Source organism: Pandoraea pneumonica (genome assembly GCF_902459645.1).
GTDB classification, from domain to species: Bacteria; Pseudomonadota; Gammaproteobacteria; order Burkholderiales; family Burkholderiaceae; genus Pandoraea; species Pandoraea pneumonica.
The window spans coordinates 1-115,041 of the sequence record NZ_CABPSK010000007.1 but is presented as its reverse complement, the minus strand read 5'-3'; the positions used below and the strand labels follow the sequence as shown (position 1 = coordinate 115,041).

Below are 115,041 nucleotides of genomic sequence, written 5' to 3'. Positions count from 1 at the left end.
GCAGGCGGGCAGCAGCGTCGTGGTGACGGATGCCGCGCGCGAAGCCCTGTGCGCCTTCGCGTGGCCCGGCAACGTGCGCCAGATGCGCAGCGTGATACGCACGCTCGTGGCGCTGAGCGAAGACGGTGTCATCACGCCGGACGATTTGCCTGACGAAGTGCGCGAAGCGAAAGCCATCGCGTGCGATGTGCCTACCGAAGCACCTCTGGAAGCCGCGGAGCGCCAAGCGCTGCGCGAGACACTGGACGCCTGTCAGGGGCAAGTGAGCGCAGCCGCACGCAAGCTCGGCGTGAGTCGAAACACGCTGTATCGGAAGCTGAAGCGATTTGGTTTGCTGCGCGAACCCGCCAAAACCAGTTGCCCGTCGTCGCCAAACACGCTATAGTCACGCCTCTTCGCGCGGGGGTATAGCTCAGCTGGGAGAGCGCTTGCATGGCATGCAAGAGGTCAGCGGTTCGATCCCGCTTACCTCCACCAACCGAATGACTGTTTTTGTCCCCTTCGTCTAGAGGCCTAGGACATCACCCTTTCACGGTGAGTACAGGGGTTCGAATCCCCTAGGGGACGCCATCTAACGGCATCGATGTTGCAGTCGAACATCGAAACCGCGTCGGCGTCAGATGCGACGAATCGCATGAAAAAAGGCCGGATGTCTTCAACGACATCCGGCCTTTTGCGTTAACGCTTCCGTTATCGCGTCCGCTACCGCGCAACGCCGTTAAACCACCTTCGCCCCCGGCACCCCAGACTCGACCACAAAGTGCTTGAGCGTCGATACGGTCGCCTGTATGTCGGCGCGATCCGAAATCACCTGAAAGCGGGTGTCCATCTGCTTCGGCGTCACATCGACGGACACATACCCGCGATGCCGACTCTCGAAGAACTTCACGTGCGGATTCTCCGGCAGCATCTCAGCGAACGCCTCGTATGGCGGCGGATTCGCCGTGATCGACGTGCCGACGAACTCCGTCGCAATCACCGGTGAATCGGGGCGCTCCGTCGCATGCACGTCGTTCGTCCAGTACGAGTGAATATCGCCACCGATCAGCACCGGATTGTTCGGCCGTGCCTGCACCATCGCGTCCAGCATGCGCTCGCGTGTGGCGGGATAACCGTCCCATCCGTCCGTCCAATGGCCGACGACGCCGGTCTTGCGATCCTTCTGCGTGAGCGGCACGAAAAGCAGATCCTGCGCGATCACGTTCCACTGCGCACGAGACGTTCGGAGCCCCTCCGCCAGCCAAGCTTCTTGCTCGAAGCCAAGCATCGTGCGGCGTGCCTCGGTACGCTCGGTGCAACTGTCTTGCACCACATGGCCGCCCCGATTATTCGGTAGCGCACAAGGCTGCGGAGTGCGGTACTGCCGCCCGTCGAGCACATGGAAATCGACGAGCGCACCATAGCCAATGCGATCGTAGATGCGCATATCCGGCCCATGCGGCATCGACATCGCGCGCAGCGGCATGTGCTCGTAGTACGCCTGATAGGCCGCCGCGCGCCGCTTCAGGAAGTCCGTCGCGGAGACGTCGACTTTCTGCGACCACGCGTTGGCGTAGTCGTTTTCGACTTCGTGGTCGTCCCACGTCATCAGACTCGGCGCTGCCGCGTGAAGCATTTGCAGATCGGGGTCCGTGCGGTACAACGCGTAGCGATTGCGATAGCCGGTGAGATTCTTCGCATCCGGGCCGTCATGCGCGCGCACGATCGGCTTGGCGTCCTTCTTCTTCTGATCGTTCGAATACTCGTAGATGTAATCGCCGAGGAAGATGACGAGATCCGGGTTCTCCTGCGCCATGTGACGATAAGCGCTGAAGTATCCCAATTCCCAATGCGAACACGACGCAAACGAGAAGCGCAGTCGATCGACCGGCGCGTTGGCGAGCGGGGCCGTGACGGCGCGTCCAACAGGACTCTGCGCACCCATCGCCGTGAAGCGATACCAGTACGGGCGATGCGGCGCCAGACCGCTCACCTCCACATGCACGCTGTAAGCAAACACCGCTGGCGCATAAGCGACGCCGCGTTGCACTACGTTGCGCATGGTCTCGTCGCTGGCGATCTCCCATTGCACTGGCACCTGTGCGGGCATACCGGCCATGCCGCCCAATCCGTCGGGCGAAATCGGCGAGGGTGCGAGACGCGTCCACAGCACGAAGCCGTCAGCGGCGGGATCGCCGGATGCCACGCCCAGCGTGAACGGATCGCTCGCATTGGCCGCAAGCGCGCGAGAGAAAGGACTGAGCAGCGGCACGACCACGAGCGCGCCAGCGCCCTTGAGCAAGGTGCGGCGCGTGTGGTCAGGTCCGGCGTGTTCTGTCGGCTTCATACTAGACAACTCAAGGGGTGCCCGGATGCGGCACCGGATAATCGCGCGACACATCGATTGGCGCAGTGTTCGGCGAATTCCACCACGTGCGCTGCAACTGCGCAATGCGTTGCGCCATCTTCGCGTCGCGCATCACCACTTCCAAATTGCGCGAGTTATCGAAGTAGCCGCCCGTCCAATTGCTCGTGCCGACCCACGCGACTTCGCCATCGATGACCATCGTCTTGCTATGCACGACGCGCGCATACGGAATGAAGCCGGTCGAGGCGGGCGGCACCGTCACCACACGTAATTCGACGTTGGGCACCAGCGCAAGACTCTTCAAGTACGCCACGTCGGGACGCTTGAGATTCCAGTTCGAGATCAGCAACTGCACCTTCACGCCACGCGCCGCCGCCGTGCGCAACGCCGTGTCGATCACGGCGTAGTAGGGGCGCTTCCCCTTTTCGCCATAAGACAACGGTGCGTAATCCATCAACTGAACTTGCACGCTCTGCTTGGCTTGCCCAATCAACGCGGGCAGTGCCGTCTGCGAATCACCGACGCCCGGCGGGTTATAAGCGTTCGGGCTCGCCACGAGAAACGACGATTGCGCGAGATCGGCCGCGACCACATCACGATTGCGCACCGTCGGTTGTCCACCGCTTGCGATTGCCGCTTGCGCCTGCCAGTCCTGCTCGAAGATGCCTTGCATCTGCGCGACAATCTTCGGCTCGCTCACGCGCACACCGGTCTCGTCGATGTGTTCGAGCGCGCGCCAGTCGAAGTTCTGACTACCGACGAAACTTTCGCGTCGATCCACGATGAAGTACTTCGCATGAATGATGCCACCGCCGACTTTCGAGAAGTCCAGCATGCGGAATTCGAGGTTCGGAATCTGCTTCAGGCGCGTGAGCGTCGGTTCGTCCGACATGCGCTCGCCCTTGGCTTCCATCAGAAAACGAATCTTCACACCGCGCTTGCCCGCCGCTTCGAGATGATCGAGCACCGCGTCCATGCGGCTGCCACACTCACCAGACACGTAGAACTGACCGAAGTCGATCGACGTCTTCGCGTGATCGAACATGTCGTTCCACACCGTGACGGAGTCGCGAAGATCGTCGCTATCGGCACCGGCCCCGACGGGAGCGGTGTGGACGAGTTCAAAGCCGGGAATGGTGAATGGAGCGGGGGCAGCACTTAGCGGTGCCAACGGTGCAATTGCGCTCAACGCAACCACGAGCGCAGCAAACTTGTGACGCATGAATTCCTCGAATGACGTGTCGATGTTGTGTGCGGAGTAACGTTTTATTCACGGAAGTCTTTGTGACAGTTTCGCGATGGCATCGTATACCTAACATATGCAGAAACATATGTGCGCGCGTTCTCGTCGTGCGAAGGCTCGCGAAAACACCTTATTTCAAGCGGTTTTCGCAGCGTAGAGCGCAATGGCTTCCTGTGGTTTACACGGCAGGATATTCGCCAATTGTTAAACTTTATTACACGCGAGAAATATATTTTGCGATGACGGGGTAAACGCAACGCTCGACCGCTTTCGTATTGTCATTGTTCCGTTTCGTCACGCAAATTTCATCGACGTCCAAAATAATCCGGGTTCTTTTTTCCGGACGTCGCCATGATTCACTTCGAAGATCCCCCCAAACGGCACGCGCGCATCGAGATCATTCCGATGATCGACGTGATGATGTTCCTGCTCGTGTTCTTCGTGCTGCTCAGCATCAACGTGATTCCGTCGCGCGGCCTGTCGACCACGTTGCCGCAATCGTCGAGCGCAGCCCAAGTCAACCCCGAGAAGCCCGTCGTCGTGACGATCACCCGCGACGGCGCGCTGCAAGTCGACGGCGTCGACACCACGCTCGAAGCGCTCGGCGCACGTGTGAAGGAAAAAGCCGGCGACGTCGAAAAGGCGCAAGTCACGCTCAAGACCGATGAAGGCACGTTGATGCAACGTGTGATCGACGTCATGGATGCGTTGAAGGCCGCATCGATCAGCAAGATCTCGATCGCTACGCGAGCCAAGTCGTCATGAGTGCAATGAACGCCTTCTGGATGCCCACGCCGGTCTATCGCCGCCGCGATTGGGTGGCGGGCGGATTGACGCTGCTGCTCGCACTCGCGGCCACGGTAGGCCCGGGCTTCCGTGCGATGACGCCGCCGCCTGGCGAGAAGCAAGCCGAAGTGCTGACCGAAATCGACCTCGCACCGCCGCCGCCCGAGCCGCAACCGCAGCCCAAGGCCGAGCCGCTCCCGCAGCCGAAGCCAGAACCGAAGCCGCAACCCAAGCCCGAGCCGAAGCCAGAACCGAAACCCGAGCCCAAGCCGCAGCCTCAGCCGCAACCGCGTCCTACGCCGCAGCCCACGCCGCAACCGGCACCGACGCCCACGCCTTCGCCGCAACCCGTCGCGGATAGCGCACCGGCGACGTCGAACGCCGCGCCGACAGCGAACACGGCGACGAACACGGCGAGTGCTGCGCCGACGGCCGATGCGAAGCCCGTGCAGAAGGCGGCGGCACCGAGCAAGGGCGACCCCGACCGCGAATACGAGCGCTCGCTGCGCGCGCTGGTCGAGTCGCGCAAGAAATATCCGACGAGCCGTCAAGCCATGATCGAGAAGCCCACGGGCGCTGTCGAGTTGTGCGTGATGCTCGATCGCGGCGGCAAGGTGAAAGACGTCAACGTGACCAACAGTTCGGGCTCGCTGCTGCTCGACAACACGGCCACGCGACTCGTCGAAGGCACCACGTACCCGGCATTCCAAGACACGCATTTCGCAGGCCAAGGGCAGCACCGGTTCTGCATGAAGCTCGATTACCAGCTCCCGGGCAACAGCTAAGGAGCGACCCAGGCAACACAGCAGTCCCGTTGCACACACGCTAACCACGCGGCCCTGCGCCACGTGGATGAAACCGCGGCGGCGCTTTGCCGCAGCAATCCAGGCACCCGTAACCATAACGAATAGACCGAGATGAACGATCTACCTACAACGGCCCGAAAGCCGTTCAAGCATCCCGCATTGCGTCTGTCCATGATCGCTGTTCACGTGCTGCTGCTTCAGGCTGGCGTCGCACATGCGCAAAGCACCGATAACAACGCAGCTCCGGCTGCGGCCCCCGCCGCTGCCGCCAGCAGCACGTCGAACATCGGCACGGTGACCATCACCGGCGACGGCGACAACCTTGGCACGGGCCTCATGGTTCGCGAAGACGAACCGAAGACCCGCAGCACGGTGACGCGCGCCGAGATTGAGAAAGAACGTGCGACCGGCAACGTGTTCCAGTCGATCGGCCTGCTCCCGGGCGTGTCGACGTACAGCTACGACGCCTCGGGTCTGTTCGGTGGCGGCCTGTCGATTCGCGGCTTCAACTCCGACCAGATCGGCTTCACGATCAACGGCGTGCCGGTCAACGACTCGGGCAGCTTCGCCGTGTACCCGCAGGAATTCCTCGATAACTCGAACACCTGCGGTATGTCGGTGACGCAGGGCGCCACCGACCTCGATGCCCCGCACGTCGGCTCGACCGGCGGCAACGTCAGCATCGTGACGTGCGAACCGGAAGACCAGAAGCGTGTGCGCATTTCGCAAACGGTCGGTGGCCTGAACCTCACGAACTCGTTCGTGCGTCTCGACTCGGGCCGCTTCGCCAACGACATGGCCAAGCTCTTCGTGTCGTACTCGCACGCCGAGATCGATAAGTGGAAGGGCGAAGGCAAGGCCAAGCGCGATCACGTCGACTTCGGCTTCCGCCTCGACATCAACAAGGAAAACTACGTCACGGGTACGTTGAACTACAACCGTGCGATCAACAACAACATCTACAACCCGTCGCTCGCGCAGCTCAATCAGAACGGTTACTACGGCGATTACGCGTCGCAGTTCGTGGGTCACCTGCCCCCGGGCAAGGGCACAGCACAGAACGAAGCCTCGCAAAGCCCGGCGTACTACAAGCTCGCACAGAACCCGTTCGAGAACGTCATCGCGTCGGTTACCGGTGTGTTCCGTCTGACGCCGACCACGCAAGTGAAGATTCAGCCGTACTACTGGTATGGCTTCGGCACGGGCGGCACGCAGCAGTACGTGCTCTCGGAAACGGGCTTCCTGAACCCGGCCACCGGCAAGACCGGCCTGGGTAAAGACCTGAACGGCGACGGCGATACGCTCGACAAGATCATCGTGGCGAACAGCAGCGTGACGCGCACCGACCGCCCGGGTATCACCACGACCGTGACGCAACAGCTCGGCAACCACCAGATTCAAGCGGGTGTGTGGTTCGAGCGTGCCGTGCACCGTCAAACCGGCCCGGCCGTGCTCGTGAACGCCGACGGCACCGCCAGCGATATCTGGTTGCAAGACAACCAGATCACCGGCCCGACGGGTCAGCCGTACGAGTCGCGTAACTGGAAGACGGTGTCGACGTCGTGGCAGTTCTTCGCCGCCGACTCGATCTCGATGCTCGCCGACAAGCTGAACCTGACGGCTGGCTTCCGCACGCCGCACGTGCGCCGCGACTTCACGAACTTCGCCAACGAGGGCAGCAACTCGGGCACGACGTACAACGTGGTGAAGGACTACAACGCGTTCCTGCCGCAAGCAGGCTTGCGTTATTCGATCGACGATTCGAATCAGGTCTACGGCAGCTACGCGAAGAACTTCCGCGCACCGCCCAACTTCGCGTTCTCGCCGACCAACGGCAACGTGACGTTCGTGAACGGTCAGGCGACCGTGACGGGCAACGTGCAGGCTGAAACGTCGAACGTGTACGACCTCGGCTATCGCAACGAAAGCGGCCTGGGCGTGTTCTCGGGCTCGCTGTTCTACGTGGACTACAAGAATCGTCAGGCCACCGCGTACGACCCGAACCTGAACAACTCGGTCTACACGAACGCCGGTCGCGTGCGTAACTACGGCTTCCAGTTGGAGTTCGGCACGGTGCCGTTCCACGGCTGGTCGGCGTACTTCTCGGTGACGAACAACCATAGCCGCCAGCTCGACAACCTGCGCACGTCGGCGACGACCACGATGCAGACCTCGGGCAAGGATTACCCGCTCGATCCGTCGTGGCTGCTCGGTCTGTCGATTCAGTACGCACAACCGAAGTGGTACGTGCGCGCGCAAACGAAGTTCACGGCGCGTCAGTACGCCACGCTCATGAACGACGAAGTCGCACCGTCGTACACCACGGTCGATTTGGACGCGGGCTATCGCTTCGGCAACACGTTCTTCTTCAAGAACCCGACCGTGCGTGTGAACGTGAGCAACTTGTTCAACCGCCAGTACCGCAACCCGTCGAGCGTGCAAGTCGGCGGCGGCAGCGGCACGGTTTATTACTACCTGGGCGCTCCGCGACTGCTGTCTGTGTCGCTGTCCGCCGACTTCCAGTGAGGCGAGCCGCTGCATTCGCACTCACGAATTTGAAAGAGGAACCTTCGTATGAACACTCAGGTGCTACATGATCTGTCGTTTTTCCTGATGTACGCGTGCCTGGTCGTGGCGTTGTTCATCAGCATCGAACGTCTGATTTTCTATCGCTACACGAACAAACATGCTCGTGAGCTTGACGCGATGCTGCTCGGCGAAGGCCGTACGCTCGACGATCTCACGCAACATCTCGAGAGCAATGACAGTGTGCCGGCCGACGCGCTGCGTGCACTGGCCAAGGCGCGTGCCGACGCTCACTCGCGCGAAGACATGGAGCAGCTCTCCGCTGCGCTGTATCTCGCGATGAAGTCCAAGCTCAAGCAGCGTCTGTGGATGCTCGACACGATCGTGACGGCGGCACCGCTGATCGGTCTGCTCGGTACGATTCTCGGCATTATCGATACGTTCTCGTCGCTCGCCGCGTCGGGGATTTCGGATGCCAAGGGCGTGTCGGCCGGTATCGGGACGGCGCTGTACGCCACCGCACTCGGTATCTCGACGGCGTTGTTCGTGCTCGTGTTCCTCAACCACTTCAACGATCGCATCGAACGTATTGGCGATCATCTGAAGATCTTGCTCCTGCGTGCCGGCATTGCGCCGGGTTCGCAAGACAAGGTGGTGCGGTTGCAGCGGCAAGCGTGATTTCACGCGTATGACGGCGGCCCGATAAGCTCGGCTGCCGAACTGCCTCAGTTGTATTGACGTTGGCCCCGTGCGATGCCGTTTTGCGGCGTCGGCACGGGGCTTTTTCGTTGGTTTTAACGCCCGTCAACCCTTGATTTCAAGGAGAAAAGTGCTGTTGTGCATGTGCGACAGCACAAATCGGGGGGACTGTATGGGGACGATGCCTCGCTACCATCCGGAAAACTAAGTTCGTGCCGATGAGTAAAAAGTGCTTTTCGGCGCGAGAAAAGTGGCAAGAGGAGGTATTGCGACCCTGACCGCTCAGGTCGGCGTCGTCTGTTGGTCTTCGCCGCGCAGGCAGCCGATATATATATCGGACAACGAAGTAAGTGTCATAGCGTCGCCGTCACCATTCCGACCTCATGTCTGAGCGCCCCATGTCCGAAGTCTCCGGGGCGAGATAAAGCCTGCCCGCCGTATGGCGTCGGCAGGCAACGACCGGAATACATAACGATGAAAGTCCTGTCTATCTTCGGTACACGTCCTGAGGCGATAAAGATGGCGCCGCTCGTGACGGCGCTCGATCGTGAGCCTGGTATCGACAGCGTGGTTTGCGTGACGGGTCAGCATCGCCAAATGCTCGATCAGGTGATGTCGATTTTCGATCTTTCGGCCAAGTACGACCTCGAAGTCATGGTGCCGAATCAGACGCTCAACGGCCTGTTCTCCCGCGCTATCTCTCGGGTAGACGCTGTGCTGGAAGCCGAGCAGCCGGATTACGTGCTGGTGCACGGCGACACGAGTACGGCGTCGGCCTGTGCACTCGCTGCGTTTCACCGCCGCATTCCCATCGGGCACGTCGAAGCGGGCCTGCGCACTGGCGACCTGTCCAAACCCTTCCCCGAAGAGATGAATCGCCGTGTGGTCGATGCGGTCGGCAATTGGCTGTTCGCCCCCACGGCCACGTCGCGGGCGAACCTGCTGAGCGAGAACCTGCACGGGCGCATTGCCGTCACCGGCAACACCGTGATCGATGCGCTCGCCACGCTCATGGAACGACTGCGCGACGATTCGCCGCTGGCGACCGAGGTGGCGGCACGTTACCCGTGGCTCGATAGTTCGCGTCGCCTGCTGCTGGTGACCGGGCATCGCCGCGAGAGCTTCGGCGACGGATTTCGCAATATCTGCGCGGCGCTGGCCGATATCGCAAAGCGCGACGATGTGCAGATCGTCTACCCCGTGCACCTGAATCCGGCGGTTCGCGATGTGGTGATGACCACGCTGGCGGGTTTCGACAACGTGCATCTGATCGAGCCGCTCGATTACGTCGACTTCGTCTGGTTCATGCGGCGCGCGTACGTGATTCTCACCGACTCGGGAGGCGTGCAGGAAGAAGCGCCGTATCTCGGCAAACCGGTGCTGGTCATGCGCGACGTTACGGAACGCCCGGAGGCAGTGGCAGCGGGAACGGTGGCACTCGTGGGCGCGAACCGCGAGCGCATCGTCGAAGCGGTGACCCGATTGCTCGATGACTTGGCTTATCACGCGTCGTTCTCGCGCCGCGTGAATCCGTACGGCGATGGCCACGCCTCACAACGCATCGTCGCCGCGCTTTGCGGGCGCACGGTGAGCGAGTTCGATCCCGACGCCTCGGCTATTCGCCGCGCGCCCTGACACGACGGGGACGCCAGCGATGACCACCACCTTGCCGCACCCCATTCCGTCCAACCCCGCATCGACCGCTCACGCGGAAGCTGCGTCCATTCACGGATCTTCCATGCCGTTGCTCAACACTTTGCCCATGCGTCGCCGAATGGCCCGCGACCTTTCCCGTTCGGTTTCGGATGTGCCCCCGTCGGCCGCCGCGCCACTGCGCCAACTGTGTGCAGCGACGATGGGTGTGTTCGCCTTGCTCGGCATGTTCGCGCCGCTCGCGTCGCACGCTAGCGCGCTGGGCGATGGCGTGCGTGCGCTGGGGTCTGGCGTCAACCTGCAACGCAGCATCGCACTGGCCGATCTGGGGATCACGGCACCGATCGTGCTCTCGGGCGACGCCAGTCAAGACTTCTATCTGCCGGTGCCCAAAGGGCTGCCGCTCGCCGACGCCTCGATTGCATTCGACGGCCGCTATTTGAAAGGCGAACCCGGTGCCGCGTCGGTGGTGCTGTCCATCGACGGACAGCCGATGACGTCCCAGTCGTTGCCTGACGGCGACGGTCCGCTGCAACGCAATCTCGCGGTCTCGTCGCGGCCTCGCGACACCGGCTTCGTGCGCTTTTCGGTCAACTGGCATTCCCGCACGGGCACGTACCGCTGCGAGCCCGATCGTTCGCTCGCGAACTCGGTGACGATCACCCCGCAGACACGTTTGACGTATCGCATCGATCAGAAGTCGGTTTCGAGTCTCGATGACGCATGGGGCACGTTGCCTGGGGCCCCGGCGCTGCTCGTCGCGTCGAAGACCCTGAGTCAAGAAGCCTTCGACAGCGCCTGGCGCATCGGCGTGGCGCTCGAGCGTAGCGGCAAGCGCGTGCAGGTGCGCGCATTGCCCGCCGTGGGCGACGTTGTCGATACGCGCGGTGTCAACGTGCCCGCAGCGCTGGCGGGCGTGCCTGCCTTTGCTGCGCTGCGTGACAACAGCGCCACGCACAAGCTGGCCAATGACGCTGAACTGGGCGCGTTGCTGGCGGTGAACGCACCGTCGGTGAGCGGCGAGGTGGTCGTGGCTGATGCGGCGATGCGTGCGCGTCTCGCCGCAGCGTTCGATGCGCTGCAAGGCCAGTTGGCGTCCGATACCGACGCCGCAGCAGCCTTCAAGACGTGGCGTGATCAGCGTGCACCGCTCGCCGCCGATGCACTGGGGGCGAAACAAATTCGTCTGCTGTCGATGGGCAGTCAGTCGGTGATCGCCATCGCGGGCGACGCCGGTGCGCAGGCCGCAGGGCTTTTCGACAACTCGTTGCGCCGCTTGCTGCTCTCGAACAACGTGACCGCACCGGTGGCTCACACGCCGGACATCGCCGACAAACAAGTGGTGCGGCTCTCCAGCCTGGGCGGGTCGTCGGACAGCTTCGACGTGCTCGCGCGCGGCGACTGGACGGTGAGTTTCCCGTTGGGTGCCGTGGCATCCGACGGCCGCATGCCGGGCGAAATTTCGCTGTATCTCGCGGCTGCGCCAGGACCGGCATCGTCCAAGCCGGTCGCCACAGTGTTCTGGAACGGCATTCTGCTGGCCGCCAAGCAACTCGACGCCAACGGGCGTCCCGAGCAACTCAAGGCCCGTGTGCCGGGCTATGTCCTCGGCGTGAACAACAACTTGCGCGTGTCGGTGCAGCGCCAGCCGTATTCGGCGAACTGCGATGAGATTCCGCAGGCCTATCCGGTCAATGTGTTGCCCGCCGCGAGCTACATCCGCCCGGGCAAGGCGGAACCGGACGGCACGTTCGTTGGCTTGCTGCCGCTCATGGCTGGCAATCCGCAACTGATCGTGCCCGATCGCTATCTCAAAGACGCCCCGGCCAATATCCGCCGCGTGATCGGCATTGCCGCCGCCAGCGGACTGGCCCCGTCGCGCACCGAACTGACGGTTGCCGCCGATGGCAAGAGCGTGAAGCCGAGCAAACCGTTCGTCGCCATGGAAGTGCAGGTCGATGGTGCCAAGCCCACGGTCACCGTGTCGGATCGCAAGCGGCTGGAGATCGGCGGTAAAGATGCCAAGTGGCTCGACATCACCGGACTGGAGAACTTGTCGACCGCAGAAGTGGTGCGTGGTGGCGGTGAAGACGGCCTGCTGTGGTACGCCGTTGGCGAGCCGCAGGCCGAAGTCGGTGAGCCGTTCCTGCTCAATCGCGGCAATCTCGCGATCATCGGACCGGCAGGGCCGGTCGCATGGGTCGACAGCAGCAACCCCGACGCCAGCTTGCCGCCGGGGGCCGGGGAGAGCGCTTTCTACGAATGGCGCCGCTACGTGTCGTGGGGCGTGCCCGCGATTGCCATCGCACTGCTGGTGCTGCTGCTGATTCTCGTGCTGGCGCTGCGCGCTGGGCGCAAGAAACAAGACAGCCATTGATCGGTAGAGACACGCCGCCGTGATCTCCTCGCTCTATTGGCCGTATCTGGTGGCCGACTACTACCACGCGCTGGAAATTGCCAGCGCGGTAGTCGGCATCCTCATCCTGCTATCGAGCATCGACGATCTGTTCGTCGATGCCTGGTACTGGGGGCGCCAGATCTATCGCTCGCTGTTCATCAAACGCCGCTACACGCCGTTGCAGGCGTCGCAGTTGCGCGCCGTGAGAGAACAGCCGCTCGCGATCATGGTGCCGGCCTGGCTCGAATTCGACGTGATCGCCGCCATGCTAGAGAGCATGGTGGGCACGCTCGAATACAAGAACTACATGATTTTCGTCGGCACTTATCAGAACGACGAGCGCACCAAGACGGAAGTCGAGCGTATGCGCCGCCGCTACCGGCAGCTGGTGCGCGTCGAGGTGCCGCACGATGGGCCGACGTGCAAGGCCGATTGTCTGAACTGGATCGTGCAGGCGATTTTCAAGCAGAACCAGCAGCAGCCGGAGCCGTTCGCAGGCGTGATTCTTCACGACAGCGAAGACGTGCTTCACCCGCTGGAGCTGAAGTATTACAACTATCTGCTGCCGCGCATCGACTTCATCCAGTTGCCTGTGACGTCGCTCGAGCGCGAATGGTACGAACTCGTCGCAGGCACGTACATGGACGAGTTTGCCGAATGGCACACCAAGGACTTGGTGGTGCGCGAGAGTCTGTCGAAGATGGTGCCGTCGGCGGGTGTGGGCACTTGCTTTTCGCGCCGGGCGCTCGAGGAGCTTGCGGCCGAGACCGACAACCAGCCGTTCAATACCGACACGCTGACGGAAGACTACGACATCGGTGCGCGTCTGGCGCGGCGCGGCATGAAGCAGATCTTCGGCAAGTTTCCAGTCGAGTATGTGATTAAGCGTAAGCGGATGTTCGGCTTCGGTCAGGAGAAAATCTCGACAATCCGCATGCCACTCGGCATTCGCGAGTATTTCCCCAACACCTTCAGAACCGCTTACCGGCAAAAGGCGCGCTGGACACTGGGCATCGGGCTTCAGGGCTGGGCGCAGGTCGGTTGGGCGGGGTCGCTTGCGACGAAATATCTGCTGTTCCGCGACCGCAAGGGGCTGGCGACGTCGTTCATCGCCATCATCGCTTACGTGCTGTTGCTCAATTTCCTGCTGTTCCTGTTTGCCGACCGCATGGGCTGGTGGAAGGTGTATTACCCGTCAGTTTTCCCACCGGGTGGCTGGGTCATGACGCTCATGAGCGTGAACGCCGTGGCGCTGGCGCTGCGCGTGTGCCAGCGCAGCTTCTTCGTGTACCACATGTACGGCTGGGAACATTCGCTGCTTGCCGCACCGCGCATGGTGATCGGCAACTTCATCAACGCGATGGCCGCCGCGCGCGCGTGGCGATTGTTCATCGTGCATCTCGTCACGGGCAAGCGCCTCGTGTGGGATAAGACGATGCACGATTTCCCGTCGACCGACCAGATCACCGCGCAGCGTCAGCGACTGGGCGAGTTGTTGCTGTCGTGGCAGGCCATCGACGAAACCAAGCTGGCCTTTGCTTTGGAAACGCAGGAGCGCGAGAAACGTCCCCTCGGCGAAATTCTCATGCAATTGGGCTGGCTCGACGAAGCCACGCTTCATGAAGCCATCTCGTTCCAGCAGGGCGTGATCGCGCCGCCGCTGCCGCCTAACGACGTTTCCACTGCCGCGACATGATGCCGCCATTCCGAACTCTTCTTCTCGTCACGGCTATGGCTTGCTGCTGGTCGGCGTCGCCGGTCATGGCACAAGCCACAACGCACGCCGTGCGGCAGAACGGCGACGCGCCGCTGTCCGGACAGGCGTGGAAGTTTGCCGATCAAGCCTACAAGCACTATCAGGCAGGACGCTTCGAACAGGCGGCGACCGCGGCCGCCGCTGCGGTGCGCATGCGCCCCGATGTGTTGCGCCTGCGCATGCTGCTTGTCTACTCGCTGCAACGCGCGGGCAAGATCGACGACGCTCGCAAAGCGGTCGACAGCGCCCTCAAGTACGGCTTCGACACCCCCGCATTGCGCGACGCGAATACGAACCTGAGCGGTGCGCAGGCGGGCGGGCCGCCGCCCACGGAGGCGTATCGCCGCGGCTTTCCTATCGCGACGCAGGCGTACTCGGAGTACAACGCGCAGCAATACGTGGAAGCTTCGACACACGCGGAGCAAGCGTTCCGTATCGATCCGTCGCGCGGTGAATGGGCATTGCTCTGGATCGCCGGACTGGAAGCGCAGGAGAAGTTCGATGCCGGTGTCAGTGCCGCAGAAACTGCGATTTCGCTGGGGGCACCGAATACCTCGGATTTGAAAGCGCGCATTCAGGTGTTGCGCGCGCGCATGGCGGTGGACCCGGCGAGCAACGGGTATCAGGCCATCATCGACAACAAGCCGAAGGATGCGATTCCGTTCGCGCTGGAGGCGGTGCGTCTGGCGCCCGAGGACGACAGCTATCGTCTGCTGCTGATCTCCGCGTACATGCTCGACAATCAGTTGCCCGAGGCGGAAGAGGCGGCGAGTCAGGCGCTCACGCAGAACGATGAGAACACCGTCGCGCTCGAGATGCGCGGCTATCTGCGTCAGCTTCAAGGCAAGAAAGCACTGGCCGATGCCGACTTCGACGAAGCCATCAAGCAAGATTGGCTCGACGAAGGGCAGGTGCGCAACGTTCGCCTCATTGCCGCCGATGCCGCGCTTGCGGCGGGCGATCATCCGCGTGCGATCGAACTGGTGACACCGCTCGACCCGAAGGACGACGCCGTCAAGAAGCGGCTGAAGCTCGCCCGTTCCGGCGCACGCGCGCCTAAGGCACTCACGCAGATCAATTTCCCGGCGCCGATTCAGGACCCGCGCGAAACCCCTTACGGTACCGTCTACGAGTTGTTGCCTTACGACACGGTCGGCTACGGCGGTCCGTCGGCGCAAGCGTACGCCGCGTACGATCGTGAGGACTATCAAGAGGCGATCAAGCAAGCGCGCCGTGCCGTCGAGCTCGATCCGAAGAGCCCGATTTATCAGAGCCTGTTGACCACGACGCTCGCTGCCGGAGATTCGGCACAGACGAAGGAAGCGGGCGAGCGTATCGAGAAGGCGCTGGCGGAGAAGCCGGGCGACCCCGATCTGTTGATTCAGCGCGGTTATCTGCGCCAACGTATCAACGAACCGGCGCTGGCCGTCGAAGATTTTCGCGCAGCGCGGGCCACCGGAAAGGCATCGCCGGATGTGGTGCTGGCAGAAGGGTATGCGCTGTCGGCGGCCGGACAAAAGGCGGAAGCCGAGAGCACGTTCCGTCAGGCCATCGACGACTACGACGCCAAACGGCTATCGCTAACGCCCGAGCAACTGCTCGACACGCGTAGCGCCATCGCCGATGTGTCGCGCCAGTGGGGTGCGACGGTCTCCGTCGGCTATCGCGGTGCACGTCCCGCCGGGGGGAGCTTGGGCGGGGCGGCGATCTCGGTGCCGGGCAATGCGGTCTTCAGTACGGCCGAAGTGTTCTGGCGTCCGCGCGGCTGGTTGAACGCCAACAATCACGCGTTCGAAGTCTATGGCCAGTTGACGAACACGTTGTACGACGCGGGCGGCAACACCCTCGCGCAAACGGGTCTCGATCCGTGCAGTCAGGCACCCATCAACATCGATCCGACGTCGAACCGGGGCAGTTCGGGGTTTCCGACGACGGTGGGCATTCTCGGCATGCGCTTCACGCCGTCGACCGATCTCGGCCTGACGTTCGGTCTGGAGCGTCAGTTCTTGCTCGGATCGGCAACGCGCTCGGGCACCTTCCAGCCGCTGCGACAGGACCTTCAGTGCGCGCTCAATCAGCGTAACCAGACGGCCAACTATCACGCCAATGCGGGCAACGGCGGCTGGCAGGCGTACGCCACCTATGGGCACTACATCGGCAGCGAGTTGCGCATGGACCAGCCGAGCTGGTTCACGCTCGAGAGCTACGTGCAGGCCGGTTACTCGTGGCAAGACCTGCCGTCCGACCTCTGGCTCACGAACAACGCGACGGGCGCGACCGACGAACGGACCTCCGGCAAGGTTAAGCGGCGTCAGTACTTCGCCGCCTTCGAAGTTCGTGCCGGTCAGAGCTTCCGGATGGACCAGATCGACGAACATCTCGTGCTGTTCCCCTATGTGGTGCTGGGCGGCGACTGGCTCAAGAATGCCGACCGGGTCGAGGGACTGCCGATCAATGGCGTGGACGACTATGAACTGCTCGGCAACAGCAGTTCATGGTCGCTGGGGGCGGGCGTGGGTTTCAACATCCGCTACTACTTCCGCTCCGACCACTACAACACGGCGCGCTCGTATGTCGACTTTGCCACGCAGTATCGCTTCAACATCGGCGGCGGACAGGCGGATCGGGCCAAGGGCCTATTCATGACCTTCACGCTGTCGTACTGACACATGACAGATTTCAATTGCTATCGAGGAGTTGCAACATGACGCCGTACGCTTTCGAACCTCGCGCAGCGCGACGTTTTCACGCGGGCTTCGTACGTCGCCTGAGCGCATGTCTACTGACGTTTGCCTTGGGGGCGGCACAGGCACAAGACGCCTCGACGCTCATCTTGCGTGGCAAGGACAACTGGCTGTTTCCCGGCTGGGGCAGTCTCACGCAGGTCGATACGCGCGGGATCGATGCGAACACGGCGCTGGTGGTCGAAGCGCGTGACGCGCTCGCGGCGCGCAATATCAAGCTCGAAGTGCTGCTGTTGCCGGACAAGTCGCTGTTCTATCAGGACAAGCTGCCCGACGGCAAAGTGATGAGCCCGGAAGTGAAGGCACGCTACAAGACGATTCTGAACAAGCTGCAAGCCGCTGGCATTACGACGTTCGACGACGAAGTGATTCTGCGCCGGATCAAGGATGGCGGTCAGGACGTGTACTACCGCACCGATCAGCACTGGACGCAGGTTGCCGCCGACGCCACCGCGCAAGCGACAGCCGACATGATTCACAAGGACGTGCCGGAACTGTCGGGCAAGCCGGGCACGGGCATGCCGCTGGGCGGCATGGTCAACGATCGCCGCTATGGCGATTTGGCCGAACTCTTTCTGACGCCGGAGGAGCGCAAGAAAATCGGGCGCGAGGTGTTCACGGTGCGCCGTCCGTCCGACGGCCAGAACCTGCTCGATGACGCCCCGGCGCCGGTGCATATCACTGGCCACAGCATGATGCAGCCGTATTTCGGGTTCCCGCAAAAGTTGTCGAACGTGCTCGATCGTCCCGTCTCGGTGAATTGGAAACCGGGCAACGTCGGGCAGTGGGTGATGCTGCTCGAATACGTCGAATCGCCCGCGTTCAAGCAGACCAAGCCGCAAGTGCTCGTCTGGCAGATTTTCGAGCCCGCCTATTCACAAGGCCCGGATGCCTCTGGACTGTGGGACAACGCCTCGATCATGACGCCCGATGCCTGGCGCAAGCGCCTGAAGGCCGCATTGGGGAACTGAGCACGTGCCGGATATGGATACCTCCTCGCCGCCATCGCACCGCCTGAACGCCGTCGTCATGGCGGTATTGCTCGGCATGGGCCTCGCGTGGGGCGTGTGGACGCTCGCCCACGCGCAACTCGATCGCGATCAACTGCGTCTGTCGGCGTGGCTCGACGGGACGGCGGGTGTTGCGCTCAACAAGTCGTTGCGTCTGCCTGAGCAAGAGACGGTCGAAACATGGAACGCGGCAGTGCGCTATCGGGCGCTGGGCGACGTCGGCGAGCAGGTCGCGATGGGATGCCCGCAGTGGATGTTCTATCGGGACGGCATGCGCCCGAAGCCCGGTACGACCGATGCCGTGTTCGAAGATCGTCTGCGGCTTATGCATTACTGGCTCGCGCAGGTTCGCGCGCAAGGCGTCAACGTGCTGGTGGTGGCGGTGCCCGACAAGGCTCGCATCGAGTCGTCGCATTTGTGCGGCCAGCCGGTGTCGGCGGCGATGCTTGCCCGCATGGATATCGTGAAGACGGCATTGCACCGCGACGGCGTGCCGTTCGTCGATTTGCGCCCGACGCTGGTCGATCGCAACCGGCCGATGTTCTTCCGTACCGACGTGCACATGAATGCCGAAGGCGCGAAGGCCGCTGCGGCAACGGTTGCGCAGGCCGGTTTGGCGTTGCTGCCCGGCAAAGGCGCACAAGCGTTTGATGTCGGTACGCCCGCGCCTGCCGAACCGCGGGTGGGCGATCTGCTTTCGCTCTCTGGGCTGGCGCAGGCGCACGACGGTTGGCGCCCGCGACCCGATCAGGCAGCGACGCAACTCATCGCTCCGCTGCGCAGCGGCGGCCTGCTTGATGAAACCCCGCCTGTCGAAGTGATGCTGGCGGGTAGTTCGCATGGGCGGCGCAGCAACTTTGCCGAATGGCTGGGCGTCGATCTGGGGCGCGAGGTCTGGAATCTGAGCATGGACGGCGGCGATTTTGCCGGGGCACTGACCGTCGCACTCAAACAGCGCGCGCAGTGGCCCAAGAGCCTGAAGCTGGTGATCTGGGAATTCTCGGAGAACGCGTTGTCGCTGCCGCTTAGCGACGACGAGAAGTCCGTGCTGGCCCGTTTGCCCTGATGGGCAACGTCTGACGATACGAAACGCGACATCCGATGCTGTTTAACTCTTACCTGTTCCTGTTGCTGTTCCTGCCGGTAGCGCTGGCGGGACACTACCTCAGCGGCGCCATCAATCTGCGTCTCGCAGCGTTCTGGCTCTGCCTGACGTCGTTCGTGTTCTATGGTTGGTGGAATCCGCAATTTGTGGCCTTGCTGGCGCTCTCCATCGCGTTCAACTACGCGATCAGCCAGGGCGTATTGCGCAACGCGGGGCGCGCTCGCGTGCAGAACGCGATCGTTACCGTCGGTGTGGGCGTCGATCTGATCGTGCTGTTCCACTACAAGTACTTCGCGGCGCTGTTCGGGTTTCTGCACGATCTCGGGCTCACGCATTCGAGCGTCGATACGTTGATCCTGCCGCTCGGCATCTCGTTCTTCACGTTCACGCAAATCGGCTTCCTCCTGGATTGCCGTGCTGGGCTCGTGAAAGAGCGCAGTCTGCTGAGTTATGTGCTGTTTGTGACGTTCTTCCCGCACTTGATTGCCGGGCCGATTCTGCATCACAAAGAGATGATGCCGCAGTTCGCGCAGCGCGAAAATTACCGCTTTAAGGCCGAGAACTTGTCGATCGGCGGCATGCTGTTCGCGATTGGGCTGGCGAAGAAAGTGCTGCTGGCCGATGCGATTGCGCCGTATGCCGATGCGGGGTTTGCATCGCCGAGCGATCTACAGTTCTGGGCCGCGTGGGGCACCAGTCTTTGCTACGCGCTACAGGTGTATTTCGATTTCTCCGGCTATTCCGATATGGCGCTGGGGCTGGCGAAGATGTTCGGTATCCGCTTTCCGCTGAACTTCAATTCGCCGTATAAGGCGACGAGCGTCATCGATTTCTGGGCGCGGTGGCACATCACGCTGACGCGCTATCTGACGTCTTATTTGTATTACCCGGTGGCGATGGCCATTTCGCGATATCGCACTGCGCGCGGTTTGCCGGTGGGCTCGGAGGGGGCACGGACTCCCGCGGGCTTCCTGAGCACGATTGCGGTGCCGACGATTTTCACGATGGGGCTGGCCGGGGTGTGGCACGGTGCCGGTTTTCAGTTTCTGGTGTTCGGGTTGCTGCACGCCGCCTATCTGTCGATCAATCATGCCTGGCGTATCTTCGTCGTCGGCCGTCGTCCTAAGTCGCAGAAGGTTCGCTGGCAGGCACACGTAGCATCGGTCGGTTTGACGTTCGTCGCGGTGCTGGTCGCGCAGGCGTTCTTCCGCGCCAACGGCGTGCACGACGCGCTGTCGTTGCTTGGCGGTATGACCGGTCTGCGGGGCTTCGAGGCATGGCCGTCGCTCGGGTATCTCGACGGCGCGAGCTTCGGCGACGCGTGGCGTCTGCTCATCGGCCATCACCTGCAACTGTCCTATGTCGTCGTGCTGCTCGGCATCGTCTGGTTCACGCCGAATGCTCACCAGATTCTGGGGCGTTATTCCCCCGCGCTATTCAAAGTGCAGGAAGCGGCACGCCGTTTCATGCGTTGGCAACCCAACCCGGCATGGCTGTCTGTGACGCTCGTGCTGCTGTTTCTTTGCCTGGTGAATCTCCATAAGGAAACGCGTTTCCTTTATTTTCAATTCTGATTTCGCGTCATTCGCGGGAGCCGTTTCATGAACATCAATGACATCGAAAGCAAACTCACCGACATCGTCGGCAACATCGTGCTGACGCAGGTCGAGCCCGACACGCTCCTGATCGACTCGGGGCTGGTCGATTCACTCTCGGCCGTCGACGTGGTGCTGGCTGTCGAGCGCGAATTCGGCGTGAAGGTGCCGCCGTCGGAAATCGACGTGTACCTGCAGTCCGTGCAGACGCTCGCCGCATTCATTGCCGAGCAAAAGGGCGCCTGAGCGCCGGCCGCTTCGCCGGAGGGTTTGAACCATGTATTTCGATTTCGAACGGCTGGCATTTGCCGACACCGATCACGCCCCCGACGCGCCGGCGGTGACCGACCCGCAGGGCACGCTCACTTGGGCACAACTGCTTGCCGAGACCGAGCAATGGATGGCGCAGGCCACGGCGGCCGGTGCGGCGGCCGACGTGCCGCTGGTGATTTCAGGGCATAAGGAATCGGCCTTTCTCGTGGCGATTCTGGGATGCCTGCGCCTAGGCGTGCCGTTCGTGCCGGTCGACGTCGTCAATCCGGAAGCGCGCATTGTGCGTATCGGTGAACTGGTGCAAGCGCCCTTGCGGTTCGATGCCCAGACGCGTGCCTTCTCGGCGACGGGCCTGCCCGGGGCGGCGCTCGCGCAGCGCGAGCTCGCCTACATCATGTTCACCTCGGGCAGCACGGGCGACCCCAAGGGCGTGCAGATCGGGCGTGAGAGCGTGGCGCTGTTCGCGCGATGGATTCGTGACGACGTGAAGCCGGGCCCCGCGCCTGCCTTCATGGACCAGATGCTGTTCAGCTTCGACTTCTCGTTGTTCAACTGGGCCGGTGCGTTGATCACGGGCGGCTGCTGTGTGTTGTGTCCGCGCGAAATCATTGCCGACAAAGGGGCGTTTGCGCGTTATCTCGCAGACACACGTGTGAACGTCTGGGCGTCGACGCCGTCGTTCGTGCGTCAGCAGTTGCTCAATCCCGAGTTCGATGCGGCGCATCTGCCGGATTTGCGGATGTTCGTCTTTGGTGCCGAGTCGCTCACACCGACGGTTGCCGAAGCGCTTTGGCAGCGGTTTCCTGACGTTCGCATCGTCAATTCGTACGGGCCGACCGAAGCCACTTGCTCAACCACATGGGTGGAGATCGACCCGGCACTGCGCGCGGCGGCACCGCTGCCATTTCCCATCGGACGCGCCAAACCGTATGCCGACGTGTTCATCGATGACGGTGAAATTTGCATGGCAGGCGATCACGTCATGCGCGGTTATCTGAACCGGCCCGATCTCAACGAGACACGGCTGTTCTTGCACAACGGCAAACGGGCCTACCGCAGTGGCGATCTCGGTGAGATCGATGCGCAGGGGCTCGTGACTTTCCGTGGCCGCCGCGACGATCAGATCAAGATGCACGGCTATCGGATTGAGTTGGCGGAGGTAGACGCGTCGCTCGCCACGCTGCCCGGCATTCGCGCGGGGGCTGCGGTAGCGTTACGCCGTCCGGACGGTGTGATCGTGCGCATGATCGGCTTCGTCGAGCCGGAAACGAGCGGGCCCGCGGGTCTGCATGCGATTCCGGACGCGCTGGCCGATTGGAAAGCGTTGCTGGGCCAGCGCTTGCCCCCCTACATGATCCCGACGGAGTTGCTCGTGTGTCATGGCTTTCCGACCACGAGCAGCGACAAGGCAGATCGAAAACAATTGGAACGCATGTATCTGGAGGCGCGCATGCGCCCCGGCACTACGGCGGCTTCGGAGTCGTAAGCATGAAAACGTTGCGAAATCTTGTGCTCGCGTGTGCGATGAGCGTTGCAGGTATTGGTGTGGCGAATGCGGAGGGCATCTTCGCCCAACTCTATGCTGCTCGGCCCCCGGCGGGCTCGTCGTTCGTGCGTGTGGTCAACCCGGGCGGCACGGCGCTGCGTGCGCAGGTGGCCAAAGGGCCCGTTCAGACACTCTCGGGCGAGAAAGTGGCGAGCACGTATGCCATCGTCAAGGGCAACGAGGCGTTCCCCATCGTGATCGACGGAAAGCCCGCAGGCACGCTTCAGGTCGCGCCCGACACGTTCAACACGCTGGTGCCGCGACGCGATGGCAGCAAGGTCACGTTCACCGTGCTGACCGACGCTGGCGGCACCGAGGACGGGCTCAAAGCGGAGCTTCGGTTCTATAACCTGAGCCCGCAATGCGCGGGCGGGCAACTCAGCGTGAGTCCGTCAGGCCCGGCGTTGTTCGAGAACGTGGGGCAGGGGCCATCGGTGGCGCGGGCCATCAATCCGGTCAAAGCGACGCTGGTGTCCGCGTGCGGCACGGTGGCGTCGAAAACGCTGGCGCTGCCCGCACTGGCCCCGGGCGATCACTACAGCTTGTTTCTGGTCGGCACGCCCAGTGCCCCGGTCCTGCGCGGACAGTTGAGCGCAACTGATCCATATCAGCGCTGAGAGGTGAGCGCTGAGCGTTGATCCGGACGTCCGGCGTTACCTGTTGTGGCGTCGCGGCGTCGTTTCAGGACAACGCGGCGCGCCACTCGCGCAGCAGCGCCTTCGAGCCGGGCGTGTCATCGAGCACCCAAGGATCGATAGCGAACGCGACCACCCGTGTCGCGCCATAGTCCTTGGCAACTTCCCACTGTCGTTTGACGCGCGAGAACTCTGCCGCCTTGGCGTCGAACGTGGTGCCGTCGTTTTTTTCCGACGGCAGCTCTTCGAATAATTCGAGAATCAGATCGAAGGGCGCGCCTCTGGCCACGAGCATGTCGTGCAAGGGCGCGAGGGCGGCATAGTTCGACATGCCGGCGACGCCTACGCCGTCTTGAATCATCGGGTGCAGAGAGACGCGGTCCAGCAGCGTGCTCCACATGCCCGCAAGCGTGCCAGGGGTCGGCAGGCGGCTGTAGTAAGTGGAAATCGTCGGGGTCTGGCCGCTGGTCGCTTTGGCGACGGCCGACATGCCGCCGAGCCATGCGGCCAGCGCGTCCAATCGCGCCGGTGCGGCCCAATCGTATTGTTCCAGCTCGTAAGGCAGATACCAGCCGCGAAAGGCCGCATGCTTCGGCCACGTAGCGCGTTGCATATAGCTCGCGGCGTTTTGCCCGGTGCGTTGCAAAAACGCGCCGAGCGATGCGTCGTCGGGGGTGCCGATGGCGGTCCACCAGCGCTCGTCGTACGGCACGCCCAGATGCACTCCCATGCCGAGCGCAGCGCTTTCATCGAGGAGCGTGCGGATCAAGGCATCGGGGGCCAGCCATGTGTTATCCGGCTCGCCGTCGATCCCGGTCCACTGTACGAAGATTTCTTTGCAGCCCAGTGCGTGCGTGGCGGTGAGGCGCTCGCGCCATTGATCGCGTGTCCATTCCAGATGGCTGCGCCAGAGTTGGACGAAGCTGCCGCCGATGTTGGGCGGTGATGTGCAGGCGGCGAGCGGCAGGCAAGCGGCCAAGGCGGCGGCTTGCAGCAGGCGCCGGCGCATCGGCGAGTGAGCAGACACTCCCGGTACAATGGCACTTTTACGCGTGGCGTCAGGCCGTGCGTGCTGTCGCGAATTCATCATGAGCAAACTCGCCCTCACTCTCAAGTTCAAGTGCACGAAGTGCGCCAAACCCGTCACGCTGTATTTGCAGAAGACGTCCGCCTGCTCCCACATCACGCCGTATCAGGGTTGGTGCAAGTGCGGTCAGTTGATGCGCCATGCCACCGGCGACAAAGCGGCAGTGGCCTCGTTCGTCGACTCGATGGACCCGCTGTGGTCGCATCACCACCATCATTGATCGCTAAAACGCGCATCGTGCCTGCGACGCGTCCCCGGTGCGTCCCCTTCGACTCACCGGGCTCATCAGGCTCACCGGGCTGACGGACGAACGCCGCCCAGCCATGCCATGCGGCGCCGGATCCACGCCTGCGCGGGGGCTTCAAAGCCGCGATAGACCCAGTGCGACAGCACGAACACCACCGTCAGGTAGGCCGCGAGAAACCCGGTATGCATCGCCACCGATGCGCTGGCGATGCCCCACTGTTGCAGCACGATCACGGTCGTGAGTTGCAACGGGAAGTGGATCAGATAGCTCGAATAGGTCGTGTTGCCCAGATGGACGACGGGCGCGGCCAGCCAATCGGGAATCCACGGTTCGATCACTTGCAACAGCACGATCGACACCGGCGCGATGACCGTGGCCGCGAGATACTTCGTGCCGCCGAAGACGGCGCAAAACCCAATCAACGCCGCATAGGCGACGCAACACAGTGCGACGGTCGCTAGACGGTGCTGTTCAATCGTCGCGCGCAATCGCTGGTAGATCAGGTGGACGGCGCCGCCCATGAAGAAATAGAAGGCGCAGAAGACGATGTTCGACTCGCTGCCTTTGATCTGCTGGTGAATCAGCCAGCCGCCTGCGGCAGCCGACAGGCCGATGAGCAACAGCGTCGAGACCAGCCCGATGCGGCAAAAGCGCGCGAGCAGGAAAAACGCGACATAGATGACGATCTCCGTCGACACGCTCCAGACCGGCCCGTTGAACGAGTCGGTATAAGGCGTGAGCCAGCCCGATGCGAAGATCACGTTCACGAAGAAATCGTAAGGCGTGTTGTACGGATACACGAAATACGCGTGATTCCCGCGCAAATAGATCGCCTGAAGCGCCGCAACGGCGATCAGCGTGACGATATGCAGGGGATATAGCCGCGAGAACCGGTTCAGGAAGAACAGGCCGCCGGACACGCCGCGTTCGACAATTCTGTCGAGATAGCGATTGAAGAAGATGAAGCCCGAGATCGTCCAGAAGACATTGACCCCGAGCCATCCGAAATCGTAGAACGGGTGCAGCAGCCCGTAGAGCGGCTGGGCGTCGTGCACCACGGCGATCGAGGCCGTCGCCGGCTGAAAGAAAAAGTGCTGGTAATGCCAGATCAGTACCGCGAAGGCGCTGACAAATCTCAGAATCTCGATACCGACCAGCTTGTTCTTGCTACTGCCCATCAACCTCAGCCTCGCAGCTTTTTCAACATCTTCAGTCCGCGCCGCACGACGGCGGAGTACAGCTCGGCGCCCTTGAGCACCGGATCGATGTGGCGCTCGTAAGGCTGAATGGTAATCGGGAAGTAGGGCGAGAGCTTGGCAACCACCTGATCGAGCGGAATCTGCGTGTTGCTTTGCACGACCGCGAACAGGCCATCGCTCTCGGGCGCGAAGTAATGCGCGGCGTCCCATTCCTGCATCTTGTCGGCAAACCACACGCTCTCGTCGGCGTGCAGTGTGCGCTGCGGCGGCACGGCCTGCGTGTGATAGCGCTCGAGCAGGCCTTCGTTCTCGGCGTTGAGCCAGTACAGCGTGTATTCCGTCCAGTCGACGGCATAGTTCGCGAGCAGCACGCGCTTCCAGTCGGTGCCATTCACCGCCTCAAGCCGCTTCTGCAACGACAGACAGAGCGTGCGCGAGAGCGTTGCAGGCGTCCACCAGACACCGTCGCGCGTCAGATGCGGATCGACGTCGAGCAATTTGGCCGATGCTTCCCAGTAGTACGGCTCGACGTTGCGCGACTTGAGGTGGGTGACCGCACGGCCGTCGACGATAAGCGAATTGATATCGAACGCATGGGTCGCGAAGCAATCGGGATCGAAGATCAGGAAGTACTCAGTCTCGATCCACTCCGGCGCATTGATCTTGATGATCTGCTGGCGATGCCAGTTGCGAATCTGGTGGCGTTGCGAGAACTCGGCGAACGCGCCCATGTACAGCGATTCGTCGATCACCTCGATCGGAAAATCAGACCACGCCTTGGCATAACCTTTGACTTCGTCGACCTCGTCGTGCGGCACGATGATCACGAACTTGTGGAACAGATCCGGCGTCGTGAAGTGGCGCAACGACGAAAACAGAATGTCGCAACGGCCGATGTTGTCGGCGTAGTGACGTCCCCGGGTCTTGATCGGCAGGATCGCGCTGATTTGTTGCATGGTCGTCAGTGTCTGAATCGAGGACGGCGGCTAGAAGGCTAGAAGAAGCGGTAGATCGCTGCCGGAATATACCCGCGGCGGTGCGTGAGAGCTACCCCGATCAGATGACCGCCCGCATCTTCGACTTGCGACTTCAGCCCGGCGATCACCGGCTTGCGCGTCGATTCGGCGCGCACCACGAGGACCGTAGCGTCGGCCAGCGAGGCGTTCTCGATGCCGGTAAAGGACTGGCTCGACGGCGGCGCGTGCACGACGATGTAATCGTGCGACTCGCGCAGCGCGTCGAACAACTGGGTCACCTGCTGCCACGAGGACGGAATGGCCCCGCTACGCGGTTGCGCCGTCACGATGTTGTGACCCTCGACACGGGTAAATACCAGCGATTCGAGGACGCCGGTGCCCGTGATCGCGTCGGTGCTGGCCGTGCCACTTCCACCGATGCCGGGCCACGTGAGCAGGCCCTGTGCATTGGGTTTGCCGTACAGCGGGGCGTCGGGCGTCGATGCAATATCGAGGACGACGATCGGCTTCGCAGAACGGTGCTCAAGCTCGACGGCGAGCCCCTGAATGACCGATGACTGGCCGTCGTTCTGGCCAGCGGCAAGCACCATCACCACCTTGGCGTGCGCGTCGGTGCTGCTGTTGATCGCTGCGATCATGCGGCCATACGCCATGTATGCCGGTCGGCTGACGGCTGGCTCGGCGCCTCCCGTTGCAGTCCCTCCAGCCGTGCCTCCAGACGTACTTCCCGCCGCCCCGGCGCGCCGCTCAGCGCCAAGCATCACCGGCGCATTCACCACCGGCAGCAGCAAAGCGCGTTCGACTTGCTCCGGGCTCAGGAACGTTTCGCGCAGGCTGGCGAGAATCAACACCGTCAGGGCCGAGATGAGCAAACCGGCCGCAATGGCTGCCGCAATCACCAGACTCGCGGCAACGCTGCGCTGCGACGGCGGGAACGGGGCTTGAATCACGCGCACGTTCGTGCCGTTGATCTGGCTGGCCTGACCCTGCTGCACACGGGCGAGTTCGACCTGGCGCGAGCGCTCCTTGAAGCTCTCGGCGAGGATGTCGCGGCGGGCCTGCAACTGGCTCAATTGGCTGGAAACGTCGCTCAGCCCTTGCAGCTTCGCGCGCGTGTCCTTGATCTGTTCGTCTAGCGCCTTCTGTTGTGCGAGGCCGCCCGCAATGCTGGCGTTCAGCACGGACAGGCGTTCTTGCACCACGTCGTAGTAGTTGTTATGACCCAGACGCGTCGCCGTCATCATCTGCTGCTTCTGGCTCGCGATATTCGCGCGCATATCGGCAATTTGCTTGTCGATGTTTTGCACGAACGGCGAGGTGGGCAGATAACGCGAGGCGAAGTCGGCGCGCTTGGTTTCGAGTTCCGACAGCGTGACCTGCATGCCGTTCAGGGCGCGGCTAGCTTCCGAATCGTCGGTATAGATCGGAATGGTCGAGCGCACGTCCTTCGTCGAGGCTTGCATCGACTGGAGTTCGCTGCGGTCTGCCAGCAGCTTGGCGTCGGTCTCGAGCTTGCGCTGCACCAGTTGGCTTTCCAACTGCACGGCGCGCGAGGTCTGATCGTCGATCTTGACGATGCCGTGTTTCTTTTGGAATGCGAGCAGATCGGCGTCGGCTTTGTCGAGTTGCTTGCCCACGTCGTCGCGCTGACTCACGAGCATGCTGACCCGGCCCGACGTGAAAATCGATGCGCGCTGGCGGAAGTATTTGTCGAGCAGACGGGCCAACGCATCGGCGGCAACCTTCGGATCGGTATCCGAATAGGTCAGCGTGATGGTGTTGGCAAGGTCGTTTTGCTCGATATGCAGCTTGCGCTCGAAGCTCTGCAACTCGCGGTCGATGTCACGCTCGGTGGCGCCGGGTCCGAGTTTGGACAGGACGACATCGCGGTGCAGCTCGGGGCTGGCGAGAATTTGCGCTTCCACACCGTTCAACTGGCCGACCGGTGGCTGGAGTGCCACGCCCACGTTGGCGTTGTTGGTCTGATCGTAGTAGCCCGCGTTGAGCACCAGCAGCGTGGCTTGTGCCCGGTACGGAATGGGCACCAGCAGCGCAATCAGAATGCCGAGTGCGACGATCCCCAGAAATATTGCCGTCGCAATCTTTCGGTAATAGAAGAAGGTGTTGAGATAGTCCCGGATCGTCAAATCGACGACAGCGGCGTGCCGGTCAGGCCTTGTTCTGGTCGTAATTGCCATAAGGATGCAAGTAGCGGTAGCGTTGCCGGGCCATCAAGTGTGGCTTCAAGGCGCATATCTTACGGAAGATCGTCCCCCGAAAGTCTCCCTAAATCGACTTTTTTCCCCTAAATCCGACATTCTTTCTTCGCGCTTGGCGAGAACGCCCAAGTGCACTAGAGTACGGTCCAAACCGACTAATCCGGGCCATTTTTGGCCCCTCGCCATCAATACCGATGAACATCCTCCGCCCGGCCTGCGTTCTCGCACTGATGACGCTGACAGCCTGTTCCCATACTTGGGTCGACACGAAATACCAGCAACCGGCCAATTTCGCGACGTGGGTCGATGCACCGCCATCCCCTTACCGCCTGTTGCCGGGTGACGATATCTCGGTCGTCCTGCCGTTCAACATCGAGCTCAATTACAAGGGCCGCGTGGCCCCCGACGGTACTGTTGCGATGCCGTTCGCCGGTAACCTGCCTGCTGCGGGCCAGACGCTCGCGCAGTTCGGTGAGACCGTCAATCGCGCGCTGGCCACCGGTGGCATGACTGCCAATGCGCACGCGCTGGTCGCGCTCACACAAACCGCCGGGCACATCTTCGTGGGCGGCGAGGTCGGCAAGCCGGGCGAACTGGCGCTCACGCCGGGCATGAGTGTGATGCAGGCGATCATCACTGCGCAAGGCATGCTCGACACGGCGCGCACCGGCGAAATCGTGTTGATCCGCCGCAGCCCCGACGGGCGTCCGATGCTGCGTACGATCGACGTGAAGGCGCTCACGCAACAAGGCGACCCGGCGCAGGACATCGTGCTGCTCTCCAACGACACGATCTTCGTGCCGAAGTCGTCCATCGCCGAAGTGGATCTCTGGGTCGACCAGTACATCAACAAGGCCATCCCGTTCAACAAGAACGTGAACTACGACATCAACGGCGCCCGTCCGTACTGATTGCCGCCGCCTTCGACCGGCCGGAGCAGCGCGCTGCCCCGGTCGGATGCCAAGTCTACTCACCGAATCCAACTGCTTCGTGACAGCCGGGTCGCCCTCTCTCGAATCGACAGCCGCCAGCGCCCATGCACCGGCGGGTGCGCTGCCGCCCGTCTTCGCGCAGGGGGCCTCGCGCCCGTATGTGCTGTGGTGCTTGATGCTGGTGCTGCCGATGTTCGGGCAAACCTTTCACTACATCACCGCGCTGTACCCGCTGTGGGCGCTGTCTAAGGCATTCCCGGTGCTCACGCTGCCGCTGGTGCTGCGCCTGGGCAGCCAGCCGCGCTTTCCCATGACGCGGCAGATGCTGCTGAGCTTCGCGTGGCTGCTGATCGTGCCGAGTTTCGCGGCCGTCATTTATTTTCACGAGAGTTTCTTCGTCAGCATCACCGCGCAGGTGAAATTGCTGCCGATTTTGTATTTCTTTTCCTTTCTGGCGCTACTGCTCATGCTCAAGCCGACGCTCTCCGAGCTAGGCCGGAGCTTCGTGATTTTAGGGGCCGTCGTCGTCGGGGCGCTGATCCTGATGTGGTTGTTGGTGCCCGCCAGTTGGTACAAGGAGACTTACGTCTTCGGTCAGGCGCCGTTCTTCACCGCTGACAGCCGCGGGCACCGCATCCGGATGTCGATGTATTTCCCGTTCATCCTGCTGTTCTTCTGTTATCGCCGGGCTTTTTTCGAGCGGCATGTCGGGTATTTCATCGGCGTGCTGGTCGGACTGGCCGTCGCCCTCCTGATCGTGAAGTCGCGCGCGCTGGCCATCGGTATTGTGGGCGTGCTGGTCATCAACACGTTTGTGTGGGCCCGTCCGCGAGCGCGCCTCGGGTTCTTGCTGCTGATGCCGATCTTGCTGGTGTCGGTGTTCTCGATGGGCTATCTGGCGACCATTTTCAGTGCGGGCGCAGAGACCGGCTTCGATACGCGCAGAATTTCTGCCCAACTCGCCACGCGCTTTCTCGGCAACGACCCCCTGCGGTGGCTCTTCGGGGTGGGCACGATCAGTCCGTCTAGCGGCGACACCCTGACGACCTATTTCCACCACTTTTTCTTCTTGGCGGACATCACGTGGCTGGGGATCGTGTTTGAGTTCGGCCTAATTGGCGCGCTCATCATTCTCGGCCTGCAACTGCGCGGACTCTTTTTCTACCGGCGCCTGCGCGCGGAAGTCGAGGACGATTTCCTCGGTGCGTTGTTCGACTATCTGAAATTTGTCCTGCTGGCCTCGTTCTTCTATCCGCCGACGCTTGCGCCCGGTGAGACTGCCGTGATTCTGGCGGTCTTCGCCTACGTTTGGCGCGCCGGCGGCTTCGATCGCCGAGCCGATCCCCGGAGTTTCCATGCGCGTACTGCGGCACCGTAGCCCTCGTTCCCGTTTGATTCAACTGGTCGGGGTGGCGTTGCTTCTGTCGGCCGCAGCCTGCACGAAGGCCACGCCCGGCGAGTTGGGCCCGGTCGCGATTGCCGTCGATGCCGCAGCCAACCGCCACGCGATCAATCCGTACATCTACGGCATTAACTTCGGCACGACGGCGATGTTGCAAGACTTGCGCGTGCCGCTCAACCGCTCGGGCGGTAACAGTGCGTCGGCCTACAACTGGCGGCTCGATGCGCGCAATGCCGGGCGCGACTGGTATTACGAGAGCCTGCCGGTCAATCCGGCCGATATCAACGACCAGTTCGGCGATCGCTTCGTTGCGCTCACGCAAGCGGCAGGGGCCACGCCGATCATTACGATCTCGATGCTGGGCCGGGTCGCCACGTTGTCGCGCGCTCGTGAGCGGCTCGCCAGCTTTTCGATTGCCAAGTACGGTCTGCAACAGAACTACGACGTGGATGGGCTGGCGGACGCGGGCAACGGCATTCTGCGCGACGGCACCCAAGTCGTGAACGATCCGAACGACGCCACGGTGCCCGACGATCCGGCCAGTCAGCAAGCGCGTGTCGCCGCACTGGTGCAGCAGTTCGGCCCGGCGCGCTCGGGCGGCGTGCGTTACTACGCCATGGATAACGAGCCGAGTCTCTGGCAGTTGATTCACAACGACGTGCATCCGATCGGCCCGCACGCCAGCGAGATAGCGGCGAAGGTGATCGCCTACTCACGCGCGGTGAAAGCGGCAGACCCAGGCGCGCAGGTACTCGCGCCGGAGGAATGGGGCTGGAACGGCTATCAGTACAGCGGCTTCGATCAGCAGCACTCCATCAAGCACGGCTACGCGCAAGCGCCGGACCGTGCCCGCGAGACGGGCGGCATGGCCTACGTGCCGTGGTTGCTGACGCAGTGGAAAAAGGCGGGCCGTCCCGTCGATATCTTTAGCCTGCACTTCTACCCGCAAAGCGGTGAGTACGAGGAAGCGGCCAACGGCAATTCGCAGAAGATCGCGCTCATGCGAAACCGCTCGACGCGTAACCTGTGGGACACGAATTACAAAGATCCGACGTGGATCAACAGCGTCGTCGCGCTGATTCCGATGATGCGGCAGTGGGTGGACACTTACTACTATCCCGGCACGCCGATCGCCATCACCGAATACAACTGGGGTGCCGACACGCGCATGAACGGGGCGACGGCGCAGGCCGATGTGCTGGGCATCTTCGGCCGAGAGAAGCTCGATATGGCCACCCGTTGGGGCACGCTCGATCCGGCCATGCCGGTCTACAAGGCGATCAAGCTCTACCGGAACTACGACGGCCACGGCGGGGCATTCGGCTCGACCAGCGTGGCGGCCACCGTGCCCGACCCCGATACCGTTTCGGCGTTCGCGGCGTTGCGCGATACCGATGGCGCGATGACCGTCGTGGTCATCAACAAACAACTCGATAGCGCAGCGAAGGCCAATGTCTCGCTGGCGAATTTCACCGGCGCGGGTTCGGGCGAGGTGTGGCAGTTGGTAAACAACGAACTGACGCGCGGCCCGGACGTGACTTATTCCGGCAACACGCTGCAAGTCGAACTGCCACCGCAGAGCATCAAGTTGTTGGTGTTGCGCGGCACGGCGCAGCCCCCGTTGCCGCCGGCAGCGGCAGGCGCAAAACCCGCCGCGAAATCCGCCGTAAAGCCGGTGAACTGACATGACCGATACCGATACGCGCACTCCGCCGGCGAAGTCCGGCGCGTCGATGATTCGCGGCAGCGTGATCAGTCTCGGCGTGCGTCTGCTCGATCTGCCCAGCCGTTACGGGTTTCACCTGCTGATTGCGGCGGCGCTCGGCGTCGTCGAGACGGGCAATTTCTATATCGTGTTCAGCACCATGGTGGCGCTCGCCGGATTCGGCCGCCTCGGTATGGATCAGGCGCTCACACGACAACTCGCCATGGACGTGGCGTCGGGGCAATTCGGTGCCGTTCGCCCGACGATTCGCCGCGCACTTTGGCAGGTCGCGCTCGCGTCGCTGGCCGTGTCGGCGCTGCTCGCTGGCGGTGCCGCACTCTTTGCCGACGATGTGCTCAAGAAGCCGGGCTTGGCGTTGCCGCTCATGCTGGGCGCTCTCTCGTTCGTGCCGCAGAACCTCGGCGCTGCCGTGGCCGGGGCGCTCGCCGGTTTGCAGCGCGTGGGCTTCAGCCAGATGATCTATTCGTGGCTCTGGCCTGCGATCTTCTGCGTGGCCGTGATTCCGCTGGTCGTCACCGGGCATCTGACGGTGATCAACGCGCTAGTGCTCATTGCCGCCAGCTTCACGCTCACGGCGATTGCCGGGGCCGTGCTGCTCAAACGGTTTCTGCGCGAGGTGCCGTTGCAGACGACGGCGCAGGGGGTGGCGCGAGGGGAAGTGCATCATGCGGCAACCGGGCTGCTCAAGCCCGGCCTGTCGTTGTTCTCGCTGGAACTCACCAAGCTTCTGATTACGTCGGCACCGGCCATTGTGCTTGGCATCGTGGCCTCGTCGCGCGAGACCGGGCTCTTTGCGCTGGCATGGCGTCTGGCGCTGGTCGTTAATTTGCTGATCAGCGGCGTGACGGGCATGGCGGCACCGCGCTTTGCCAGCCTGTACGCGCGTCAAGATATCGCAGGGTTGGAGCGCAGCGCGGCGCAGGCCATCGGGCTGGTGCTGTGTTTGGCGCTGCCGGTCACCGTTGCCATGCTCGTGATACCGCAGCATCTGCTGGGCTTGTTCGGGCACGGCTACGACGACGGCGCGACGGCGCTGCGCGTGTTGGCGCTCGGGCAAATTGCCGCCGCCTGCTTTACCGCCATGCCGGAATTGCTGGGCATGACGGCGCATACGCGGGCGCTGATGCGCATCAACGTGGTGTCGGTCGGGGTGCTGCTCGCAGGGCTGGCGTTGCTGGCGCCGCCGTGGGGCAGTGTCGGTGCGTCGGTCGCGGCGTCGCTGGCGATTGCCGTCAACGGCGCAGCCGCCACGTGGGCCGCGCGTCGACTGCTTGGGGTGTCGCCGCTGGCGGCGCTGCGGCGCTGGATTCGAGGGCTGATGGCCCGTCAGGCTTAGCGTGAACGGGCCCTGCCGCTGATTACGATCGGGCGGCCTCGGCTTGCACGGCGTCGCGCCATGGTGTCCAGGCAATGCCGAAGGTTTGCTCTGCCAGCCGTGCGTCGAGGCTGATGTCTTGCTGCCACAGACGCGCGAGCGACGGCGGAATCGGCGGCGGCAAGGTTTTCCAGCCGATCTTGCGGCCCGCGATCTCGGCGATCTTGAGCGCCGGGCCCAACAGCTTGGTTTCCAGCTTCAACTGGCGTGCACCAATGCGTTTGACCGGCGTTGCGCGTAATGCCATCGCGTAGGCGATGAAGTATTCGTTCCAACGCGGCGCGTCGGCCATGGCGAGGTTATATGCGCGGCCACCTGCGCTAGGCATGCGCAAGGCGCTCAGCGCTGCGCTCACCACATCGTCGACATGCACGAGATTGCTGTGCGCATCGCCCGCGGCACCGAGGTCGCCAAGACGGCCGGTGCGCAGCAATTGCGCGATGCGTTCCGACCATTGCGGGCTGCCTCCGCCGTAGACACAGCCCGGGCGCAACACTACCACTGACGGCAGGCCAGCGAGCGCCTGCTCAGCCTGCACTTTCGCGATCCCATACGCGCTCTCACCCGCGAGCGCAGCGCCTTCGTCGATCGGCCCCTGCACCGCGCCGTACACGGCCATCGAGCTGAAATACACCACCGGCACGGGCTTGCCGAGTGCGTTCAGCGCATCGCGCAACGCATTGGCATTGGCGACGATCGTCTCCGGCGACCCGGCAACGCAGTTCACCAAGCCGTCGACGTCGGCGAGCGCCGCACCCAGCGAGGCCGGGGAGAGCGCGTCGACAGCGCGCAGGCCGTCACCGGCACGGCGCGATGCGGCGACCGGTTCGGCCCAATCGGAGGCAGCCAGCGCTTGGACGACGTGACGGCCGATAAAGCCGGTGGCACCGGTGACGAGAATGCGGGCTTTCATGGGGCAGGCTCAAGTGAGGTTGGAATGGCTGACGGGAGCCGGAATGGGCAGGGCGGTCACGTTCGCCGCGCGTTTGAGGTGATCGGCAAGACGCAGCGCGAGCGCCACGATGCTCAGCGTTGGGTTCGCCTGGCCGGACGTTGGGAACACCGCGGCGCTCGCGATAAAGACGTTGTCGGCTTCATGCAAGCGGCCATCGGCGTTCACGACGCTGGTCTGCGGGTCGTGGCCCATGCGCGCAGTGCCAATATGGTGGCCGCCGTAGGCGCCGTAGCGCGTCATCTCGGCTTCCACTTCGGCTGGATCGTACGTGAAGCGGCCCACGCCCGTGCGCTCCACTTCCTGCGCGAGGGCTGCCAACGCGCGGGTCACGGTCGCCACGTCTTCGTCGACATAGCGCCAATCGATGTGGATGCGGCGTTGCCCCAAGGCGTCGCGTTCGTTACCCAACGTGATGCGGCTGTCCGGATTGGGGGCCTGCTCCGCGTGGAAGTCGAGACTGAAGCGCAGGTTGGCGGGGCGCACGATCACCGAGGGGAATTTGCGCGCGGCTAGCGTGCGCTTGAGCGTCCAATGCGTCAGGAAGCGCACGGTATTAGGCGCGTCGACGATGACGTTACGGAAGTGCGCCAGCCAATTGGCGAGCGAATTGTCGGGCGAGTCGCCATAGAGACGCTTGGCGTACTCATACGGCACGATGGGGCGCGCGAGATAGAGCGCCGACAAAATGCCGCTGCCGTGGCCCGCATCGGGAATACGCGGGTGATGTAGCCGTGCGATGAAATTGCCCGCTTGCATGGCACGTTGGGACTGCGGACGCAACGCAATGCGTCGGCGGCAGTAAATGCCTTCTTCCGAAACGTCGTAGCCGTGATGCACGGAGGCCGCGCCCGAGAGGTCCATCGTGCCGATGGTCCCGGCGATATGACACATGTAATACCGGCCCACGAGATCGTGGGCATTGCCCAAGCCGCGACCGCTCACACCGGGGCTGTCGAGCAAGAGGCGAGGGACTTCCAGGCCGCCGGTCGCGAGTACGTAGGCGCGTGCCGCCACGGTGAATGTCTTGCCGTCGAGCGTGCGCACTTCGGCCGGGCCGACGAGGCGGGTACTGCCGTCGGCCATCGGCAGCCGGCACAGGTTCGCGTGCTTGATGACGCGAACACGACCTGTGGCCAAGCGTGCACGGTAGCGCGCGCCGAAATCGGTCGGACAACTGAATCTTTCGAGCGTGTTCGTGGTGAACACGTCGCTCTCGAAGCCACCGATCATCGGCGGCGAGGGGGACGCCGGTGGGACGAACGCCTGTTCTGCTGTGTAGGCGAACTCGCCTGCTTCGCATAACGCATTGGCCTGCGCGTACCACGGCATCAAGTCGTCGAGCGTGATGGGCCAGCCGCTATGCGGCATGTAGTCGCGCGCTTCGAAATCGATCGCATCGAGCGGCATGCAGCGCCCGCCCCACAGCGTGGTCGAGCCGCCGAAGGTGCGCACGCGGTAGCTTTCGGTCGGCGGGTGGAGGCGCGTGTCGGCGACGGTGCCTTCGTAGAGTTTTTGCGTGGCAGGTTCGGGGGTGTCACCGCCGCTCTCGAGCAGAATGACGTCGAGTCCGCTCGCCTCAAGGGCCAGCGCGAGGGAGATGCCAGCGGCACCCGCGCCTGCAATGCATATGTCGGCTTGCAGGCGGGTACCGGAAGGAATGTCGTGTGCGTCGAGAATCATCGTCTGCGGCAATTAGCGGTGGGCTAACGGCAATGAGGGAAGGGGCAGGACGGACAGCCGCTGCGATGGTAGCCGATCCACGTCCCCAAGACGATGACTTTCCAAAATCTGCCCCGCACGTGTGGCGAAAAGTGTTACTGACGCGTCAGGCCCGCTGCTACTATCGTGCCTGCCGCGCGAGGGTGGCACGCGTGGGTGATGAACATGAGTGACACGCGGCGGTGGCAAGATAACCCGGCCTTGCCGGACGACAGGAAAACGATACGTCATGACCAGTGACACGGATCTGAACACAGCAGCCGTCACGCGCACGCGCGAAGTCTTTCAACCGAGTATTTCTCTGTTCGGATTAGATATCGCCGCCGTGCCTTTCGATACCGCCGTCGACGTGCTCTCGCAGGCGAGTACACAACGCGACGGACGCGCTCGCATCGTGGTGACACCGAACGTCGATCACATCGTGCGGCTCGACGTGCTGCCGGAATTCAAGCGCCTGTACGCGACGTCCGACTATCTGTTTGCCGACGGGATGCCGATTATCTGGGCAAGCCGGTTGTTCGGCATGCCGCTACCGGGGCGTGTGACGGGCGCCGATTTGCTGCCCGCACTGTGCGATCGCGCACGGGCCTCTGGTGGCAAGGCCGTCTTCGTCGGCGGCCGCCCGGGACAGGAGGCGCAGATCACCGAAGGGCTGAATCGGCGCTTCCCCGGTTTGGACTTCACCCTGATCGTGCCGTCGATGACGTTCGATCCCACTGGCCCTGAAGGGGACGCCGTGGCACAGCGCGTTCGGGATCTGGACGCCGATCTGATCTTTGTTTGCCTCGGCATGCCCAAGCAGGAGCGCTGGGCGATGGCGAATGCGGCCAATATGCCGGGCGGTTTGATGCTGTGTGTGGGCGCGGCCATCGAGTTCGCCACGGGGATGCAGAATCGCGCGCCGAAGTGGATGCAGCGCACCGGCCTCGAGTGGGTCTACCGCATCATGCAGGACCCGGGCCGCATGTGGCGGCGCTATCTCGTCGACGACCGGCGCTTTATCGGCATCTGCTGGCGGCAATGGCGCAGCATGTCGCGCAATGGCCGGTAAGTTGTCACGTCGGGCTAACGCGCTTACAGCGCGTTATGCCCCGTGATCATGACTGGAATTGTTTTCAGCAGAATCTTGATGTCGAGCCACAGCGACCAGTTGGTGATGTAGTAGCGATCGAATTCGACGCGGCGCTGCATCTTGTCAGGCGTGTCGGTCTCGCCGCGCAGACCGTTGATCTGCGCCCATCCCGTAATGCCGGGCTTCACGCTGTGACGCAGCATGTAGCCCGGAATCAACCGGCGATACACCTCGTTGTGCTCCTCCGCATGCGGACGCGGGCCAACCAGACTCATCGCCCCGCCCAGCACGTCGAAGAGTTGTGGCAGTTCATCGAGCGACGTGCGGCGCAATACCTTGCCAATGGGCGTAATGCGGCTGTCGCCCGCATGGGCCTGACGTAATCCTCCCGTCGCGGCTGCTGCGTCATCGATTTCCTGCTCGACACGCATCGAGCGGAATTTACGCACGATGATCGGTTGGCCGCGCTCGCCATAGCGTCGCTGACGGAACAAGATCGGTCCCGGCGAATCGAGGCGCACGGCGATGGCGACGCCGATCATCACTGGCCAGAGCAGCAACAAAATCAACGAGGCCCCGACGATGTCGATGCCGCGTTTGATCATGCGCAAGACGCCCTGCACGGTGATGTCGTGAAGCGCCAGCAGCGGAACCCCTGCGAGGTCTGTGCCGGTCAGCGGCATGTCGCCCGCAAAGCGGAATTCCGGCAGCAGATAGATCGCCGCCGTCGAATCGTACAAGCGGTGGACGATGTCGTCGGTGAGGTCTTTGTTGTCTTGCTGCCCGATGGCGATGAAGACGATCTCGTAGTCGTTGGCCTGGATGTGCGCGGCGGCTTCGGCATAGGGGCCGAGATAGGGCGGCAGCACCTCGTCGTCTTGCGCCACGACCGGCACGTCGTTGTAGTAGCCGGTGACCTGAATGCCGAGAATCGGCGAGCGGCGCAGGCGCAGGTTCAGTTTGCGCGCCTCCGGGCCGAAGCCGAAAAACGCCGCGCGCCGCTGATTGCCGGGCGCATTGTTGATGCTGTGCGCGGCGCCGCGCAGCGCGGCCAGACCGAGCATCTGCAACGGCAGTGCCAGCAGCGCCCACTCGGCGAGCAATTCGCGCACGTCGGCCAGACGGTCGTAAGTCAAAAACAACAGAACGATCATCGTGACGAGCAAGCGGCACCAGCGCATGGCGCCTCGTCCGAGCATCCAGCGCGCATTGCGGGCGCTCGCCACCAGATGAAAACGGGCAAAGACGATGAAGGCAGCGACGCCCAGTGCACTAACGAGTGTCAGGCCGTATGGAGAATAGGGATTCTGTCCGTTGATGAGCAGGACTGCAAAGAGGGCGCCGGCATTAAGCACTGCACTGATGCCGCCGACCACCGCCATGAGAAGGCGATGGTGGTACGTCGTCTGGGTCGACATGACGGAGATTCGAAGGGGTAACGGTAACTGACGGATTCGACAAAGTTCCGGAACGGCGTGCGGCCCTCCGATGGTCGCGCGTATCTTATCAGGCCAAATAGTTTTTGCGTATGGCGGTTCGACCCTTGATCACCACGCCCTTTTTCGATTGACACGCGCCAAAAAGAAAACGCCCGCCGGGCAAAACCGGCGGGCGTTTTCTGTGGCGCGAGACGTGCTTAGTACGGATACACAGTGTCGTTCGCGACGGCAGCACGTTGGCCTTGCTGCACGCGCAGCGGCGGCGCTTGCGTCACCGTGGCGACGCGGCCATCGTCCAGGCGCACCGTGATGCGATACAGCACGTTCGGTTGACCCATGCTGTTTTCGATACGGTTGCCCGCAATGGCGCCAACCACAGCACCACCGATCGTGGTGGCCGTGCGACCGCGACCGCCGCCCATCGTGTTGCCGAGCAAACCGCCGGCTGCGCCGCCCAGCACCGTACCGAGAATGTTCGGGCTGTTGTTCGCGCCGTTCATTTGCTCGATCGATTCAACGCGGCCATACAACGCTCCCTGCGGTGCGCCTTGCGGCGGTTGCTGGTAGCCCTGCTGGTAACCCTGTTGATAGCCCGGCTGCTGGTAACCCGGTTGCTGATATCCCTGTTGGTAACCACCACCGTATTGCGGGCCCGGTGCGACGCAACCGGCGAGCATGACAGCGGCCAATGCCGCGCTGATTCCCGTAAGTGCTTTGATCTTCATTTTCAGTCGTTCCTCGTGAGCGTGAGGTAAATGCGCCGTCACCATCGAGGTCGATGACTTCGCGCACTTTGTGGCACATGTATTGCGACCACGACGCGGAATGTAGGGTTCCGCAGATATTCCTGCTGTAAGAAACGGTAAGCATTTGTTAATGCCGGACCCCCGTCGAACTGGCCGCTGCTGTTGGGTTTCACGCGGGGGCTGCCGTTTCCGAAGCATTCCTCGATCATATTCTCGCTAGATGAGACGTGGGGTCATGCCCTGTAAATGCTTACAGGGCAGGTGGAATCCACTCGTGCGATGGGTTTTGTTTGGTCGATGACGCTGGTAAGTCATGAAAATGCGCTTGCTAGCGCGGGAATCATCTAAACATATAACCAGAAAGCACTTGGATGTGACGGTACCAAGCGGTAACATCGCGACCTTTCGATCCCCCGCTTTCCCGGTTCAGCCTCATGTCTGTCGACGTTTCCTTGTCTCCTGCCGCGTCTGCACGCGCGGCCTCCGCAGCCGCTGCCGCTGCGCGCACTTCAGGCCCGGCGGTCATTCGTTCGGCGGGCGACGTGGCCCAACTCGTCAACGAGGGCGGCGCGCGGGTTTCCAATGCACGCTGGATCGTGGCCATCGCGCTTGGCGGTGTGTTCCTCGACGCCTACGATCTGGGCGCGCTCGCCTTCGGTTTGAAGGACGTGGCCCGCGAATTCAATCTCACGCCTGCCGGGACCGGCATGGTGGCGTCGGCCATCACATTCGGCGCGATCGTCGGGGCGTTCCTCGGTGGGTACTTCACCGATCGCATCGGCCGCTATCGCGTGTTCATGGCCGACATGCTGTGCTTTGTGATTGCCGCCATCGCCTGTGCGTTCGCCCCGAACGAGTATGTGCTCGCGGGCGCGCGCTTCGTGATGGGGCTGGGCGTAGGGATCGATTTGCCGGTGGCGATGGCGTTCCTCGCCGAGTTCTCGAAGCTCAAGGGGCGCGGCAATAAGGCGGCGCGCGTGGCGATGTGGTGTCCAACGTGGTACGCGGCCATTTGCGCTTCGTATTTGCTGGTGCTGCTCTGCTACTCGGTGCTGCCGTCGTCGCATAGCGCGTTGCTGTGGCGCATTATTCTGGGCTTCGGCGCGATTCCGGCGCTGGCGATCATCGCCGTGCGCAGCAAGTACATGAGCGAGTCGCCGGTGTGGGCGGCGAATCAGGGCGATCTGGAAGGAGCCGCGAAGATTCTGAAGCGGTCGTACGGGATCGATGCCGTGGTGGCGGCCGACGCCGAGCGCGTGCAAGCCAAGCGCCCGGCGGCGTGGAGCAACTATGCGGCACTGCTGCGCGGTGTGTATCTGAAGCGCACGACGCTGGCGACCATCATTTCGGTGGCATCGTCGTTCGCCTACAACGCGGTGGCGTTCGGTTTGCCGGTGATCATTGCGAGCTTTCTCGCGCAGTCGATGCTCACGACCATTCTGATGTCGCTGGCGCTCAATCTGCTGTTCGCGTTCACCGGTGGTTTGCTCGGCGTGCGCCTCGTGCCGAAGTTCGGTGCGTGGAAATTGACGGTCGTCGGTTACGCATTCCAACTGACGGCGCTTATCGGTTTGGCGCTGGTCGGCAAGCCCGCTGGCGGGGTGCAGGTGGCGTGGGCGCTGGGCTTCCTCGCACTGTTCCTGCTGGGGCAGGGGTTCGGTCCCGGCGCGCACACAATGACGTATGCGTCGTTGAGCTATCCGACGTCGTTGCGCGGTGTGGGCGTGGGCTTCAACCAGACGCTGATGCGCGCCAGCTCCACCGTGTCGCTGTTCCTGTTCCCGGTGCTCGCGGCGGCGCTGGCGACCAAGGTGTTCTGGGTGATCGCCATCGCGCCGGCCATCGGTCTGCTCGCGCTGCTGGTGCTTCGCTGGGAACCGTCGAATTACGACGTCGATGCGGAAGATTATTGATTTGCTGGGTTAGCTAGGGCGCGGTGTGCGGCTCGCAAGCGCGGCCCCGCCGCCCATGATGTAGTTCTCGAGTTGGTCGATGGTGAATTGCTGCTCGGAGATGATCGCTTTGACCAAGTCGCCGATCGACAGCAGGCCGACCAGCTCGCCGTCTTTCATGACTGGCAGGTGACGAATGCGGTGCTCGGTCATGAGCGACATGCACTCTTCGTTGGTCTGGTCCGGGCTCACGTAGCGTACGGCAGAAGTCATGACGTCGCGCACGGGGGTGTTGACCGAGGTTCGCCCCATGAGCGCGACCTTTCGCGCGTAATCGCGCTCGGTGAAGATGCCGATGATCGTCCGGTCGTCTTCGCTGACGAGCACCGCGCCGATGCGCGCCTCGGCCATCAACGTCAACGCATCGAGTACCGAATCGGTGGGGCGCACTTTGTACACCGTGTCGGCCGACTTGGACTTCAGGATCTGAGCGACTGTTTTCATGGTCATCCTCCTGCGGGCTACGGGTACTTACAGAATAGTTGAGACCGCGTCGCGCGTCATGCTCGCGTTGTCCCGCAGAAACCCGGGTTGTGACTCGACGCAGCCGAGTGCGCGTCAGGTCCGGAATGATGCAATGCGCCACAAATTGACGACAAAAGCCCCCAAAATGGCACAATCCGGGCAACTTTTTCCCACGGGCGACGTATATAGGCGTATCCTTGCGGGATCGGCGAAAATTCGCCGATCATCGCCTGACGATCGCGAAATGCTTTATCGGCGCCGCTGACAGCCTTGTCCTGCGAGCCGAATCACTCGCTGTGCCGATGACGCAGACCGAACGGTCTCCGCCCTCCCGACACGCACTGCTCGTCATTGCGGCACTGCCGCAATGTGCCTTGCTCCTTCGAACCATCGCCGCGTTTCGGTGCGCCGTCATGACAACATGGCCGGTCCACCGGGTAGGCTCCTTTTGGCGTTCGATGTGTGCCCTGCAACCCACAGGGCGCGGCGACGGTATTGGCGAACGAACCTTCAGTAACACCGGTGCTGCGCTCATCGCGAGCGGCACCCTCAAGAGGACACGATATTGGCCAAGGAAGAACTGATCGAATTCAGCGGACACGTCTCGGATGTATTGCCGGACAATCGCTTTCGCGTCACGCTCGAAAACGGCGTGGAAGTGGTGGCATATGCGAGCGGCCGCATGCAGAAGAATCGCATCCGCATTCTCGCGGGTGACCGTGTGACGCTGGAAATGTCGCCCTACGATTTGAGCAAGGGCCGCATCAACTACCGTCACAAGAATTAAGTCAGCGACTTAAGTCTGGCTCCAGCGCGCCAGACGCTGCCCGTCACGGGCATAGCCATGGCGCGCATAGAAGCGATGCGCGGCGACCCGATGGTCGCTGCTCGTCACTTCGAATTTCTCGCATCCTCGCTCGATAAACCACGCATGTGCGGCCGCCATCAGCGCGTGCCCGATGCCCGAGCCTCTCGCTTTCTCCTCCACCACCAGCGCCGTAATGCGCCCCAGCCGCCCCGCCAGATGAAACATGGTGAGCGCGTGCAACCCCATACATCCCACGATATTGCCGAGCTCGTCGATCGCGACGTACGCCGCGTCATCGCCATTCGCGTTCGATAGGGCGATGTTGCGCCGGACAATCTCGATCGAGGTGTCGTAGCCCAATTGCGCCAACAGCGCGACAATGGGTGGCGCGTCGCCATCGACGGCGCGGCGGGTCAGCGGTGCAGCCATCGCCGGTGTCGGGGAGGTCATGTCAGAGTTGTTCGAACCGGTCGAAGCGGCGGCCCGTGTATTCGACTTCGCTCTCGAACTCAGTGACACGTGCGGCGGGCGGGCCGCGCCGCATCCATTCCAGCATCTTGTCGACCTGTTCGGGCGTGCCTTGCACCATGGCGACGATGTCGCCCTCGGGCAGCGCCTGCACCCAGCCGCGCACGCCGATCAAATGTCCTTCGCGCACGGCCGCATGGCGGTATCCCACGCCCTGGATCTTGCCGCGCAGGCGCACGGCAACGGTTTCAAGCGCGGAGGCGGGATGCAATGACTTCATGGCAGCAAAGACGAATACGGAGAATGAGTGGCTTGAATGGCGTTGGACATTCAAGCCTTACCCGGCATGAGCCGGATGCGTGTGATTTCGGACGGCGCGCCGAAACGCTTGGGCGGCCCCCAGTAACCGGTGCCACGGCTCACATACACCGCCAGACGATCCAGCCGGTGCAGCCCGTGAACGAACGGCTGTTGCAGCGGCACGAAATACATCCATGGCCAGAACTGTCCACCATGTGTGTGACCGGAGAGTTGCAAATCGAATCCGGCTTCCGCCGCCGCCGGGGCGCTGCGCGGCTGGTGAGCCAGCAGTACGCGCGGCACGCCATCCGGCGAGCCGGCAGCGGCCGCTTGCGGATCGCTGCGTTTTTCCTCATCGAAATGATGGGCACCAAAATCGGTCACGCCAGCGACCGTCAGCGCTGCGCCTTCGTGATCGAGCACGACGTGCTGATTTTCGAGCACCGTCAGGCCGAGACGGCGGAGCTCTTCCACCCACGCGGGCGCGCCCGAATAGTACTCGTGATTGCCGGTGCACACGTAGGTGCCGTGGCGCGAGGTCAGACGCCCAAGCGGCGCGATATGGTCGCGCAGGGCCGGTACGCTGCCATCGACCAGATCGCCGGTGATGGCGATGAGGTCGGGCTTCAATTCGTTCGCCGCGTCGACGATGGCCTCGATATAGCGGCGGCGAATCGTCGAACTCACGTGAATATCGCTCAACTGCACGATGGTGAACCCTTTGAGTTCAGGCGGCAGATTGGCAATCGGGATATCCACGTCGACCACGCGCGCAAGCCGTCGCGCGTTGTAGAAACCGAGCACGGTCGCGGCGGCCGTCATGATCAGCACGATCACGGCCGAGCGCGTGACGAGTTGGGCGTCGAGCACGGAGAACGCCATCGCGACGCCCAGCACCACATCGCGCAGCAACGTCAGCACGAAGAGCGACGAGAAGACGCCGACCGCCATCATGCCGGTCCAATTCAGCAGTGTGGCCAGCGGCTCCCGCTGAAGCGCCCGGCTCATCAGCCCGAGCGGAATCAAAATGGTCGAGGCCACGAGCCACAGCGCGCCTGCTACTTTCCAGCCGATGGCCACAGGCAGCGGCGTGAGCAGACGCCAGCCGATATACGCGTGCAGCAGCGCAATGATGGCGAGCATCAGCCAGCGCGGGCGTGCGGGCAACGTACGGCGCGACGACTTGCCGTGGCGGTGCGCCGGGCCGTCGGTGGCCTCTGACGGGGCGCGAGACGCTTGTGAAGTTTGCGACATATCGGTGTCTGTAACGAAATAGGGGGAAGACTACGCCGGCGGGGCCGGATACTTCTTTGCGTTCATGACGAGCTTTTCGGTCACGGCGCGGTTCAAATCCACGCCCAGTACCGACGACAAGCGCACGAGATACATGGCGATGTCAGCCAGTTCCTGCTCCACATGCCGGGCCTCGCTCGATGCCATGACGGCCCCGGCTTCAGCCTCGGTATGCCACTGAAAAATCTCGACCAGTTCTGCCACTTCGACGGACAACGCCATCGCAAGGTTCTTCGGCGTGTGATGCCGGTGCCAATCGCGCGCGTCTGCAAACGCGTGCAGGGCGGCTTCCAGCCCCGCAGTATCGATCAGACGGGCTTCCGGGGAGGGCGACGCTTGGCTCATGGGCGGATGAAAAAAATGACGGAATCGTGAATGCGGGAGGCCGCGAGATTTCGATATTGGGGCGCCAGCACGAAGGTCAATGGGGCTGCCGCAGGAATGACGATGGCGCTTGTCATCGTATGCGCGCCAAAAAAGCCGGGAGGCTGGACGCAATATCGGACGCAGCATCGCGCAATATCGGGGTATGGTAGCGCGTCGGCGTCAGCCGTGCCGCGCACGCCCCGCCGTCGAATTTTCACCAACTCTCACATCGTGGACAGCTTGCCTTCCGTGCCCAGCCAACCGACGCCGCACGCCGATCACACCATGCCCCGCCGCGTTCACCGAGTTACGCTCGCCCCATCCGGCTGGCAGTTCGACGCCCCGGACGACATGCCGTTGCTGCTCGCGGCGCAAGCAGCCGGTATCAAACTGCCAAGCCTGTGCCGCAATGGCACCTGCCGCGCGTGCCTGTGCTGCGTGCAGGCGGCGAGCGAGCCCGCGCCTGCGCCAGTGGCCTATCGCATCGAATGGCCGGGCTTGTCGCGCGACGAAAAGGCCGAGGGCTGGCTGTTGCCTTGCTGCGCTTATGCGCGGGCCGATCTCACCATCGACGCGCCCGACGCCGCGCTTTGTTAAACTTGCCGAGTCTGTTGCTCGCTAAGAGCGGCATAACCGTTTTCAGGATCAGGAAAGCCGAATGGCACAGTACGTATTCAGCATGAACCGCGTGGGCAAGATCGTGCCGCCCAAGCGTCACATCCTCAAAGACATCTCCCTGTCGTTCTTCCCCGGCGCCAAGATCGGCGTGCTGGGTCTGAACGGCTCAGGTAAGTCGACCGTGCTCAAGATCATGGCCGGCGTGGACAAAGAGATCGAGGGTGAAGCCATCCCGATGCCGAACCTGAACATCGGTTATCTGCCGCAAGAGCCGCAGCTCGATCCCGAGCAAACGGTGCGCGAATCGATCGAGAGCGGCATGGGCGAAATTTTCGAGGCACGCACCAAGCTCGAAGAGATTTACGCCGCTTACGCCGAACCGGACGCCGACTTCGACGCGCTGGCCGCCGAGCAAGCCAAGTACGAAGCCATTCTCGCGGCAAGCGACGGCAACAACATCGAGCAAACGCTGGAAGTCGCCGCCGACGCGCTGCGTCTGCCCGCATGGGATGCCAAGATCGGCGTGCTCTCGGGCGGTGAAAAGCGCCGCGTCGCGCTCGCCCGTCTGCTGCTCTCCAAGCCGGACATGCTGCTGCTCGACGAGCCGACCAACCACTTGGACGCCGAATCCGTCGACTGGCTCGAACAGTTCCTCACGCGCTTCCCGGGCACCGTGGTGGCCGTAACCCACGATCGCTACTTCCTCGACAACGCCGCGGAGTGGATTCTCGAACTCGACCGCGGTCACGGCATTCCTTGGAAGGGCAACTACAGCTCGTGGCTCGACCAGAAGGAGCAACGCCTGAAGCAGGAAGAGGCGAGCGAGTCGGCCCGCCAGAAGGCGCTGAAGAAGGAACTGGAGTGGGTGCGCCAGAACCCGAAGGGCCGCCAAGCCAAGTCGAAGGCGCGTCTTGCCCGTTTCGACGAGCTGAATAGCCAGGAATACCAAAAGCGCAACGAAACCCAGGAAATCTTCATCCCGGTGGGTGAGCGTCTGGGTAACGAAGTCGTCGAATTCAAGAACGTGTCGAAGGCCTTCGGCGATCGTCTACTGATCGACGACCTGAGCTTCACCGTGCCGCCGGGCGCCATCGTCGGCATCATCGGCCCGAACGGTGCCGGTAAATCGACGTTCTTCAAGATGCTCACCGGCCGTGAGCAGCCGGATAGCGGCGAGATCAAGGTCGGCCCGACGGTCAAGATGGCTTACGTCGACCAGAGCCGCGACGCGCTCGATGGCACGAAGACCGTGTTCGAAGAAATTTCGGGCGGCGCTGACGTGCTGACCGTGGGCAAGTACGAAACGCCGTCGCGTGCCTACATCGGCCGCTTCAACTTCAAGGGTTCAGACCAGCAAAAGCAGGTGGGTTCGCTCTCCGGCGGTGAACGTGGCCGTTTGCACATGGCCAAGACGCTGATTTCCGGCGGCAATGTGTTGCTGCTCGATGAACCGTCGAACGATCTGGACGTCGAAACCCTGCGTGCACTCGAGGACGCGCTGCTCGAGTTCGCTGGCTGCGTGATGGTGATCTCGCACGATCGCTGGTTCCTCGATCGTATTGCCACCCATATTCTGGCTTTCGAAGGCGACTCGCACGTCGAGTTCTTCCCGGGCAACTATCAGGAGTATGAGGCGGACAAGAAGAAACGCCTCGGCGAGGAGGCAGCTAAACCGAAGCGAATCCGCTACAAGCCGATCGCGCGGTAATGCAGGAAAAGGCGCCGCAAGGCGCCTTTTCTGTTTGAACGGACCGATGACGTATTGACGCAAGTATCCGACGTGCCGTGCGCTGCGTCGCACAGCCCGCCCTTTTGACGAATCAGGAGTGTGCAAATGAGCCAGTCAGTGAATCAGTTGAACGGAAAAGTCGCCGTAGTCACGGGAGCTGCCAGTGGTATTGGCAAGGAAATCGCGTTGACGCTGGCCAAAGCGGGCGCCGCGATTGCGATTGCCGACTTGAACCAGCAGGGCGCCGATGCCGTGGCTGAAGAAATCAAAGCGGCAGGCGGGCGCGCGATGGGCGTGGCCATGGACGTGACCAACGAGGAGGCGGTCAATAGCGGCATCGACAAGGTGGCGCAGGCCTTCGGCTCCATCGATATCCTGATCTCCAACGCCGGCATTCAGATCGTCAATCCGATCGAGAACTACGCGTTCTCCGACTGGAAGAAGATGCAGGCAATTCACGTCGACGGCGCGTTCCTCACGACCAAGGCGGCGCTCAAGCACATGTACAAGGACGATCGCGGCGGCATCGTGATCTACATGGGCTCGGTGCACTCGCATGAGGCTTCTCCGCTCAAGTCGGCCTACGTGGCCGCCAAACACGCGCTGTTGGGTCTGGCCCGCGTGCTCGCCAAGGAAGGCGCGAAGCACAACGTGCGCTCGCATGTGATTTGCCCGGGCTTCGTGCGCACGCCGCTCGTCGACAAGCAGATTCCCGAGCAGGCGAAAGAGCTGGGCATCTCGGAAGACGAAGTCATCAAGAAGGTGATGCTCGGCGGCACCGTCGATGGCGTCTTTACGACGGTGGACGACGTCGCACAAACGGCGCTTTTCCTCGCCACGTTCCCGACGGCGGCCTTCACGGGCCAGTCGTTCGTCGTGAGCCACGGCTGGTTTATGCAGTAAGCACTCGGCAGTAAGCACTCGGCAGTTAGCCGGTGATCGGCACGCGCGGATCACCGGCGCATTGCATCACGCGACAGCTTCAGGAGAACGGTCATGACGGCCAACCCGCCCAAGGTACCCAAACGCGCTATCGATCTGCCGCCGTACGAGACGGTTGCGCTTGTTTTGCAGGGCGGCGGCGCGCTCGGGGCGTATCAGGCCGGGGTGTACGCCGGGCTTCACGAGGCGGGCATCGCGCCGAACTGGATCGCAGGAATCTCCATCGGCGCATTGAATACGGCCGTCATTGCGGGCAATCCGCCCGAGAAGCGCGTGGCGCAACTCGAAGCCTTTTGGCGCACGATCTGCGAGCCGGCCGTGTTCCCGCCGCTGCCCGCACCGTTCGAAGCTGCCATTCTCAATGGCCCCGAATCGGGACGCGTCGCCTACAGCGCATGGCAAGCGTGGCGCGCGATGGTTGAAGGGCAAAAGGGCTTCTTCACGCCGCGTTGGCCGCAGCCGTTGCCCACGGCCATGGGCGACCCGGCGCATGCGAGCTATTACGACACCACGGCATTGCGCGGCACGCTGGAGCGCTTCGTGGACTTCGACCGCATCAATTCGCGCGAGACGCGCGTCTCGGTCGGCGCGGTCAACGTGCACACGGGCAATTTCGTCTACTTCGACAACACGCGCGAAGTGCTGCGTCCCGAGCACTTTATGGCGTCGGGGGCGTTGCCGCCGGGTTTTCCGGCTGTCGAAATCGACGGGCAGTATTTCTGGGATGGCGGACTGGTGTCGAACACCCCGCTATCCGAAGTGCTTGGCACGTCGCCGCGTCGTGACACGCTCGCCTTTCAGGTGGATTTGTGGAGCGCCCGCGGGCCGCTGCCCGACAATCTGAACGACGTCGCCGACCGCCAGAAAGACATCCAGTATTCGAGCCGCACGCGCTTTGTCACCGACAACCTGCAACGTGCGCAGCACTACCGCCGCGTACTGCGTGAAGTGCTTGAGCGCGTCCCGGCCGAGGTGCGTGCGCGCGACCCGTGGTGCCACGCCGCGCAGGAAATCGCGTGCAGCAAGCGGTACAACGTCGTGCAACTGATCTACCGCAACAAGGAGTACGAGGGGCACTACAAGGACTACCAGTTCGGCTTGTCCACGATGCTCGATCACTGGACGAGCGGGCTGGACGACATGCGCCGCACGCTCGCGCATCCCGAATGGCTTGCCATGCCCAACGACGCCTCCGGTTTTATTACTCACGACGTCCACCGTCACGAAGTCATCTGACGCGGCGGGCGTCTTTCTACGGATTTGCCACTTGTCCCTGCCTGACCTGTTTGCCCCTTACTCGGCGACCATCGCCGAGGTCCTGACGCATTACGACGGCGGCCACGCGACCGACGATGGCGCGCACGATGTCTCGCATCTGTCGCGTGTCTGGTGTCTTGCCAAGGAGATTGCTGCGAGCGTGCCGGGCGTCGATGAAGAAGCGCTGGCCGTGGCGACCTTGCTTCACGATTGCGTGAGTGTGGAGAAGAACTCGCCCGACCGTGCGCGGGCTTCGACGCTCGCAGCGAACGTCGCGCGAGACCTGCTCACCCGCATGGAATGGCCCGAGGCCCGCATCGAAGTCGTAGCGCACGCCATCGCGGCGCATAGCTTTTCGGCAGGCATCACGCCGATGACGGACGAGGCCAAGATTCTGCGCGATGCCGACCGGCTCGACGCGCTGGGCGCGCTCGGTATCGCGCGTGTGTTTTATGTGGCCGGGCGCTTGGGCAGCCGTCTGTACGACCCGGCCGATCCGTTCGCGCAGCACCGTGAATTGGATGACGCGACCTACGCCATCGATCACTTCGAACGCAAATTGCTGCATCTCACCGACGGATTGAGTACGCCGACGGGGCAGCGCATCGGGCGTGAACGCACCGATGTCATGCGCCGCTTTCTGGCGCAGGTGCGCCGCGAACTGGGCCTGCACTAACGCGGCACCAACGGACAATCACAGGGAGATTCGCCGAGCGCCTACCGTCTCGCGAACTACCCCTGCGGCGTGCCCCCCGACACGCCGCAGGGCCCTGCGTCGAACCCACTTTTACAGCGCGAGCGCCGTCTCCAACCGCAATTTGAGCGGTTGCAGGTCCAGCAGCATGGCCGTGCGCGCGACGCCATCCGATGTCGGCAATTCCACCGCATCACGCATGTCGTTGCGCATCTCGTGTGTAGCGCGCCCCAGCAGCATCGCGGGCACCGGCAACTTGTCGGCTTCGTCCAGCGTCACGATGTTTTCGATGGCGTCCACCAGCAGCCCGAATTTGTCTTTGCCGTGCTCGATCACCAGAATCTTGCGCGCCTGCGTATCGTCTTGCGCGGGCATGCCGTAGAGCGCCCGCAGATCGACGATCGTCACCAATTCGCGCCGAAGATTGAGCATGCCGCGCACAAACGCCGGGGCCCCCGGCGCGGGGATGACGTCAGGCGAGTCGTGAATGATTTCGCGCAACTGATCGAGCCGTACGGCCAGCATGTGCTGCAAGCGGAACGACACGTACGCGTGTCGCGTACCGCGCGAGGACTTGTTCGCACCGAAGCTGGCCGTCGCGCTGCTTTTGCCGAGCGCGGCACCGTCGCCTTCACGGTACAAGTCGCGGTGCCCGCGGGTGAGTTCGAGCACCTGCGCATGCGTAAAGAGCTCGTCGGCATTGAGCAGCACGATGTCGTCGGCATCGTCGCGCGTGATGCAGCCAGCGAAGAGTTGCGCGTGCGACGTGCTGAACGACGGCATCGCCAGCAGCTCGTCGGCGTAGTACGTCACGATGCTGTCCACCGCGTCGACGAGCAGGCCGAAGTGCACGTCTTCCTGTTTCACGATCAGAATGCGGCGCGGGTCGGCGGCGGTGCCCGCCACGTCGGCGTCGGGGCGGCAGGCGTGCAAGCCGAGAAAGTGCGCGAAGTCGATGACAGGCACCACGGTGCCACGCAGGTTGAGCATGCCGACGCAGAACACGCTCGCCAGCGCCGAATTCTGCAACTCTGGAATGCGGATGATTTCGCGAATGGCGCTCATCGGCAGCGCGAGTCGCGAGTGCTCTACGGTGAACGAAACGCATTGCAAGCGCTGGCGTTGCTGGCGGCGCTGGGGCGCGTTCAACGACTGCCGCGCGAGCAACTGCGGCATGTTTTCGATATGGACGAGCGCGCCCGGCGCGAGAATTTGCAGAATGCGGTCGCCCCCATCGAGCTTGATCGCTCCCGAGACCACTGGGGGCGCGGTGTGCCCCGCATCGTATTCGAAGCCGGTGCGTTGCGAAGCCCGCACGCGCAGAATCTCGCCGGTGGTGTCGAACAGCAGTCCCACGCGCACCCCGTCGACGTCGACGATAGCGATCTTCTCGCTCGCATGGGCGAGTCCGGCGACGGCACCTGACTCGGCTCCGGAAGTCATCGCCAGCAACGGCTTCAGATCGACAATCGGAATCAGCGTGCCGCGCAAGTTGAACAGCCCGAGCAGAAACGGGGGCGAGAGCGGCACCGGCGTGATGCGCGACGGGTAGTTCACCACCTCCTGCAACGCGGCGATCGGCAGCGCAAACTCCACGTCGCCTAGATGAAACGAGCCGAAGACTTCGACATCGTCGGCACTCGCTGCGCGCCGAGCGACTGGCGGGCTAGCGAGCGCTGGCGGTGCCACCGACGTCTCACTTGGCGCACTTAGCAGTGCCGTATCGACGAGCGCCGCATCGATTGCCTCCGTGTCGACGGATGGCACGGTGCTCTCGGGTTCGATCGGTGCAGTCTTTGCGACCTGCGTCGATACCACGTGCCCAGTGCCATAGCCATACGCGCTTCGCCCGGCATAGTTCTGAAGCGGCGACATCGTCGGCGGCAGCACGGTCGTACCGGCCAGCGCGTCGCGATGGAGAAACGGAAAACCGGGTGTGCGTGCGTTCATGTTCCACGTCCCACGAGTCGGAGCGCCGGGCGGCGCGGTACCTCGGTGGCACCGTTCGAACCGATCACGCGCACGAAAAAGGCGTGACGGGCGCAATCGACGATGATTTGCCGTCCCACTTCGCCGCCCACTTCCACGTGCACGATCGGAATGCCGGTCTCGGCGATGAGCGCCTGTGCCATCTTGGCGTTAGCCACGCCGATCAGCCCATGCCGGGCGGGCGGCTGGTGCGGCATCATGTTGCCGCCCCCCGCGATGACGGCTTCGATTTCACTGCGCCGCGCACCTTCCGCTTTCATCAGGGCGAGCAGCGACGGGACGGCTTGCGTCACATATTTCGCCCCAATCGCGAGCGTCGGTGCGGGGGCTTCGGGCAACAGACAGTGCGCGAGGCCGTACAAACCACGCGAGCGCCACATCAGTGCGATGCCGACACACGAGCCGAGCGTCGCACGCAGCACATCTTCGCCACGTCCAATACGCACTTCGCCCATCAACACCTGAATGTCATGCGATGACCCCATTCGGCGCTCCCTGATTTCGGTAAATGAGCGGCTGTTCGAACCGGTAGCCGGTCGACAGGCGCGAGAGCGATTCCGACTCGCCCACGATGAGTACGCCTTCGGACGTGAGCGTGTGGCGCACGTTCTCTAGTACCCGCTCCTGATCGGGGGCTTCGAAGTAGATCAGCACGTTGCGCAACATGATCAGATCGAACGCCTCGCGGCGCGCCATGCGCTGATACAGGTTGTGCTCGGCAAACGTGATGTGGGTGCGCAGTTCGGGCACGACCGTGTGTCCGCCCACGCTGGGCCGGAAGTACTTTGCCAGCAGGCCGGGGCGCTGCTGCTTCAGGCCGTCGATGCTGCGGCCGCCGTAGTTGCCCGCCATCGCCACCGCCAGCACTTGGCTCGAGATGTCGGTCGCGTGAATCTGATACTGGAAGTCCGGATGCCGCACGCGGAATTCCTCGCAGATCATCGCCGCCGAATACGCTTCTTCGCCGCTGGAGGCGGCCGCCGACCACATACGGAACGGGCGGCCATGCTTCGCTTCCTGCCAGCGCGGCAAAAAGTGCTGTGCGAAGTAATCCCACACGCGCGGTGTGCGGAAAAACGTGGTCTCGTTGGTCGTGACCAGATTCACGAAGTTACGCACTTCGTCGGGCGTGTTCTCCAGCAGCGCCAGATAGTCGCGATAGCAACGCAATGACAATGTGCGCAGGCGCGGGCGCAACCGGCCTTGCAACATCGTCCATTTCTTTTCGTTCATCGAGATGCCGGTGTGCCGGTGCACGGCGCGCAACAGTGCGAGCTGAGTACTGGGGTCGGCGTCGGCTTCGATTTCCATGTCGGGCTCTCCGGAAGTACGGACGCGTCAGTCGTGACAGATCGAAGGGAACGTCAGTCTGGCTTCAGACCTTGAAGCGCGACACGGTTTGGTCGAGTGCCTCGGCCTCCTGGGTGAGCCCGGACGTGGCTTGCGCGATGGTCTCGCACGCGCCCGCCGACTTCTCGGTCTCTTCGGCCACGTGCTGAATCGCCAAACTCACTTCGCGTGCGGCCACCAGTTGTTCTTCCGCGGCGCACGAGATTTCGGAGATCGCCTGCGTCGTGCGCGACACGCCGCCGACGATCTTCTCGAAGGCATCGCCCGCCAGCTTCGACACTTCGCTGCCTTGTGCCACGCGCTTGGTCGACTCGTTGATGAGCTTCGAGATTTCCTTGGTGGCCTGCGACGAGCGCTCGGCAAGCTTGCGCACTTCGTCTGCCACCACCGAGAAGCCCAGGCCATGCTCACCGGCGCGTGCCGCTTCGATGGCGGCGTTGAACGCCAGCAAGTTGGTTTGACCGGCGATTTCGCCAATCACCTTGACGATTTCGCTGATGTCTTCCGACGACTTATTGATCAATTCCATCGCTTCGACAGAGCGGGCGATGGCACGCGCGCCGGTCTCGGCTTCCTGCTGCGTGGCCTTGGCGAGCTGGTCGGCGCCCTTGGTGTTGTCGGCAATCGAGTTGATCGATGCGGTCAGTTCTTCGATAGACGCGTTCATTTCCTCGACCGTCGCGCCCAGAGCCTGTGCTCCGGTAGCCACAGTGTTGGCACGCTCGGCGATGTCGCGCGAGGCGCCCGAGAACTCGCCAGCGGAATTCACCACCTTGCCGATCACGCCGCGCAGGTCGTCCATCATGTGACGGATGCCTTCGGCTAACTGATCGATCGGGTCGGTGCCGCTCACGGGGATGTCACCGGTCAGATCGCCCGCGGCCGCGCGATTCACGGTGTTCAGCAGGGCGGCAACCTTGCGTTGGTCTTCTTCGGCGCGGCGTTTCACGCTGGCTTCGAGTTCGACCTGTTGCGTAATGTCGGTCGCGAACTTCACCACCTTGTAGGGGCGGCCGTTCATGTCGAGGATCGGGTTGTAGGTCGCCTGAATCCAGACTTCGCGCCCGCCGCGTCCGATCCGCTTGTAGCGGCCCGAATCGAATTCGCCACGATTGAGCTTGGCCCAGAATTCGCGATAGACGTCGGACGCCGCATAGTCGGGCTCGCAAAACATGCGGTGATGCTTGCCCTTGATGTCGTCGAACGAATAGCCCAGCGTCTTGAGGAAGTTGTCGTTGGCCTTGGTGACGGTGCCGTCGAGATTGAACTCGATGACCGCCTGCGCCAGATCCATCGCCCGCACTTTGCTCTCGAACTCCGCCTGGCGGGCGCGCTCGGCAGTGACGTCGGTGGCGAACTTGATCACCTTGTACGGCACGCCGTTGGCATCGAACACCGGGTTATACGAGGCGCGAATCCACACGTCTCGGCCGCCCTTGGCGACGCGCTTGTACTCGCCCGAGTCGAATTCGCCGCGGCCGAGCTTCGCCCAGAAATCGCGATAGGCCTGCGAAGCGGCGTAGTCGGGCTCGCAGAACATGCGATGGTGCTGCCCCTGAATTTCGTCGAGCCGGTAACCGAGCGTCTGCAAGAAATTGTCGTTTGCATGCATGACGCGGCCCTGCAAATCGAACTCGATGACCGCCTGTACGCGGTTGAGTGCGGCGCTGATGGCCTGTAGTTCCTGCTGTTCCATTTGGAATTCAGGCGTGGCGATTTCCATGACCTTCTCCCTGATACGCTTGCCCCGGCGCGTGTCGTGCGGCCGTCACGAAAAGGATTTTTTGCGTCGCCCAGGAGTTGACGCGCACTCCTCTATAGACGCGATTACGACAGTTGGAAAGTCAACTTGAGATTAGTGGCTACCCGCATGTTGTTTTTGCCGCGAAAGGCCAAAACACCCGGAAAGCCGCGCCGAATAAAGATTTAAAGATAAATGAAACAGGCGCGATGTCGACGCTGTTATAGCGTCAATACATTTCAAACGCTCAGATGAATTGGCAATACGAGGGGATTTGCACGCGAACGGTGCAGAAGAAATGACGCTGAGGCGTGTCGGAAAAAAGACCTCCTCCCACGTCAGTCGCGGGAGGAGGCTGACATCAATGCCGCGCTCTTCGGGGCAATTGAGAGTGCGGCATCTAAGACTATGCAAGCCTTGTGCCAGTCGTCGTGGAAATCGCAAACCCGCGTCGTTATTGGGTTTCCGGATAGGTGGGTGTGAGCGGTTGCTGGCGTGTTACGGCGTTGTTCCGCCGCATGTTACGTAACAAAGTGCGACACTTTGCCCGTTTGGCAACCTTCGCTTACACGGCTTACAGACGCGTGATGGGCTTCGGATCAGGCCAAAGATATAAAGGAATCGAACGGACTCGCGCTCCCGCAGGTTCCTTTTCATCTGGAGTCAGATCATGAAGTTGCTCGTTGCTGCATTGCTTGCCGTCACGCTCGCCGGATGCGTCGTGGTTCCGGCTCGGCCGTATTACGGGGGTTATTACGGACACCCGTGCTGCTATCGCTATTGATTTACCTGATGAAATGATTCGGTCAGACCATCGTAATTCTACGTAAGAAAACGCTAAAAACTCGTGTTGCCAAGTGAGGCAATTAAGGTGTAATTGCGGCGGTAAAAAGATGTTTAATGGAGGCGTTGCGAAACGAAATTCAGCACATCGAAATCACACGCGAATATTTAATGAATATTCATCGATCGGTGATTAGGCACGCATGTGGCATGAATTACGTCGGCCTTATGCAGGCATTGCATCGATGACGGCATAGCGCGAAAAACAGTCGAAAAACAAAAAACCCCGCAAGCGCAAACTCGCGGGGTTTTTTGTTGAGGCGCGGCCGATGTAGCTGGCGCTATCAATGGCGATGGCCGTCGTGGCGATAGTCGCGGCGGTCCCAGCCGCGTCGATCCCAGTCTCGATCGTGACGCCAGTGGCCCGGCGGCGGGCCGCGCCAATAGTGCGGACGCGGGCCATAAACCACCGGCGGGGGCGGCGCGACCATCATCGGCGCGGGGGCTGCGTACACGGGGGGAGCGACATAAACCGGGGCAGGGGCCACGATGGCCGGGCCGGGAATGCCGATGTTGACCGAGACATCGGTGCGCGCGAGCGCGCTGCCCGAGACGAGCGCAGCGGCGAGACCCGCCGCTGCGATCCAGTGGTGACGTTGCATCTGTTCTCCTTGTTTGATCTGGTCCGATTCTAAGGAACACCGCCCCGAGGCGGTGCAACCACAGGACTACAGATGTAACAAGGCGTAAGGAAACCTGCGAAATCCCGGCTTAGTGGGCTTAGGGGTTTAGCGCCAGTCGTGATCGCGCGGCGCGAGAAAGCTCGCAGGGCGGCGCCCGCGCCGCTCCGAAGTCGCAAAGTAGGACGGGCGTCGTAACTCTCGGGTGTCGTTCGGCGAGCGCCAATAAGGCGTGCGCGGTGCGCCGAGCAAGTCGCCCGGACGGTGCGCCGAGAGCGGTGGCATCGATGCCGGCCACGCCACCTGACGCCAGCGGGCGCCCACGGGCACGACAAGGACAAGCATCACAAATACCAGCGTCAGCACGGCATACAGGACAACAGGCGAGAAGGCGGTCTCCATATCGAACTCCGGTCGCGAAGGTGTCACACCACGAGGGGACGCGCCTTGGCGCGCAAAGTGTGGCGTTTTTACTATAGTCGATGCGGCTGCGGCTGGCACTCGGTTGTCGTGACGCGGGTTACGCGACTACACTACAGACGCAGTTCCCGCATGCCGTCCTACCGGCACGCGCCGGTGATGTTGGCGAAATTCGTCGATGTGATGGCCGGAAGCAATGCGATGGAGTCCGTGAGGGAGTCCGCGATGAGTCAAGCCGTTCTCGAACCCAGCACTGCCGTCACCTCGTCGGCACCTGTCACGCCTGTCGCCATCGACCACGTTGCCTATCCGAGTTACGACGCGGCTCAAACACACCGTTTCTACGTCGATATCATGGGCTTCACGCTGGCGGGCGCACAGACCGGTATGAGCCGCCTCTGGGGCAAGCCGTACCTGCTGGTGAGCTACCAAATTGCCCCCGGCGAGGCGCTGGCCTTCTTCAATTGCGACGGTCTGGCCCCCGTCTCCCACCCCGATACCCCGGCAACGCAGATTCATCACGTGGCCTTGCGCGTACGCGATCGCGAGGCGCTCGAGCGCTGGAAGTCGCGTCTGAACACGCACGAGGTGCCGTTCGTCGTCGAGCGTCATGGCGACGGCGAGCATTTGTATCTGCTCGATCCGAACGAAGTCATGCTGGAATTGTGTGTCGCGACACCCGAGTCGGCCGCAGGTCAGCCGCAAGGGGCGTTCGATACGCTGCAACGCTGGCTGGACGGGGTGAGGTGAGCGCTTAAGCTTCGGCGTCCTTGCCGAGTCCGGACCAACTGGTGGAAACCTGCGGCGCAAGGCCGAACAGGTCGAGCACGCGTCCGACGGTGTCGTCGACCATGGCGTCGAGCGATTCGGGACGGTTGTAGAACGCGGGCAGCGGCGGGTAGACGATGCCGCCCATCTCCGTGACCGCTGTCATATTGCGCAGATGCGCCAGATTGAACGGCGTTTCGCGCACCATCATGACGAGGCGGCGGCGTTCTTTGAGCGTGACATCGGCGGCGCGGGCAATCAGGTTGTCCGACAGGCCGTGCGCGACGCTCGCCAGCGTTTTCATCGAGCAGGGCGCGATCACCATGCCGGTGGTGGCAAACGAGCCGCTGGCAATGTTGGCGCCGACTTCGCGCACGCTGTGGTACTGGTCGGCGAGCGCCTGCAAGTCGCTGCGCTCCAGCCCCAGTTCGTGACGCAGTGTCAGCCAACCGGCGCTCGAGACGAGCAGATGGGTCTCGACGTTGCCGAGCGCCCGTAGGCGCTCAAGCAGACGCACCCCGTAGACGGCACCCGTCGCGCCAGTGATGGCGACGATCATGCGTGCGGGGCGCGGGGCGCCCGTCGAGACAGTCATCGCAGGGAAATCAGGCGAGTTCGGCGAGAATCTGCTTGAGTTCGCCGCTCTGATACATCTCCATCATGATGTCCGAGCCGCCGACGAATTCGCCGTTGATGTAGAGCTGGGGAATGGTCGGCCAGTTGGCGAATTCCTTCACGCCCTGACGGATTTCTTCGTCTTGCAGCACGTCGACCGTGAACAGGTTGTCCACGCCGCAGGCCTTCAGGATCTGCACGGCGCGGCCCGAGAAGCCGCACATCGGGAATTGCGCATTGCCCTTCATGAAGAGCACGACGGGATGGTCGGTGACGATTTGCTGAATACGTTGCTGGGTAGTCATGGTGGAAAGCCCGTGGGGATGCCGGAAAATCGGCGTGTCCGCCATTTTAGCGGTTTTCCGTTGCGCCCGTTGGTGCGTGCCCTTCTCGTGCTCTGCACCCGCCCACCGCCGACCCTCGCGGACCCCGGTTCAGGCGCGCCGGCCGCCCGTGGTGCGCTCGATCCCGGCCAGATCGCGCTCGGAGAACACGTCGAGAAAACCCGCCGCGCTGCACAGCGCGCGTACGTCGGTCGCTTGATGGTAGCCGTGCTCGCAGAGCAGCCAGCTACCGGGCTTGAGGCGCGACGCGGCCCCCGCGACGATGACCCGCAAGGCGGCCAGACCATCGGCGTGATCGGTCAGGGCGTCGGCGGGCTCGAAGCGCAGGTCGCCCTGCGAGAGGTGTTCGTCGCCCGCGACGATGTAGGGCGGGTTCGAGACGATCATGTCGAACGGGGCAACGTCAGCCGCCAGCGCGCCATACCAGTCGCTTTCCAGAAAACGGACCCGCGAGGCGAGTCCGAGTGACTGGGCGTTGGCCGTGGCCACGGCCAGTGCCTGCGGCGAGCGGTCGAGCGCCGTGAGTTGGGCGTCGGGGCGGCTGTGGGCGATGGCCAGGGCAATCGCGCCACTGCCGGTGCCGAGGTCGAGCACACGCGGTGCCGTACACCCTTCGAGGCGGGCGAGCGCCAGTTCCACCAGTAATTCGGTTTCGGGGCGAGGGATGAGGACCGACGGGCTCACGGCGAGCGTCAGGCCGAAGAATTCCCGGGTGCCGGTGAGGTACGCGATGGGTTCACCCGCGATGCGACGCGCGCGTAGGGCTTGATAGGCGGCCACCGTGGCGGGGGCGAGCGGTTCGCGGTCGCGTGTAATCAACTGCGTGCGCGACCAGCCGAGGACGTGAGCAAGCAAAATGCGCGCTTCCATCGGCGGCAGGCCGGGCTCGCGCAACAGTGTTGCTACCGTGGCGACCGTGGCCCCAACGGTATCGGCACCGTCCGCAGACAGCGTCGCCGGTGCCGCCGGTGAGGATGCGCCTTCCGGCCGTTCCTGCGACATCAGTCGGTCTCGCCCAGCGACGCCAGCAACTCCGCCTGATGCTCGGTCACCAACGCGTTGACCATCTCGTCGAGGTCGCCGTCCATGATGTATTCGAGCTTGTAGAGCGTGAGGTTGATGCGGTGGTCCGTCATCCGCCCTTGCGGGAAGTTGTAAGTGCGAATGCGCTCGGAGCGATCGCCCGAGCCGATCAGGCTCTTGCGCGTGGCCGCTTCCTTGGCCTGCTGCGCCCGCATCTGCGCGTCTTTGATACGGGCGGCGAGCACCTTGAGCGCCTTGTCTTTGTTGCGATGCTGCGAGCGGTCGTCCTGACATTCCACGACGATGCCCGTCGGCAAGTGCGTAATACGCACGGCCGAGTCGGTCTTGTTCACGTGTTGACCGCCCGCGCCTGAGGCGCGGAACGTGTCGATACGGATATCGGCCGGGTTGATTTCAACGTCAGCGACGTCGTCGGCTTCGGGCATCACGGCCACGGTGCAAGCCGACGTGTGAATGCGGCCTTGCGTCTCGGTCGCGGGCACGCGTTGCACGCGATGGCCGCCCGATTCGAACTTCAGACGCGAATAGGCGCCCTGACCGATCAAGCGCACGATCACTTCTTTGTAGCCGCCCAGATCCGACTCGCTGGCCGACATGATTTCCACTTGCCAGCGCTGACGCTCGGCGTAGCGCGTGTACATGCGCAGCAAGTCGCCCGCGAAGAGCGCCGATTCGTCGCCACCCGTGCCCGCGCGAATTTCCAGATAGATGTTGCGCTCGTCGTTGGGGTCGCGCGGCAGCAGCATGCGCTGGAGCGAGCCTTCCATGTCGTCCATGCGTGTGCGGGCGTCCGCAGCTTCCGCTTCGGCAAATTCACGCATTTCCGGATCGGACGCCATCTCCTGCGCCGCCGTCACATCGTTCTGCGCCTGGCGGTACTGCTGATATTGCGCGACAACGGGCGCCAGCTCGGCGTGTTCGCGGGTGAGCTTGCGGTAGTTGTCCAGATCGCGCGTGACGTCGCCCTGGCTCAATAGGCCATCAAGCTCGACCAGACGTTGCGTCAACTGGTCGAGCTTGGCTTGCATGCTCGCTTTCATCTATTTGTCGGAAGATCCCGAGGTGCGGAACAGTTCGGGAATGAGGTGAATGATTTGCTCGCGCGATTCGCCGCGCGCCGTGTTCAGCGCGTGCGTCGGGCCATGCAGGAATTTCTTGGTGAGGGACTGGGACAGGGCTTCGAGCACGGCGGCAGGGTCGTCGCCGCGTGCGAGCATGCGTTGCGCACGCTCGAGTTCGGCCATGCGCATCGCTTCGGCCGTGCCGTGAATGTCGCGAATGACCGGCACGACGCTGCGCGCGTCGAGCCATTGCATAAAGTGCTGCACGCGCGTCTCGATGATCGCCTCGGCCTGCGCGACCGCCGCCTGACGCAGCGCATTGCCTTCGCGCACCACCGCGCCGAGATCGTCCACCGTGTACAGGAAGACGTCGGTGAGGCGGCCCACTTCGGGCTCGATGTCGCGCGGCACGGCCAAGTCGACCATGAACATCGGCTTGTGCTTGCGTGCCTTGATCGCGCGCTCGACCGCACCCAGACCGATCAGCGGCAGCGTACTGGCCGTGCACGAGACGACGATATCGAACTCGTGCAGGCGTTGCGGCAGCTCGGACAGGCGAATGGCGTTGCCACCCAATCGTTCGGCGAGCTTCTCGCCGCGCTCGGCGGTACGGTTCGCGATGTAGAGGGCTTTCGGATTTTGCGCAGCGAAGTGCGTCGCGCACAGGTCGATCATCTCGCCCGCGCCGATGAACAGCACTTTCTGCGTGCTGATGCTCTCGAAAATGCGCTGGGCCAAACGTACCGCCGCAGCGGCCATCGACACCGAATGCGCACCGATCTCGGTCTGGCCGCGGACTTCCTTGGCCACCGCGAACGTGCGCTGGAACAACTGGTTCAGATACGTGCCCAGCGCGCCAGCTTCGGCGGCGGTACGCACGGCATCTTTCAGCTGTCCGAGAATCTGGGTTTCGCCGAGCACCATCGAATCCAGACCGCTCGCGACACGAAACGCGTGGCGCACGGCGTCGGACTGGGGCAGGGCGTAGAGATGGGGGGCGAGATCGCCCGCAGGGATGTTATGGAACTGCGACAGCCAGTGCACGGCCCGCTCGCGGGCGGCGGCGTCGTCGGTGACGCAGTAGATCTCCGTGCGATTGCACGTCGACAGGATGGCGGCCTCGGGGGCGCTCGACCGGTCGTTCCACAGGCTTTTCAGGCCCGCCAGCGCCGGCTCGATTCGCTCGAACGGAAACGCCACCCGTTCGCGCAGCGAGACGGGCGCCGTGTGGTGGTTCAGGCCGAGAGCGAGCAGTTGCATGGTGTGGGGGATCTAATAGCCCCAGATTATAGCGCGTCGACGCGATGCCCGTTTCCGGCGAGCCCACGCCCAACGCACCGGGACGGTGCTTGCCATCATCGCGCAGTGACGCCTTTTTGACAAATAGCGTTCACTTATACCGGGCATAGCGTTGTGCCGTCGGCGGCACAGATTGCTGAAATATTGAGCAATAAATGCCGCCACGTTGCCAGCGACGCGGTCGTCGACAGGCCGGAAATAGGCGATATACTGCGTTCGGGTTCCCGTCCTTGGAGACACGTCATGGGCATTATCGGCACCATCGTCGTCGGTCTGATCGTCGGTCTCATCGCACGCGCCCTGCATCCCGGCCGGGACAGCATGGGCATCATCATGACCATCATCCTCGGCATTGCCGGCGCGCTGCTCGCCAAATATGTCGGACAGTTCCTCCACCTCTACACCGAAGGCCAATCGGCCGGCTGGATCGCCTCGATCATCGGCGCGATCGTGCTGCTGGTGATTTACGGCGCCATCAAGCGCAGCCGCGGCACCGCCTGACGCCCGCGCACCGGGAGCAATCATGAGCATTCTTACTCTCTTGTTGGTCGGGCTGGTCGCTGGCTGGCTCGCCGGACTGGTGGTCGGCGGCGGCTTCGGTCTCATCGGCGACATTATCGTCGGGGTGATCGGGGCGTTTGTCGGCGCATGGCTGCTCGCGAAGCTGGGCATCGCCATCGGACACGGCACGCTCGGTCGCATCATCACGGCCACCATCGGGGCGATCGTGTTGCTCGCGTTGCTGCGTCTGGTGCGACGATAGGCCGCAGCGGTAAGCCTGCCGTTCGCGCCAAAAGCAACACCTTCGGCGCGCTGGAAAGGCAAAAACGGGCAGTGTTTGCTCAGGGGGCGGGTTTGGCTGTGCCAAACCTTCCAAAACCCATCTTCCGCTAGGGTTTTGCCGAGCCGAAACCCCCGTGGCATAAGGCTTTGCAGTCGCTCGGCACTGGCGCGTCGGCACGTCATACGCGTTTTCCCTCGTTCGGCTATGCTTGTCGCCATCAACTGGCCCGAGTCGTCTTGACTACGCGCGCGGTACCCCCGCCACGTTCGATCCCCGTCTTTCGCCGTCCGAAACGCGTCTCGCCCCCACTTCATAAAAACAATGTCTGCTAACCGCAATTCCGTGCGGCCGTTCATCGTGGCATCCGTCATGGCGGCGACCTCTATGGTCGCCATCGAAGCCACGATCATTTCCACCGCCATGCCGCAAATCGTCGCCCAACTGGGCGGCTTGAATTTGTATAGCTGGGTCTTCTCCGCCTTCTTGCTCACCCAAACCGCCATGACCGTGGTGTTCGGCAAACTCGCCGATCTATACGGCCGCAAGCCGGTGGTGCTCGTCGGGATCGTGATCTTCTTGCTGGCGTCGCTCGGCGGCGGCCTTGCGTGGTCGATGCCCGCGATGATCGTCTTCCGCTTGTTGCAGGGCGTGGGCGCGGCGTGTATCCAGCCGGTGAGCCTGACCATCATCGCCGACTATTACCCGATCAGCGAGCGCGGCAAGGTGCAGGGCTATCTGGCGAGCGTGTGGGCGATTTCAGCGGTGCTCGGGCCGATGCTCGGCGGCATCATCATCCGCGACCTGTCGTGGGCGTGGATTTTCTGGATCAACATCCCCATCGGTTTGCTGGCCGCGGTCGGCTTCATCGTCTATTTGCACGAAGAGGCACCGCGCCAGAAACCGAGCATCGACTTCCTCGGTGCCGTGTTCTTCACGATTGCCGTGGCGGCGCTGATGATCGCGCTGACCGATGCCAACGCCTTTACCGACACACATGTGTGGGCGGGCGTGCTGGTGTGTGCCGTCGCGTCGATGCTCTTCGTCTGGCAAGAGCGCCGCGCGAAAGACCCGATGATTTCGTTCGCGCTGTGGAGCCGACGCCCGATTGCCGCAGCCAACGCAGCAACGCTGCTCTCGGGCATGGTGCTCATGGGGCTGACGACGTTCTTGCCGATGTACGCGCAGGGTGTGCTCAAGCAGACGCCGGTGGTCGCGGGCATGGCGCTCACGATGATCATGGTGGGCTGGCCGGTCGGCGCGACCGTCGCGGCCAAGACGTTCACGCGCTTCGGCCTACGCCGCGTGCTGGTGCTCGGCAGCCTGCTGATGCCCCTGGGCGGCATTGTGTTTGCATTGCTCGGCCCGAACAGCTCGCCGGTGATGGCCGGTTTTGGCTCGCTGCTGATGGGCTTTTCGATGGGCACGGGCAGCGTCAGTGCGTTGGTGCTGATTCAGGAGCTCGTCGATACGTCGCAGCGCGGTAGTGCGACGGCGTCGAATATCTTCTCGCGGAATCTGGGCAGCACGCTCGGGGCCATGCTTTTCGGTGCGGTGCTCAACTATGGGCTGACGCATTCGAGCGGGTTGGGCACGGTGAGCTCCGACCAGTTGCGTCACGTGCTGGAAGATCGCGGTGTGGCGACGGCGGCCGATCAGGCGATTCGCGCGGTGCTGCAACATTCGCTGCACCTCACGTTCCTGTCGATTCTTGCGATTTCGGTGGGTGTGGTGATTTTGCTGCTGCTCGTGCCGACCAATGCGGTCGACCGCACGCGTGGCGCGAAGCGCGACAAGCCTGAGTTTGTGGCGGGCGGTCACTGATCCACGGATCGCACGCTAGGGCACCACGGAAAAACGGCCGGTTCGGGATGACACCCGACCGGCCGTTTTTTCATTTCCTTATTGAATCAGACTGAATCAAATCAACGCGACGCCTCCGGCACCAGATGCAAGCGCGTTTCCGTTTCGGCCTCGACGGCTGCACGGGTGTACGGCAGCTTGAAGTACTCGCCGTCGAGCCATTTCTGCGCGAGGTCGCGATAGTGCGGGCTGTCCGGATTGCCCGACTCTCCCGGCAGGTTCATGGCGCGCGTGTTGTCCCAGTTGCCCACGTCGACGACGATGCGGAACGACGGCCCGTTGGTCTGCCGGAAGTCGCTCACGCGATACGTCGACTGGTTCGGCGTGAACGCACTGCCGCCCTTGGGCAACGGACCGACGTTGAGCTTCGCACGCATGGCCGGGTCGACGGCATCGGCCAGCGGGTGCGCGTTCAGGTTGGTCTGAAGCCTGCCCCATTGCCATGCGCCCGGGTCGCTGCCTTGCAACTTGACCATCTCGCCCCACGCTTCGCCGAGGCTGGCAAGCAGCACGGCGTCGCGCTTGGCGTTGGCGTTCTCGCCGAAGCGGGCGGCGGGTTGTTCAAGGGCGTCGAGCATCGGGGCCGGATCGGGTGCCCCGAAGCTGTCGGCGGCGGCCTTCGGCAGCACGGCGTTCTTGTATGCACGGCCCAGATGACGGCTGAACCACACCTCTTCGAGCGCGGCCTGTGCGGAGTCTGCGCGCATATTGGCATCCCAGCCCTTGAGCAACTTGAGGGCGGCTGCGGTTTGCGGATCGTCGCTCGAGAGCGGTGCGAGCAGCGCCATCAGACGCCGTGCCGGAATCGACACAATGTCGTTTTGCAAGCGCTCGGAGTCTTCGATGGAGACCTTGTCCTTCGCCTTGAGCACTTCGTCGATGCGCGCATGCCGTGAACCGTTGGTCCATTCGAAGCCGAGCTTGCGTTGATCGTACGGATAGCCGGCGGGCATGTTCATTTCGTTCGACGTCGTGAAGTAGCCGGTCGCCGGGTTGTACGCCGACGGCAATTGGTCGCGTCGCCAGAAGCCCGCCCACTCATAGCGGCCGTCGCCCGGCACGGGCATCAGGCCGTCCCAGTTCGGACGAATCGGTGCCATACCGCTGGGCACCCAGCCGATGTTGCCCGCCGTGTCGGCGTAGACCTGATTCACCGTCGGCGCGCCCCACGTGTCGAGCGCCTTCTGGAACTGCGCGTAGTTCTTCGCGCGCATATAGCGCATGGCATCGAAGTACGGCGACATGCCGGGTTCGAGCCACGCCGTGCGCACGGCGTAAGCGCGGTGCTTGGCCGCGTCGACGTAGATCACCGGGCCATGCCGGGTGAACTTGAGATCGGTCTCCACAGGCGCACCGTCGCGCACGTTGATCGTTTCGTGCGCCGTGCGCATCGACACCCACTTACCGCGATAGCGGTATTGGTCGGGGTTGGCCGGGTTCAGTTCGTAGACGTAGAGGTCTTCCTGATCGATGTTGAAGATCGTGAGGCCGAAGGCGATGGTGCCGTTGTGGCCGATGGCCACGCCCGGAATCGCCGGTTCGCCCGCGCCGATCAGGTTGAGCGTCGGTGTGCTCACTTGCACGATGTAGCGCAGGCTGGGTGCCGCGTAGGCGCGGTGCGGGTCGTTCGCCATGATGGCGCGCCCGGTCGCCGATTTTTGCGGCGAGATCACCCAGTTGTTGCTACCCTCGGCCGATTCGGTCGACACGTCGTACGGCCCGGCTTCGGCCACTTGAATGATGTCGGCGTCGGCGCGTTGCAGCGACTCCTTGGTGATCTTCACGCCTTGCGTGGCCAGATCGAAGACTTTGAGCAGATCGTCGGGCAGGCACGGATCGAGCCCGGCGGGCACTTGCGTTTTCCACGCCGGTTGCAGGCCCACGCGCACGCTGTCGGCGTCGAGCGACGCTTTGCACACCACTTTCGCGCGCGCCACTTCGCTCTTGAGGTTGCGCGTGAGGCCGTGGCTGCGAATCCGCACGATGTCTTCGGCCGTCCACTTGGCGGGCCAGTAGCCGACCGTGCGGAATTCGTACGGCATCTGATCGGGGTGGGCGGCGAGCCAATCGATATAGGCGTTCACGCCTGCCGCGAAGGCTTCAGCGGCTGGTTTGGCATCGGGACCGTAGCGTCGCCATTCGGTCGCCATGTCACCGCGATAGACGAAGCGCCGCGCGGCATCGTCCTGCGCGACGTAAGCCCGGCCAAAGACTTCCGATAGCTGGCCGAGGCCGCGGCGTCGCCACAAGTCGATTTGAAACAAGCGGTCGCGCGCGGCGTTGAAGCCTTGCACGAAGAAGCCGTCGCGCTCGTTGGCCGCGAAGATATGCGGCACACCGTTACGATCGATGAGGATGTCGGCCGGTTGCGAGAGTCCGGCGACGGTGAGCGTTTCGGATGACGGGGCCGCGGGCGTGGCGTTGGCCTCGGCGGCCTGCACAGACGCGCTCCACGTGGCGAAGGCGCACGCGAGTGCGCCGATGGCGTGGATGGCGTATGTGGCATGGGGGCGTTGCATTGTCTTCCTCCTGTCTTCTTTGGGGGTATTGTTCTTGCGAAGTACCCAGCAATCCTATTCAGATATTCAGGAGTTGCAACCCATATTCCGCGAGGTGGAAGAAATCCCTATACTCGATGGGCCTCGGGGTGCTTTCAATCCCGCAAATCTGCCCGGGCTCGCGATCCAATCCGACTGACAACCTCTGTGCCAATGCCCGATCCGCGACCGACGTCCTCGACTTCCATGGCATCTCGCCTGCAACGCTGGCGCGCGTCGCCGCATGCGCGCACGGTGTTCGTGCCGCTGTTGCGGTTCGGCGTCTCGGGGGTGATTGCGACGGCAGTGCACGTGATCGTAGCGATCACGCTCATCGATCGATTTGGCGTGGGTCCGGCGCTGGCGAATGCAGTGGCGTTTTGTGTCGCTAACCCGTGCTCTTATCTGCTCAACACGCTTTGGAGCTTTTCTGCGCGGCCACAGCGCGCGAGCTTGGTGCGCTTTGTGGTGGTGTCGCTTTTCGGGTTATGGCTCACGACGATGACCGCCGGTGCCGTCGAGCGGCTGGGCGGCAATCACTGGCTGGGCATTATGGCTGTCGTACTGATCGTGCCGCCCGCGACGTTTTTATTGCATCGGTTCTGGACGTATCGCGGCGCGTAAGCGTGAGGCTCTCATGGAGATGTCGCGGCGCTCGCGCTCCTAAGCGCGCGGGCAGATGACTGACCTTGCCGCTTGCCTGATAGCGACGGCGCACGAGATAGAGCGGACGACCCTTCGATTCGTAATAAATACGCCCGACGTACTCGCCGATCACGCCAATCCCCACGAGCTGAATGCCGCCGAGGAACAAGATTCCCACGAGCAGCGAGGCATAGCCGGGCACATCGATGCCGTGGATGATCGTACGCAGGGTGATGTAGCTGCCGTAGGCCAATGAGGCGAGTGCGAGCGATATGCCGATGTAAGTCCAGCAGCGCAGCGGCACCGTGCTGAAGCTGGTGATGCCTTCCAATGCGAAATTCCACAACCGCCAGCCGGAGAACTTCGATTGGCCTGCACTGCGGGGCTCGCGCACGTACTCCACGATTTCGGTGTGAAAGCCCACCCAAGCGAACAAGCCCTTCATGAAGCGGCGGCGCTCGGGCAACTGCTTGAGCGCTGTGACGACACGCCGGTCGATGAGCCGGAAGTCACCGACGTTTTCCGGCAGTTTCACTTCGGAGAGCCGGTTGTGCACGCGGTAGTACAAGCCAGCGGCGACACGCTTGGCAACGCTGTCGCTCGCCCGATTGGTGCGCTTGGCGAGCACAACTTCGGCGCCGTTTCGCCAGCGTTCGATCATCACGGGGATGAGCCCGGGCGGGTCTTGCAGATCGGCGTCGATGGGGATGACAGCGTCGCCGATGGCTTCGTCGATCCCGGCACTTAGCGCGGCTTCCTTGCCGAAGTTACGCGTGAAGTCCACCACGCGAATGCGGCCATCGCGTCGGCGCAGGGCGAGCAGTACGTCGAGCGTGTCGTCGGTACTGCCGTCGTTCACGCAGACGATTTCGAAGCGAACGTGCGGCACGCTCTCGAGCACGGGGGCGATGGCGCGATAGAAGGCGTCCAGCGCCGGGGCCTCGTTGTGGCAAGGCACGACCAGTGAGACGAGCGGCGCGCGTGGGGTGTCGGGCGTGTGGCGGGTGTCGGTAGCGCGTGGCATCGGGTCACCTCGTGAACGCATGGGTCGTGCCGGGGGCACGATGGACAGCAGTGTCGACACGCCGATCGAAGACATCGGGCAGATCGGGAACCTGGGCGAGACGGCGTCGGCGCCGCCAGAGCATGCCGAGCGTTGCCAGCGTCACGAACGGCATGATCTGGAAGTGGACGAACAACACGAAGAACAGGCCGAACAGCGGCGTGATCCACAGCGCAACCAGCCACTCGCGCTCGCCGCGCAGCCAGCCGCGCGCCACGCCGTCGCGCACATACCACGCGATCACCAGCGCGAGCATGGCGAGGTCGTAATCGTAGAGATAGGGGCTGATCAGCGTCGTCGCGCAAATTAGCATGGCGGCGCGTAAGGCGAACGGCGTGGGACGTCGCCAGAAATCGATGACCACCGCGACGACGCCGAGTGCGATCACCCCGTGGATGGCGAGCGCCACGAGTTTCGGAGCGCCCATCATGCGCGCGGCAATGAAGAACGTCGGAATTCTGTCGAGTTGAGCGGTGCCGTTGGTGAGGCTTTGCCGCGCGTACTCGTTGGCTTGCCAGAAAGCGACGTAGGCATCGATGCCGAACACCGCAGCGGCCAGTATCGTCATGAAGGCGACGGTGGCGATACATGCGGCGAGCGCGCGCCACTGGCGGGCGCAGAGAAACGCCAGAGGGAAGAGCAGCGCGACATGCGGTTTGACGAAAAGCAGCCCGGCGACAATGCCCGCCCACACCGGGCGCTTGCGAAGCAGCACCAGCGAGAAGCCAGCCATGGCTGTGGTGTAAAGGGCAATCTGACCGGAGAGGATGACGAGCATCACACCGGAAAAACCCAGCGTCGGCAGACGGGCATCCTGCCAGGGAGCGGTACGCCGCAATGCCGCGTAGTACAGAGCAAAGCCGATACCCGCGTAGATGAAGTAGGCCGGAAGAAACGGCAGGAACGCGACGGGCGTGAGGAACACCATCATGACGGGCGGGTAAAGCCACGGCATGTAGCCACCCAATTTCGCTGTCCAAGGCTCTGCGGCCAGTTGCACGCGGGTCATGAGCTCGACGTTGTAAGCATCGAGCGGATGCCCTTCCAGCACGAGATGCGATGCACCCCAGAACGGCAGGAAGTCCAAGCCGAAGGGGCCGATTCTGGGCGGATCGGTGAAGAAATGCAGTTTGCACCAGACGCCCAAGGCGCCGAGCAGGCAAAGTAAGCCCGCGAAAGCGTATAAGCGCACGCGCGCGCGGTCGTCGCTCCAGTGCGGGCGCGAGCGCGTTTCGGCGTCAACCACTGCGGACGGCTTCGATGTCATGCCAAACCCCCCTGGCTGCATGAAGACTGCGATGCTCGACTACGCTGATGTTTTGTTGCTGTTCTTTTCGGTATTACGACGTTGCGGTGCCACGGCGGGGCGCTGGATGCGTTGTCTTCGCCTTCTCGTCGTTCGCGATTTACCGCCTGTCGCACTGATTGTCACGGTGCGCGCGCGACAAGCTCAAGCAGGGCATTCCCGAGATGGCGCGTACGTTGGCGTTGTGCGTTAGCGCTTGGGTTTGCGGTGGATGGCCCGATACCGCTGAATTCGTTCGAACATCGAGACATCGTGCAATGCCGCGCGAAATCGTCAAGGCATGGTCTTATATTAGACGAGACGGTCTCCGAAAGGATCACGCTTGTCGCGTGACTGTGGCAAACCAGCGTTTGAAGTTTTGGCTCGGATGGCCACGTAAAACCTCACGCCAGCGGAACACAGGCGTCACATCAGCCCAATCGCACGCCACCAAAGTGCGTTGATGGGCAATACGGTGACCAGCGAGAGCGCAGCCGTGGCGGCACAAAAGCGGGTGGCGTCTCGGAGTCCGATGCCTGCAAGCGCCATCGCGAGAATGAGCGGCGGTGCTTGATACGGCAACACGATCGTCGAGATGCCGACCGCCTGCGTCAACAACACGGTCTTCACGCCTAGCGGTGCCGCTGCCCCCACTCCTTGAGCTAGTGCTGGGACCAGCGGTGTGAACAGCGCCGGGGCAGCGTTCGACGTGACGGCAAACATAAGCGCAATGGATAACGCGACCAGCACGAGATAGGCGGGGATAGCGGACATTTGCGCGAGGTCGAGGTGCGCGAGTGCCGGGCGCAACGCGTCAGCTAGACCCGCGTGATCGACTGCCGCCGTCAGCCCGATGATGGCGGCAACAAACCACAGCGGCGCGAGTTTCACCTGCTTTAGAAACGCATCCAGATTCACCAGTCGCAACGGGCCGAGGCATAGCAATGCCACGCCGAGTCCTACCCAACCTGCCGAGACGTGGTGCCACGGCTCGGTGAACCAGAGACCCAACATCAGCGCCAATGCGCCGAGCAGGCGGCGCTCTGCCGCACTCATTGCACGCGTTGCATCGCCGCGTGCCTGAGTGGCGGTAAGGTCGGCGGCGCTCAGCCGGTCGGGGAACATCCACATGGCGACGACGACGAGCACCACGCCGCGCACGACGGCCAGCGCAGGGACGAACGCGAGGGCGTATTCGGCGTAGCCGAGGCGAATGCCCAGCACCGTTTCGGCACTCCCGGCCATGACGAGATTTGGCAGGTTTGCGGGCAGGATGGCGCTCGACAATTCGCAACTGGCCAGGGCGGTAGCGAGCAGAAGCCCTGTGCGGCCCGGGCGATCGGCGGCAAAGCCGACGCGGTCGCAGAAACTCAGCACGATCGGCACGAGGATGGCGATGCGTCCGAGCGTGGAGGGCATGACGAGCGACAGCACGAAGGCGATGGCGACAAAGCCCGCGAGAGCGAGTCCGTAGGCGTGTCCGCAGTGGGCGGCCAACTGGCGCGCGACACGCTCACCGAGTCCTGTCACCGCCAGTGCCATGCCGATGACGGCACCGCTGAACACTAGCCAGAACGCCCCCGACGTAAAGCCGGAGAAGACGACATCGGCTCCGAGCGAAGTGCCTGCGGCGAGCAGAAACATCAGCAGCAGCGAGACGAGGAAGTCGGGCAGCCAGCCGGTGGCCCAGTAGCCAAGACAGAGCGTGACGATGACGGCCACGGAGAGCGCATCGCCGCGCAATCCTGCCCCGTATAGCGCGACGCCCAGCGCGGCACTGATGCCAACGACGACGCCGTGACGCCAGCGTCGGCCGGGGGCAAAGGCGTCGGCAGGGATGGCAGGGATGGCGGGGGTGGCGGGGGTGGCCGGGACGGCGGGAGCGGAGGGGGCTGCGACCCCGCTGGCGGCAGGCGGTGGGCTGGCTTGTGACATGGCGGCTCCAGATAATATATAATTTTGCGTGATTATATATAATTTGCCGAGAGCGTCACGGATGAGCCAAGACATGGGATCGAATGCAGCGTCGGGAGCAGGGTCGGATCTGGGGTCGGAAGCGGGGTCCACATCGGCAGCCGGAACGGCCACTGAGCGGGCTTACGAGATGCTGCGTGAGCAGATTGGCCGTGGCGAGTTGAAGCCGGGCGAGGCGTTGCGGCAGGATCATTTAGCGGCAGCGCTGGGGGTGAGTCATGTGCCGGTGCGCGAGGCGCTCACGATGCTGGCGGCAGACGGATTGGCGCTCAGCCGGGTGAATCGCGGCACGGTGGTGGCATCGCTGACCGAGCGTGATGCGATAGAGCTGGCGGATTTCCGTGCGCTGCTGGAAGGGCGGTTGATGGCGCTGGCGATGCCGAATTTGTCGCGCGCAGATCTGGCACGCGCCGAAGCGTCGCTCGATGCGCTGGAGGCGGCGACGGATCTCGCGGACGTTGTGGCGCGCAATGCGGCGTTCCACGCGATGTTGTACGCGAAAGCCGAACGACCCTATTTCCAGCGGGCGGTTGCGACGGCGCGTTTGAATCTCGGCCGGTATTTGTTCCTCTCGTGGCGCACGCAGGGGAATGCGCAGCGCTCGCACGAAGAGCATCGGAAGTTGCTGCGCCTTTGCGCGGTGGGTGACGACGCCGGAGCGGTCGCACTGGTGCAGGCGCACAACCGGGAGACCGGCGAGCGGATTGCGCAAATCATTCGTGAGGGGTGGGACGCGTGAGCGGCATCGGTGATCTCGGCGACAGCGGCGATGGCGGCAACATTAGCGCGAGGGGAAATGCGTTCGCCATCGAAGTCGCAGCGGTGGCAGATTTCCCAGTGCTTGCCCAGATGTATCTGGATCTACGACGGCAGACCATGACATGGGTGCCTCCGGAGCGATTTCAGTACGGCGACTTCGCGGTGCACGCGGAGGGCGAGACGATTCACGTCGCGAGGCGGGGCGATGGTGAAATCCTCGGCTTCGTCTCCGTGTGGCCAGCGGACGATTTCATCCACATGCTCTACGTGCGCGAATCGTCGCAGGGCAAAGGCGCGGGCACAGCGCTACTGCGTGCGCTTCCAGGCTGGCCGACACATCGCTATCGGCTCAAATGTCTGGTGAACAACGCGCGAGCGACGGCGTTTTATTTGCGGCACGGGTTTGTTGTGGTCGGCACCGGGGTGTCGGAAGAGGGGGATTACGACGAGATGGCATCTGAGGCTGACGATACCCACGGCGCGGCGTGAGTGCAGTCTGATAAACCGCTATGTCGGGCAAAACGCTTCCGCTCTGGAAGGCCACGCCCGCCAAGGGCGGCGCGTTGCGAGTTCATATCGCCGTGTCATTATCGGATTAGCACGCACGAATCGCTTCCATACTCCCCAGGACCCCTTGAGACGTATGTCGTTGAGGTCGGACTATAAAAAGTCTATATTCGGTCTTACTTGGGAATTGGAATCATGGAAATGCGCTACTCGACGCAGGTCAAGCCGATCAGCTATCTGAAGGCAAACGCGGCGGAGGTCCTCACGACGCTTGCAAAACAACGCATGCCGCTGATCATTACGCAAAACGGCGAAGCGAAGGCCGTTCTCGTGGACGTGGCTTCTTACGAAGCCACACAGGAAACCCTAGCGCTCCTCAAGCTGCTTGCGCTCGGTAATCAAGACGTTGAGGCAGGTAACGTCAAGCCGGTTGCCGATGTCGTGGCACGTCTTCGTAAAAAGCGAGGGTCGGTGGAATGACGAAAGGGCAGGTCAAATACAAAGTGACCATGACCCCGGGGGCAGAAAGCGACCTTGAAGCGATTTACGACTACATCGGCGAGTTCGACTGCCCGCAAAATGCGGATCACGTGCTCGATCAACTGATGAAAGTCGTGGAAAGTCTCGCGCAATGGCCGGAGCGCGGTAACTATCCCAGAGAATTGGCGTGGCTGGGCATCAAAGAGTTTCGTCAGGTCACCTTCAAACCCTATCGGGTCATCTATCGCATCCTCGACAAGCAAGTGGTGATCTACGTTGTCGCTGACGGGCGACGGGACATGCAGACGGTTCTCGAGAATCGTCTGCTCACCGGCTAACCCAATCACCTCGCAAACGAAAACACCCCGGATCAGCGGCGAACCACTGCTATCCGGGGTGTTTTCTTTGGCAGCGAACGCGTTACCCCGTCCGCCACCACAAATCAACTGTCAGCCGACTCAGACGTTAAACAAGAAATTCATCACGTCGCCGTCGTGCACGACGTATTCCTTGCCTTCGGCGCGCATCTTGCCGGCTTCTTTCGCGCCTTGCTCGCCCTTGAACTGGATGTAGTCGTCGAACGCGATGGTTTGCGCGCGGATGAAGCCACGCTCGAAGTCGGTGTGGATCACGCCGGCCGCTTGCGGTGCCGTGTCGCCCACGTGAATCGTCCACGCGCGCACTTCCTTCACGCCAGCCGTGAAGTACGTCTGCAAGCCCAGCAGCTTGAAACCGGCGCGAATCACGCGGTCCAGGCCCGGCTCGTCCATGCCCATGTCGGCCAGGAACTCGGCCTTGTCGGCGTCGTCCATGTCGCCGATTTCGGCTTCAATCGCAGCGCACACGGCCACGACAGGCGCATTCTCGGCTTCAGCGTACTTGCGCACCGCATCCAGATGCGGATTGTTCTCGAAACCGTCGTCCTTCACGTTCGCCACATACATCGTCGGCTTGGCCGTGATCAGGCAGAACGGCTTGATCAGCGCGAGCTCGTCGTCCGAGAGCTTGATCGAGCGCACCGGGCGCGCTTCGTTGAGCACCGGCACCACCTTCTCGAGCACCGCCACCAGCTTGGCCGCTTCCTTGTCGTTACCCGACTTGGCTGCCTTCGTGTAACGCTGCAACGCCTTCTCGACGGTGCCCAGGTCGGCCAGCGCGAGTTCGGTGTTGATCACTTCGATGTCGGAGATCGGGTTGACCTTGCCGGACACGTGGATGACGTTTTCATCCTCGAAGCAACGCACGACGTGCGTAATCGCATCGGTTTCGCGAATGTTCGCGAGGAACTGGTTGCCCAGCCCTTCACCCTTGGACGCGCCCGCCACCAGACCGGCGATGTCCACGAATTCCACCGTTGCCGGCATGATTCGCTCGGGTTTGACGATCTCGGCGAGCTTGCCCAGACGCGGGTCCGGCACCTCGACCACGCCAACGTTCGGCTCGATCGTACAGAACGGGTAGTTCTCGGCAGCGATGCCCGCCTTGGTCAGCGCATTGAAAAGGGTCGATTTGCCGACATTGGGCAAGCCGACGATGCCGCATTTGAGGCTCATGCTAAATCCTGTTAAATCCGGTGTTGCGTCGCGGAAAGTCCGCTATTGTACCCGCTTCGCCCGCGTTTTCCGCCGAGTCATTGGTCGCGTTATCGGCCGCGCCGTCCAACCGTGCTCAGCTAAGCTGCTTGGCCGAGAACGTGTCGCACTTGCGCACATCCCCGTATTGCAACCCCTCGCGCAGCCAATACACCCGCTGCGCACTCGTGCCGTGCGTGAACGACTCGGGCACCACACGGCCCTGCGACTGCTGCTGCAAACGGTCGTCGCCAATGGCCGCCGCCGCTTTCAAGCCCTGCTCGATATCGCCCGGCTCGAACAACTGCTGCTTCGCCTTCGCCGCATTGTTCGCCCACACGCCCGCAAAACAGTCCGCCTGCAATTCCAGCCGCACCGACAACGCATTGGCCTGCGCTTCGGACAGACGCCGGCGCGCCGCGTCGAACTGGTCGGAGATGCCCAACAGGTTCTGCACGTGATGGCCGACTTCGTGCGCGATCACATACGCTTGCGCGAAATCGCCGCCCGCGCCGAACTTGCGCTGCAATTCGTCGTAAAACTCGAGATCGATGTACACCTGACGGTCGCCCGGGCAGTAAAACGGCCCCATCGCCGTTTGTCCCGTGCCACAGGCGGTCGCCGTCGCGCCGGAGAACACCACCAGCTTGGGCGCGACATATTGGCGATTCAACTGCGTCTGGAAGACGGTGGTCCAAGTCCGCTCGATGTTGCCGAGCACGCGTCGCGTGAAGACGATCTTGGGATCGGTAGCCGGCGCGGTGTTGGCCGGGGCCCGCTGAGAGGGCGAGGGCTGCGACTGCGTCTGTCCCTGCAACATCTGCGAGCCTTCGATAATCACCCGCGGGTCGATGCCGAAGAAATACGAGGCCGCCAGCGCCACCACGATCGTGCCGATGCCGATGGTCGTGCGCCCTCCGAATCCGCCGCCACTGCCCCGGCGATCTTCAACATTTTGGCTTTCTTGTTCGTCGTCGAGACGCATTTGTAATCTCCCTTGTGCAGAAGCACGCGATCTGCGCGGAAGTATAGCGCTGGGCGCCGTGCGCGCGACGCTCGGTCGCAGGCAGGCCCTAGGCACCCGGGCATCGCCCCGGCGGCAGGCGTGCGACAATACGCCATCTCGTTTTCAGAACCAGTCGGCTCGTGCTGTCATGGCGCGGGCGCTGCATTCGCCGCATGGCCCAATCCCAAACTTCGAGCCAAACGCACGACGTGATCGTCGTCGGTGGCGGTCTGATCGGCAAGGCCGCTGCCTTGCTGCTTTCGCAAGCCCGGCTGTCGGTCGCGCTGCTCGCTCAGCCCGCCGCCGCACAGGCCGCGCCGGGCAACGGCGGCGACCCGTGGGACGCCCGCATCTACTCGCTGTCGTCCAGCTCGCAAGCGCTGTTCGAGCGCATGCGTGTCTGGCAAGCCGTCGATCCCGCCCGCGTGAACCCCGTCTACGACATGGAAGTGTTCGGCGACGAACGCGGCAGTCTGCATTTCTCGGCGTATCAGGCCGCCGTGCCCCAGTTGGCATGGATTGCTGAATCCGCCAATCTGGAACGCGCGCTCGACGCCGCGCTGCGTTTCTCCCCGCAAGTGCACTGGGTCGATGCCCGCGCCGACACCCTCGAAGTCGATGCCGAAGCGGCCTCGGTGCGGCTCTCGGACGGCAAGGTGCTGCGCGCGTCGCTTGTGGTCGGTGCCGACGGTTCGCATTCGTGGGTGCGAAGCACAGCGGGCCTCGATGGCTCGGTGCGTCCGTACGAGCAACTCGGTGTGGTGTGCAACTTCCGCGCGGAGCGCTCGCACCGCGATACGGCGTTTCAATGGTTTCACGATGGCGAGATCATTGCGCTGCTGCCGCTGCCGGATCAGCACGTCTCGCTCGTCTGGTCGGCCGCTGACGGTCACGCCAATCAGTTGCTCGCGCTCGATCCCAAAGACCTTGCCGAGCGTATCGGCACCTTCGCGAAAGGTGAACTCGGCCAGCTCACGCCGGTCTCAGCCCGCGCGCAGGGTTTTCCGCTGGTGCTCGCACAGGCCAAACGTCTGATTGCGCAGCGTGTCGCGCTGATCGGCGATGCGGCACACGTCGTGCATCCGCTGGCCGGGCAGGGCATGAACCTCGGCCTGCGCGATGTCGCGGCGCTCGGCGATGCCATTGCGGCGCGCGAATCGTTCCGCGATTGCGGTGACGCCACCGTGCTGCGCCGCTACGAGCGCGCTCGCAAGGAAGACATCGGCAGCATGGCCTTCACGACGGACGGGCTGCACAAGCTGTTCTCGGTGAACAGCCCGCTCGCGAAGTTCGCGCGCAATGCCGGGCTCGACGGCGTGAACATGCTGCCCTTCCTGAAGAAATTCCTGATCGGCCGCGCGCTGGGCTGACGCTTCGGCGGGCTAGCGATCGCTGGCCAGCCCCGCGCCACGCATCCCCACGCACTCTCAAGCACGACACTACTTCTGGAGAAATTCGATGTTGCAACGTTATCGCGCCGCGGCGCTTGCTATCGCAGCGGTTTGCGCCGCCGGTGTCACCACGCTGGCCGTCGCGCAGAACAAGCCGGACGCGACGCTCGACCGCGTGAAAAGCGCCGTGCAGAAGACGCTCGGTGCCGATGCCCCCGTGAAGTCGGTGGCGCGCACGCCGGTGCCGGGGCTCTATGAAGTGGCGGTGGGCGGCGAGATCATCTACGCCGACGAGAAGGCACAGTACGTGATTCTGGGCGGCAATCTGGTCGATACCAAGACGCGTCAAAACCTCACGGAAGCGCGTCAGTCCGAACTGAACAAGGTCGACTTCGCCAAGCTGCCGCTCGATCGCGCCATCAAGTTCGTGAAGGGCAACGGCAGCCGCAAGATCGCCGTCTTCTCCGACCCGAACTGCCCGTACTGCAAGCGTTTCGAAGAGACGCTGAAGTCGAACATCGACAACATCACCGTCTACACCTTCCTGTATCCGGTGCTCGGCCCGGATTCGGACGCCAAGTCGAAGGCCATCTGGTGCTCGACCGACCGCCTCAAGGCCTGGCACGACTGGATGATCGACAAGAAGGCCCCGGCCACGCCCACGGCGAAGTGCGACGACGGTCCGGTCAAGCAGAACGTGGCGCTCGGCCACAGCTATAACGTGACGGGCACGCCGACGATCATTCTGTCCGACGGCCGCCGTCTGCCGGGTGCTGTGCCCGCCGACGAACTGGAAAAGGCACTCGCCACCGTCAAGTAAGCCCTCCTACATAAGAAGCGTCCACCCACGCCACGCACGCCATGAAAGCTACGCCTTCCATTCGGTACGCCATTGTTCCGAAGTCGCCCGCCGCTCACTTGTTCGAAGTGAGCGTCACGGTCTCCAACCCCGCACCCGAAGGCCAGCGTTTTACGCTGCCCGCATGGATTCCGGGGAGCTACATGGTGCGCGAGTTCGCTCGCAACATCGTGACCATCGGTGCGACGTGCCGTGGCCGCAAGGTGGCGCTCGACAAGCTCGACAAGCACACGTGGCAGGCAGCGCCCTGCAAAGGCACGCTGATCGTGACCTACGAAGTCTATGCGTGGGATCTCTCGGTGCGCGCGGCGCATCTGGACGACACGCACGGCTTCTTCAACGGCACCAGCGTGTTTCTGCGTGTGCAAGGACAGGAAACTTCGCCCTGTGAGGTCGACATCCTGCGTCCGCGCGGTGTCGCTTACAAGGCGTGGCGCGTGGCAACGGCGCTCGAACCCGCGCAGGGGACGAACGCGCTCGACTTCGGGCGCTACGTGGCGGCCGATTACGACGAACTCATCGACTCGCCGGTGGAGCTCGGCACGTTTGTGCACGGCACCTTCAAGGCGTGCGGCGTGACGCACGAGGTTGCGATTACCGGCCCCGTGCCGAATCTCGATCTGGATCGTTTGCTGCGCGATATGAAGAAGATCTGCGAATCGCAGATCCGGCTGTTCGAGCCGGGCGCCAGCACGCGCTCGCGTGTGCCCATGCAGCGTTATGTGTTCTTGCTCATGACGGTCGGCGACGGCTACGGTGGGCTGGAGCATCGCGCCTCCACCGCGCTGCTCGCCAGCCGCAACGACTTGCCGGTGCAAGGGCAGGCGAAGATGAGCGACGCGTATCGCGGCTTTCTCGGCTTAGTGAGCCACGAGTACTTCCACACGTGGAACGTCAAGCGCATCAAACCGGCAGCGTTCGCGCCGTACACGCTCGATCAGGAAAACTACACGCGCCTGTTGTGGCTGTTCGAAGGCTTCACGTCGTATTACGACGATCTGATGCTCGTGCGCAGCGGCGTGATCGATGCCCCGGCGTATTACGAACTGGTCGCGAAGACGGTGGCCAACGTACTGCGCGGCAGCGGCCGCCTGAAACAAACCGTGGCTGAGAGCTCGTTCGATGCGTGGACGAAGTATTACCGTCAGGACGAGAACGCACCGAACGCGATCGTGAGCTACTACACGAAAGGTTCGCTGATCGCGCTCGCCCTCGACTTGACCATCCGCACGCAAACGCGCGGCCAGAAGTCGCTCGACGACATCATGCGGGCGCTGTGGCAGCGCTACGGGCGCGATTTCTATCGCGGCTCGCCCATCGGCATTGCCGAAGACGCGGTGCAGCCGTTGTTCGAGGAAGTGTCGGGTGTCGACCTGTCGGAATTCTTCGCGACGGCGATCAACGGCACGCGCGATTTACCGCTCGCGTCGTTGTTGGAGCGTGTCGGTCTGACGTTGGCCCCGGTGACGCCGGAACATGGCCGCCCGTCGCTGGGCGCGAAGACCGCCAAACGCGGCGACGATCTTGCCCTCGCGCAGGTGCTCGACGGCGGGGCGGCGCAAGCGGCGGGGTTGTCGGCGGGCGATACGCTCGTCGCGATCGATGGCCTGCGCGTGACGACGGGCAATCTCGACAAGTTGCTCGAACGCTATCGCGCGGGCGATCAGGTGCGCCTGCATGCGTTCCGTCGCGACGAATTGCGCGAAACCACGCTCACGCTCGACGCGCCTGAAGTGACGCAGTACCGCATTACGGCAACGCGCGATCGCGCTGCCGCGCAACGCCGCGAGAAATGGCTGAATGCGGCGGCCTGACGTGACGATTTACCGCGACAATCTAATGCGGCAATTTAACGCGACGACGTAATGCAGTGGCTAAGCGCGTAATCAGCGCTTAGCCTCGACGGGCGCCGGACCCGGCACAGCCGGGTCGCGGTTCTCTTCGGGGCAGGTCCGCGCGACCGCGAGCATATGTTCGATGAAGACTTGGGTCTTTCTCGGCAGAAAGCGGCGCGAGGGCGTTACCAAATGCACCGGGCTGGCCGGTAGCGACCACTCGGGCAGCACCTTCACCAGACGGCCGGTGCGCAACGCATCTTCGGCCAGAATGTCGGTCAGCGCGGCAATGCCGCTGCCCGCCAGCGCCATCTCCTTGACCATCCCCATGCTGTTGACCTGAATCGCGCCATGCATCGTGATGTCGACGCGTTGGCGGCCCTTATGCAACGTGTCGGTGTTGAAGAGCCGCCGCGCGCCTTGGAGAATCACGTAGCGGTGTCCGGCGAGTTCTTCGGGCACCTCGGGCAGGCCGGTCGCGCTCAGATAGAGCGGACTCGCATAGAGGCTTCGCGTGAGCATCAGCAACGGACGCGCCACGAGCGTGGAATCGGAGAGTTGACCCGCACGAATGGCGACATCGACGCGCTCGGCGATCAAGTCGACCTGCCGTGAACTCAAATCGACATCGACAGTGATCTCGGGATATGCCGCGCAGAACGTGGCGAGCGGCAGCGCCAGCCATTGCGTGGCAAAGTCGGCGGGGGCGGTGATACGCAGGCGTCCGCGCGGCTTGTTGGAGAGTTGCGAGGCGAAGTCGCGTGTCTCTTCGACCTCTTCCAGAATCGGCAAACAACGTTCGTAATACGCTTCGCCCACTTCGGTGAGTTCGAGCCGTCGCGTGGTTTTGTGCAGCAGCCGCGTGCCCAGCCGGGTCTCCAGCCGCGACAGTCGGCGGCTGACCGTGGCCTTCGGCAAATCGAGCCGCTCGCCTGCCCGGGTGATGCTTCCCGAGCGCACGACTTCGGCGAAGATCAGCATGTCGTTCAGATCGTCAATCATCGCAGTGCGCTCCTAGGGGACACCTCGCAGCGCCTTCTGGCGTCGCGTCCATTGTGTGAAATCGCTACCCGGGCCGGGCAAATCTATTGTTCCAAAATGGGAACAAACAATTCGATTTTAGCGGCTTGTTTCATTTTTGTGGGTAACTAGAATTCAACCTAAGCCGACACGCAATTGACGGCATCCCCGGTGAAGGGGGCCTGCGTGGACGGATTTACCGACCCCCAGGCTTAGGAGCCACCGCAATGACCACGATTCTGCAAATCAATTCCGCCGCCCGTTCGCAGGGTGCCAACTCGACCACGCTCGCCAACGAAACCGTGGCGCAACTGGTCGCAAAGAACCCCGGTGCCAACGTGGTCGTACGCGACCTGCTGGCCGATGGCGTGCCGCACTTGGACGAAGCTGTGATCGGCGCGTTCTTCACGCCGGAAGATCAACGCTCGCCCGAGCAGAACGCCATCATCGCGCGCAGCGACGCACTGATTGCCGAAATTCAAGCCGCCGACTACGTCGTGTTCGGCGTGCCGCTGTACAACTTCCAAGTGCCGTCGCAACTGAAGGCTTACTTCGACTGGATCGCCCGCGCTCGCGTGACGTTCCGCTACCGTGAAGACGGTACGGTGGAAGGCCTGATTCAAGGCAAGAAGGTGTTCGTCGCGTTCGCCCGTGGCGGCAACTACAAGGACACCCCGGCCGACAGCCAGACCCCGTACCTGAAGGCGATTCTCGGCTTCCTCGGCATGACCGACGTGAACTTCATCTTCGCCGAAGGTTTGGCACGTGGTCCGGAATCGGCCGCTGCCGGTTTCAAGAACGCCCGCGACGCGATCGCTGCGCTGTAATTGAATGCACCCACCCGGCGCGCTACATCAGCGTGCCGGGTTTCGTGCACTCAGCGTCATTAGCAACAAGTTCTCCCGTACGTGCGGACCCCTGAATGGCTAACTCGAATGCCGTCTCCCTGCGGACTCGTGTGACGAAGCGTCCGGCCGCCCATGCCGGCGCGACGGCCAATCCGCGCGTGCTTCCCGTCTCCCGGCCCGGCCGCTGTGCTGCGGCTGCGGGGGCGGGTGTTTTCGATCAGGTCGACGAGACAGATCCGTTTCTGTCGATCGACGTCTTTCGCCGTCACGGCGCGAGTATTCCCCCGCATCCGCATGCCGGATGTGCCGTGGTGACCTATCTGTTTCCCGAATCGACGACGTCGTTGCGCAGCCGCAATGCGCAAGGCGGCGACGACACGCTCGACCCCGGCGATCTGCTTTGGCTCGAAGCCAATTGCGGCACCGTGCACGACGACGTGCCGTCAGACCTTTGCAAGACCGTGCGCGGTGTACGGCTCGTGGTGAATCGTGCCGGGCGGCATGCGCATGGCGCCCCCGAGCAAACCGTATTGCGCGCCGCCGCGATGCCCCACTGGCAAGCGGGCGCGCTCGACTTGACGCTCGTCTGCGGCGAATGGGATGGACGGCACGTTGCGCCCGGCGATACCGCTGCGAGCGAATGCGTTCCTGACGAGAAACCCACGACGTTGCTGCGCCTCGACTGGCGCGCCGACGATTTGCGCGCGCTCACCATCCCGTGCGATGGCCGCCGTTGGGTGGCGTTGGTCGCGCAGGGTGAGGCGGCGCTGGCCGATCATGCACTGCGTGCCGATGGCGGCGGTGTAGAGGCTTTGCTGTTACCGCCGGGCGAATGGCAGATGGCGGGGCGCGAGGGCGCCAGGCTGCTGCTGGTGGGCGGTGTGCCGCTCGATGAACCGGTGGTGTTTCGCGGCAACTTTGCGGCGCGCGATGAGGGAGACCTCATCAACCTCATGCGGCGCTATCAGCAAGGATCGATGGGAACGCTTTGACCCCGCCGGGTTGATGCCGGGGTGACGTCATATCGCGGCAATACGATGGGCATGAATGCAGAAGGGGGATTCGGTCGTGCGACTGAATCCCCCTTTTTACGCTTGCGTGTCTACGCGATTACGCCATCACTGATGGAAGTTCAGCGTGAGCATGGCACTGCGGCCCGGGGCCCACGTTGCGTAGATCGGGTACGCGCTGGCGTAGTACTTCTTGTCGAAGATGTTCTGCACGTTGAGTTGCAGATCGACGGTGCGCGAGATGCGATACGTTGCCATCGCGTCGAAGCGTGCATAGCCCGGCGTCCATTTGCGCGTGGTGGCGGAGACCGACGCGTAGGTGAGGCTCGAGAGCGTCATGCCTGCGCCGAGCGTGAGCTTCGGCAGCACTTCGTAGTCGGTCCACAGCGTGACGTTGTGCTTGGGCACCATCACCATCGGCAGGCCTGACGCACCCGGTGCACTCGGACCGGCATCCGTCGTGATCGCGTCCAGATACGAGTAGCCGCCGAACACGCGCCAGTGCGACGTCAGGTTACCGGCCCAGCCGAGCTCAGCGCCGCGCACGCGCTGGCTGCCTGCATTGATCGTGCCGCCCAGACCGTCGCTGACACGCGCGTTGGTCTTGTCGGTTTGGAACAGGGCGGCGGTAAGCGACAGACGCTGCTCCAGCACATCCCATTTCGCGCCGACTTCGATATTGCGGCTGCGCTCAGGCGCGAGGTTCGAATTGCCCGCCGTGATCTGATCGGTGCCACCGCCAAGACCGCTATTCGCGCCCGGCGGGTTGGCCGACGTGCCGTACGAGGCGTACAGGCTAAGCGTCGGCAGCACCTTGTAGACCACGCCCAACTGGAAGCTGAACAGGTTCGAAATGTTCTTCAGATCGGGGGCGCCCGCTTGCACGGCGTGCACGTCGAAGCGGTCGAAACGCGCCCCGGCGTTGAGCAGCCAGCGCTCGGAGAGCTTCACGCTGTCGAACAAGTAGGCCGATGCGACATCGGTGCGCGTGTTCGTGGCCGCACCGGGGAAGGCCTTATCGCCATTGAGCACCAGACTGCCGGTCCATGGGTTATCCGGATTCCAGCCGCCGATGGTGGTGCAGTTGTAGGCGACCGAGCACGGACCGCCCGAGCGGATGTTGTTACCGGCGCTGTCTTGCACGAGATAGCCTTCGTAGCGGCTTTGCTCGTTGCTGAATTCCATACCCGCCGTGAGCGTGTGCTCGAAGCCGAACAGGGTGGTTTTGCCCGTGAGTTCGGTTTGGTTGGCGATGCTGTTGGTGGCGTACTTGCCGCTCTTGGCCTGCAACGAAATGATGTTCGAGCTGGCCGATTGGAACTGCGGGTTCGTCGCGACGTAGTCGAGCGTCGAGCGGCCGACCATCGTGGTGTTCTTCACTTTCCACGTGTCGTTGATGCGGTGCTCGATCTTGATTTCGCCGGTGTCGGTTTGTCCGCGGCGGTAATCGCGGTTGTTCAGGCCGTAGAACTGGTTGCGCTGGAAGCCGCCGTCGGGCGTGCCGCCTGCCGAGCGGAACGGTGCGCTGAAGTCCGGCATGTCATACGAGTTCAGGTGGTAGTAGCTGAACGTGACGGTGGTCGGGCTGTTCAGACCGAAGGCCACCGACGGGGCGATGCCCCAGCGCTTGCTGTAGACGTTGGTGCGGCCAGCCTGATCGGCGTCGAAGCCCATCGCATTCAGGCGGACGGCGGTCTGATCGTTGATCTGACGGTTCACGTCCAGCGTGAGGCGCTTGTAACTGTCGGTGCCCAAGCCGAGGCTCGCGTTGGTGAAGTCGTCGAGGCGCGGCGTTTTCGTCGTGATGTCGATGCTGCCGCCCACGGCGCCGCGTCCGGCGTAGACCGAGTCCGGGCCCTTGATGACGCTGATGTTCTCGATGGCGAACGTCTCACGGTTTTGCACACCGGAGTCGCGCATACCGTCGACGAAGATCGAGTTGCGCGATTCGAAGCCGCGAATGACCGGACGGTCAGCCGAGGGGTTCGCTGCCGCGTCGCCGCCGAGGAACGTGATGCCGGGCACGGTCTTGAGTGCGTCGGCGAACGTGGTCGCGTTCGTCTGCTTGATCAGTTCTTCGGGAATCACCGTGACCGAGCGCGGCGTGTCGCGCAACGGGGCCACAAACTTGTACGACGGCAAGGTCGTGGTCTGCATGGCCGACGGGAGGGCGCTCTCGCTGACTTGCGTGGTCGGCAGGGCGACGGCCGTGTCCGTACCGGCGGACTGAGCGGGCTGCGCTGGCGTCGTGGCGGTGGCGGGCTGAACGGATTGTGCGGAAGCGGGAAGGGCGAAGGTGCCACCGGCGGCGAGCATGGCGCAGGCGGTCACGAGCAGACGCTGGCGCGTCTGGAAAGCGATAGACATACGTGTGTTCCGGCTGTGGCGTCACCGTCGAGCGCCTGACGGGCCGGGCAACGCACGATTCTTATCATTTGATAATGAGACGAATTCTCATTACGGCCGGAAGTTTAATATGTTCAGGAAAGCGTGTAAACGATTGAAATGATCTATGGGGTCGTATATTTCGGTAGATAAAACAGCGACGGTAATTTGCCGTCGTGTTATCGCCCGCTTGATCCCGCTTGATAGCTATGACGATCAAAAAGGCCGAGGCGCCTCAGAAATGATCGCCAAAGCTAGCATTTGATCGATCAATCCGGCACGCGCCAGTCGATCGGGGTCTTGCCGTGCTGCTCGAGGAAGGCGTTGGCGGCGCTGAAGTGGCCGCAGCCGAGAAAGCCGCGATGGGCCGAGAGGGGCGAGGGGTGCGGGGCTTCGAGCAGCAAGTGGCCGTGGCCCGAAAGCAGCGGGGCTTTCGCCTGCGCATGACTGCCCCAGAGCAGAAACACCAACGGTCCCTGTTGGGCCGCGAGGCCACCGAGCAGGGTGTCCGTGCACGCTTGCCAGCCGCCCTTCTTGAACGGTTTTGCATGGCTCGCCGCATTGCCCGCTTCCACCGTGAGCGTCGTGTTCAGCAGCAACACCCCTTGCTTCGCCCACGCATCGAGATTGCCGTGCGAGGGCGGCGACACACCCAGATCGCGTTCGATCTCTTTGTAGATGTTGCGCAGCGACGGCGGCACGCGCACCCCACGCTGCACCGAGAACGCCATGCCGTGCGCTTGCGCGATGCCATGATCGTCGCCGTGATACGGGTCTTGCCCGAGGATCACGACTTTGACGTCTTGCGGCGAGGTCATTCGCAGCGCATGAAAAATATCGGCCGGATAGACCGTCTTCCCTGCGGACACTTCGGCGTCGACGTATCGGCACAACGGGCCGTAAGCGTCGCTCGCCACAAACGGTGCCGTCAGCGCTTTCCACGCGGTGGGAAGCGCATCGAATTGATCTTCGACACGGCCCTGCAACGGACCCGCGACGCGCGGTTCACCCGCATCGCCAGACGTGGCGGTGGCCGCTGTTTCAACCGGTGCATCGGCGGTGTCTGCGGCCGGTTCGTCGAACAAGGAGCGCTGATGGGCGTCGTTGGATTTCGCTCGTGCGCGTGATGTCATGCGAGGCGTCTTTGAAAGGCGTGGATTCGAAGGGCGGTGAATAGCTGACGTTCAGCCGCCAAGCACTTTTTGGCGCAGGCGATAGCCGCGCTGCGCTTTGCTCACATCGTCGCTGTGCAACTCGGGCAGCACTTGCCGCAAATCTTGCGACAGCGCGAAGAGCATGCGCTCGCCCTGACCCTCGCGATCGTCGTCGGGCGCATCGAGCAACTCCAGCTCGACTTCGAGCAGCGGTTCCGTATGACGCTGACCGCCTGAGACAACGGCGACTTCACCACGGTCGAAGGCAATCTCCACTGCCGTGCCATCCCCCGCGATATAGCGCCACAGCCGCCGGACGAAGTTCGTTTCGAACTGCGCGACGACGCTGTCGCCTTCGTCGCGCAACATGGCCGCCGTGGCAGGCACGTCGCATGCCGCGATCAGCGCGTCGAGTTCAAGGGCTTCGCCCTTGACCGGCTGTTCCCACTCGTGGCGCACATGCAGTCCATCGCGCGCTTCACCGACCGACTTCAACGTTTGCAGCCACTGCCCCGGATGTCCGTCGCGCGCGACATAGCGCAGGCGCAATGCCGCTTTGGCACGCGAGAGCGCAAGCGAGGGCGTATCGAAATACCGGTTCACGAGATGGCGTTCGCCGCGGGCCTCGGCACCGGGCAGGTGATCGAGATGCGCGATGAGCGCGTCGGCGCGTGCGGTGGGGAGGTCGCCCGGCAGGGCAAGTTTGAGTTCGCGTTCGATGGCCATCGTGCCGTTCCCGTTCAGCGCGGCATGTCGAACAGCGTGGCGAGCGCCTCGCCCGGCTCGGGCGCGCGCATGAAGGCTTCGCCGACGAGAAAGGCATTGACGTTGGCCGCGCGCATGCGCGTTACGTCGTCGCGCGACAGGATCCCCGACTCGGTGACCACCAGACGATCTTGCGGAATGTGCTTGAGCAGGCCCAGCGTCGTGTCCAGCGTCACTTCGAAGTTGTGCAAATTGCGATTGTTGATGCCCAGCAGCGGCGTGCTCAACTCAAGGCCCGCATCGAGCTCGCGGCCGTTGTGCACTTCCACCAGCACCGCCATGCCCAGCTCGTGCGCCTGCGCTTCCAGATCGCGCATATGCGCCAGCTCCAACGCGGCGGCGATCAGCAAAATGCAGTCGGCCCCCATCTCGCGCGCTTCATACACCTGATAGGCGTCGATCATGAAGTCTTTGCGCAGCACCGGCAGATCGCACGCCGCACGCGCCGCCTTCAAGTATTCGGGCTTGCCTTGGAAGAACTGTTCGTCGGTGAGCACCGACAGGCACGCGGCGCCGCCTTGTTGATACGACTCGGCAATGGCCGGGGGCACGAAATTCTCGCGAATCACGCCCTTCGACGGGCTGGCCTTCTTGATCTCGGCGATCACGCCGGACAGGCCGCCATCGATCTTCGTGCGCAGCGAGCCCACGAAGTCGCGCGTGCCCAATTCGCTGTCGCCCACAGTCGCTTCCGCATCGCGGCGCAGGCTAATCAGGTCGCGGGCGCGCTTGGCGGCGGCAACTTCTTCGGCCTTCACGGCCAGAATTTTGTCGAGAACGGTAGACATAGCGATCGGTATTTCAGGCTTGAATAGTGGGTCTGACATCGGTGTGGTCAATCGGCGATGTCAGACCGTCAATTTACGCTTTGAATCGTTGCGTGAACTGCACGAACTCGTCGAGTTTCGCGCGTGCTGCGCCGCTCGTGATGGATTCGCGCGCCATCTGGATGCCATCGCCGATGCTCGCCGCGCGATTGGCCGCGTAGAGCGCCGTACCCGCGTTGAGCGCCACGATTTCGCGCGCGGTGCCCGGGGTGTCGTCGAGGGCTTCGATCAGCATGGCTTTCGATTCCTCGGCGCTACCGACTTTCAGGCTGCGGTTGCTCACCATTTGCAAGCCGAAGTCTTCCGGATGAATTTCGTATTCCGTGACCTTGCCGTCCTTGAGCTCGCCCACGAGCGTGGAGGCGCCCAGCGACACTTCGTCCATGCCGTCTTTGCCGTAGACGACGAGCACGTGCTCCGCGCCCAGACGCTGCATCACGCGCACCTGAATACCGACCAGGTCAGGGTGGAACACCCCCATCAGCTGGTTCGGTGCACCGGCGGGATTGGTCAGCGGGCCAAGAATGTTGAAGATCGTGCGCACGCCCATTTCCTTGCGCACGGCCGCGACGTTCTTCATGGCGGGGTGATGATTCGGCGCGAACATGAAGCCGATGCCGACTTCTCGCAGGCACTCGGCCACTTGCTCGGGCGAGAGCATGATGTTCACGCCCAGCGCTTCGAGCACGTCGGCGCTGCCCGACTTCGAGCTCACGCCGCGATTGCCGTGCTTGGCGACTTTCGCGCCAGCGCCCGCCGCGACGAACATCGATGCGGTGGAAATATTGAACGTGTGCGAAACATCGCCGCCGGTGCCCACGATATCGACGAAGTGCTCGTCGGCGGGCGCATCGACATGATTGGCAAACTCGCGCATCACCTGTGCCGCTGCGGCGATTTCACCGATGGTTTCCTTCTTCACGCGCAGTCCGGTGATGATGGCTGCCGACATGACCGGTGAAATCTCGCCCTTCATGATGAGACGCATCAAGTGCAGCATCTCGTCGTGGAAGATTTCGCGGTGTTCGATGGTGCGTTGCAGGGCTTCTTGCGGGGTAATCATAGAAAACTTCTCTCCTCTGCCGAGTCTTTTATTAGGCCGCTTGCACCGCGCGCGGGGCGGCTTGCAGGAAATTACGCAGCACGGCATGGCCGTGTTCCGAGAGTATCGACTCCGGGTGGAACTGCACGCCTTCGACGTCGAGCGTCTTGTGACGCACGCCCATGATTTCGCCGTCGTCGGTCCACGCGGTCACTTCGAGGCAGTCGGGCAGCGAGTCGCGCTCGATGGCCAGCGAGTGATAGCGGGTGACGGTAAAGCGCTTGGGCAGGCCGGCAAACACGCCTTGTTGCGTGGTTTCGATCTCGCTCACCTTGCCGTGCATGATTTGCTGAGCGCGCACGACCTTGCCGCCGAAGGCTTCGCCAATGGCCTGATGGCCGAGGCAGACGCCGAGAATCGGAATTTCGCCAGCGAAGCGCTTGAGCACGTCGAGCGTGATGCCGGCGTTGGCCGGGCAGCTCGGGCCGGGCGAGAGGCAGATGCGGTCGGGGGAGAGTTGGTGAATCGCGTCGAGCGTGATTTCGTCGTTGCGGAAGACGCGCACGTCTTCGCCCAATTCACCGAAGTACTGGACGATGTTGTAGGTAAACGAGTCGTAGTTGTCGATCATCAGCAGCATGATGGTCCCTGTTCGTCTGGTGACAATGGAATGTCGAACGCATGAGATTTGCGAATTTCCCCTGAGCGTGCCCCCACATTGACTTCGCGTTCCGCGGGGGAGGGCGCTATGGGGATGAGATAGACGTGGCGGGTTACCGCCACCAGCGCAGGGCAGCGGTCAGGGGCGACCAGAGGAGGGAGGAAGACAGAAACGACTTCATAGTGACGGCGATTGTAGCAGCAACCGCCGCCGCTCGTGGGCGGCGTGTCGCAAAAAGCGGTCAAACGGCGATTTTCTCGCGCGATCGAGTCATTTCTCGCAAGAATGTGCGCGCGTCAGTGCCCGTCGTTCGACGATTCTGCCCCGCCCACTGGGCTTCACGGCACTTTCTTCGCTTTTCGCGGGCCCGCGGGTTGGGTGGTGGCAGCGGCACTTTTCTTGGCGGCCACGGTGCGCTTGCGCGGCGCAACGCTGGGTGCCCCAGGCGACGCGGCTTTCCGGCTGGCGGCAGTCCGAGGCGTGCGGGGTGTCCGGGGGGGATCAGTCTTTGTCGGCACTTCCTGCTTCTCTTCCTGCTTGGCAGCCGCGTCTTCAAAGAGTGCCAGCACGCGTTTCAGATCGCTCTCTTCGCTGTCGTCGATCGGCACCGCGAAGCTCAAGTCCTTGACCGCCTTGGCCACCAGGCGGATTTGATCGGGCGACGCATGCGCAAGCATGCCCGGGATAGCGTTCATGGCCGCATCCGGCGCCATGCGCAGCAGGCCCGCCTGACGGCGGATCAACGCACGAAAGTCTTCGATGGACATGTCGCTTTCCCGGCGGGGCAACGAGCGCGCCAGATTGAACTGGCGCTCGTCCGCTTCGCCATGCAGGCGATGCACCCACAGCAGCGCACGAATCCCAGCCTCGAGCGCGCCGCCCTGATGCAACTCATGTTGACGATGCGCGAGCGCCTCTTTCACGAAAGCGATGTGCTCCGGCGAAGTGCCCGGATGCACACGCACTGCCGCGCCGTCGCTGCCGTGTAACCCGGCAAGCGCCTGCACCCACGGCTGGCCGTAGATCAGTTCGAACGCCTTTTCGTAGCCGTCGTCGCGTATGTCGCGATAGAAGTTGAGCGACTGCTCGATAGCCGTCGACACGGCCGTCTGAATCGCCAGGAAGGGGTTGTCCGCCGACACCGGCTGCCGTGTTTCACGAATACGCTCGGCCTTCTCGGCAAAGGGTGCGGCAAACGGATTACGGTCCGACCACATCTCGTAGCTCACTCGCAGCGGGTGCAGCAGGCGTAGCCAGTACGCCGAATTAGGTGTGACCATCGCGCGAACCCACGGCTGCACAAGGCTGCGATACAACCCGAGATTGATATCGGAGAGGTGGGCTACGGCCGCAAAGCGCCGGTCGCTTTCCGGGTCGGGCTGCACGATGGCGCGCACGTCGTCGATGCTACGGCGCTGAATCGACATCACGTAGTCGCCATCGATCAATTCGCGGTGTGGCGTGTCGGCCGTTTTGTCGGCGATCTGCGCCTGATAAATGCCCGCAGGCAACACGTCGATCAGATCGATGTTGTTGACGAACTTGCGATGCTCCTTACGCCCCGTGCTGCTCGACACGAAGATGCCCAAGTGCCCGATGCTGTCGTGCGTGGCGTACACGATGGTCTGATCGTGGCTGAACACTTCGGCATCGTCGCGGTACATGTCGGTGATGAAGCCGAGCGCCTGCGGCGGTGGCGTGATGTTGTCGCCATACGAGCAGAACACCACGATCGGCGAGCGAATATTGCGCAGGTCGAGCCGGATGCCGTCGCTAGTAATCAGTTCCGCACTCGTGAGGCGGTTGCCGACGAACAAGTTGTCGACGATGTACTGCATCTCCACTGCATTGAGAAACACATGGCCGCCCCAGTATTTCTCGAAGCCGAGATAGCGCGGTGCCTCGGTGTCGACGTTGGCGTAGAGGTGGTATTTCTTGCGCCAGAGCGTGTTGGCCGGATCGAGGTTCTCGAAGTTCTGCACGAGCCAGGCGCCGTCGAAGCGCCCGTCGCCCAGATCGCTCGTGAGTGCGGTGAGCCAACTACCGCCCAGCAGTCCGCCGGAATACCGCATCGGGTTGCGCCCGCGCCAGCCTGCCCAGTACGACAGCGGGGCACCGGCCACGATAATCGGGCCGAACAACTCCGGGCGCATGGCCGCCGTCATCAGCACTTGCCAGCCCGCCTGACAGTTGCCAATCACGGCCGGTTTTCCCGCACTCTCGGGGTGCATCGAGATGACTTTCTCGAGAAATGCCGCTTCCGCGTGCATCACGTCTTCCACCGTCTGCCCCGGCACCGGGTCGGGCAGAAAACCGACGAAATAGCACGGATGACCCGCGCGCAGGGCGGCACCGATCTCGCTATCGGGCTTGAAGCCGCCAATGCCCGGCCCGTGACCCGCGCGCGGATCGACCACGACGAACGGCCGGGCATTGGGCAGGCTGGGGGTGTCGTCCGGCGGCGTGATGCGCATCAAGCAGTAATTGCACGGACGCGGCAAATCGTGACCGTCCAGAATGACTTCCGCCGGGAAGTCGAGCACGTTCGGTGCCGATTCCGCAAGGTGTCCCTGATACTGATTGCCGCGCTGGCGCATCACGTCGGCAAACAACACGCTGCGCTGCCACGCGTCGACCGCGTATTCGGCGGCGGCGGCCATCCACGGCATGTTGGCCATCCACGGCATGTTGGCCAGCCATGGATTGACGGCGAGCCAAGGGGCATCGGCAGGCGTCGATGCGCTGGCGCGGGACGTTTGGCGTTGGAGTGCGGCGGACGACTTGGCGGGCATGGCAATGACCTCACAAATCCGGCATGACAGGGTAGGCCGACGCGGCGCGAGCGCAGTTGGCTCGCGCCATGTGCATCAAATTCAGCGCGTCAGGCCATCGAACTGAGCGTGCGGCGAAACCGCCGCAGCGAGAAGGCGAAGAACACGGCACCGATCACCGCCAGTGCCACGAACTGCACCCACACGACGCCGATTCCGGCGCCACGGAACAAAATGGCCTGCCCCAGCTCGACGAAGTGCGTCGTCGGCGCGGCCAGCATGATGTCCTGCACCACCTTCGGCATGCTCTCGCGCGGCGTGTTCCCGCCCGAGAGCATTTGCAGCGGCAGCAGCACCAGAATCAACAACATGCCGAACTGCGGCATCGAGCGGGCCAGCGTCGCCAAAAAGATACCCATCGACGTGGTCGCAAAGAGGTGCAGCGTCGCGCCCAGCAGGAACAGAGCCACCGATCCGCCGATCGGCACATGCAAGGCACCGCTCACAATCAGCCAAAGCGACATCGCCGCGGCGATCAGCACCACCATGCCCATCGACCAGACTTTCGCCAGCATGATCTCGGTCGGTGTCACCGGCATGACGAGCAAATGCTCGATGGTGCCGTGTTCGCGCTCCCGAATCAGGGCCGCGCCCGTGAGAATGATCGACAGCATGGTGATGTTGTTGATGATCTGCATGAGCGCGCCAAACCACGCACGCTCCAGCGTCGGGTTGAAGCGCACGCGCAGCGCCAGTTCCACCGGTAACTCGACATTCGATCGGTATCGCTGAACGAACTCGCGCACCTCGGCCGACACAATCTGCTGCACGTAGCCGCTGCCCGAGAACGCCTGACTCATGCGCGTGGCGTCCACGTTCAACTGCACTTCCGCATGGCGGCCCGCGAGCACGTCGGCCTGAAAATTCGGCGGAATATTCAGCGCGAAGGTGTACGCGCCTTCGTCCATGCCTCGGTCCACTGCGTCAGCAGTAATCATGCGCGGCTGCGTGAACTGCGGCGGATAGAACGCCGAGACGATGCGTGCGGAGAGTGGCGAAGCGTCTTCGTCGACGATGGCGATCGGTGCCAGATGCAGCGTGTCGGGCTGCGCGGTCGCCGACGAATACACCGACGCCGTGAACGTGTAGATGATCAGCACGAGCATCATCGGGTCGCGCACCAGACTCCATAGCTCTTTCACGCCAAGGCGGAAGATGTTGGCCAGATGCCGCCGCCAAGCGTGCGAGCGTTGCGGCTTTTCGGCCTTCGCAGGCACGTTGGCGTGCGCGGGAGGCGGCGATGGGGGTGTCGGGGAGCTCGCCATCATTTGTCCTGTTTCTTGAGCAGCAGGATCGTGGCGCCCAGAATCACGGGCACGGCGACGAGCATCGGCCAGAAGGCATTGCCCAGATCGGCAAAGCCTAACGCCTTGTTGAAGACGCCCCGGCTGATGATCAGCATGTAGGTCGCCGGGTAAATCTCGCCGATAAACCGGCCCGAGCCTTCCATCGACGGCACCGGCGTGAGCATGCCGGAGAACTGAATCGCCGGGATCATCGTGCCGATCATCGTGAAGAACAGGGCCGCAATCTGGCTGCGGGTGAAAGTGGACGCGAGCAGGCCGATGCCGGTGGCGACCACGTTGAAGATGAAGACGGCGCTAATCAGCGTGAGGAAGCTACCCTTGATCGGCACGCCGAACAGCGTCACGGCAATGAGCGCCATGAGCAGGAAGTTCAGCATGGCGAGCGCCACGTACGGAATCTGTTTGCCGATAAGAAATTCCGTGCGCGTGACCGGGGTGACGTACAGGTTCAGGATCGAGCCGAGCTCCTTCTCGCGCACCACCGACAGCGCCGTGAGCATTGCGGGCAGCATCAGCAGCAACAGCGGAATCACGGCGGGCACCATCGCGGGCAGGCTCTTTACGTCGGGGTTGTAGCGATAGCGCGTTTCGATGTCGAGCGACGATGTCGAGCGCACGCCCAAGCGGCGTAACGATTGATCCGCCAGCCAGTTCTGATGCATGCCCTGCACATAGCCTTGCACGGTCTCGGCACGCATCGGCATCGCCCCGTCGATCCACGCGCCGATTTGCACGTTCTTGCCGCGCGATACGTCACGAGCAAAGCCCGGGGGAATCTCGATCGCCAGCGCCAGTTCGCCGTCGCGCAGGCGGCGGTCCATGTCGTCGTAATCGAGAATCGGCGGCTGTTCGATGAAGTAGCGCGAGCCCGCAATGTTGAGCGCGTAGTTCTGGCTGAGCGTGGTCTGGTCGCGATCGAGCACGGCGTAGCGCAAATCTTCCACATCCATGCTGATGCCGTAGCCCATCACGAGCATCAGCACGAGCGAGCCGACGAGGGCGAGCGTGGCGCGCACCGGGTCGCGCTGCAATTCCAGCGTCTCGCGCCACAGATAGCTGATCATGCGGCCGAGCGAGAAGGCTTTGTGGTGTGTGTGTGCGGTGTCGGCGGGCGCTGCGCTAACTGACGTGGGCGTTGCCGATTCCGGTGCCTCGGGCGTGCCACCGCCCGCTTCCACCAGATATTCGATAAACGCCTGCTCCAGCGTGGCAGCGCCTTTATCCTTCGTGATCTTCGCTGGCGGGTCGGAGACCAGCACTCGCCCCGCATGCATCAGCGAGATGCGGTCGCAGCGGTCGGCCTCGTTCATGAAGTGCGTCGAGATGAAGATCGTCACGCGATCGCGGCGCGAGAGCTCCACCAACAAACGCCAGAAATTGTCGCGCGCTACCGGGTCGACGCCCGATGTCGGCTCGTCGAGAATCAGCAGCTCGGGGTTATGCACCATCGCCACCGCAAGCGACAAGCGTTGGCGCATGCCGAGCGGAATGCTGTCAGGCAGCGCGTCGCGCACTTCGGCCAGATCGAAGCGCCGTACCATTTCATCCACTCGCGCGGGGACTTCGGCTTCCGGCACGTGGAACAGCCGCGCGTGCAACACCAGATTCTGATGGACGGTCAGCTCGGTATAGAGCGAGAACGCCTGCGACATGTAGCCCACGCGGCGGCGCGTATCGATGTCTTTCGGATTGACCTCGCGGCCGAACAGCCACGCCTGCCCCTCGCTCGCTTCCAGCAAGCCGGTGAGCATTTTCATCGTGGTCGACTTGCCGCAGCCGTTCGAGCCGAGAAAGCCGAAGATTTCACCGCGCTGGATACGGAAATCCACATGATCGACGGCGACGAAATCGCCGAAGCGCATCGTCAGGCCCTTCGCCTCGATAGCGATCTCCGTGTGTTCGTCGATGTGCAGCGGCGGGATGACGACCGGCTCGTAGCCGCGCTTCTTGTCGTCGGGCAACAGGTCGATGAAGGCCGCTTCGAGATTGTCTCGATGCGTGCGCGCAAGCAACTCGGCGGGCGTGCCGGTGGCGAGTACCTTGCCTGCGTCCATTGCGACGAGCCAGTCGAAGCGCTGCGCCTCGTCCATATAGGCCGTGGCAACGATGACGCTCATGGTCGGCCGCTCGCGGCGAATGCGCGCGATCAGATCCCAGAACTGCGCGCGCGCGAGCGGATCGACGCCGGTCGTCGGCTCGTCGAGAATCAGCAGATCGGGGTCGTGAATCAACGCACAGCACAAGCCGAGTTTCTGCTTCATGCCGCCCGACAGCTTGCCCGCGGGGCGCGCGAGAAACGGTTGTAAGCCCGTGCTGCGCGTCAGATCGTCGATACGGCGGCGGCGCTCGGCGGCATCGTGTCCGAACAGGCGTGCGAAGAATTGCAGATTCTCTTCGACGGACAGCGTTGGGTAGAGATTCTTGCCCAGGCCCTGTGGCATGTAAGCAATGCGCGGACACACGAGATCGCGGTGCGCTTTGCTCGCCATGTCGCCACCCAAGGCTTCCACCGTGCCCGTTTGCACGGCGCGCGCTCCGGCGATCAGCGAGAGCAGCGTGGATTTGCCGACGCCATCGGGACCAATCAACCCGACCATGAGTTGCGACGGAATGTCGAGCGAGACGTCATCGAGTGCAAGCGTCTTGCGGCCGTAGCGCAGCGTGACGCCCGCCACATGGACGACTGGCGGTGCGCCGTCGCTAGCGGGAGGAGGGAGGGGGGCCGTCATGATGCGGCGCTCACTGCGGCAGCTTGGTCTGCAACTGGGCCGGCCACGCTTCCTGACTATCGGTCTTTACCCACGCCACGCCGGGCAGCCCCGTTTTCACGAGCTTCAGATGCTGTTGCAGCAGCTCGGGCGCAATCTGCGCGCGAACGCGGAACATCAGCTTTTGGCGTTCGCTCTCGGTTTCGACCGTCTTCGGCGTGAACTGCGCGGTGCTCGAGACGAACGAGATGTTCGCGGGAATCACGTACTGCGGCGCGGCGTCGAGAATGATGCGCGCTTCGGCGCCCATGGCAAGGCGGCCCGCGACGGCTTCGGGCAAGAAGAACGTCATGTACACGTCCGACAAGTCGACCAAGTTCAGCACTTTGCCGCCCGCCGCCAGCACTTCGCCTGGCTGCGCCACGCGGTATTGCACGCGGCCGTCGCGCGGGGCTTTCAAGTCGCTGTCGGCAATGTCGGCTTCAATGCGATTGACGGTCGCCTGTGCGGCTTCCACCGTCGACTTCGCGCCCGTGACCTGCGCGTTGGCCGCTTCCACAGCCGATTGCGCGGCGGCAATCTGTGCGCGAGCGGCGTTCACCGCTGCACGAGAACTGCGTACTCGGGCGCGGTCGTCATCGAGTTCCTGCACCGACGAGGCGCCTTCCTTCGAGAGCGTTTCCGAGCGGGCGAGACGGCGTTGTGCGGCATCGAGCTCAGCTTCGCGTGCGGCGGCGTTGGCTTCTGCCGTGGCTTTATCGGACACGCGCGCCGCCGCCTGCGCCTGAATGGCGGCGACATTGGTCACGGCTTGTTGATATTGCGCGCGCGCTTCGTCGCGCTGCGCGTTGAGGGTGTCGATCTGCATCTTGGCGAGCACCTGACCCGCTTTGACGAAGTCGCCTTCCTTGACGTAGATGTCCAGCACGCGGCCGCCGAGCTTGGTCGCGACATCGACTTCGGTCGCTTCGATGCGGCCGTTGCCGCTGGCGAAGCCTGCCCCGGGGCCGGTGTTGCTGTAGGTCTTCCATCCATACCAACCGAGGCCGATGACGACGAGCACGATCAGTGCGGGAACCAGTTTCTTGGCGTTCGGAAGCGTCATGTTCTTTGACCTCTTATTTATTGGACGGGCGGCTGCGCGGGCACGGTTGCCGTGGAGGGCACGACCACGCGCGACGTACGCGCGAAGGGGCCGCCCGGCGCATCGGCCGCAGGCATCAGGCGGCTGCCGCCGCCGAGCGCCGTGTAAAGCGACACGCGCGCCGAGAGCAGCGCGCGGCGTGTCTGCACGGTTTGTTGTTCGGCAACGAGCAGGTCGCGCTGGGCGTCGAGCACTTCAAGGAAGGCCGCCGCGCCGTGGTCGTAACGCAACTTGGCCAAGCGTGCGCGTTCTGCCTGCGCGTCTTGCGTGGCTTGCAGAATCGTGACCTGCTCAGCGAGCCAGCGGCGCGCACTCAAGGCATCGGCGACATCGCGAAACGCGCCCTGAATCGTCTTTTCGTAGTTCGCAACCGACTCGACGCGCCGTGCTTCGGCGAGATCGAGATTGTTCACGAGACGCCCGCCTTGGAAGATCGGGAGATTGATGCTCGGCGTGAACGCCCACGCGGCGCTGCCCGCTTTGAACAGACCATCGAGCGCGCTGCTGGCGGTGCCGACCGAGCCCGTGAGGGTGATCTGCGGGAAGAAGGCCGCGCGAGCCGCGCCGATATTCGCGTGGGCGGCGCGCAATTGGTATTCGGCAGCGATGATGTCGGGGCGGTCTTCGAGCAGCGACGACGGCAGGCCGGGTTCAAGATCGCGCATGAGACCGGCGTCGTCGACGGTACGGTCGACTTTGTTCGGCGACGTATCGATCGGTGCGCCGACGAGTACCTGCAAGGCATGGGCTTGCACGGCACGTTGCTGTTCAAGCTGTGTGACGAGCGCGCGCGCTTGCTGCCAGAGTGTTGTGACTTCTGTGAGATCGAGCTTCGACGTGGAGCCGACCTGCTCGCGCCGCGTGAAGATACGCAACGACTCGGCGCGGCTGTCGACCGTCTGCTGTGCGAGCGTGAGGCGCTCGTCGTACTCGCGCAGACTCAGCCACGTTTGCGCGACTTGTGAGATCAGGCTCAGTTCGAGCGCGCGGCGGGATGCATCGGAGGCCAAATAATCGTCGAGTGCCGCATCTTTAAGATTGCGAATGCGGCCCCAGAAGTCGAGCTCCCACGACGCAAGACCCAAGCCGACCTGATATTGGCTGCTGATATAGGGGTTGCCGGTGAGGCTCAGATCGCCGGGCAGGCGCTGGCGGGTTTCGCTCGCACCTACGCCCAGAGAGGGAAATAAATCGGCGCGTTGAATGCCATACGCCGCGCGCGCTTGTTCGACACGCGAGAGCGCCACGCGTAAGTCGCGATTGTTGGCGAGCGCGGTTTCGATAAGGCTGCGCAGTTGCGGATCGGCGAAGTATTCGCCCCAACTGAGCGTGGCAGCCGGTTGCGATGCGGGGGTGGCAGGGGCCGCCGTGTCAGGCGTCCAGGTGCCTGCGATCGGCGCCGCAGGGCGCTCGTAAGTGGGCGCCATCGAAATACACGCACTCAATGTACTGAGTGCAGTAACGATCAGTGCGGCTCTTGCAGACATCGCGAGGGTATTCGCAACGCCCGAACGCATACGTGAATTGCATGGTTTCGCCATAGAAGTTTCGGCCTCCCGACGGACATGCCAACTATAGCGTGGTGACGTCAATCGGCGTATACCAAAGTGGCCGAAAAAAAGCGAACGGTTGTGCTAAATCAACAAGGGCCCCGAATCGAGTAGAGGATCGATTCGGAGCCCTGCTTATTCGCATGCAATATATGTAAAGCCACCGCGTTTCAAACAGCAAGCGGCTTCACTTTGGTGCAACGCTGCGCGGCGTTGCACCGTTGGCGGGATCAGTACTCGGCGTCGAGCCCGTCCTGCACTTGCTCGGCCGCGCGCAACACCGCGCGTGCCTTGTTCTCCGTCTCTTGCCATTCCGATTCGGGCACCGAGTCGGCAACGATACCGGCAGCGGCTTGCACATAGAGATTGCCGTCTTTGACGATGCCCGTGCGAATGGCGATAGCCACGTCCATCTCGCCACCGAACGACAGGTAGCCGACGGCGCCGCCATACAGGCCGCGTTTGACCGGCTCCAACTCGTCGATCAACTCCATGGCGCGGACCTTCGGTGCGCCCGTGAGTGTGCCAGCGGGGAACGTCGCGCGCAGCACGTCAATGTTCGACAACCCGTCTTGCAGACGGCCCTCGACCGAGCTCACGATGTGCTGCACGTGCGAGTACTTCTCGATGACCATCTTGTCGGTGACTTCGACCGTGCCGGTTTGCGCGATGCGGCCCACGTCGTTGCGCGCCAAGTCGATCAGCATGACGTGTTCGGCAATTTCTTTCGGATCGCTAAGCAGCTCTTTGGCCAATTCCGCATCGCGCTCGGGGGTGGCGCCGCGCGGGCGTGTGCCTGCGAGCGGGCGAATCGTCACGATTTCATGCACGCCGTCGGGCGTTTGACGGCGCTCCTGCCGCACGAGAATCTCGGGCGATGCACCCACCACCTGAAAGTCGCCGAAGTTGTAGAAGTACATGTACGGCGACGGATTGAGCGAGCGCAGCGCGCGATACAGCGAGAGCGGCGAGTCGCGATACGGTTTGATCAGACGCTGGCCCACCTGCACCTGCATCAATTCGCCTGCGGCGATGGCTTCCTTCGCTTTAGCGACGGCGGCCAGATAGTCGGGCTTGGCGAATTCGCGGAAGGTTTCGGTGCGCACGCTGCCGGAGGTGACCGGCGCGTCGACCGGTGCCTTGAGGCGCGTGCGCAGGTCGCGCAGACGCAGACGGGCTTTCGAGTAGGCTTCGGGCGCCGTGGGGTCGGCGTAGATGATGAGGTAGAGCTTGCCGGTGAGGTTGTCGATCACGGCGAGTTCTTCCGTGAGCAGCAACTGAATGTCGGGCAGGTTCAGGTCGTCGCGCGGCGCGGTGTGGGCGAGCTTCTTCTCGATGTAGCGCACGGCGTCGTAGCCGAAGTAGCCCGCCAGGCCACCGGCAAAGCGCGGCATGCCGGGGCGCAGGGCCACCTTGAAGCGCGCTTGGAACTGGGTGATGAAATCGAGCGGGTCGCCTTCGTGCGTTTCGACGACGGCACCGTCGCGCACCACTTCGGTCTTGGGGCCGAAGCTGCGCAGCAGCGTGTGGGCCGACAAGCCGATGAACGAGTAACGGCCGAAGCGCTCGCCGCCGACAACCGATTCGAGCAGGAAGGTGTTCGCGCCGCGCCGGTCGCCCAGCGCCAGCTTGAGGTAGAGCGAGAGGGGCGTATCGAGATCGGCGAAGGCTTCGGCGATCAGCGGGATGCGGTTATAGCCTTCGTTGGCCAGCGATTTGAATTCGAGTTCGGTCATGGTGCACTCTGCCTGCAAGTTTGCCGGCGGGTGGGCCCGCAGAATCGGCGTGGATTGGCTTGGGTTGGCGTTAAGAAAATCTGAAAGCATTTTCGGGGAGGCCGACCTGCGGTCGATCTGCGTCGTTGGTGCCCTGCCGCTGCCCGAGCGTGCCATCTTACCGATGGCACGCTCGCCAGCCGTCGCCGGGACTCGGGTTCGGTGTATCGCGCCAGCCGGATAAGCACGCGAGAGCGTACGGCGGCGCGACGACAGAATCGTGTCTTGACGAAGACGCGCGCCGTGCAAAACGGCGCGTCAGCGCAATAAAGTCAGTGCAATAAATCTTGGGAACAACAACGATGCAAGAAACGGGTTGCTGAAGACGAGCTCCAGCGGTCCCGGCCACCCTGTGAGAAGGGTTTAGCAGGACCAGCGTCGCCAGGGCCAGGCCCCCCGGTCGATCACGCTCAGACTCCGTTTCTTGTTCAGGAACATGCGTTTGAATGCAGTGTGAAGATTGGCAATGCGCCGAAAGATTTCAGCCTGCCAGTGAGGGCGTTGCCTTAGGCACGATGGCCCGGGCGGCGCCCAGAATTGAGGCGACTATACCATCGGTGTCAATCGTTTGTATAGATTCGCCATGGTTGTAGCCGTACGGCACCGTGAGCGAGCGGCAGCCCGCCGCGCGTGCCGCTTGCGCATCGTTGCCCGAGTCGCCGACCAGCACGGCTTGCGCCGGTGCGACGCCGAACGCCTCGCACGCTTTGACGAGCGGCATCGGATCGGGCTTGCGCTTCGGCCACGAATCGCCGCCGTACACCAGGTCGAATTGGTCGAGCAGACCGTAGTGTTCGAGCAGCGCGACCGCGAAACGATGTTGCTTGTTCGTGATGCACGCCACCGGCAACCCGGCAGCGCGCAAGGCTGCGAGACCTTCACGGACTTCCGGGTAGAGCGCCGTGTTCTCGCCGTTGATCGACGTGTAGACGGCTTCGTACTTGTCTTGGGCGCGCGCGAAATGGGCGTCGATCTCTGATTCGGGCAGGCGCTCGGCGAGCGTCTTGCGCACGAGATTGGCCGTGCCCTTGCCCACGAACGTCATCAGGCGCTCGGTCGGCACCGGGGCGGCGCCCAGATCGGCCAGCATGGCATTGAGGGCAACGCCGAAATCACCGGCCGTGTCGACGAGCGTGCCGTCAAGGTCGATGAGCACGGCACGGATGCCGTCCAGGTGCAGGTCGCGGGAGATGTCGTTCGAGTTCAGGGGCGTGGACATGGCGTCGGCCTTATGGTGTTCGCCTTATTACGCGGCGGTGGCCACGCTGGCCAGTTCCGCGCGCATTTGGTCGATTACCGCCTTGTAGTCGGGTTTGCCGAAGATGGCGGAGCCCGCCACAAAGGTGTCGGCACCCGCGGCAGCGATCTCGGCAATGTTGTCCACCTTCACGCCGCCGTCGATTTCCAGACGGATTTGACGGCCGGTCTCGGCGGTGTAAGCGTCGATGCGGGCACGCACGGCGCGCAGCTTGTTGAGCGCTTCAGGAATGAACGACTGGCCGCCGAAGCCCGGGTTGACCGACATGATCAGGATCATGTCGAGGCGATCCATCACGTGATCGAGGTAATTCAGCGGCGTGCCCGGGTTGAAGACCAGACCGGCTTTGCAGCCGTTATCGCGAATCAGGCCCAGCGTGCGGTCGATGTGTTCCGAGGCTTCCGGGTGGAAGGTAATCAGGTTGGCACCGGCCTTGGCAAAGTCCGGCACGATACGGTCGACCGGGCGTACCATCAGGTGCACGTCGATCGGCACGTCCACGTGCGGGCGGATCGCCTCGCAGACCAGCGGACCGATCGTCAGGTTGGGAACGTAATGGTTGTCCATCACGTCGAAGTGAATCCAGTCGGCACCGGCGGCCACGACGTTACGGACTTCTTCGCCCAGCCGGGCAAAGTCGGCGGACAGGATGCTGGGGGCGATGCAGAATTGCGTCATGGCGTGATGGGGGGTAGAGCGTCAAAAGCGCTATTTTAAAGCTTTCGTCAGATGCCTGTCTGAAAGCCGGTTGCCCCCTGCGGCGACTTGCCGCAGAATGCCTTGCAAATCAAGACGACACGCGCTGGACGCGCGGCAGGTGCCAGCAACGAAGGTATCGGCACCGGCCAGCAAGACCAGACAGACCTAAATACCGCACGTATGCGCAACAGGAACACCCGATGAGCCAGTACGAATTTACCGTCACGGTGCGCCCGCAATACCTGCCCGAGCAGTCGGAACCGGACCGTCGGCAATTCGCCTTCGCCTATACGATCACGATTCGCAACAGCGGGGAAGTGCCTGCGCAATTGATCTCGCGCCATTGGGTCATTACCGATGGCGACAACAAGGTGCAAGAGGTCAACGGCCTCGGCGTCGTGGGGCACCAGCCGTTCCTGCAACCGGGCGAACAGTTCGAATACACGAGCTGGGCCATGGTCGGCACGCCGGTCGGCACCATGCGCGGCGAATACTTCTGCGTGGCCGAGGACGGCACGCGCTTCGAAGCGCCGATCGCCGAATTTGCGCTCACCATGCCGCGCACCCTGCACTGAGGGGCGGCATGCGCGAGGCGGAGCAAGCGGGCGCGGGGTGGTCGGAGGGAACGCCCGCGATGTGTTCAGAGGCGGGGCAGTGGGGTCAGCGGCGATCGTCCGACCAGTCTTCGCGTTTGAGCGGATCATCCAGCGGGCGAGCGGAGGCGGGGTCATCGATGCCGTCGACCGTGTCGCTCGGCATCGGACGCACCGGTCTTTCCCGCATCTGGCGCACCCGGCGGGTGCGCGACGGCTTGCGACGCATCACCACAATCGCGGCGACGATCACGATCGCCAGCAAGACTTCCGGCAAGACCAGCAAGGCCGGATATTCATCGAACAAATTACCCATGATGCTTTCCCTGAATGTGTTCGGGCGGTGGCGTGCCGGCCGGGGCCTGGCGCTCGCCGCATTTGCCGCATTGCTTTACGGTTGTTCGAGTGTGCCGCCCAAGGACGCTTATCGTCCAGGCACGCCGCCGTCGAACGTCGCATCGCCGCCCACGGGGGCTGGGCGCATGCAAGCCGTGTCGTGGTCGCAAGTCGATGGCTGGCAGGACGACTCGCTCATCGGCGCCCGCCTCGCGCTCGCACAAAGCTGCGTGAAGCTTGGGCGTCAAACCAACTGGCAGCCTGCCTGCCGTGCGGCCGAGCATCTCGACGACCTCGACCCGGCGTCGGTGCGCCAGTTCTTCGAGCAGTACTTTACGCCGTTTCGGATGGCCAACTCCGATGGCACGCAGTCGGGCCTGATCACCGGCTACTACGAGCCGTTACTGCATGGCTCGCGCGTACGTAGCGGTATCTATCAGACTGCGCTCTATCGCTGGCCCGCTGGGCGCAAGGTGGGCTCGCTGCCCGCACGTGCTGAACTCAACCGCAGCGGCATGCTGCGCGGCAATGAGCTGGTCTACGTGGACGACCCCATCGAAGCGTTTTTCCTGCAAGTGCAGGGCTCCGGTCAGGTGCTGCTCGACGACGGCACGGTCATGCGCGTGGGCTACGCCGGGAATAACGATCAGCCTTACAAGTCCATCGGCCGCTGGCTGATCGACCGTGGCGAGATCACCGCCGCCCAAGCGACGATGCAAGGCATTCGCGCGTGGGCGAAGGCGAATCCGTCGCGTGTCGACGCGCTGCTCGACGTGAATCCGCGCTTCGTGTTCTTCCGCGAGATGCCGAATCATGGCGTGGGCGGCATCGAAGGCCCCATCGGGGCGCTCGGTGTGCCGCTCACCGCAGAACGCTCGATTGCCGTCGATCCGGCATCGATTCCGCTGGGCAGTCCGGTGTTTCTCTCCACCACGCGCCCGCCGTTCGGGGCACAGGCTAACGCGCCAATCAGCCGCTTGATGTTTGCGCAAGATACCGGCAGCGCCATCAAAGGCGGCGTGCGCGCCGACTTCTTCTGGGGCCTGGGCGACGACGCAGGCGATCTGGCCGGGCGCATGCGCCAAAGCGGCCGCATGTGGGTGTTTCTGCCGAATCAGTAAGCCGTGAGGGCAGGGGAACGTTGCGGCGCTGAATCACTGCCGCATCGATTGAGGCGCCCTAGTTCTTCGCGCTGAAAACAAAAAGCCCGCGATAGCGATATCGCGGGCTTTTTTATCGCCGCAGCGACGGCGGCGCGTTTGATGCAACGTCAGACTTAGCGCGGGCGCTTATCCACCACGCGGCGTGCCTTGCCCACCGAGCGCTCGATACCGCCCACCGGACGCACGCGTACCGCGCACGACACGCCGATCAGCGTCTTGATGTCGCGCTTGAGTTCGCTGCCAGCCGTCTTCAACGCGGCGTCGTCGTTGCAGCCCACAGCGGCTTCGACGTCGACTTCCATCGTGTCCATCGGGCCTTCCTTGTCCAGCACGATCTGATAGTGCGGCGAGAGCACCGGCTGGCGCAGCAGCAACTCTTCGATCTGCGACGGGAACACGTTCACGCCACGAATGATCATCATGTCGTCCGAGCGGCCGGTGATCTTCTCCATGCGGCGCATCGTGCGCGCCGTGCCCGGCAGCAAACGCGTGAGGTCGCGCGTGCGGTAACGGATGATCGGCAACGCTTCCTTCGTGAGCGACGTGAACACCAGTTCGCCGAACTCGCCGTCGGGCAGCACTTCGCCCGTCTCCGGATCGATGATTTCGGGGAAGAAATGGTCTTCCCAGATGGTCGGGCCGTCTTTCGTCTCGGCGCATTCGCACGCCACACCCGGGCCCATCACTTCCGACAAGCCATAGATATCGACCGCGTCGATGCCCATGCGCTTCTCGATCGCCACGCGCATGTCGTTGGTCCACGGCTCTGCGCCGAAGATACCGATGCGCAGCGACGAATCGGCAGCCGCCATGCCCTGACGTTCCAACTCGTCGGCAATTGCGAGCATGTAGCTCGGCGTGACCATGATGATGTCGGGCTTGAAGTCTTGAATCAGTTGCACCTGCTTCTCGGTCTGGCCGCCGCCGAACGGAATCACCGTCAGGCCGGCACGCTCGGCACCGTAGTGAGCGCCCAAGCCGCCCGTGAACAGGCCGTAGCCGTAGCTCACATGCACTTTGTCGCCGCGACGCGCGCCCGAGGCGCGAATGGAACGCGCCACCAGATCGGCCCAATTGCTGATGTCGTTGGCCGTGTAGCCCACCACCGTCGGCTTGCCCGTCGTGCCCGACGAGGCGTGAATGCGCGAGACCTGCTCCATCGGCACCGCAAACATGCCGAACGGGTAGCTGTCGCGCAGATCCTTCTTGGTCGTGAACGGGAACTTGGCCAGATCGGCCAGCGTGCTCAGATCATCCGGATGGACGCCAGCCTCGTCGAACTTGCGCCGGTACACCGGCGAGTTCTCATAGGCATGCCGCAGCGTGGTCTTCAGCCGCTCAAGCTGAAGCGTGCGCAGTTCGTCGAGGCTCGCTTTCTCGATCGGATCGAGCGGCAAGGCGGTGGTCATGTCTGTCTCCTTGGGGCTTACGACTTACACGTACTGTTTGTTGTGACTCGCGAGCGTGGGCTCGCGCGTTGCCGGACAGCGTCAGATGACGTTGCCCTTGATCTGTGCGGACTTGCCGCGGAACATCGCCACCACTTCGCCTGCCGCGTTGGTCACGCGAATGTCGTAGACGCCGTGACGGCCCGACAGCATTTGCTCCTGCGCTTCAGCCGTGAGCGTGTCGCCGCCGAACACCGGCTTGATGAATTCGATGCTGCAACCGGCCGCCACCGTGTTGATGTTGTAGCTGTTGCAGGCGAAAGCGAACGTCGAGTCGGCCAGCGTGAACATCAGGCCGCCGTGGCAGATGGCGTGACCGTTGAGGAATTCGTCGCGCACGCGCATGCTCATGCGGGCGTAGCCGGGACGCACTTCCTGCAACTCCATGCCCAGCCATTGGCTCGCACGGTCGGTGCTGTACATCGCATCGCCCGTGGCGCGCGCCAGTTCTTCGGGCGACATGTCGGATACGGCTTTTCCTGCGGGGGCGGTCAGGCTCATGGTGTCTCTCGTCTCGTTCGTCTTGTAATGGTGCTGGTCTCTCGCGCGGCGCTTATGGTTTTGGCGTTCGGTTCGCGTCGCTGCTTTTCTCTTTAGATCGAGGGGCCGATCAGCGGCCCTCGAACTTTGGCGCGCGTTTCTGGAGGAACGCGTTCACGCCTTCGGCATAGTCATACGAAGCGCCCAATGCGCGTTGGCTGTCGCGCTCGAGGTCGAGTTGCTGGTCGAGCGTGTTGGTTGCCGACGCGTACAGCGCTTCCTTGATCGTGGCGAGTGCCTTGGTGGGCTGCGTGGCGAGATTCGCGGCAAGCTTCTGGGCTTCGTCCATCAGCGCCTCGTCGTCGACACAGCGCCAGATCAGGCCCCACTCGGCGGCTTGCTCCGCAGAGAGCTTGTCGCCGAGCATGGCCAGCGCCATCGCACGTGCCATGCCGATGCGTTGCGGCAGGAACCACGTGCCACCGGTGTCGGGCAGCAGGCCGATCTTCACGAATGCCTGAATGAAGTTGACCGAGCTGGCGGCCAGCACGATGTCGCACGCCAACGCCAAATTGGCTCCGGCGCCCGCCGCGATGCCGTTCACGGCAGCGATCACCGGCATCGGCATGGCGCGCAGCTTGCGTACCAGCGGGTTGAAGTTCTCGTCGATCAGCGCGCCCAGATCGGTCGAAGCGCCCGGGGTGAAGTCGAGGTCCGCCAGATCCTGCCCTGCACAGAAGCCGCGTCCGGCACCGGTCAGCACGATGGCGCGCGCGCCCTTCGCCTGTGCGGTGTCGAGCGCATCGCGCAGTTCGGCATGCATCTGCCGGGTGAAGCTGTTGAGCTTCTCCGGGCGGTTGAGCGTGATCGTGGCGACGTTGGCTTCCAGCGTCAGTTGAATCGTGGCAGTCATCGGGGGCTTCCTCCGGGTGTCTCGTGCGGTAGCGGCGCGTTTAGACGCGCTCGATAGCAATGGCGATGCCTTGACCCACGCCGATGCACATCGTGCAAAGGGCGTAGCGGCCGCCGGTGCGGTGCAGTTGATACATGGCCGTCGTCACGAGACGCGCGCCCGAGGCACCCAGCGGATGGCCCAGCGCAATGGCGCCGCCGTTCGGGTTCACGCGCGCATCGTCGTCGGCAATGCCGAGTTGACGCAGCACGGCGAGCCCTTGGCTGGCAAACGCTTCGTTGAGTTCGATCACGTCGAACTGGTCGAGCGTCATGTTCAGTTGCTTGAGCAGCTTGAGCGTGGCCGGTGCCGGGCCGATGCCCATGATGCGCGGTGCGACACCCGCCGTTGCCATGCCCAGCACGCGAGCGCGCGGGGTCAGGCCGTGCAGCTTGGCGGCGCTCTCGCTCGCCAGCAGCAGGGCGCACGCGCCGTCGTTCACGCCCGAGGCGTTACCGGCGGTCACCGTGCCATCGGGGCGCACAACGCCCTTGAGCTTGGCCAGCGCTTCGAGGCTCGTGGCGCGCGGATGCTCATCGTGCTCGACGACGATCGCGTCGCCCTTCTTCTGAGCAATGGAGACGGGGGTGATTTCTTGAGCCAGCGTGCCGTCGGCTTGTGCACGAGCGGCTTTCTCTTGGCTGCGCAGCGCGAACAGATCTTGATCGGCGCGGTTGATCTTGAAGTCGTCGGCAACGTTCTCAGCCGTTTCCGGCATCGAATCCACACCGTATTGCGCCTTCATCAGCGGGTTGATGAAACGCCAGCCGATCGTCGTGTCGAAGATGGCGGCTTGACGGGCGAAGGCGCTGTCGGCCTTGCCCATCACGAACGGGGCACGCGTCATCGACTCGACGCCACCGGCAATCATCAGACCGGCTTCTCCCGCCTTGATCGCGCGCGAAGCGCTGCCGATGGCATCCATCCCCGAGCCGCACAGGCGGTTGAGCGTGGCACCCGGCACGTCGATGGGCAACTCGGCGAGCAGCGCGGACATGCGCGCCACGTTGCGGTTGTCTTCACCGGCTTGGTTCGCGCAGCCGTAGATCACGTCGTCGATCAGCGTCCAATCGACATTCGGGTTGCGCGCCATGAGCGCTTTGAGGGGAATGGCACCGAGGTTGTCGGCGCGAACGTCCTTCAGGGCACCGCCGTAACGGCCGATGGGGGTGCGGATCGCGTCGCAGATGAAGGCTTCGGTCATGATGTCTCGTTCCTGTCTTGAAAGGCGGGGTTCGCGCGGTGCGGAGGCGGCGGGTGCCGGGTGCTTGGTGCCCCGCCTGCCGTCGGTGCCGCAGGGAGTCACCATGGTAGTGACTTCCCGCAGCCGGTGTGCGCGTTCGCTCTCTCTATATATAGAAGGGGGATGTTGTCCGAATGAAGATCAGGCGGCGCCCGCGTCGGACTTGGCCGGCACGTGGTGGCGGCTCTGCACGACACGGAAGCGATTCGACACAAAGGCCGCGTCGGCCAGGCTCGCGTTCGCCGCCGGGTTGCCGCCGGTGCCGTGGTAATCCGAGTAAGCCGCCGACTGGTTCACGAACACGCCGCCGGTCAGGTTCAGCGAGAGGGCCACACGGCCTTCGATGGCGGCGTCGAGCGCTTGGGCTTCGCCTTCGGCCGTCGTCGTGTAAGCCGACAACGTGAGTGCGCCATGTTCGGCAGCAATGCGACCGGCCAGTTCGAAGGCTTGCTTGCCGCTGTCGACGGCGATCACGAAGGCGATCGGGCCAAACCATTCACGCGTGTAGACGGCTTCATCGGCCACGTCGAGCGCCACGATCAGCGGCGTGCGTACGCGGGCGTCGGCAAAGGCCGGGTGTTGGAGTGTCTGGCTGTCGAGGACGACGCGACCCACCTTGCGGGCTTCGTCGATGCGCGCGACCACGCCTTCGTTCTGAATGGCGCCGAGCAGTTCGACCGCCTTGGCCGGGTCGCTACACGTCTTTTGCACGCTACCGGCAATCGCTGCGACCACGTCGTCGAACGACACATGGCCGTCGGCCGTCTGGATGCCGTCGCGCGGGATATAGATGTTTTGCGGGGCCGTGCACATCTGGCCCGAGTAGAGCGCCAGCGAGAAGCCGATGTTGCGGGCCACGCCCTTCAGGTCGTCTGTCGAATCGATCACGATCTGATTCACGCCAGCCTTCTCGGTATAGACCTGCGCCTGACGGGCATTCGTCTCCAGCCAGTCGCCGTTGGCCGTGCTGCCGGTGAAGTCGATCACACGCACTTCGCCCCGCTTGGCCAGTTGCTGGACGATCTCGCCGTCGTTCGGGTTGGTCGCAGCCAGCGTGACGACGTCCGGATCGAAACCGGCTTCCTTCAACACTTCACGGGCAATCTTCACAGTGATCGCGAGCGGCAGAATCGCGCCCGGATGCGGCTTGACGATGACGGCATTGCCGGTGGCAAGGCTCGCGAACAGGCCCGGGTAGCCATTCCACGTCGGGAACGTGCAGCAGCCGAGCACCAGCGCGACGCCGCGCGGCACGACGGTGTAACGCTTTTCCATCGCCAGCGGCGGGTTCTTGCCCTGCGGCTTTTCCCAGTAAGCGTCAGCCGGGATGCGGCGCAGTTCGTCCCACGCGTAGGCCACGGCTTCGAGGCCACGGTCTTGGGCGTGCGGGCCGCCAGCTTGGAACGCCATCATGAAGGCCTGGCCGGTCGTGTGCATCACGGCGTTGGCCATCTCGAAGCTGCGTGCGTTCAGGCGCTTGAGAATTTCGAGCGAGACACCGACCCAGGCGTCCGGGGTGGCGGCGCGGTACGTCTTGTGCGCATCGCTCACGCGGGCGAGCAGGGTGTCGATCTCGAAACCGGGGTAGGTCGTGCCGAGGGCGAAGCCGAACGGCGACGTTTCCTGACCGGCGCTACCGGTGCTGCCAGCTTGTTCGAGCGGGAATGCGGCGTTCAGATACTGTTTGAAAGCGGCTTCACCGTCGGCCGCCGCCGTCTCGCCATAGGCGCGCGGGCTCGGCATTTCGGTAAACGGGCTCCAATAACCACGCGTGGCGATGGCCTGAAGGGCGCGCTCAAGAGTCTCTTGGTGTTTGGCGAAGAGGGGATGGGTCATGGTGGCGGGTTTGTCCGTGTCGGAGTGCGGCTGGCGGGTTAGCTGTCTGCCTACACCCCCTCGCGAACGAGGACTTGCGGGCAGCGCAGACGACGTGCTGTCATTTAGTCGGCGTCAACATTAATTGACCGACCGGTTGGTTTGTTAATATAGCATCAAATCTTTCGGGCGTGGCACGTGATGATGCCGGGTTTTCCCCGAATATTTCGGCGGCTCGAAGGGGCGCCGGAACGACCGTCGGCAGGCCGTTTGCATGGCGGAACGAGAGATGCGTGGGCGGGGGATCGATGGCATCATGCCTATCCACTACAGTCGACGCGCGGCCGACCGCTATCCATGGTCAGCCGAGCGCGCCGCCAGCCCCTGAATCACAAGACGAGACTTTGACTGGAGGAATAAGAGGATGACGACGTACGAGAACATTCTGGTGGAGACGCGTGGTCGCGTCGGTCTGATTACGCTGAACCGCCCGAAGGCCCTCAACGCATTGAACGACGCGCTGATGGATGAACTGGGCACGGCGCTCACCGCATTCGATACCGATGAAGCCATCGGCTGTATGGTCATCACGGGCAGCGAGAAGGCATTCGCCGCCGGTGCCGACATCGGCATGATGTCGAAGTACACGTTTGCCGACGTCTTCAAGGGCGACTACATCACGCGCAACTGGGAGACGGTGCGCCGCATTCGCAAGCCGGTGATCGCGGCGGTGTCGGGCTTCGCGCTTGGCGGCGGGTGCGAGTTGGCGATGATGTGCGATTTCATCATTGCGGCGGACAACGCCAAGTTTGGTCAGCCGGAAATCAAGCTGGGCGTCATTCCGGGCGCGGGCGGCACGCAGCGTCTGACGCGCGCCGTGTCGAAGGCGAAAGCCATGGATATGTGTCTGACGGCGCGCTTTATGGACGCGGTGGAAGCTGAACGTGCGGGGTTGGTGTCGCGTATCGTGCCGCTCGACAAGCTGCTAGAAGAAGCGCTTGGCGCGGCCAATACGATTTGCGAATACTCGCTGCCGGTGGTGATGGCCGCGAAAGAGGCGGTCAATCGCGCCTTTGAATCGACGTTGGACGAGGGCGTGCAGTTCGAGCGCCGTCTGTTCCATTCGCTGTTCGCGCTTGAAGATCAGAAGGAAGGCATGGCCGCTTTCGTCGAGAAGCGTAAGCCAGTGTTCAAGCATCGCTGAAACTGCATGAGAAACTGTGACGGCCTCCTTTTTGGAGGCCGTCGTATGTTAGGCTGCCGGTTTTTTCAGCAAGGACAAGACGATGTCGATGAATCGACGTGCATTTGCGCTGGCCCTGGTCGTGGCTTCAGGGCTGTTGTTGGGTGCCTGCGGGAAGAAAGAAGAAACGGCGGCCGGTCGCTCGGTCGGGCCGGACGGTTCGCAGCCTGTCTACGTGGTCGGCTCGGACGCAGCCTATGCGCCGTTCGAGTTTGAGACCGATAACCGCCAGATTGCCGGTTTCGATATCGATGTGATGAAGGCCGTGGCCGACAAGGCGGGCATCGCGATACGTTTCATCAATACGCCGTTCGAAGGCATCTTCAATTCGCTGGTGCAAGGCGATCGCGACATTCTTATCTCGGCGATCACGATTACGGATGAGCGCCGCAAGCAGATGGATTTCTCGACGCCTTACTTCGAGGCGTCGCAGTTGATTGCCGTGCCGGCGAATTCCAGCGTGAAGAGTTTTGATGACTTGAAGTCGCTCAAAGTCGGCGTGCAGACGGCCACGACGGGCGATGAGGTCGTGCAGAAGCTCATGGGTAAGAACAACCCGTCGGTCAAACGCTTCGAAGGCACGCCGTTGGCGATGAAGGAACTTGAAGCGGGTGGCGTGGACGCGGTGGTGGCCGACAACGGTGTGGTGGTGAACTTCATCACGAATAATCCGAATGCCAAGCTGCGCACGGTCGCGGACAGCAACTTCCCGAAGGAGTATTACGGGATTGCCGTGCGCAAGGGCGATGCCGAGCTGCTGGCCAAGATCAATAAAGGCATCGAGGCGATCAAGGCGGATGGGACTTACGACGCCATCTATCAGCGCTACTTCGGCAAGAAGTAAGGGTGTGAGCGGTTGTGAATAAGGAAAAAGCCCCGTCTCGACGGGGCTTTTTCATGGGTTTTCAAATTATTTTCACAAAGGGCTTGCGCTGGTTCCGGGTTTTCACTAATATCTCGTCTCTCGCAACGACAGCGACGCAGCGAAAGCAGCGAAGCAAGTAAGTGCGACGGGCTGGAAAGCC

99 protein-coding genes and 2 tRNA genes (1 of these 101 only partly in view) are annotated in these 115,041 nt (G+C 63.1%); 48 read left to right on the top strand and 53 right to left on the bottom strand.

Translation table 11 applies throughout. From position 1 onward, the window contains the following. The 3 genes from PPN31114_RS25265 to PPN31114_RS25255 all read left to right on the top strand — a co-directional run. On the top strand, positions 1-385 hold the end of the coding sequence (locus PPN31114_RS25265) for a sigma-54-dependent Fis family transcriptional regulator (RefSeq protein WP_150682282.1). The gene continues 1,565 nt to the left of window position 1, outside the view; the window shows 385 of its 1,950 coding nt (coding positions 1,566-1,950); its start codon lies beyond the left edge, outside the window; its stop codon occupies positions 383-385. Positions 386-401: 16 nt separating this feature from the next. Beyond that, positions 402-477 (top strand) — tRNA-Ala (locus PPN31114_RS25260). A 17-nt stretch (positions 478-494) separates the two neighbouring features. After that, positions 495-570: transfer RNA gene (locus PPN31114_RS25255), tRNA-Glu, on the top strand. Between the two features lie 148 nt (positions 571-718). On the opposite strand, the gene PPN31114_RS25250 is transcribed toward PPN31114_RS25255, so the two are convergent. Further along, positions 719-2,326, bottom strand: a complete 1,608-nt coding sequence (locus tag PPN31114_RS25250; RefSeq protein WP_150682281.1) for an alkaline phosphatase D family protein — start codon at positions 2,324-2,326, stop codon at positions 719-721. A 10-nt stretch (positions 2,327-2,336) separates the two neighbouring features. Continuing rightward, complete coding sequence (locus PPN31114_RS25245; protein ID WP_150682280.1) at positions 2,337-3,569, bottom strand: phospholipase D-like domain-containing protein; 1,233 nt, start codon at positions 3,567-3,569, stop codon at positions 2,337-2,339. A 372-nt stretch (positions 3,570-3,941) separates the two neighbouring features. Between PPN31114_RS25245 and PPN31114_RS25240 the strand changes: the two genes are divergently transcribed. From PPN31114_RS25240 to PPN31114_RS25170, 14 genes are all read left to right on the top strand, one after another. Continuing rightward, positions 3,942-4,355, top strand: a complete 414-nt coding sequence (locus PPN31114_RS25240; RefSeq protein ID WP_150682279.1) for an ExbD/TolR family protein — start codon at positions 3,942-3,944, stop codon at positions 4,353-4,355. After that, positions 4,352-5,161: a TonB family protein gene (locus PPN31114_RS26280; RefSeq protein WP_174988476.1), complete on the top strand. Its 810-nt coding sequence runs from the start codon at positions 4,352-4,354 to the stop codon at positions 5,159-5,161. The genes PPN31114_RS25240 and PPN31114_RS26280 overlap by 4 nt, the downstream gene beginning before the upstream one ends. Before the next feature lie 132 nt (positions 5,162-5,293). Beyond that, entirely contained in the window at positions 5,294-7,708 is a 2,415-nt protein-coding gene (locus PPN31114_RS25225; protein WP_150682277.1) for a TonB-dependent receptor, read from the top strand. A gap of 48 nt (positions 7,709-7,756) precedes the next feature. Further along, a complete protein-coding gene (locus tag PPN31114_RS25220; RefSeq protein WP_150682276.1) occupies positions 7,757-8,386 on the top strand; it encodes a MotA/TolQ/ExbB proton channel family protein in 630 nt (209 codons plus the stop codon). 495 nt (positions 8,387-8,881) lie between these two features. After that, positions 8,882-10,042: a non-hydrolyzing UDP-N-acetylglucosamine 2-epimerase gene (gene wecB, locus PPN31114_RS25215; RefSeq protein ID WP_150682275.1), complete on the top strand. Its 1,161-nt coding sequence runs from the start codon at positions 8,882-8,884 to the stop codon at positions 10,040-10,042. A gap of 220 nt (positions 10,043-10,262) precedes the next feature. Then, entirely contained in the window at positions 10,263-12,437 is a 2,175-nt protein-coding gene (locus PPN31114_RS25210; protein WP_150682378.1) for a cellulose biosynthesis cyclic di-GMP-binding regulatory protein BcsB, read from the top strand. A gap of 19 nt (positions 12,438-12,456) precedes the next feature. Further along, a complete protein-coding gene (locus tag PPN31114_RS25205; RefSeq protein WP_150682274.1) occupies positions 12,457-14,154 on the top strand; it encodes a glycosyl transferase family protein in 1,698 nt (565 codons plus the stop codon). Between the two features lie 65 nt (positions 14,155-14,219). Continuing rightward, a complete protein-coding gene (locus PPN31114_RS25200; RefSeq protein ID WP_246182747.1) occupies positions 14,220-16,880 on the top strand; it encodes an NfrA family protein in 2,661 nt (886 codons plus the stop codon). 38 nt (positions 16,881-16,918) lie between these two features. Continuing rightward, on the top strand, positions 16,919-17,929 hold the full coding sequence (locus PPN31114_RS25195; protein ID WP_150682272.1) for an alginate O-acetyltransferase AlgX-related protein: 1,011 nt from the start codon (positions 16,919-16,921) through the stop codon (positions 17,927-17,929). Between the two features lie 13 nt (positions 17,930-17,942). Next, positions 17,943-19,034, top strand: a complete 1,092-nt coding sequence (locus tag PPN31114_RS25190; RefSeq protein ID WP_150682271.1) for an alginate O-acetyltransferase AlgX-related protein — start codon at positions 17,943-17,945, stop codon at positions 19,032-19,034. Between the two features lie 35 nt (positions 19,035-19,069). Further along, the gene (locus PPN31114_RS25185) at positions 19,070-20,647 is read left to right on the top strand and encodes an MBOAT family O-acyltransferase (RefSeq protein ID WP_150682270.1); all 1,578 of its coding nucleotides are present in this window, start codon (positions 19,070-19,072) and stop codon (positions 20,645-20,647) included. Positions 20,648-20,674: 27 nt separating this feature from the next. Continuing rightward, complete coding sequence (locus PPN31114_RS25180) at positions 20,675-20,914, top strand: acyl carrier protein (protein ID WP_150682269.1); 240 nt, start codon at positions 20,675-20,677, stop codon at positions 20,912-20,914. A 31-nt stretch (positions 20,915-20,945) separates the two neighbouring features. Beyond that, positions 20,946-22,427, top strand: a complete 1,482-nt coding sequence (locus PPN31114_RS25175; protein ID WP_150682268.1) for an AMP-binding protein — start codon at positions 20,946-20,948, stop codon at positions 22,425-22,427. A 2-nt stretch (positions 22,428-22,429) separates the two neighbouring features. Next, positions 22,430-23,104, top strand: coding sequence for an alginate O-acetyltransferase AlgF (locus PPN31114_RS25170; RefSeq protein WP_150682267.1), 675 nt, complete (start codon positions 22,430-22,432; stop codon positions 23,102-23,104). A 64-nt stretch (positions 23,105-23,168) separates the two neighbouring features. On the opposite strand, the gene PPN31114_RS25165 is transcribed toward PPN31114_RS25170, so the two are convergent. Next, positions 23,169-24,212 (bottom strand): DUF4434 domain-containing protein, encoded by a 1,044-nt coding sequence (locus tag PPN31114_RS25165; RefSeq protein WP_246182746.1) that lies wholly within the window; start codon positions 24,210-24,212, stop codon positions 23,169-23,171. On the opposite strand from PPN31114_RS25165, the gene PPN31114_RS25160 reads away from it, so the two are divergent. Beyond that, positions 24,211-24,429, top strand: coding sequence for a hypothetical protein (locus tag PPN31114_RS25160; protein ID WP_058376273.1), 219 nt, complete (start codon positions 24,211-24,213; stop codon positions 24,427-24,429). The genes PPN31114_RS25165 and PPN31114_RS25160 overlap by 2 nt on opposite strands. Before the next feature lie 71 nt (positions 24,430-24,500). On the opposite strand, the gene PPN31114_RS25155 is transcribed toward PPN31114_RS25160, so the two are convergent. From PPN31114_RS25155 to PPN31114_RS25145, 3 genes are read right to left on the bottom strand one after another with little or no spacing between them, the layout of a single operon-like run. After that, positions 24,501-25,634, bottom strand: coding sequence for an acyltransferase family protein (locus tag PPN31114_RS25155; protein ID WP_150682266.1), 1,134 nt, complete (start codon positions 25,632-25,634; stop codon positions 24,501-24,503). Positions 25,635-25,639: 5 nt separating this feature from the next. Further along, positions 25,640-26,611 (bottom strand): DUF6492 family protein, encoded by a 972-nt coding sequence (locus PPN31114_RS25150; protein WP_150682265.1) that lies wholly within the window; start codon positions 26,609-26,611, stop codon positions 25,640-25,642. Between the two features lie 38 nt (positions 26,612-26,649). Next, complete coding sequence (locus tag PPN31114_RS25145) at positions 26,650-28,830, bottom strand: GumC family protein (protein ID WP_150682264.1); 2,181 nt, start codon at positions 28,828-28,830, stop codon at positions 26,650-26,652. A gap of 215 nt (positions 28,831-29,045) precedes the next feature. Between PPN31114_RS25145 and PPN31114_RS25140 the strand changes: the two genes are divergently transcribed. The 4 genes from PPN31114_RS25140 (at position 29,046) to PPN31114_RS25125 (ending at position 34,247) form a co-directional block, all read left to right on the top strand. Next, positions 29,046-29,762: a polysaccharide biosynthesis/export family protein gene (locus PPN31114_RS25140; protein ID WP_150682263.1), complete on the top strand. Its 717-nt coding sequence runs from the start codon at positions 29,046-29,048 to the stop codon at positions 29,760-29,762. 79 nt (positions 29,763-29,841) lie between these two features. Then, positions 29,842-31,161: a hypothetical protein gene (locus PPN31114_RS25135; RefSeq protein WP_246182745.1), complete on the top strand. Its 1,320-nt coding sequence runs from the start codon at positions 29,842-29,844 to the stop codon at positions 31,159-31,161. After that, on the top strand, positions 31,139-32,869 hold the full coding sequence (locus tag PPN31114_RS25130) for a glycoside hydrolase family 44 protein (RefSeq protein ID WP_150682261.1): 1,731 nt from the start codon (positions 31,139-31,141) through the stop codon (positions 32,867-32,869). The genes PPN31114_RS25135 and PPN31114_RS25130 overlap by 23 nt, the downstream gene beginning before the upstream one ends. Before the next feature lies 1 nt (position 32,870). After that, the gene (locus tag PPN31114_RS25125) at positions 32,871-34,247 is read left to right on the top strand and encodes a lipopolysaccharide biosynthesis protein (RefSeq protein ID WP_246182744.1); all 1,377 of its coding nucleotides are present in this window, start codon (positions 32,871-32,873) and stop codon (positions 34,245-34,247) included. Between the two features lie 22 nt (positions 34,248-34,269). Here the strand turns inward: PPN31114_RS25125 and PPN31114_RS25120 are convergent, their stop codons facing one another. Together PPN31114_RS25120 and PPN31114_RS25115 are read right to left on the bottom strand one after the other, a co-directional pair. Continuing rightward, entirely contained in the window at positions 34,270-35,199 is a 930-nt protein-coding gene (locus PPN31114_RS25120; protein WP_150682260.1) for an NAD-dependent epimerase/dehydratase family protein, read from the bottom strand. 9 nt (positions 35,200-35,208) lie between these two features. Further along, complete coding sequence (locus PPN31114_RS25115; RefSeq protein WP_150682259.1) at positions 35,209-36,921, bottom strand: FAD-dependent oxidoreductase; 1,713 nt, start codon at positions 36,919-36,921, stop codon at positions 35,209-35,211. Between the two features lie 268 nt (positions 36,922-37,189). Here PPN31114_RS25115 and PPN31114_RS25110 point away from each other — a divergent pair, with 268 nt between their 5' ends. Next, positions 37,190-38,011 carry a WecB/TagA/CpsF family glycosyltransferase gene (locus tag PPN31114_RS25110; protein WP_150682258.1) on the top strand — a complete coding sequence of 274 codons (822 nt, stop codon included), beginning with the start codon at positions 37,190-37,192 and terminating at the stop codon, positions 38,009-38,011. Positions 38,012-38,034: 23 nt separating this feature from the next. On the opposite strand, the gene PPN31114_RS25105 is transcribed toward PPN31114_RS25110, so the two are convergent. Both PPN31114_RS25105 and PPN31114_RS25100 read right to left on the bottom strand, forming a co-directional pair. Then, entirely contained in the window at positions 38,035-39,450 is a 1,416-nt protein-coding gene (locus PPN31114_RS25105) for an undecaprenyl-phosphate glucose phosphotransferase (protein ID WP_246182743.1), read from the bottom strand. A 218-nt stretch (positions 39,451-39,668) separates the two neighbouring features. Next, the gene (locus tag PPN31114_RS25100; protein WP_150682257.1) at positions 39,669-40,196 is read right to left on the bottom strand and encodes an outer membrane lipoprotein; all 528 of its coding nucleotides are present in this window, start codon (positions 40,194-40,196) and stop codon (positions 39,669-39,671) included. A gap of 455 nt (positions 40,197-40,651) precedes the next feature. Between PPN31114_RS25100 and PPN31114_RS25095 the strand changes: the two genes are divergently transcribed. Beyond that, complete coding sequence (locus PPN31114_RS25095; protein ID WP_150682256.1) at positions 40,652-42,130, top strand: MFS transporter; 1,479 nt, start codon at positions 40,652-40,654, stop codon at positions 42,128-42,130. A gap of 9 nt (positions 42,131-42,139) precedes the next feature. Here the strand turns inward: PPN31114_RS25095 and PPN31114_RS25090 are convergent, their stop codons facing one another. Then, positions 42,140-42,613, bottom strand: coding sequence for a CBS domain-containing protein (locus tag PPN31114_RS25090; protein ID WP_150682255.1), 474 nt, complete (start codon positions 42,611-42,613; stop codon positions 42,140-42,142). Between the two features lie 586 nt (positions 42,614-43,199). Here PPN31114_RS25090 and infA point away from each other — a divergent pair. Beyond that, on the top strand, positions 43,200-43,421 hold the full coding sequence (gene infA, locus PPN31114_RS25085; RefSeq protein ID WP_039393473.1) for a translation initiation factor IF-1: 222 nt from the start codon (positions 43,200-43,202) through the stop codon (positions 43,419-43,421). Between the two features lie 9 nt (positions 43,422-43,430). Here the strand turns inward: infA and PPN31114_RS25080 are convergent, their stop codons facing one another. The 4 genes from PPN31114_RS25080 to PPN31114_RS25065 all read right to left on the bottom strand — a co-directional run bounded on the left by PPN31114_RS25080 (position 43,431) and on the right by PPN31114_RS25065 (position 45,848). Continuing rightward, the gene (locus PPN31114_RS25080) at positions 43,431-43,892 is read right to left on the bottom strand and encodes a GNAT family N-acetyltransferase (RefSeq protein WP_150682254.1); all 462 of its coding nucleotides are present in this window, start codon (positions 43,890-43,892) and stop codon (positions 43,431-43,433) included. Position 43,893: 1 nt separating this feature from the next. Beyond that, positions 43,894-44,190 carry an acylphosphatase gene (locus PPN31114_RS25075; protein WP_150682253.1) on the bottom strand — a complete coding sequence of 99 codons (297 nt, stop codon included), beginning with the start codon at positions 44,188-44,190 and terminating at the stop codon, positions 43,894-43,896. 50 nt (positions 44,191-44,240) lie between these two features. Then, positions 44,241-45,353 carry a metallophosphoesterase gene (locus PPN31114_RS25070; protein WP_150682374.1) on the bottom strand — a complete coding sequence of 371 codons (1,113 nt, stop codon included), beginning with the start codon at positions 45,351-45,353 and terminating at the stop codon, positions 44,241-44,243. Between the two features lie 141 nt (positions 45,354-45,494). Beyond that, positions 45,495-45,848, bottom strand: a complete 354-nt coding sequence (locus PPN31114_RS25065) for a nucleotide pyrophosphohydrolase (protein ID WP_150682252.1) — start codon at positions 45,846-45,848, stop codon at positions 45,495-45,497. Positions 45,849-46,154: 306 nt separating this feature from the next. Here PPN31114_RS25065 and PPN31114_RS25060 point away from each other — a divergent pair, with 306 nt between their 5' ends. The 5 genes from PPN31114_RS25060 to PPN31114_RS25040 all read left to right on the top strand — a co-directional run bounded on the left by PPN31114_RS25060 (position 46,155) and on the right by PPN31114_RS25040 (position 51,091). Continuing rightward, positions 46,155-46,466: a 2Fe-2S iron-sulfur cluster-binding protein gene (locus tag PPN31114_RS25060; RefSeq protein WP_150682251.1), complete on the top strand. Its 312-nt coding sequence runs from the start codon at positions 46,155-46,157 to the stop codon at positions 46,464-46,466. A gap of 61 nt (positions 46,467-46,527) precedes the next feature. Next, positions 46,528-48,195 carry an energy-dependent translational throttle protein EttA gene (gene ettA, locus PPN31114_RS25055; RefSeq protein ID WP_150682250.1) on the top strand — a complete coding sequence of 556 codons (1,668 nt, stop codon included), beginning with the start codon at positions 46,528-46,530 and terminating at the stop codon, positions 48,193-48,195. Between the two features lie 126 nt (positions 48,196-48,321). After that, the gene (locus tag PPN31114_RS25050; RefSeq protein ID WP_150682249.1) at positions 48,322-49,119 is read left to right on the top strand and encodes a 3-hydroxybutyrate dehydrogenase; all 798 of its coding nucleotides are present in this window, start codon (positions 48,322-48,324) and stop codon (positions 49,117-49,119) included. 93 nt (positions 49,120-49,212) lie between these two features. After that, positions 49,213-50,394, top strand: a complete 1,182-nt coding sequence (locus tag PPN31114_RS25045; protein ID WP_150682248.1) for a patatin-like phospholipase family protein — start codon at positions 49,213-49,215, stop codon at positions 50,392-50,394. A gap of 31 nt (positions 50,395-50,425) precedes the next feature. Continuing rightward, positions 50,426-51,091, top strand: a complete 666-nt coding sequence (locus PPN31114_RS25040) for an HD domain-containing protein (protein ID WP_150682247.1) — start codon at positions 50,426-50,428, stop codon at positions 51,089-51,091. A gap of 111 nt (positions 51,092-51,202) precedes the next feature. On the opposite strand, the gene PPN31114_RS25035 is transcribed toward PPN31114_RS25040, so the two are convergent. From PPN31114_RS25035 to PPN31114_RS25010, 6 genes are all read right to left on the bottom strand, one after another. After that, the gene (locus PPN31114_RS25035) at positions 51,203-53,059 is read right to left on the bottom strand and encodes a chemotaxis protein CheW (protein ID WP_150682246.1); all 1,857 of its coding nucleotides are present in this window, start codon (positions 53,057-53,059) and stop codon (positions 51,203-51,205) included. Continuing rightward, positions 53,056-53,583, bottom strand: a complete 528-nt coding sequence (locus tag PPN31114_RS25030) for a chemotaxis protein CheD (RefSeq protein ID WP_150682245.1) — start codon at positions 53,581-53,583, stop codon at positions 53,056-53,058. The genes PPN31114_RS25035 and PPN31114_RS25030 overlap by 4 nt, the downstream gene beginning before the upstream one ends. Beyond that, the gene (locus PPN31114_RS25025; RefSeq protein ID WP_150682244.1) at positions 53,567-54,409 is read right to left on the bottom strand and encodes a CheR family methyltransferase; all 843 of its coding nucleotides are present in this window, start codon (positions 54,407-54,409) and stop codon (positions 53,567-53,569) included. Before PPN31114_RS25025 ends, PPN31114_RS25030 begins: the two co-directional genes overlap by 17 nt. A 64-nt stretch (positions 54,410-54,473) precedes the next feature. Then, positions 54,474-56,171 carry a methyl-accepting chemotaxis protein gene (locus tag PPN31114_RS25020; RefSeq protein ID WP_150682243.1) on the bottom strand — a complete coding sequence of 566 codons (1,698 nt, stop codon included), beginning with the start codon at positions 56,169-56,171 and terminating at the stop codon, positions 54,474-54,476. 1,145 nt (positions 56,172-57,316) lie between these two features. Next, entirely contained in the window at positions 57,317-57,634 is a 318-nt protein-coding gene (locus tag PPN31114_RS25015) for a hypothetical protein (protein WP_150682242.1), read from the bottom strand. A gap of 126 nt (positions 57,635-57,760) precedes the next feature. After that, entirely contained in the window at positions 57,761-58,054 is a 294-nt protein-coding gene (locus tag PPN31114_RS25010) for a hypothetical protein (protein WP_150682241.1), read from the bottom strand. A gap of 243 nt (positions 58,055-58,297) precedes the next feature. Between PPN31114_RS25010 and PPN31114_RS25005 the strand changes: the two genes are divergently transcribed. Further along, a complete protein-coding gene (locus PPN31114_RS25005) occupies positions 58,298-58,822 on the top strand; it encodes a VOC family protein (RefSeq protein ID WP_174988473.1) in 525 nt (174 codons plus the stop codon). A gap of 4 nt (positions 58,823-58,826) precedes the next feature. Here the strand turns inward: PPN31114_RS25005 and PPN31114_RS25000 are convergent, their stop codons facing one another. The 5 genes from PPN31114_RS25000 to hemA all read right to left on the bottom strand — a co-directional run bounded on the left by PPN31114_RS25000 (position 58,827) and on the right by hemA (position 63,164). Beyond that, entirely contained in the window at positions 58,827-59,435 is a 609-nt protein-coding gene (locus tag PPN31114_RS25000) for a UbiX family flavin prenyltransferase (protein ID WP_150682239.1), read from the bottom strand. A 10-nt stretch (positions 59,436-59,445) separates the two neighbouring features. Next, the gene (gene grxD, locus PPN31114_RS24995) at positions 59,446-59,760 is read right to left on the bottom strand and encodes a Grx4 family monothiol glutaredoxin (protein WP_150682238.1); all 315 of its coding nucleotides are present in this window, start codon (positions 59,758-59,760) and stop codon (positions 59,446-59,448) included. A gap of 129 nt (positions 59,761-59,889) precedes the next feature. After that, on the bottom strand, positions 59,890-60,801 hold the full coding sequence (gene prmC / locus PPN31114_RS24990) for a peptide chain release factor N(5)-glutamine methyltransferase (protein ID WP_150682237.1): 912 nt from the start codon (positions 60,799-60,801) through the stop codon (positions 59,890-59,892). Next, positions 60,801-61,883, bottom strand: a complete 1,083-nt coding sequence (prfA, locus tag PPN31114_RS24985; RefSeq protein WP_150682236.1) for a peptide chain release factor 1 — start codon at positions 61,881-61,883, stop codon at positions 60,801-60,803. Before prfA ends, prmC begins: the two co-directional genes overlap by 1 nt. Beyond that, on the bottom strand, positions 61,884-63,164 hold the full coding sequence (gene hemA, locus PPN31114_RS24980; RefSeq protein WP_150682235.1) for a glutamyl-tRNA reductase: 1,281 nt from the start codon (positions 63,162-63,164) through the stop codon (positions 61,884-61,886). It abuts the gene before it with no gap. Positions 63,165-63,446: 282 nt separating this feature from the next. Between hemA and PPN31114_RS24975 the strand changes: the two genes are divergently transcribed. The 3 genes from PPN31114_RS24975 (at position 63,447) to PPN31114_RS24965 (ending at position 65,808) form a co-directional block, all read left to right on the top strand. After that, positions 63,447-63,704, top strand: coding sequence for a GlsB/YeaQ/YmgE family stress response membrane protein (locus PPN31114_RS24975; RefSeq protein WP_150682234.1), 258 nt, complete (start codon positions 63,447-63,449; stop codon positions 63,702-63,704). Positions 63,705-63,726: 22 nt separating this feature from the next. After that, positions 63,727-63,966 (top strand): GlsB/YeaQ/YmgE family stress response membrane protein, encoded by a 240-nt coding sequence (locus tag PPN31114_RS24970; RefSeq protein WP_150682233.1) that lies wholly within the window; start codon positions 63,727-63,729, stop codon positions 63,964-63,966. Positions 63,967-64,308: 342 nt separating this feature from the next. Further along, on the top strand, positions 64,309-65,808 hold the full coding sequence (locus tag PPN31114_RS24965) for an MDR family MFS transporter (RefSeq protein WP_150682232.1): 1,500 nt from the start codon (positions 64,309-64,311) through the stop codon (positions 65,806-65,808). A gap of 101 nt (positions 65,809-65,909) precedes the next feature. Here PPN31114_RS24965 and PPN31114_RS24960 read toward each other — a convergent pair whose 3' ends face one another. Next, positions 65,910-68,366, bottom strand: a complete 2,457-nt coding sequence (locus PPN31114_RS24960; protein ID WP_150682231.1) for a penicillin acylase family protein — start codon at positions 68,364-68,366, stop codon at positions 65,910-65,912. Positions 68,367-68,591: 225 nt separating this feature from the next. Here PPN31114_RS24960 and PPN31114_RS24955 point away from each other — a divergent pair, with 225 nt between their 5' ends. Next, on the top strand, positions 68,592-69,008 hold the full coding sequence (locus tag PPN31114_RS24955; protein WP_174988468.1) for a GtrA family protein: 417 nt from the start codon (positions 68,592-68,594) through the stop codon (positions 69,006-69,008). On the opposite strand, the gene PPN31114_RS24950 is transcribed toward PPN31114_RS24955, so the two are convergent. The 3 genes from PPN31114_RS24950 to PPN31114_RS24940 form a co-directional block, all read right to left on the bottom strand. Continuing rightward, on the bottom strand, positions 68,935-70,053 hold the full coding sequence (locus tag PPN31114_RS24950) for a glycosyltransferase family 2 protein (RefSeq protein ID WP_150682230.1): 1,119 nt from the start codon (positions 70,051-70,053) through the stop codon (positions 68,935-68,937). The two genes, PPN31114_RS24955 and PPN31114_RS24950, sit on opposite strands and share 74 nt — an antisense overlap. 4 nt (positions 70,054-70,057) lie before the next feature. Beyond that, positions 70,058-71,359 carry a glycosyltransferase family 87 protein gene (locus PPN31114_RS24945; protein WP_150682229.1) on the bottom strand — a complete coding sequence of 434 codons (1,302 nt, stop codon included), beginning with the start codon at positions 71,357-71,359 and terminating at the stop codon, positions 70,058-70,060. 444 nt (positions 71,360-71,803) lie between these two features. Beyond that, positions 71,804-73,312 (bottom strand): SLC13 family permease, encoded by a 1,509-nt coding sequence (locus PPN31114_RS24940; RefSeq protein ID WP_150682228.1) that lies wholly within the window; start codon positions 73,310-73,312, stop codon positions 71,804-71,806. 61 nt (positions 73,313-73,373) lie between these two features. Between PPN31114_RS24940 and PPN31114_RS24935 the strand changes: the two genes are divergently transcribed. The 4 genes from PPN31114_RS24935 (at position 73,374) to PPN31114_RS24920 (ending at position 75,435) form a co-directional block, all read left to right on the top strand. After that, entirely contained in the window at positions 73,374-74,090 is a 717-nt protein-coding gene (locus tag PPN31114_RS24935) for a GntR family transcriptional regulator (RefSeq protein ID WP_150682227.1), read from the top strand. Then, on the top strand, positions 74,087-74,599 hold the full coding sequence (locus tag PPN31114_RS24930) for a GNAT family N-acetyltransferase (protein ID WP_246182742.1): 513 nt from the start codon (positions 74,087-74,089) through the stop codon (positions 74,597-74,599). Before PPN31114_RS24935 ends, PPN31114_RS24930 begins: the two co-directional genes overlap by 4 nt. A gap of 219 nt (positions 74,600-74,818) precedes the next feature. Then, complete coding sequence (locus tag PPN31114_RS24925; protein WP_150682372.1) at positions 74,819-75,097, top strand: type II toxin-antitoxin system Phd/YefM family antitoxin; 279 nt, start codon at positions 74,819-74,821, stop codon at positions 75,095-75,097. Then, positions 75,094-75,435 carry a type II toxin-antitoxin system RelE/ParE family toxin gene (locus PPN31114_RS24920; protein WP_150682226.1) on the top strand — a complete coding sequence of 114 codons (342 nt, stop codon included), beginning with the start codon at positions 75,094-75,096 and terminating at the stop codon, positions 75,433-75,435. Before PPN31114_RS24925 ends, PPN31114_RS24920 begins: the two co-directional genes overlap by 4 nt. A gap of 120 nt (positions 75,436-75,555) precedes the next feature. On the opposite strand, the gene ychF is transcribed toward PPN31114_RS24920, so the two are convergent. After that, the gene (ychF, locus tag PPN31114_RS24915) at positions 75,556-76,650 is read right to left on the bottom strand and encodes a redox-regulated ATPase YchF (protein ID WP_150682225.1); all 1,095 of its coding nucleotides are present in this window, start codon (positions 76,648-76,650) and stop codon (positions 75,556-75,558) included. 115 nt (positions 76,651-76,765) lie between these two features. Beyond that, positions 76,766-77,653, bottom strand: a complete 888-nt coding sequence (gene ypfJ / locus PPN31114_RS24910; RefSeq protein ID WP_150682224.1) for a KPN_02809 family neutral zinc metallopeptidase — start codon at positions 77,651-77,653, stop codon at positions 76,766-76,768. Between the two features lie 194 nt (positions 77,654-77,847). Here ypfJ and PPN31114_RS24905 point away from each other — a divergent pair, with 194 nt between their 5' ends. From PPN31114_RS24905 to PPN31114_RS24895, 3 genes are all read left to right on the top strand, one after another. Beyond that, positions 77,848-79,044 carry a UbiH/UbiF family hydroxylase gene (locus PPN31114_RS24905; RefSeq protein WP_150682223.1) on the top strand — a complete coding sequence of 399 codons (1,197 nt, stop codon included), beginning with the start codon at positions 77,848-77,850 and terminating at the stop codon, positions 79,042-79,044. A gap of 88 nt (positions 79,045-79,132) precedes the next feature. Next, positions 79,133-79,885, top strand: coding sequence for a DsbC family protein (locus tag PPN31114_RS24900; protein ID WP_150682222.1), 753 nt, complete (start codon positions 79,133-79,135; stop codon positions 79,883-79,885). Positions 79,886-79,926: 41 nt separating this feature from the next. Next, the gene (locus tag PPN31114_RS24895; RefSeq protein WP_150682221.1) at positions 79,927-81,738 is read left to right on the top strand and encodes a M61 family metallopeptidase; all 1,812 of its coding nucleotides are present in this window, start codon (positions 79,927-79,929) and stop codon (positions 81,736-81,738) included. A gap of 72 nt (positions 81,739-81,810) precedes the next feature. Here the strand turns inward: PPN31114_RS24895 and PPN31114_RS24890 are convergent, their stop codons facing one another. Next, on the bottom strand, positions 81,811-82,761 hold the full coding sequence (locus PPN31114_RS24890; protein WP_150682220.1) for a LysR family transcriptional regulator: 951 nt from the start codon (positions 82,759-82,761) through the stop codon (positions 81,811-81,813). 245 nt (positions 82,762-83,006) lie between these two features. Here PPN31114_RS24890 and PPN31114_RS24885 point away from each other — a divergent pair, with 245 nt between their 5' ends. Together PPN31114_RS24885 and PPN31114_RS24880 are read left to right on the top strand one after the other, a co-directional pair. Further along, on the top strand, positions 83,007-83,606 hold the full coding sequence (locus tag PPN31114_RS24885; RefSeq protein ID WP_150682219.1) for an FMN-dependent NADH-azoreductase: 600 nt from the start codon (positions 83,007-83,009) through the stop codon (positions 83,604-83,606). A gap of 95 nt (positions 83,607-83,701) precedes the next feature. Then, positions 83,702-84,619 carry a pirin family protein gene (locus tag PPN31114_RS24880; protein ID WP_150682218.1) on the top strand — a complete coding sequence of 306 codons (918 nt, stop codon included), beginning with the start codon at positions 83,702-83,704 and terminating at the stop codon, positions 84,617-84,619. A 126-nt stretch (positions 84,620-84,745) separates the two neighbouring features. Here PPN31114_RS24880 and PPN31114_RS24875 read toward each other — a convergent pair whose 3' ends face one another. The 14 genes from PPN31114_RS24875 to rpe form a co-directional block, all read right to left on the bottom strand. Beyond that, a complete protein-coding gene (locus tag PPN31114_RS24875; protein WP_150682217.1) occupies positions 84,746-87,004 on the bottom strand; it encodes a TonB-dependent receptor in 2,259 nt (752 codons plus the stop codon). Positions 87,005-87,291: 287 nt separating this feature from the next. Continuing rightward, positions 87,292-88,155 (bottom strand): uracil-DNA glycosylase, encoded by an 864-nt coding sequence (locus PPN31114_RS24870; protein ID WP_150682216.1) that lies wholly within the window; start codon positions 88,153-88,155, stop codon positions 87,292-87,294. 51 nt (positions 88,156-88,206) lie between these two features. Beyond that, positions 88,207-88,902, bottom strand: coding sequence for a CYTH domain-containing protein (locus PPN31114_RS24865; RefSeq protein WP_150682215.1), 696 nt, complete (start codon positions 88,900-88,902; stop codon positions 88,207-88,209). A 14-nt stretch (positions 88,903-88,916) separates the two neighbouring features. Then, positions 88,917-89,729: an indole-3-glycerol phosphate synthase TrpC gene (trpC, locus tag PPN31114_RS24860; RefSeq protein WP_150682214.1), complete on the bottom strand. Its 813-nt coding sequence runs from the start codon at positions 89,727-89,729 to the stop codon at positions 88,917-88,919. Between the two features lie 73 nt (positions 89,730-89,802). Continuing rightward, positions 89,803-90,831 carry an anthranilate phosphoribosyltransferase gene (gene trpD, locus PPN31114_RS24855; protein WP_150682213.1) on the bottom strand — a complete coding sequence of 343 codons (1,029 nt, stop codon included), beginning with the start codon at positions 90,829-90,831 and terminating at the stop codon, positions 89,803-89,805. A 31-nt stretch (positions 90,832-90,862) separates the two neighbouring features. Next, positions 90,863-91,450 carry an anthranilate synthase component II gene (locus PPN31114_RS24850; RefSeq protein WP_150682212.1) on the bottom strand — a complete coding sequence of 196 codons (588 nt, stop codon included), beginning with the start codon at positions 91,448-91,450 and terminating at the stop codon, positions 90,863-90,865. A gap of 359 nt (positions 91,451-91,809) precedes the next feature. Further along, positions 91,810-94,158, bottom strand: coding sequence for a DUF3141 domain-containing protein (locus tag PPN31114_RS24845; protein WP_150682371.1), 2,349 nt, complete (start codon positions 94,156-94,158; stop codon positions 91,810-91,812). A gap of 194 nt (positions 94,159-94,352) precedes the next feature. Beyond that, positions 94,353-95,570: an ABC transporter permease gene (locus PPN31114_RS24840; RefSeq protein ID WP_246182741.1), complete on the bottom strand. Its 1,218-nt coding sequence runs from the start codon at positions 95,568-95,570 to the stop codon at positions 94,353-94,355. Next, a complete protein-coding gene (gene rbbA / locus PPN31114_RS24835; protein ID WP_150682211.1) occupies positions 95,567-98,338 on the bottom strand; it encodes a ribosome-associated ATPase/putative transporter RbbA in 2,772 nt (923 codons plus the stop codon). The genes PPN31114_RS24840 and rbbA overlap by 4 nt, the downstream gene beginning before the upstream one ends. Positions 98,339-98,348: 10 nt before the next feature. Then, complete coding sequence (locus tag PPN31114_RS24830) at positions 98,349-99,422, bottom strand: HlyD family secretion protein (protein WP_150682210.1); 1,074 nt, start codon at positions 99,420-99,422, stop codon at positions 98,349-98,351. 17 nt (positions 99,423-99,439) lie between these two features. Beyond that, on the bottom strand, positions 99,440-100,948 hold the full coding sequence (locus tag PPN31114_RS24825) for an efflux transporter outer membrane subunit (RefSeq protein WP_150682209.1): 1,509 nt from the start codon (positions 100,946-100,948) through the stop codon (positions 99,440-99,442). Positions 100,949-101,241: 293 nt separating this feature from the next. After that, positions 101,242-102,747 (bottom strand): anthranilate synthase component I, encoded by a 1,506-nt coding sequence (trpE, locus tag PPN31114_RS24820; RefSeq protein WP_150682208.1) that lies wholly within the window; start codon positions 102,745-102,747, stop codon positions 101,242-101,244. A 520-nt stretch (positions 102,748-103,267) separates the two neighbouring features. Further along, positions 103,268-104,005: a phosphoglycolate phosphatase gene (locus PPN31114_RS24815; protein WP_150682207.1), complete on the bottom strand. Its 738-nt coding sequence runs from the start codon at positions 104,003-104,005 to the stop codon at positions 103,268-103,270. Between the two features lie 27 nt (positions 104,006-104,032). Then, positions 104,033-104,722, bottom strand: a complete 690-nt coding sequence (gene rpe, locus PPN31114_RS24810; RefSeq protein WP_150682206.1) for a ribulose-phosphate 3-epimerase — start codon at positions 104,720-104,722, stop codon at positions 104,033-104,035. Between the two features lie 221 nt (positions 104,723-104,943). Between rpe and apaG the strand changes: the two genes are divergently transcribed. Further along, complete coding sequence (apaG, locus tag PPN31114_RS24805; RefSeq protein ID WP_058376217.1) at positions 104,944-105,318, top strand: Co2+/Mg2+ efflux protein ApaG; 375 nt, start codon at positions 104,944-104,946, stop codon at positions 105,316-105,318. A gap of 85 nt (positions 105,319-105,403) precedes the next feature. Here the strand turns inward: apaG and PPN31114_RS26275 are convergent, their stop codons facing one another. Next, positions 105,404-105,652, bottom strand: a complete 249-nt coding sequence (locus tag PPN31114_RS26275) for a hypothetical protein (RefSeq protein ID WP_174988465.1) — start codon at positions 105,650-105,652, stop codon at positions 105,404-105,406. On the opposite strand from PPN31114_RS26275, the gene mltA reads away from it, so the two are divergent. Continuing rightward, positions 105,651-106,793 carry a murein transglycosylase A gene (mltA, locus tag PPN31114_RS24800; protein WP_246182740.1) on the top strand — a complete coding sequence of 381 codons (1,143 nt, stop codon included), beginning with the start codon at positions 105,651-105,653 and terminating at the stop codon, positions 106,791-106,793. The two genes, PPN31114_RS26275 and mltA, sit on opposite strands and share 2 nt — an antisense overlap. A 155-nt stretch (positions 106,794-106,948) precedes the next feature. Here the strand turns inward: mltA and paaK are convergent, their stop codons facing one another. The 5 genes from paaK to paaN form a co-directional block, all read right to left on the bottom strand. Beyond that, positions 106,949-108,244, bottom strand: coding sequence for a phenylacetate--CoA ligase PaaK (paaK, locus tag PPN31114_RS24795; protein ID WP_150682205.1), 1,296 nt, complete (start codon positions 108,242-108,244; stop codon positions 106,949-106,951). Positions 108,245-108,325: 81 nt separating this feature from the next. After that, the gene (gene paaI / locus PPN31114_RS24790) at positions 108,326-108,784 is read right to left on the bottom strand and encodes a hydroxyphenylacetyl-CoA thioesterase PaaI (protein WP_150682204.1); all 459 of its coding nucleotides are present in this window, start codon (positions 108,782-108,784) and stop codon (positions 108,326-108,328) included. 109 nt (positions 108,785-108,893) lie between these two features. Beyond that, positions 108,894-109,676, bottom strand: a complete 783-nt coding sequence (gene paaG / locus PPN31114_RS24785; protein ID WP_150682203.1) for a 2-(1,2-epoxy-1,2-dihydrophenyl)acetyl-CoA isomerase PaaG — start codon at positions 109,674-109,676, stop codon at positions 108,894-108,896. A gap of 40 nt (positions 109,677-109,716) precedes the next feature. After that, a complete protein-coding gene (gene pcaF / locus PPN31114_RS24780) occupies positions 109,717-110,919 on the bottom strand; it encodes a 3-oxoadipyl-CoA thiolase (RefSeq protein WP_150682202.1) in 1,203 nt (400 codons plus the stop codon). Between the two features lie 180 nt (positions 110,920-111,099). Continuing rightward, the gene (gene paaN, locus PPN31114_RS24775) at positions 111,100-112,794 is read right to left on the bottom strand and encodes a phenylacetic acid degradation protein PaaN (protein WP_150682201.1); all 1,695 of its coding nucleotides are present in this window, start codon (positions 112,792-112,794) and stop codon (positions 111,100-111,102) included. A gap of 403 nt (positions 112,795-113,197) precedes the next feature. On the opposite strand from paaN, the gene PPN31114_RS24770 reads away from it, so the two are divergent. Continuing rightward, on the top strand, positions 113,198-113,977 hold the full coding sequence (locus PPN31114_RS24770) for an enoyl-CoA hydratase (RefSeq protein ID WP_150682200.1): 780 nt from the start codon (positions 113,198-113,200) through the stop codon (positions 113,975-113,977). Positions 113,978-114,059: 82 nt separating this feature from the next. Further along, positions 114,060-114,860 carry a basic amino acid ABC transporter substrate-binding protein gene (locus tag PPN31114_RS24765; RefSeq protein WP_150682199.1) on the top strand — a complete coding sequence of 267 codons (801 nt, stop codon included), beginning with the start codon at positions 114,060-114,062 and terminating at the stop codon, positions 114,858-114,860. Positions 114,861-115,041: the final 181 nt, after the last annotated feature.

Coding starts and splice junctions, on each gene's coding strand:
- PPN31114_RS25060 (WP_150682251.1), top strand. CDS start 46,155: ATGCCCCGCCGCGTTCACCGAGTTACGCTCGCCCCATCCGGCTGGCAG.
- PPN31114_RS25050 (WP_150682249.1), top strand. CDS start 48,322: ATGAGCCAGTCAGTGAATCAGTTGAACGGAAAAGTCGCCGTAGTCACG.
- PPN31114_RS25210 (WP_150682378.1), top strand. CDS start 10,263: ATGGGTGTGTTCGCCTTGCTCGGCATGTTCGCGCCGCTCGCGTCGCAC.
- paaG (WP_150682203.1), bottom strand. CDS start 109,676: ATGACTGCCACGATTCAACTGACGCTGGAAGCCAACGTCGCCACGATC.
- PPN31114_RS24960 (WP_150682231.1), bottom strand. CDS start 68,366: ATGCAACGCCCCCATGCCACATACGCCATCCACGCCATCGGCGCACTC.
- PPN31114_RS25105 (WP_246182743.1), bottom strand. CDS start 39,450: ATGTCGACCCAGACGACGTACCACCATCGCCTTCTCATGGCGGTGGTC.
- PPN31114_RS25070 (WP_150682374.1), bottom strand. CDS start 45,353: ATGCTCGCCATCATTGCGCTGCTGCACGCGTATATCGGCTGGCGTCTG.
- apaG (WP_058376217.1), top strand. CDS start 104,944: ATGAGCCAGTACGAATTTACCGTCACGGTGCGCCCGCAATACCTGCCC.
- PPN31114_RS24825 (WP_150682209.1), bottom strand. CDS start 100,948: ATGTCTGCAAGAGCCGCACTGATCGTTACTGCACTCAGTACATTGAGT.
- PPN31114_RS24865 (WP_150682215.1), bottom strand. CDS start 88,902: ATGGCCATCGAACGCGAACTCAAACTTGCCCTGCCGGGCGACCTCCCC.
- PPN31114_RS24935 (WP_150682227.1), top strand. CDS start 73,374: ATGAGCCAAGACATGGGATCGAATGCAGCGTCGGGAGCAGGGTCGGAT.
- PPN31114_RS24875 (WP_150682217.1), bottom strand. CDS start 87,004: ATGTCTATCGCTTTCCAGACGCGCCAGCGTCTGCTCGTGACCGCCTGC.
- PPN31114_RS25020 (WP_150682243.1), bottom strand. CDS start 56,171: ATGGAAATCGCCACGCCTGAATTCCAAATGGAACAGCAGGAACTACAG.
- mltA (WP_246182740.1), top strand. CDS start 105,651: ATGATGCTTTCCCTGAATGTGTTCGGGCGGTGGCGTGCCGGCCGGGGC.
- PPN31114_RS24850 (WP_150682212.1), bottom strand. CDS start 91,450: ATGCTGCTGATGATCGACAACTACGACTCGTTTACCTACAACATCGTC.
- prfA (WP_150682236.1), bottom strand. CDS start 61,883: ATGAAAGCGAGCATGCAAGCCAAGCTCGACCAGTTGACGCAACGTCTG.
- PPN31114_RS25125 (WP_246182744.1), top strand. CDS start 32,871: ATGACCGATACCGATACGCGCACTCCGCCGGCGAAGTCCGGCGCGTCG.
- PPN31114_RS25090 (WP_150682255.1), bottom strand. CDS start 42,613: ATGAAAACAGTCGCTCAGATCCTGAAGTCCAAGTCGGCCGACACGGTG.
- ychF (WP_150682225.1), bottom strand. CDS start 76,650: ATGAGCCTCAAATGCGGCATCGTCGGCTTGCCCAATGTCGGCAAATCG.
- wecB (WP_150682275.1), top strand. CDS start 8,882: ATGAAAGTCCTGTCTATCTTCGGTACACGTCCTGAGGCGATAAAGATG.
- PPN31114_RS25045 (WP_150682248.1), top strand. CDS start 49,213: ATGACGGCCAACCCGCCCAAGGTACCCAAACGCGCTATCGATCTGCCG.
- PPN31114_RS24970 (WP_150682233.1), top strand. CDS start 63,727: ATGAGCATTCTTACTCTCTTGTTGGTCGGGCTGGTCGCTGGCTGGCTC.
- PPN31114_RS25120 (WP_150682260.1), bottom strand. CDS start 35,199: ATGAAAGCCCGCATTCTCGTCACCGGTGCCACCGGCTTTATCGGCCGT.
- paaK (WP_150682205.1), bottom strand. CDS start 108,244: ATGACCACCGCCTTGCCGCTCGATCCGATCGAGAAAGCGAGCCTCGAC.
- PPN31114_RS25025 (WP_150682244.1), bottom strand. CDS start 54,409: ATGGAAATCGAAGCCGACGCCGACCCCAGTACTCAGCTCGCACTGTTG.
- rpe (WP_150682206.1), bottom strand. CDS start 104,722: ATGACGCAATTCTGCATCGCCCCCAGCATCCTGTCCGCCGACTTTGCC.
- PPN31114_RS25000 (WP_150682239.1), bottom strand. CDS start 59,435: ATGACTGTCTCGACGGGCGCCCCGCGCCCCGCACGCATGATCGTCGCC.
- PPN31114_RS25150 (WP_150682265.1), bottom strand. CDS start 26,611: ATGCAACAAATCAGCGCGATCCTGCCGATCAAGACCCGGGGACGTCAC.
- PPN31114_RS25100 (WP_150682257.1), bottom strand. CDS start 40,196: ATGAAGATCAAAGCACTTACGGGAATCAGCGCGGCATTGGCCGCTGTC.
- PPN31114_RS25145 (WP_150682264.1), bottom strand. CDS start 28,830: ATGGCAATTACGACCAGAACAAGGCCTGACCGGCACGCCGCTGTCGTC.
- paaI (WP_150682204.1), bottom strand. CDS start 108,784: ATGAGCCTGACCGCCCCCGCAGGAAAAGCCGTATCCGACATGTCGCCC.
- PPN31114_RS24830 (WP_150682210.1), bottom strand. CDS start 99,422: ATGACGCTTCCGAACGCCAAGAAACTGGTTCCCGCACTGATCGTGCTC.
- PPN31114_RS25200 (WP_246182747.1), top strand. CDS start 14,220: ATGGCACAAGCCACAACGCACGCCGTGCGGCAGAACGGCGACGCGCCG.
- PPN31114_RS24890 (WP_150682220.1), bottom strand. CDS start 82,761: ATGATTGACGATCTGAACGACATGCTGATCTTCGCCGAAGTCGTGCGC.
- PPN31114_RS24965 (WP_150682232.1), top strand. CDS start 64,309: ATGTCTGCTAACCGCAATTCCGTGCGGCCGTTCATCGTGGCATCCGTC.
- trpE (WP_150682208.1), bottom strand. CDS start 102,747: ATGACCGAACTCGAATTCAAATCGCTGGCCAACGAAGGCTATAACCGC.
- PPN31114_RS25110 (WP_150682258.1), top strand. CDS start 37,190: ATGACCAGTGACACGGATCTGAACACAGCAGCCGTCACGCGCACGCGC.
- PPN31114_RS24770 (WP_150682200.1), top strand. CDS start 113,198: ATGACGACGTACGAGAACATTCTGGTGGAGACGCGTGGTCGCGTCGGT.
- PPN31114_RS25155 (WP_150682266.1), bottom strand. CDS start 25,634: ATGGGCAGTAGCAAGAACAAGCTGGTCGGTATCGAGATTCTGAGATTT.
- PPN31114_RS25115 (WP_150682259.1), bottom strand. CDS start 36,921: ATGATTCTCGACGCACACGACATTCCTTCCGGTACCCGCCTGCAAGCC.
- PPN31114_RS25065 (WP_150682252.1), bottom strand. CDS start 45,848: ATGAGCCAAGCGTCGCCCTCCCCGGAAGCCCGTCTGATCGATACTGCG.
- PPN31114_RS25195 (WP_150682272.1), top strand. CDS start 16,919: ATGACGCCGTACGCTTTCGAACCTCGCGCAGCGCGACGTTTTCACGCG.
- PPN31114_RS24975 (WP_150682234.1), top strand. CDS start 63,447: ATGGGCATTATCGGCACCATCGTCGTCGGTCTGATCGTCGGTCTCATC.
- PPN31114_RS25140 (WP_150682263.1), top strand. CDS start 29,046: ATGAACATCCTCCGCCCGGCCTGCGTTCTCGCACTGATGACGCTGACA.
- PPN31114_RS25015 (WP_150682242.1), bottom strand. CDS start 57,634: ATGCAACGTCACCACTGGATCGCAGCGGCGGGTCTCGCCGCTGCGCTC.
- paaN (WP_150682201.1), bottom strand. CDS start 112,794: ATGACCCATCCCCTCTTCGCCAAACACCAAGAGACTCTTGAGCGCGCC.
- ypfJ (WP_150682224.1), bottom strand. CDS start 77,653: ATGCGTCTCGACGACGAACAAGAAAGCCAAAATGTTGAAGATCGCCGG.
- PPN31114_RS25080 (WP_150682254.1), bottom strand. CDS start 43,892: ATGACCTCCCCGACACCGGCGATGGCTGCACCGCTGACCCGCCGCGCC.
- PPN31114_RS25170 (WP_150682267.1), top strand. CDS start 22,430: ATGAAAACGTTGCGAAATCTTGTGCTCGCGTGTGCGATGAGCGTTGCA.
- PPN31114_RS24920 (WP_150682226.1), top strand. CDS start 75,094: ATGACGAAAGGGCAGGTCAAATACAAAGTGACCATGACCCCGGGGGCA.
- PPN31114_RS25180 (WP_150682269.1), top strand. CDS start 20,675: ATGAACATCAATGACATCGAAAGCAAACTCACCGACATCGTCGGCAAC.
- PPN31114_RS25035 (WP_150682246.1), bottom strand. CDS start 53,059: ATGAACGCACGCACACCCGGTTTTCCGTTTCTCCATCGCGACGCGCTG.
- PPN31114_RS24895 (WP_150682221.1), top strand. CDS start 79,927: ATGAAAGCTACGCCTTCCATTCGGTACGCCATTGTTCCGAAGTCGCCC.
- PPN31114_RS25165 (WP_246182746.1), bottom strand. CDS start 24,212: ATGATGAATTCGCGACAGCACGCACGGCCTGACGCCACGCGTAAAAGT.
- PPN31114_RS24900 (WP_150682222.1), top strand. CDS start 79,133: ATGTTGCAACGTTATCGCGCCGCGGCGCTTGCTATCGCAGCGGTTTGC.
- rbbA (WP_150682211.1), bottom strand. CDS start 98,338: ATGACGGCCCCCCTCCCTCCTCCCGCTAGCGACGGCGCACCGCCAGTC.
- PPN31114_RS25225 (WP_150682277.1), top strand. CDS start 5,294: ATGAACGATCTACCTACAACGGCCCGAAAGCCGTTCAAGCATCCCGCA.
- PPN31114_RS26280 (WP_174988476.1), top strand. CDS start 4,352: ATGAGTGCAATGAACGCCTTCTGGATGCCCACGCCGGTCTATCGCCGC.
- trpC (WP_150682214.1), bottom strand. CDS start 89,729: ATGTCTACCGTTCTCGACAAAATTCTGGCCGTGAAGGCCGAAGAAGTT.
- ettA (WP_150682250.1), top strand. CDS start 46,528: ATGGCACAGTACGTATTCAGCATGAACCGCGTGGGCAAGATCGTGCCG.
- PPN31114_RS24845 (WP_150682371.1), bottom strand. CDS start 94,158: ATGCCGTGGATGGCCAACATGCCGTGGATGGCCGCCGCCGCCGAATAC.
- PPN31114_RS24840 (WP_246182741.1), bottom strand. CDS start 95,570: ATGATGGCGAGCTCCCCGACACCCCCATCGCCGCCTCCCGCGCACGCC.
- grxD (WP_150682238.1), bottom strand. CDS start 59,760: ATGACTACCCAGCAACGTATTCAGCAAATCGTCACCGACCATCCCGTC.
- prmC (WP_150682237.1), bottom strand. CDS start 60,801: ATGTCGCAGGAACGGCCGGAAGGCGCATCCTCACCGGCGGCACCGGCG.
- PPN31114_RS25160 (WP_058376273.1), top strand. CDS start 24,211: ATGAGCAAACTCGCCCTCACTCTCAAGTTCAAGTGCACGAAGTGCGCC.
- PPN31114_RS26275 (WP_174988465.1), bottom strand. CDS start 105,652: ATGGGTAATTTGTTCGATGAATATCCGGCCTTGCTGGTCTTGCCGGAA.
- PPN31114_RS25005 (WP_174988473.1), top strand. CDS start 58,298: ATGAGTCAAGCCGTTCTCGAACCCAGCACTGCCGTCACCTCGTCGGCA.
- PPN31114_RS24945 (WP_150682229.1), bottom strand. CDS start 71,359: ATGACATCGAAGCCGTCCGCAGTGGTTGACGCCGAAACGCGCTCGCGC.
- PPN31114_RS25075 (WP_150682253.1), bottom strand. CDS start 44,190: ATGAAGTCATTGCATCCCGCCTCCGCGCTTGAAACCGTTGCCGTGCGC.
- PPN31114_RS25130 (WP_150682261.1), top strand. CDS start 31,139: ATGCGCGTACTGCGGCACCGTAGCCCTCGTTCCCGTTTGATTCAACTG.
- PPN31114_RS24880 (WP_150682218.1), top strand. CDS start 83,702: ATGGCTAACTCGAATGCCGTCTCCCTGCGGACTCGTGTGACGAAGCGT.
- PPN31114_RS24955 (WP_174988468.1), top strand. CDS start 68,592: ATGGCATCTCGCCTGCAACGCTGGCGCGCGTCGCCGCATGCGCGCACG.
- PPN31114_RS25245 (WP_150682280.1), bottom strand. CDS start 3,569: ATGCGTCACAAGTTTGCTGCGCTCGTGGTTGCGTTGAGCGCAATTGCA.
- trpD (WP_150682213.1), bottom strand. CDS start 90,831: ATGATTACCCCGCAAGAAGCCCTGCAACGCACCATCGAACACCGCGAA.
- hemA (WP_150682235.1), bottom strand. CDS start 63,164: ATGCAACTGCTCGCTCTCGGCCTGAACCACCACACGGCGCCCGTCTCG.
- PPN31114_RS24765 (WP_150682199.1), top strand. CDS start 114,060: ATGTCGATGAATCGACGTGCATTTGCGCTGGCCCTGGTCGTGGCTTCA.
- PPN31114_RS24905 (WP_150682223.1), top strand. CDS start 77,848: ATGGCCCAATCCCAAACTTCGAGCCAAACGCACGACGTGATCGTCGTC.
- PPN31114_RS24870 (WP_150682216.1), bottom strand. CDS start 88,155: ATGACATCACGCGCACGAGCGAAATCCAACGACGCCCATCAGCGCTCC.
- PPN31114_RS25250 (WP_150682281.1), bottom strand. CDS start 2,326: ATGAAGCCGACAGAACACGCCGGACCTGACCACACGCGCCGCACCTTG.
- PPN31114_RS24950 (WP_150682230.1), bottom strand. CDS start 70,053: ATGCCACGCGCTACCGACACCCGCCACACGCCCGACACCCCACGCGCG.
- PPN31114_RS25175 (WP_150682268.1), top strand. CDS start 20,946: ATGTATTTCGATTTCGAACGGCTGGCATTTGCCGACACCGATCACGCC.
- pcaF (WP_150682202.1), bottom strand. CDS start 110,919: ATGACCGAAGCCTTCATCTGCGACGCGATCCGCACCCCCATCGGCCGT.
- PPN31114_RS24815 (WP_150682207.1), bottom strand. CDS start 104,005: ATGTCCACGCCCCTGAACTCGAACGACATCTCCCGCGACCTGCACCTG.
- PPN31114_RS25010 (WP_150682241.1), bottom strand. CDS start 58,054: ATGGAGACCGCCTTCTCGCCTGTTGTCCTGTATGCCGTGCTGACGCTG.
- PPN31114_RS24925 (WP_150682372.1), top strand. CDS start 74,819: ATGCGCTACTCGACGCAGGTCAAGCCGATCAGCTATCTGAAGGCAAAC.
- PPN31114_RS25030 (WP_150682245.1), bottom strand. CDS start 53,583: ATGGGGTCATCGCATGACATTCAGGTGTTGATGGGCGAAGTGCGTATT.
- PPN31114_RS24885 (WP_150682219.1), top strand. CDS start 83,007: ATGACCACGATTCTGCAAATCAATTCCGCCGCCCGTTCGCAGGGTGCC.
- PPN31114_RS25240 (WP_150682279.1), top strand. CDS start 3,942: ATGATTCACTTCGAAGATCCCCCCAAACGGCACGCGCGCATCGAGATC.
- PPN31114_RS24940 (WP_150682228.1), bottom strand. CDS start 73,312: ATGTCACAAGCCAGCCCACCGCCTGCCGCCAGCGGGGTCGCAGCCCCC.
- PPN31114_RS25220 (WP_150682276.1), top strand. CDS start 7,757: ATGAACACTCAGGTGCTACATGATCTGTCGTTTTTCCTGATGTACGCG.
- PPN31114_RS25095 (WP_150682256.1), top strand. CDS start 40,652: ATGTCTGTCGACGTTTCCTTGTCTCCTGCCGCGTCTGCACGCGCGGCC.
- PPN31114_RS25185 (WP_150682270.1), top strand. CDS start 19,070: ATGCTGTTTAACTCTTACCTGTTCCTGTTGCTGTTCCTGCCGGTAGCG.
- PPN31114_RS25190 (WP_150682271.1), top strand. CDS start 17,943: ATGGATACCTCCTCGCCGCCATCGCACCGCCTGAACGCCGTCGTCATG.